This is a genomic window from Maribacter thermophilus (assembly GCF_001020565.1).
Taxonomy (GTDB): Bacteria; Bacteroidota; Bacteroidia; order Flavobacteriales; family Flavobacteriaceae; genus Maribacter; species Maribacter thermophilus.
This window is the reverse complement of record NZ_LDAS01000001.1, coordinates 100,402-215,744: the sequence shown is the minus strand read 5'-3', so window position 1 is coordinate 215,744 and position 115,343 is coordinate 100,402. Positions and strand designations below refer to the sequence as shown.

96 protein-coding genes and 1 pseudogene (1 of these 97 running past the window's edge) are annotated in these 115,343 nt (G+C 39.6%); 43 read left to right on the top strand and 54 right to left on the bottom strand.

Going from position 1 to position 115,343, the window contains the following annotated elements; translation table 11 throughout:
* A protein-coding gene (locus tag AB657_RS00980; protein ID WP_047244798.1) for a head GIN domain-containing protein crosses the window boundary here: on the top strand, positions 1-410 show its 3' portion. The gene continues 316 nt to the left of window position 1, outside the view; 410 of the gene's 726 nt are visible here — the last part of the coding sequence; its start codon lies beyond the left edge, outside the window; its stop codon occupies positions 408-410.
* Between the two features lie 54 nt (positions 411-464).
* On the opposite strand, the gene AB657_RS00975 is transcribed toward AB657_RS00980, so the two are convergent.
* The 4 genes from AB657_RS00975 to glgB all read right to left on the bottom strand — a co-directional run bounded on the left by AB657_RS00975 (position 465) and on the right by glgB (position 7,083).
* Entirely contained in the window at positions 465-1,781 is a 1,317-nt protein-coding gene (locus AB657_RS00975; RefSeq protein ID WP_047244797.1) for an MFS transporter, read from the bottom strand.
* A gap of 58 nt (positions 1,782-1,839) precedes the next feature.
* Positions 1,840-2,649 (bottom strand): M48 family metallopeptidase, encoded by an 810-nt coding sequence (locus AB657_RS00970; protein ID WP_047244796.1) that lies wholly within the window; start codon positions 2,647-2,649, stop codon positions 1,840-1,842.
* Positions 2,650-2,688: 39 nt separating this feature from the next.
* Entirely contained in the window at positions 2,689-5,088 is a 2,400-nt protein-coding gene (locus AB657_RS00965; protein ID WP_047244795.1) for a glycoside hydrolase family 31 protein, read from the bottom strand.
* 99 nt (positions 5,089-5,187) lie between these two features.
* Entirely contained in the window at positions 5,188-7,083 is a 1,896-nt protein-coding gene (glgB, locus tag AB657_RS00960; protein ID WP_047244794.1) for a 1,4-alpha-glucan branching protein GlgB, read from the bottom strand.
* A 175-nt stretch (positions 7,084-7,258) separates the two neighbouring features.
* Here glgB and AB657_RS00955 point away from each other — a divergent pair, with 175 nt between their 5' ends.
* The 4 genes from AB657_RS00955 to AB657_RS00940 all read left to right on the top strand — a co-directional run bounded on the left by AB657_RS00955 (position 7,259) and on the right by AB657_RS00940 (position 10,435).
* Positions 7,259-7,804 carry a hypothetical protein gene (locus AB657_RS00955; protein ID WP_047247708.1) on the top strand — a complete coding sequence of 182 codons (546 nt, stop codon included), beginning with the start codon at positions 7,259-7,261 and terminating at the stop codon, positions 7,802-7,804.
* 167 nt (positions 7,805-7,971) lie between these two features.
* Entirely contained in the window at positions 7,972-8,466 is a 495-nt protein-coding gene (gene msrB / locus AB657_RS00950; RefSeq protein ID WP_047244793.1) for a peptide-methionine (R)-S-oxide reductase MsrB, read from the top strand.
* Positions 8,467-8,700: 234 nt separating this feature from the next.
* The gene (lpdA, locus tag AB657_RS00945) at positions 8,701-10,092 is read left to right on the top strand and encodes a dihydrolipoyl dehydrogenase (protein WP_047244792.1); all 1,392 of its coding nucleotides are present in this window, start codon (positions 8,701-8,703) and stop codon (positions 10,090-10,092) included.
* A 67-nt stretch (positions 10,093-10,159) separates the two neighbouring features.
* Entirely contained in the window at positions 10,160-10,435 is a 276-nt protein-coding gene (locus AB657_RS00940; protein WP_047244791.1) for a DUF3817 domain-containing protein, read from the top strand.
* 48 nt (positions 10,436-10,483) lie between these two features.
* Here the strand turns inward: AB657_RS00940 and aroQ are convergent, their stop codons facing one another.
* Together aroQ and AB657_RS00930 are read right to left on the bottom strand one after the other, a co-directional pair.
* On the bottom strand, positions 10,484-10,897 hold the full coding sequence (gene aroQ / locus AB657_RS00935) for a type II 3-dehydroquinate dehydratase (RefSeq protein WP_047244790.1): 414 nt from the start codon (positions 10,895-10,897) through the stop codon (positions 10,484-10,486).
* 105 nt (positions 10,898-11,002) lie between these two features.
* The gene (locus tag AB657_RS00930) at positions 11,003-11,521 is read right to left on the bottom strand and encodes a hypothetical protein (protein ID WP_157491534.1); all 519 of its coding nucleotides are present in this window, start codon (positions 11,519-11,521) and stop codon (positions 11,003-11,005) included.
* Between the two features lie 241 nt (positions 11,522-11,762).
* Here AB657_RS00930 and xerD point away from each other — a divergent pair, with 241 nt between their 5' ends.
* Positions 11,763-12,659 carry a site-specific tyrosine recombinase XerD gene (gene xerD, locus AB657_RS00925; RefSeq protein WP_047247707.1) on the top strand — a complete coding sequence of 299 codons (897 nt, stop codon included), beginning with the start codon at positions 11,763-11,765 and terminating at the stop codon, positions 12,657-12,659.
* Between the two features lie 6 nt (positions 12,660-12,665).
* Here the strand turns inward: xerD and AB657_RS00920 are convergent, their stop codons facing one another.
* Positions 12,666-13,958, bottom strand: coding sequence for an NAD(P)/FAD-dependent oxidoreductase (locus AB657_RS00920; protein WP_047244788.1), 1,293 nt, complete (start codon positions 13,956-13,958; stop codon positions 12,666-12,668).
* A gap of 103 nt (positions 13,959-14,061) precedes the next feature.
* Here AB657_RS00920 and AB657_RS00915 point away from each other — a divergent pair, with 103 nt between their 5' ends.
* The 3 genes from AB657_RS00915 (at position 14,062) to AB657_RS00905 (ending at position 16,759) form a co-directional block, all read left to right on the top strand.
* Complete coding sequence (locus tag AB657_RS00915) at positions 14,062-15,489, top strand: amidohydrolase (protein WP_047244787.1); 1,428 nt, start codon at positions 14,062-14,064, stop codon at positions 15,487-15,489.
* 121 nt (positions 15,490-15,610) lie between these two features.
* Positions 15,611-16,105 (top strand): RNA polymerase sigma factor, encoded by a 495-nt coding sequence (locus AB657_RS00910; protein ID WP_047244786.1) that lies wholly within the window; start codon positions 15,611-15,613, stop codon positions 16,103-16,105.
* A 3-nt stretch (positions 16,106-16,108) separates the two neighbouring features.
* The gene (locus AB657_RS00905; protein WP_047244785.1) at positions 16,109-16,759 is read left to right on the top strand and encodes a hypothetical protein; all 651 of its coding nucleotides are present in this window, start codon (positions 16,109-16,111) and stop codon (positions 16,757-16,759) included.
* Here AB657_RS00905 and AB657_RS00900 read toward each other — a convergent pair.
* Together AB657_RS00900 and AB657_RS00895 are read right to left on the bottom strand one after the other, a co-directional pair.
* Positions 16,756-17,562: a lysophospholipid acyltransferase family protein gene (locus AB657_RS00900; protein WP_047244784.1), complete on the bottom strand. Its 807-nt coding sequence runs from the start codon at positions 17,560-17,562 to the stop codon at positions 16,756-16,758. The two genes, AB657_RS00905 and AB657_RS00900, sit on opposite strands and share 4 nt — an antisense overlap.
* A gap of 24 nt (positions 17,563-17,586) precedes the next feature.
* Complete coding sequence (locus AB657_RS00895; RefSeq protein WP_047244783.1) at positions 17,587-18,228, bottom strand: NUDIX hydrolase; 642 nt, start codon at positions 18,226-18,228, stop codon at positions 17,587-17,589.
* On the opposite strand from AB657_RS00895, the gene AB657_RS00890 reads away from it, so the two are divergent.
* Positions 18,227-18,937 (top strand): peptidylprolyl isomerase, encoded by a 711-nt coding sequence (locus tag AB657_RS00890; protein WP_047247706.1) that lies wholly within the window; start codon positions 18,227-18,229, stop codon positions 18,935-18,937. The two genes, AB657_RS00895 and AB657_RS00890, sit on opposite strands and share 2 nt — an antisense overlap.
* Positions 18,938-18,953: 16 nt before the next feature.
* Here AB657_RS00890 and AB657_RS00885 read toward each other — a convergent pair whose 3' ends face one another.
* The gene (locus tag AB657_RS00885) at positions 18,954-19,568 is read right to left on the bottom strand and encodes a trimeric intracellular cation channel family protein (protein WP_047244782.1); all 615 of its coding nucleotides are present in this window, start codon (positions 19,566-19,568) and stop codon (positions 18,954-18,956) included.
* 3 nt (positions 19,569-19,571) lie between these two features.
* Complete coding sequence (locus AB657_RS00880) at positions 19,572-20,288, bottom strand: RDD family protein (protein ID WP_047244781.1); 717 nt, start codon at positions 20,286-20,288, stop codon at positions 19,572-19,574.
* A gap of 33 nt (positions 20,289-20,321) precedes the next feature.
* On the opposite strand from AB657_RS00880, the gene AB657_RS00875 reads away from it, so the two are divergent.
* From AB657_RS00875 to AB657_RS00850, 6 genes are read left to right on the top strand one after another with little or no spacing between them, the layout of a single operon-like run.
* Positions 20,322-21,305 (top strand): stage II sporulation protein M, encoded by a 984-nt coding sequence (locus AB657_RS00875; RefSeq protein WP_047244780.1) that lies wholly within the window; start codon positions 20,322-20,324, stop codon positions 21,303-21,305.
* Complete coding sequence (locus tag AB657_RS00870) at positions 21,280-22,164, top strand: hypothetical protein (protein ID WP_047244779.1); 885 nt, start codon at positions 21,280-21,282, stop codon at positions 22,162-22,164. The genes AB657_RS00875 and AB657_RS00870 overlap by 26 nt, the downstream gene beginning before the upstream one ends.
* Positions 22,154-22,903, top strand: a complete 750-nt coding sequence (locus tag AB657_RS00865) for a DUF4129 domain-containing protein (RefSeq protein ID WP_232304820.1) — start codon at positions 22,154-22,156, stop codon at positions 22,901-22,903. Before AB657_RS00870 ends, AB657_RS00865 begins: the two co-directional genes overlap by 11 nt.
* A complete protein-coding gene (locus AB657_RS00860) occupies positions 22,896-24,116 on the top strand; it encodes a DUF4350 domain-containing protein (protein ID WP_047244778.1) in 1,221 nt (406 codons plus the stop codon). The genes AB657_RS00865 and AB657_RS00860 overlap by 8 nt, the downstream gene beginning before the upstream one ends.
* Complete coding sequence (locus AB657_RS00855; RefSeq protein ID WP_047244777.1) at positions 24,106-25,104, top strand: AAA family ATPase; 999 nt, start codon at positions 24,106-24,108, stop codon at positions 25,102-25,104. The genes AB657_RS00860 and AB657_RS00855 overlap by 11 nt, the downstream gene beginning before the upstream one ends.
* Complete coding sequence (locus tag AB657_RS00850) at positions 25,105-26,436, top strand: DUF58 domain-containing protein (RefSeq protein ID WP_047244776.1); 1,332 nt, start codon at positions 25,105-25,107, stop codon at positions 26,434-26,436.
* A 2-nt stretch (positions 26,437-26,438) separates the two neighbouring features.
* Here the strand turns inward: AB657_RS00850 and AB657_RS00845 are convergent, their stop codons facing one another.
* Positions 26,439-26,903 carry a hypothetical protein gene (locus tag AB657_RS00845; RefSeq protein WP_047244775.1) on the bottom strand — a complete coding sequence of 155 codons (465 nt, stop codon included), beginning with the start codon at positions 26,901-26,903 and terminating at the stop codon, positions 26,439-26,441.
* A 275-nt stretch (positions 26,904-27,178) separates the two neighbouring features.
* Between AB657_RS00845 and AB657_RS00840 the strand changes: the two genes are divergently transcribed.
* From AB657_RS00840 to AB657_RS00820, 5 genes are all read left to right on the top strand, one after another.
* Positions 27,179-28,642, top strand: coding sequence for a M20 family peptidase (locus tag AB657_RS00840; RefSeq protein ID WP_047244774.1), 1,464 nt, complete (start codon positions 27,179-27,181; stop codon positions 28,640-28,642).
* A 290-nt stretch (positions 28,643-28,932) separates the two neighbouring features.
* The gene (locus AB657_RS17570; protein ID WP_198146851.1) at positions 28,933-30,039 is read left to right on the top strand and encodes a sensor histidine kinase; all 1,107 of its coding nucleotides are present in this window, start codon (positions 28,933-28,935) and stop codon (positions 30,037-30,039) included.
* Positions 30,040-30,091: 52 nt separating this feature from the next.
* Entirely contained in the window at positions 30,092-31,195 is a 1,104-nt protein-coding gene (locus AB657_RS00830) for a Gfo/Idh/MocA family protein (RefSeq protein WP_047247703.1), read from the top strand.
* A 32-nt stretch (positions 31,196-31,227) separates the two neighbouring features.
* A complete protein-coding gene (locus AB657_RS00825; protein ID WP_047244773.1) occupies positions 31,228-33,423 on the top strand; it encodes a transferrin receptor-like dimerization domain-containing protein in 2,196 nt (731 codons plus the stop codon).
* A 7-nt stretch (positions 33,424-33,430) separates the two neighbouring features.
* On the top strand, positions 33,431-33,658 hold the full coding sequence (locus AB657_RS00820; RefSeq protein ID WP_047244772.1) for a putative signal transducing protein: 228 nt from the start codon (positions 33,431-33,433) through the stop codon (positions 33,656-33,658).
* A gap of 51 nt (positions 33,659-33,709) precedes the next feature.
* Here AB657_RS00820 and AB657_RS00815 read toward each other — a convergent pair whose 3' ends face one another.
* Positions 33,710-34,642: a 3-keto-disaccharide hydrolase gene (locus tag AB657_RS00815; protein WP_047244771.1), complete on the bottom strand. Its 933-nt coding sequence runs from the start codon at positions 34,640-34,642 to the stop codon at positions 33,710-33,712.
* A 214-nt stretch (positions 34,643-34,856) separates the two neighbouring features.
* Here AB657_RS00815 and AB657_RS00810 point away from each other — a divergent pair, with 214 nt between their 5' ends.
* Both AB657_RS00810 and AB657_RS17565 read left to right on the top strand, forming a co-directional pair.
* A complete protein-coding gene (locus AB657_RS00810) occupies positions 34,857-38,261 on the top strand; it encodes a HEAT repeat domain-containing protein (protein WP_047244770.1) in 3,405 nt (1,134 codons plus the stop codon).
* Between the two features lie 167 nt (positions 38,262-38,428).
* Positions 38,429-38,956 (top strand): DUF5004 domain-containing protein, encoded by a 528-nt coding sequence (locus tag AB657_RS17565; protein ID WP_052958589.1) that lies wholly within the window; start codon positions 38,429-38,431, stop codon positions 38,954-38,956.
* 16 nt (positions 38,957-38,972) lie between these two features.
* Here AB657_RS17565 and AB657_RS00800 read toward each other — a convergent pair whose 3' ends face one another.
* Positions 38,973-39,932, bottom strand: coding sequence for an NAD(P)H-dependent flavin oxidoreductase (locus AB657_RS00800; protein WP_047244769.1), 960 nt, complete (start codon positions 39,930-39,932; stop codon positions 38,973-38,975).
* Between the two features lie 34 nt (positions 39,933-39,966).
* Entirely contained in the window at positions 39,967-41,157 is a 1,191-nt protein-coding gene (gene mnmA, locus AB657_RS00795) for a tRNA 2-thiouridine(34) synthase MnmA (RefSeq protein WP_047244768.1), read from the bottom strand.
* Positions 41,158-41,439: 282 nt separating this feature from the next.
* On the opposite strand from mnmA, the gene AB657_RS00790 reads away from it, so the two are divergent.
* A complete protein-coding gene (locus AB657_RS00790) occupies positions 41,440-43,461 on the top strand; it encodes a fasciclin domain-containing protein (protein ID WP_047244767.1) in 2,022 nt (673 codons plus the stop codon).
* Positions 43,462-43,711: 250 nt separating this feature from the next.
* On the opposite strand, the gene yidC is transcribed toward AB657_RS00790, so the two are convergent.
* The 3 genes from yidC to AB657_RS00775 form a co-directional block, all read right to left on the bottom strand.
* Positions 43,712-45,565, bottom strand: coding sequence for a membrane protein insertase YidC (yidC, locus tag AB657_RS00785; RefSeq protein ID WP_047244766.1), 1,854 nt, complete (start codon positions 45,563-45,565; stop codon positions 43,712-43,714).
* Between the two features lie 71 nt (positions 45,566-45,636).
* On the bottom strand, positions 45,637-47,274 hold the full coding sequence (locus tag AB657_RS00780; protein ID WP_047244765.1) for a CTP synthase: 1,638 nt from the start codon (positions 47,272-47,274) through the stop codon (positions 45,637-45,639).
* 51 nt (positions 47,275-47,325) lie between these two features.
* Positions 47,326-47,568 carry a DUF3820 family protein gene (locus AB657_RS00775; protein ID WP_047244764.1) on the bottom strand — a complete coding sequence of 81 codons (243 nt, stop codon included), beginning with the start codon at positions 47,566-47,568 and terminating at the stop codon, positions 47,326-47,328.
* Positions 47,569-47,618: 50 nt separating this feature from the next.
* On the opposite strand from AB657_RS00775, the gene AB657_RS00770 reads away from it, so the two are divergent.
* Together AB657_RS00770 and AB657_RS00765 are read left to right on the top strand one after the other, a co-directional pair.
* Positions 47,619-48,494 (top strand): hydroxypyruvate isomerase family protein, encoded by an 876-nt coding sequence (locus tag AB657_RS00770; RefSeq protein ID WP_047244763.1) that lies wholly within the window; start codon positions 47,619-47,621, stop codon positions 48,492-48,494.
* A 153-nt stretch (positions 48,495-48,647) separates the two neighbouring features.
* Positions 48,648-49,178, top strand: coding sequence for a hypothetical protein (locus AB657_RS00765; protein ID WP_047244762.1), 531 nt, complete (start codon positions 48,648-48,650; stop codon positions 49,176-49,178).
* A 164-nt stretch (positions 49,179-49,342) separates the two neighbouring features.
* Here the strand turns inward: AB657_RS00765 and AB657_RS00760 are convergent, their stop codons facing one another.
* Genes AB657_RS00760 through guaA form a run of 3 tightly spaced genes read right to left on the bottom strand, consistent with a single transcriptional unit; the run spans position 49,343 to position 53,497 of the window.
* Positions 49,343-49,747 carry an OsmC family protein gene (locus AB657_RS00760; RefSeq protein ID WP_047244761.1) on the bottom strand — a complete coding sequence of 135 codons (405 nt, stop codon included), beginning with the start codon at positions 49,745-49,747 and terminating at the stop codon, positions 49,343-49,345.
* 1 nt (position 49,748) lies between these two features.
* On the bottom strand, positions 49,749-51,962 hold the full coding sequence (locus AB657_RS00755) for a LysM peptidoglycan-binding domain-containing protein (protein WP_232304819.1): 2,214 nt from the start codon (positions 51,960-51,962) through the stop codon (positions 49,749-49,751).
* A 2-nt stretch (positions 51,963-51,964) separates the two neighbouring features.
* Positions 51,965-53,497, bottom strand: a complete 1,533-nt coding sequence (gene guaA, locus AB657_RS00750; protein ID WP_047244759.1) for a glutamine-hydrolyzing GMP synthase — start codon at positions 53,495-53,497, stop codon at positions 51,965-51,967.
* Between the two features lie 76 nt (positions 53,498-53,573).
* Here guaA and AB657_RS00745 point away from each other — a divergent pair, with 76 nt between their 5' ends.
* The gene (locus tag AB657_RS00745; RefSeq protein ID WP_047247701.1) at positions 53,574-54,299 is read left to right on the top strand and encodes an SIMPL domain-containing protein; all 726 of its coding nucleotides are present in this window, start codon (positions 53,574-53,576) and stop codon (positions 54,297-54,299) included.
* 418 nt (positions 54,300-54,717) lie between these two features.
* On the top strand, positions 54,718-55,263 hold the full coding sequence (locus AB657_RS00740; protein WP_047244758.1) for a pyridoxamine 5'-phosphate oxidase family protein: 546 nt from the start codon (positions 54,718-54,720) through the stop codon (positions 55,261-55,263).
* Here AB657_RS00740 and AB657_RS00735 read toward each other — a convergent pair.
* Together AB657_RS00735 and bshC are read right to left on the bottom strand one after the other, a co-directional pair.
* On the bottom strand, positions 55,230-56,633 hold the full coding sequence (locus AB657_RS00735) for a glycosyltransferase family 39 protein (protein ID WP_047244757.1): 1,404 nt from the start codon (positions 56,631-56,633) through the stop codon (positions 55,230-55,232). The two genes, AB657_RS00740 and AB657_RS00735, sit on opposite strands and share 34 nt — an antisense overlap.
* A 3-nt stretch (positions 56,634-56,636) precedes the next feature.
* Positions 56,637-58,241 (bottom strand): bacillithiol biosynthesis cysteine-adding enzyme BshC, encoded by a 1,605-nt coding sequence (bshC, locus tag AB657_RS00730; protein ID WP_047244756.1) that lies wholly within the window; start codon positions 58,239-58,241, stop codon positions 56,637-56,639.
* Between the two features lie 174 nt (positions 58,242-58,415).
* On the opposite strand from bshC, the gene AB657_RS00725 reads away from it, so the two are divergent.
* Both AB657_RS00725 and AB657_RS00720 read left to right on the top strand, forming a co-directional pair.
* Complete coding sequence (locus tag AB657_RS00725) at positions 58,416-60,866, top strand: M14 family metallopeptidase (RefSeq protein WP_047244755.1); 2,451 nt, start codon at positions 58,416-58,418, stop codon at positions 60,864-60,866.
* Positions 60,867-60,883: 17 nt separating this feature from the next.
* On the top strand, positions 60,884-61,078 hold the full coding sequence (locus AB657_RS00720) for a DUF4177 domain-containing protein (RefSeq protein WP_047244754.1): 195 nt from the start codon (positions 60,884-60,886) through the stop codon (positions 61,076-61,078).
* A gap of 83 nt (positions 61,079-61,161) precedes the next feature.
* On the opposite strand, the gene rimO is transcribed toward AB657_RS00720, so the two are convergent.
* Complete coding sequence (rimO, locus tag AB657_RS00715; protein ID WP_047244753.1) at positions 61,162-62,463, bottom strand: 30S ribosomal protein S12 methylthiotransferase RimO; 1,302 nt, start codon at positions 62,461-62,463, stop codon at positions 61,162-61,164.
* Positions 62,464-62,604: 141 nt separating this feature from the next.
* Here rimO and AB657_RS00710 point away from each other — a divergent pair, with 141 nt between their 5' ends.
* Positions 62,605-63,702 carry a serine hydrolase domain-containing protein gene (locus AB657_RS00710; protein WP_047244752.1) on the top strand — a complete coding sequence of 366 codons (1,098 nt, stop codon included), beginning with the start codon at positions 62,605-62,607 and terminating at the stop codon, positions 63,700-63,702.
* Between the two features lie 63 nt (positions 63,703-63,765).
* On the opposite strand, the gene AB657_RS00705 is transcribed toward AB657_RS00710, so the two are convergent.
* From AB657_RS00705 to recR, 13 genes are all read right to left on the bottom strand, one after another.
* A complete protein-coding gene (locus AB657_RS00705; protein WP_047244751.1) occupies positions 63,766-64,893 on the bottom strand; it encodes a DmpA family aminopeptidase in 1,128 nt (375 codons plus the stop codon).
* A 23-nt stretch (positions 64,894-64,916) separates the two neighbouring features.
* Positions 64,917-66,593 (bottom strand): amidase family protein, encoded by a 1,677-nt coding sequence (locus AB657_RS00700; protein ID WP_047244750.1) that lies wholly within the window; start codon positions 66,591-66,593, stop codon positions 64,917-64,919.
* A 311-nt stretch (positions 66,594-66,904) separates the two neighbouring features.
* Positions 66,905-67,867 carry a signal recognition particle-docking protein FtsY gene (gene ftsY / locus AB657_RS00695; RefSeq protein WP_047244749.1) on the bottom strand — a complete coding sequence of 321 codons (963 nt, stop codon included), beginning with the start codon at positions 67,865-67,867 and terminating at the stop codon, positions 66,905-66,907.
* Positions 67,868-67,957: 90 nt separating this feature from the next.
* Positions 67,958-68,110, bottom strand: a complete 153-nt coding sequence (locus tag AB657_RS17780) for a DUF4295 domain-containing protein (protein WP_084696355.1) — start codon at positions 68,108-68,110, stop codon at positions 67,958-67,960.
* A gap of 7 nt (positions 68,111-68,117) precedes the next feature.
* Positions 68,118-68,300 carry a 50S ribosomal protein L33 gene (rpmG, locus tag AB657_RS00690; RefSeq protein ID WP_047244748.1) on the bottom strand — a complete coding sequence of 61 codons (183 nt, stop codon included), beginning with the start codon at positions 68,298-68,300 and terminating at the stop codon, positions 68,118-68,120.
* 19 nt (positions 68,301-68,319) lie between these two features.
* Positions 68,320-68,556, bottom strand: a complete 237-nt coding sequence (rpmB, locus tag AB657_RS00685; RefSeq protein WP_047244747.1) for a 50S ribosomal protein L28 — start codon at positions 68,554-68,556, stop codon at positions 68,320-68,322.
* Between the two features lie 69 nt (positions 68,557-68,625).
* A complete protein-coding gene (locus AB657_RS00680) occupies positions 68,626-69,876 on the bottom strand; it encodes a competence/damage-inducible protein A (RefSeq protein ID WP_047244746.1) in 1,251 nt (416 codons plus the stop codon).
* Entirely contained in the window at positions 69,876-70,214 is a 339-nt protein-coding gene (locus AB657_RS00675) for an Hpt domain-containing protein (protein ID WP_047244745.1), read from the bottom strand. The genes AB657_RS00680 and AB657_RS00675 overlap by 1 nt, the downstream gene beginning before the upstream one ends.
* Positions 70,214-70,825, bottom strand: a complete 612-nt coding sequence (locus AB657_RS00670; protein WP_047244744.1) for a fumarylacetoacetate hydrolase family protein — start codon at positions 70,823-70,825, stop codon at positions 70,214-70,216. Before AB657_RS00670 ends, AB657_RS00675 begins: the two co-directional genes overlap by 1 nt.
* 10 nt (positions 70,826-70,835) lie before the next feature.
* Complete coding sequence (locus tag AB657_RS00665) at positions 70,836-71,741, bottom strand: carboxypeptidase-like regulatory domain-containing protein (protein WP_047244743.1); 906 nt, start codon at positions 71,739-71,741, stop codon at positions 70,836-70,838.
* Positions 71,742-72,518 carry a 3'-5' exonuclease gene (locus AB657_RS00660; protein ID WP_047244742.1) on the bottom strand — a complete coding sequence of 259 codons (777 nt, stop codon included), beginning with the start codon at positions 72,516-72,518 and terminating at the stop codon, positions 71,742-71,744.
* A gap of 83 nt (positions 72,519-72,601) precedes the next feature.
* Complete coding sequence (locus tag AB657_RS00655; RefSeq protein WP_047244741.1) at positions 72,602-73,957, bottom strand: dihydrolipoamide acetyltransferase family protein; 1,356 nt, start codon at positions 73,955-73,957, stop codon at positions 72,602-72,604.
* A 91-nt stretch (positions 73,958-74,048) separates the two neighbouring features.
* Positions 74,049-74,669, bottom strand: a complete 621-nt coding sequence (gene recR / locus AB657_RS00650; RefSeq protein WP_047244740.1) for a recombination mediator RecR — start codon at positions 74,667-74,669, stop codon at positions 74,049-74,051.
* 68 nt (positions 74,670-74,737) lie between these two features.
* On the opposite strand from recR, the gene AB657_RS00645 reads away from it, so the two are divergent.
* A complete protein-coding gene (locus tag AB657_RS00645) occupies positions 74,738-76,231 on the top strand; it encodes a sodium:solute symporter (RefSeq protein ID WP_047244739.1) in 1,494 nt (497 codons plus the stop codon).
* Positions 76,232-76,242: 11 nt separating this feature from the next.
* Here the strand turns inward: AB657_RS00645 and AB657_RS00640 are convergent, their stop codons facing one another.
* Complete coding sequence (locus AB657_RS00640) at positions 76,243-76,602, bottom strand: CoA-binding protein (RefSeq protein ID WP_047244738.1); 360 nt, start codon at positions 76,600-76,602, stop codon at positions 76,243-76,245.
* Positions 76,603-76,867: 265 nt separating this feature from the next.
* Positions 76,868-77,878 (bottom strand): 3-oxoacyl-ACP synthase III family protein, encoded by a 1,011-nt coding sequence (locus AB657_RS00635; protein ID WP_047244737.1) that lies wholly within the window; start codon positions 77,876-77,878, stop codon positions 76,868-76,870.
* Between the two features lie 451 nt (positions 77,879-78,329).
* On the opposite strand from AB657_RS00635, the gene htpG reads away from it, so the two are divergent.
* Entirely contained in the window at positions 78,330-80,216 is a 1,887-nt protein-coding gene (gene htpG / locus AB657_RS00630; protein ID WP_047244736.1) for a molecular chaperone HtpG, read from the top strand.
* A 70-nt stretch (positions 80,217-80,286) separates the two neighbouring features.
* On the opposite strand, the gene AB657_RS00625 is transcribed toward htpG, so the two are convergent.
* Together AB657_RS00625 and AB657_RS00620 are read right to left on the bottom strand one after the other, a co-directional pair.
* Positions 80,287-81,099, bottom strand: a complete 813-nt coding sequence (locus AB657_RS00625; RefSeq protein WP_047244735.1) for an inositol oxygenase family protein — start codon at positions 81,097-81,099, stop codon at positions 80,287-80,289.
* Positions 81,100-81,179: 80 nt separating this feature from the next.
* Positions 81,180-82,778 (bottom strand): solute:sodium symporter family transporter, encoded by a 1,599-nt coding sequence (locus AB657_RS00620; protein WP_047244734.1) that lies wholly within the window; start codon positions 82,776-82,778, stop codon positions 81,180-81,182.
* Between the two features lie 284 nt (positions 82,779-83,062).
* Between AB657_RS00620 and AB657_RS00615 the strand changes: the two genes are divergently transcribed.
* Both AB657_RS00615 and AB657_RS00610 read left to right on the top strand, forming a co-directional pair.
* Positions 83,063-83,701, top strand: a complete 639-nt coding sequence (locus tag AB657_RS00615; RefSeq protein ID WP_047247700.1) for an MOSC domain-containing protein — start codon at positions 83,063-83,065, stop codon at positions 83,699-83,701.
* Positions 83,702-83,703: 2 nt separating this feature from the next.
* Positions 83,704-84,063, top strand: a complete 360-nt coding sequence (locus tag AB657_RS00610; RefSeq protein ID WP_047247699.1) for a DoxX family protein — start codon at positions 83,704-83,706, stop codon at positions 84,061-84,063.
* Between the two features lie 54 nt (positions 84,064-84,117).
* Here AB657_RS00610 and AB657_RS00605 read toward each other — a convergent pair whose 3' ends face one another.
* Positions 84,118-84,702, bottom strand: coding sequence for a hypothetical protein (locus AB657_RS00605; RefSeq protein ID WP_047244733.1), 585 nt, complete (start codon positions 84,700-84,702; stop codon positions 84,118-84,120).
* 218 nt (positions 84,703-84,920) lie between these two features.
* Here AB657_RS00605 and AB657_RS00600 point away from each other — a divergent pair, with 218 nt between their 5' ends.
* The gene (locus AB657_RS00600) at positions 84,921-85,793 is read left to right on the top strand and encodes an AraC family transcriptional regulator (protein ID WP_047244732.1); all 873 of its coding nucleotides are present in this window, start codon (positions 84,921-84,923) and stop codon (positions 85,791-85,793) included.
* Positions 85,793-86,398 carry an alpha-ketoglutarate-dependent dioxygenase AlkB family protein gene (locus tag AB657_RS00595; RefSeq protein ID WP_047244731.1) on the top strand — a complete coding sequence of 202 codons (606 nt, stop codon included), beginning with the start codon at positions 85,793-85,795 and terminating at the stop codon, positions 86,396-86,398. Before AB657_RS00600 ends, AB657_RS00595 begins: the two co-directional genes overlap by 1 nt.
* 231 nt (positions 86,399-86,629) lie before the next feature.
* Here the strand turns inward: AB657_RS00595 and AB657_RS00590 are convergent, their stop codons facing one another.
* Positions 86,630-87,403, bottom strand: coding sequence for a S1/P1 nuclease (locus tag AB657_RS00590; protein WP_047244730.1), 774 nt, complete (start codon positions 87,401-87,403; stop codon positions 86,630-86,632).
* 89 nt (positions 87,404-87,492) lie between these two features.
* On the opposite strand from AB657_RS00590, the gene AB657_RS00585 reads away from it, so the two are divergent.
* From AB657_RS00585 to AB657_RS00565, 6 genes are all read left to right on the top strand, one after another.
* Complete coding sequence (locus AB657_RS00585; RefSeq protein ID WP_047244729.1) at positions 87,493-89,760, top strand: transglycosylase domain-containing protein; 2,268 nt, start codon at positions 87,493-87,495, stop codon at positions 89,758-89,760.
* A 76-nt stretch (positions 89,761-89,836) separates the two neighbouring features.
* Positions 89,837-90,688: an SPFH domain-containing protein gene (locus tag AB657_RS00580; RefSeq protein WP_047244728.1), complete on the top strand. Its 852-nt coding sequence runs from the start codon at positions 89,837-89,839 to the stop codon at positions 90,686-90,688.
* Between the two features lie 26 nt (positions 90,689-90,714).
* A complete protein-coding gene (locus AB657_RS17775) occupies positions 90,715-90,882 on the top strand; it encodes an Arc family DNA-binding protein (protein ID WP_084696354.1) in 168 nt (55 codons plus the stop codon).
* Positions 90,883-90,979: 97 nt separating this feature from the next.
* A complete protein-coding gene (locus AB657_RS00575; protein ID WP_047244727.1) occupies positions 90,980-91,783 on the top strand; it encodes a Cof-type HAD-IIB family hydrolase in 804 nt (267 codons plus the stop codon).
* A gap of 34 nt (positions 91,784-91,817) precedes the next feature.
* The gene (locus tag AB657_RS00570; RefSeq protein WP_047244726.1) at positions 91,818-93,092 is read left to right on the top strand and encodes a DUF819 family protein; all 1,275 of its coding nucleotides are present in this window, start codon (positions 91,818-91,820) and stop codon (positions 93,090-93,092) included.
* Positions 93,093-93,157: 65 nt separating this feature from the next.
* Entirely contained in the window at positions 93,158-93,850 is a 693-nt protein-coding gene (locus AB657_RS00565; protein WP_047247698.1) for a DUF4369 domain-containing protein, read from the top strand.
* Positions 93,851-93,904: 54 nt separating this feature from the next.
* On the opposite strand, the gene AB657_RS00560 is transcribed toward AB657_RS00565, so the two are convergent.
* The 11 genes and pseudogenes from AB657_RS00560 to AB657_RS00505 all read right to left on the bottom strand — a co-directional run.
* Positions 93,905-94,174, bottom strand: coding sequence for a hypothetical protein (locus AB657_RS00560; RefSeq protein ID WP_047244725.1), 270 nt, complete (start codon positions 94,172-94,174; stop codon positions 93,905-93,907).
* Between the two features lie 56 nt (positions 94,175-94,230).
* The gene (locus tag AB657_RS00555; RefSeq protein ID WP_047244724.1) at positions 94,231-95,199 is read right to left on the bottom strand and encodes a type I phosphomannose isomerase catalytic subunit; all 969 of its coding nucleotides are present in this window, start codon (positions 95,197-95,199) and stop codon (positions 94,231-94,233) included.
* A gap of 170 nt (positions 95,200-95,369) precedes the next feature.
* The gene (locus AB657_RS00550) at positions 95,370-95,777 is read right to left on the bottom strand and encodes a 6-pyruvoyl trahydropterin synthase family protein (protein WP_047244723.1); all 408 of its coding nucleotides are present in this window, start codon (positions 95,775-95,777) and stop codon (positions 95,370-95,372) included.
* Positions 95,774-96,307: an isopentenyl-diphosphate Delta-isomerase gene (idi, locus tag AB657_RS00545; RefSeq protein ID WP_047244722.1), complete on the bottom strand. Its 534-nt coding sequence runs from the start codon at positions 96,305-96,307 to the stop codon at positions 95,774-95,776. The genes AB657_RS00550 and idi overlap by 4 nt, the downstream gene beginning before the upstream one ends.
* Positions 96,308-96,393: 86 nt before the next feature.
* Positions 96,394-97,284, bottom strand: coding sequence for a PorP/SprF family type IX secretion system membrane protein (locus tag AB657_RS00540; RefSeq protein ID WP_232304818.1), 891 nt, complete (start codon positions 97,282-97,284; stop codon positions 96,394-96,396).
* Between the two features lie 67 nt (positions 97,285-97,351).
* Positions 97,352-99,385 (bottom strand): Ig-like domain-containing protein, encoded by a 2,034-nt coding sequence (locus AB657_RS00535; RefSeq protein WP_047244720.1) that lies wholly within the window; start codon positions 99,383-99,385, stop codon positions 97,352-97,354.
* 28 nt (positions 99,386-99,413) lie between these two features.
* Complete coding sequence (locus AB657_RS00530; protein ID WP_157491531.1) at positions 99,414-105,431, bottom strand: beta strand repeat-containing protein; 6,018 nt, start codon at positions 105,429-105,431, stop codon at positions 99,414-99,416.
* A 431-nt stretch (positions 105,432-105,862) separates the two neighbouring features.
* Entirely contained in the window at positions 105,863-109,891 is a 4,029-nt protein-coding gene (locus tag AB657_RS00520; protein WP_047244717.1) for an FG-GAP-like repeat-containing protein, read from the bottom strand.
* A 499-nt stretch (positions 109,892-110,390) separates the two neighbouring features.
* Complete coding sequence (locus AB657_RS00515) at positions 110,391-112,334, bottom strand: OmpA family protein (RefSeq protein WP_047247697.1); 1,944 nt, start codon at positions 112,332-112,334, stop codon at positions 110,391-110,393.
* Positions 112,335-112,348: 14 nt separating this feature from the next.
* Positions 112,349-113,302, bottom strand: a complete 954-nt coding sequence (locus tag AB657_RS00510; protein ID WP_047244716.1) for a PorP/SprF family type IX secretion system membrane protein — start codon at positions 113,300-113,302, stop codon at positions 112,349-112,351.
* A 12-nt stretch (positions 113,303-113,314) separates the two neighbouring features.
* Positions 113,315-115,343, bottom strand: a pseudogene (locus AB657_RS00505) (T9SS type B sorting domain-containing protein); the annotation flags it as partial.

The following is a 115,343-nucleotide window of genomic DNA, read 5'->3' as shown; positions in this document are numbered from 1 at the left end:
TTCCGATAGAAAGTGTAGATGCTATCGCTCTATCCGGTTCTGGAGATATTGTAGGTAAAACCACCATTAAAGGCAATAGCCTAAAAACAGCCATGTCCGGATCTGGGGACATTACGTTAAAAGTTGACACACAATATTTAAGCGCAAGCATGTCGGGTTCTGGAGATATTACGCTAAGCGGCAACACCGAAGATTTTGAAGCAACTATCTCAGGTAGTGGAGATATAAAGGCATTTGATTTAGAGGCCGACAATGTAAATGCCACCGTATCGGGTTCTGCGGACATAAAGGTAACTGCCAATAAGACACTAAAAGCTAGGGTTTCCGGTTCTGGAGACATTACATACAGGGGCAATCCCTCAAAATTGGACACTAAAACTTCGGGATCTGGAGATATTTCAAAAGGTTAAATCAAAACAACGAACAATCAACAACTGTAAAGCCTCTTATCCGTAAGGGGCTTTTTATTTTTTAACCCTAAAGAGCATAAGCATACCCGCTAAGAAAAATATTCCCAAGAAGATGATGGCATTTCTCATACTACCCGTATACTGTGCTATAAACCCATACAAAAATGTACCTATGACAATGCCTATTTTTTCTGCCACATCATAAAAACTAAAAAAAGAGGCGGTGTCTTTGGTGGGTGGTATAAACTTAGAATACGTGGATCGCGACAATGCCTGTATACCTCCCATAACAAGGCCAACGCACCCGGCCGCGATATAAAAATCAATAGGGGTAATTACAAAATAAGCATAAATACATATAGAGACCCACAGCCCGTTTACAAACACCAAGGTTATAATGTTACCAATTTTTTTTGATGCCCATGCCGTCACGGAGGCTCCCAAAATCGCCACTATCTGAATTACCAAAATACTAACGATAAGGCCTGTTGTACGTTCAGAATCGGCTCCCCAATTAATTTCCTCTTCCCCAAAATAAGTAGCTATCAACATTACGGTCTGTACCGCCATGCTGTATACGAAAAACGCTCCCAAATAACGTTTTAAACGAATTTGATCACCCAATTGATGCCATACCAACCTCAACTCTTTAAAACCGTTTAAAATTATATGGGTGCGGTTTCCCTCCCTTTTGTTTCCTTCCGGCAAATAATAAAAACTGTATTGGGCAAAAACGATCCACCAAATACCTACCGACACAAAGGAGTATTTCATGGCCTTGACCTCGGCAATACCATTGACATCGGTAATTATGCCAAAAAGACTTGGGTTCATAATCATGGCAAGGTTAACGATGAGCAATAAAACACTTCCTACATAGCCCAACGAAAAACCTTTTGCACTGATTGCATCTTGTTGTTCGGGAAAGGCCACATCGGGCAAATACGAATTATTAATGGCAAAACTTACCCAAAAACCCACTAGGCCCATAAAGTAACACAACAAACCAATGTAAATATTTTCTAACGAGAACCAATATAGACCCATACAGGAAAGACCGCCCAGATAGCAAAAAAACTTCATGAAAATCTTTTTGTTCCCCAGGTAATCAGCTACCCCAGAAATCAACGGGGTAATAAGGGCGATAAATATAAAAGCAAGGGAAGTAGTATAACTTATCAGTGGAGCCCGTGCTATCTCACCTCCGAACACGGTTACCTTTTCTATCTCGGCAACACGAAACAAAGCTCCGTAAAATATAGGAAAAACGGCTGAAGAAATAACCAGGCTGTAAACAGAATTGGCCCAATCGTAGAAAGCCCAAGCGTTCAATAATTTTTTACTCCCTTTTAATACTAATGCTTTGGACATTCTAATATATAATAAAGCCGTTCTTTTAGAACGGCCTCAATATACAATAAAGGTTTGTTTATTTAAAACTCGTAACACCAAATTTGGCAGCTTCGGCCGCTGCTTCGGGCGCCCAAACCGTAAGGTTGTTTATTCTTGTATCGTTAGATGGATGCGTACTCATAAACTCTGGTGGAGCCTCGCCCCCACTATTGGCCTTCATTCTTTTCCATAATTCAGCTGCCTCGTAGGGATCGTATCCTGCTATAGCCATAATCTGCAATCCAATACGATCTGCTTCGGTCTCTTGGCTTCTATTAAAAGGAAGCATGCCCAAATACTGAGACCCAACGCCATATGCCTGATTAAATAGATTTAATGCCTTGTCGTCTTTTATTGCCACATTACCCGCAACAGCACCTATTTGTTGTAAGGTACCCGCACTCATCCGCTGTGCTCCATGATCGGCCAGCGCATGGGCAACTTCGTGCCCCATTACAACGGCAACACCAGTCTCGGTCTGCGTTATTGGCAATATACCGGTATAGAATACAATTTTACCGCCTGGCATACACCATGCATTGACAGTTTCATCTTCAACAAGATTGTACTCCCATTTATAATCGTTTAAATACCCTGGATAGCCATTTGCGGACAACCAACGTTCGGCAGCGGCCGATATACGTTGCCCCACCCTAGTAATCATATGGGCTTCACTGGTACCGGTTATTACCTTGTTCTCACCCAAAAATTGATCGTATTGGGCAAACGCTGTTGGAAATATCTGACTATTAGGATAAAAATTCAATGTTTTTTGCCCTGTAAAAGGGTTGACCTTGCAAGCCGAAACGGCCAGCAAAAGACCTAGTACTAAAAGTGATTTTCTCATGGTTATTGTGTTTAAAAAGGGCTGAAAAATACGAAAATATTATTTTGCCATTAGATGCAAAAGCGTAAAATTTTTGTCAATATGCAAAGCATTGCCCCCTTCTGACAAGACCGATTCCATAGGCACCTCTTCATTGTCTATCTGAATTTTTCCGACCTCAAAAGGCAATCCATGAAAGTTAAATTTCAATGTTTCATATTGCGTTACAAAACTCCCGTCCTTAAATTGCTGAATGGTCAACGAACTGTCTTTTCCCGTCAATTTAAAATTACGTAGCGAGTACCGCCCTTTTCTATAATCGTAACCGTCTTGGGCATCTTCATACACCATCGAAGTTTCTGTCCCTATCTTAAAATAGGTTTCCAAAACGAGTTCGTTTATATCAAGTTCGCCCACATACTGTTGAACAGGATATTTAGGTATAATGGCCCCTTCCATTACATAAACCGGAATTGTTTCTATATCTGCCGGTATCCAACGCTCTTTTCCCCCATCCAGTAAATCATCTTTCCAAAAATCGTACCATCTTCCTTTTGGAAAGTACATTCTTCTTCCTTGAGCATTAGGCTCTTGAATCGGACATACCAAAATTTGGTCTCCGAATATAAACTCGTCGGTTCTAAAATGTGTTTGGGTATCTTCTTGATCAAAAAACACCAACGGTTTTAACATGGGCACATGCTCTTTACTGTATTTATAGAACATAGTATATAGATATGGCAACAATTGATATCTGATCTCTATAAACTTTCGTACGATATCTGTAATTTCCGAGCCAAACGACCATGGTTCTTGATCACCATGATCTCCGCTGGAGTGTACCCTACAAAATGGATGAAATATACCCAATTGAACCCATCTTAAGAACAACTCGCCATTAGGCTGTTCGGCAAAGCCCCCTATATCTGACCCAACAAAGGAATAACCGCTCATGCACATGCGTTGCATTTGAACATTTGCGATCCACAGGTGTTCCCATGTGGCCACATTATCACCGGTCCAGGTGGAAGAATATCTTTGTGTTCCTGAAAATGCCGCCCTGGTAATAACAAAGGGTCTTTTAGGATATACATATTTTTTTACCCCTTCATACGTAGCACGCACCATCTGCATTCCATAAACATTGTGTGCCTTTCTATGTGTACAGGGGTGGCCATCGTAATCATGTCTGGTATCCAAAGGAGCTGTCTTGCTGGGCACCTCCATTACCGCGGGCTCGTTCATATCGTTCCAAACGGCATGTACCCCTATATCTGACATAAACTCTTTGTACAACTCGGCCCACCATTCCCGTACTTTAGGATTGGTAAAATCTGGAAAATTACATTCTCCAGGCCATACTTTGCCCTGCATTAACGGACCATCGCCACGTTTACAGAAATAATCGTTTTCCAAGGCCTCCCTATATACCCAATAATCGCGATCTATCTTAATTCCGGGATCGATCATCACTACCGTCTTAAACCCTTCTTCCTCTAGCTCTCGCACCATTCTTTTGGGATCGGGGAAATGATTTTTATCCCATGTAAAGCACCTAAAACCATCCATGTAATCTATGTCCAAATAAATGGCATCGCACGGAATACGTAGTTCTCTAAACTGTCTGGTAATTTCTTTTACGTTGCTCTCAGGGTAATAACTCCATTTGGATTGATGGAATCCCAACGCCCATAATGGAGGTAGTTCTGGCGTGCCCGTTAAATTAGAATAGGCCGACACTACATTTGACATACTTGGCCCGTAACAGAAATAATAGTTCATTTCGCCCCCATCGGCCCAAAAACTGGTCGTATTTCTTTTTTCGTGGGCAAAATCGAAATGTGTTCTAAAACTATTGTCAAAGAAAATTCCATAGGCCTTACCCTTGTTCAACCCAATATAAAAAGGAATTGCTTTATACAACGGATCTTGATCTTTACCATAGGCATATTGGTCCATTACCCAATTCTCAACACGTTTCCCCTTTAAATTACTATGAACGGCTTTATCGCCCATTCCAAAAAAACTTTCGCCTGTTTGGGTAATTTTACTCATTTTAACAGTGTTACCACCATATTCATAGTTTTCCTCCCAGTGAAAACCGAGCTCATCTTCATTTATAATATCACCTTCTAGATCTGAAATTTGTGTTCGTAGGGTACTTTTATCTACCAAGATACTAACCCTGGCCGTTGTTATTACGTAATCGGTATCATTCTCAACAACCTCCAAGGTGCTATAGCCCAAAGTAGCATCGGGGTCTATGGCATAAGAAAAGTCAGGCTCAAAAATATGATTGGTGGCATACCTAAACCGTATGACACTTCCCCTTAAAATAGTAATCTGAAGTATGACCCCATTCTCGGTAGTAAAATATAATTTGTCGTTATCTTGATAAAAATCGACTATATGATTGGGGTAAAGATTACCCTTATATTCTAATTCCGTATTTGTAATCATAACTTTAGAATTTTGATATGCGCAAAAGAAGAACAATAACCTTTAAAAACGAAATATTAACAGTGCAATTGTATGCTACCTAAATATTTCTATTCTGCCCTACTTTAAAATAACCATGCCCAATGGTGGAATTGTTATTTCTATGGACTTTGGGTATCCGTGCCATGCTACCGAAGCTGTTTTAATATCATGGTTCTGCAACCCAGACCCTCCATATTTAGTGGCATCACTATTCAGAATTTCTTTTAACTTCCCTTTTTTAGGCATTCCTATTCGATAATTTTCTCGAACTACGGGAGTAAAATTACAGGCTATTATCAAATCATTCTTAGCATCGTGCCCTTTTCTTACGTAGGTAAGTACAGAGTTCTCATGGTCGCCATAGTCTATCCATTGAAAACCTTCGGGACTAAACTGCTTTTCATATAACGCCGGTGAATTTTTATAGGTTTTATTCAGGTCCTTTATAAATTGTTGTACTCCCGAGTGTACCCCATAGTTCAACAAATGCCAATCTAGGCTCTTTTGAAAATTCCATTCGGCGGTTTGGCCAAACTCTCCGCCCATGAACATAAGATTGGTGCCTGGGTGTGTAAACATATAACCGAACAGCAATCTTAAATTGGCAAACCTTTGCCACTCGTCGCCCGGCATTCTATATACCAACGATTGTTTACCATAGACCACTTCATCATGTGAGAACGGGAGCATAAAATTTTCAGTAAAGGCATAGGTCATACTAAAAGTAAGATCGTTCTGATGGTGTTTTCTATATATCGGTTCTTTTTTAAAGTACTCCAAGGTATCGTGCATCCACCCCATCATCCACTTCATACCAAAACCCAAGCCCCCAAGGTCCACAGGTTTCGATACTCCTGCAAATGCCGTAGACTCTTCGGCAATGGTCTGTACCCCTTCAAAACTTGCATATATCTCCTGATTTAGTTCCCTAATGAACGAAATAGCTTCTAAGTGCTCGTTATTGCCATAAATATTAGGCTCCCATTCACCGTCTTCCCTAGAATAATCCAAATATAGCATAGAAGCTACGGCATCTACCCGCAACCCGTCTACATGAAATTGCTCTAACCAAAATATCGCATTACTGATCAAAAATGCCCGTACCTCGTTACGTCCGTAATTAAATATTAAGCTTTTCCAATCAGGATGATAGCCTTTTCTACGATCTGGATGTTCATATAAATGGGATCCATCAAAAAAACCAAGCCCATGGGCATCTTCCGGAAAATGTGAGGGTACCCAATCTAGAATGACCCCAATATCATTTTGATGAAACGTATCTACCAAAAGTTTAAATTCCTCAGGGGTACCAAAACGTGCTGTAGGTGCAAAATATCCGGTTAACTGATAGCCCCAAGAAGGATCATAAGGGTACTCCATCACCGGCATAAACTCAACATGGGTATATCCCATATCCTTTACATAGGATACCAGTTCTTTGGCAAGTTCGGTGTAACTTAAAAAGCTATTGTCCTGTTTTCTTTTCCACGAACCCAAATGCACTTCATACACAGAATAAGGTCGGTCTAAGCCATTTTTATCCTTTCTGTACCCCATCCATGCCCCGTCTTTCCATTCGTATTCAGCTTGGTGAATTACAGAAGCGGTCTTTGGTGGGTGTTCGCACAACCTAGCAAAAGGATCGGCCTTTTCTGTCCATATATCATTATTATTGGATTGTATTTTATACTTGTATATGTCCCCATGGCCTATATTTGGTACAAAACCTTCCCATATTCCACTAGAATCCCAGCGTACGTGTAATTTATGTTCATTGGCATTCCAACCATTAAAGTCCCCAACAACGGAAACAGATTTGGCAGAAGGTGCCCAAACAGCAAAGTATGTTCCTTTTTTTCCATCCACCTCCATTACATGGGAACCTAACTTTTCGTACAAACGATAATGCTTACCACCCTTAAATAGATTGATATCAAAATCCGTAAAAAGCGAATGTGGAATTACTTTGGACATATTTATTGTAGTTTTATGGTAAATCTAATCAACTTTAAAATAACACCGTTCTTTTGACCATTATACTTGGTCCATACATTTAAAATTTTAGATATAATTTCTAAAATACTAAAATTGGAACGCTTTTTGAAACACCATGAATTAAATTATGATAAACCAAAAAAAACAAGCAACTATGAAAAAAATAACTCTTCTTTTTAGCTGTCTTTTTGCAACCCTGTTCTTTTCTTGTGAAGGCCCACAAGGACCTCCGGGCTATGATGGCCTAGATGGACAAGACGGTGTAAACATTTTAGGCCAAGTAGTAGACATACAAGGAACTTTCTCGGCAGAAAACGATTATTCCCTGTTTTACGAATTTCCACAAACTATCGAAGTATTTGAGACCGATGTGGTTCTTGTATATCTTTTGTGGGACGTGACCGAGGACGGCAACGGAGACCCCGTAGATATATGGAGGCTAATGCCACAGACAAGAATCTTAGACCAAGGTTTGCTTCAATATAATTACGATTACACCTTTTTTGACGTGAATATTTTCATGGAGGCAGATTTTGACATGGGCACCTTACTCCCAGGAGATACCGACAACCAAGTGTTCAGAATCGCTGTTGTACCTGCCGAAACCGCAACGGGCAAATTGGACACTTCGGACATAAACAGTGTAATGAGTACTTTGGGAATTTCTGAAAATGAAATTCAGAAAGTAATCCTAGATTAGGATATCGATTATAAAATTAAGAACTCCGCCAGGTGGCGGAGTTTTTTTTACTTCAATAAGTTTAATGCACTAATTTAGAATATACCATGTGTTAAATTTGAAATAAGCAAGTCAACTTTGAAAGTTAATTGATATTTTATTGACTAACGACCCAAAAAACCCAACATATGAGAACATCGATTTTAATTACCCTTTTACTTTTACTGACCAATTGTAAAGGAGTATCGCAAGAAAAAGAAATTGCCGCTGACGATACCACAAAGAAATTCAAGATTCAGAAAACGGAAGCGGAGTGGAAAGCCGAGTTAACAGAAGCCGAATACTATGTTTTAAGAAAGGCTGCGACCGAAACCCCGTTTTCCAGTAACCTTTTGGACATTAAAAAGAAGGGCACCTATGTATGTGCCGCATGTGACACACCTCTTTTTAAGAGTGAAACCAAATTTGATTCAGGTACAGGTTGGCCCAGTTTTTACAAAGAGATAGAAGGTAATGTTGCCTATGACGTAGATTATAAAATAGGTTATAAAAGAACCGAAGAGCATTGTGCCACTTGTGGAGGGCATCTTGGCCATGTTTTTGACGATGGCCCCGCCCCTACCGGAGAACGGCATTGTATCAACGGTGTGGCATTAAAGTTTGTTGCGGCAGACAACCAATAAATATCAGAAAATTATTACGCATACTTTTACAAATCCAAATCAATAAATAGCGGCCAAAATATTGGCCGCTAAAATTTTACAATCCCCCCAACCTATTTGATTACTACCATGTTATATGGTAAAATATCACAATTGAAGCAAGATCGATATGTTTAATTATATCAGACCCGAAACAAATTCCAATTTGGTTTTGTATTTTTGCACCTCAATTTTCAACTACAAAAAGAATTAAATATGAGCACTTTCGACGTTATTGTTTTGGGTAGTGGACCTGGAGGATATGTTACGGCTATCAGAGCCTCTCAACTAGGCTTTAAAACTGCCATAATTGAAAAAGAAAATTTAGGCGGTGTTTGTCTAAATTGGGGATGTATACCTACCAAGGCGTTATTAAAGTCCGCTCAGGTATTCGAATACCTAAAACATGCCGAAGATTATGGTCTAAAGGCCGAAGGTATCGACAAAGATTTTGATTCTGTAGTTAAAAGAAGTAGAAACGTTGCCGATGGTATGAGCAAAGGTGTTCAATTTCTGATGAAAAAGAATAAAATCGAGGTCATTAAAGGCTACGGAACATTAAAGCCTGGAAAAAAAGTATCTGTTAAGGCGGAAGATGGCTCAGAAACAGAATACAGCGGACAACATATAATAATTGCCACAGGAGCTAGAAGTAGAGAATTACCAAGTTTACCTCAAGACGGCAAAAAAATAATCGGCTATAGAGAGGCTATGACATTGGCCCAACAACCAAAGAAAATGATCGTTGTGGGCAGTGGTGCCATAGGTATTGAATTTGCCTATTTCTATAATGCCATGGGGACCGAGGTTACCGTTGTTGAATACTTACCGAACATTGTACCGGTAGAAGACGAAGATGTTTCTAAACAATTGGAACGTAGCTTTAAGAAAGCCGGGGTAAAAATAATGACTTCTGCCGAAGTCACTTCTGTAGATACTTCAGGTGACGGGGTAAAAGCTACTGTAAAAACAGCCAAAGGCGAAAAAGTCTTGGAAGCCGACATTGTACTTTCTGCCGTTGGTATTAAAACAAATATCGAAAACATAGGTCTTGAGTCTGTCGGCATAGCCACCGATAGAGATAAGATTTTGGTAAATGATTATTACCAAACAAACATACCTGGCTATTATGCCATCGGAGACGTAACACCAGGGCAAGCTCTGGCACACGTAGCCTCTGCAGAAGGAATTCTGTGTGTAGAAAAAATAGCCGGAATGCACGTAGAGCCTTTAGATTATGGCAATATTCCCGGTTGTACGTATTGTACCCCAGAGATTGCATCGGTTGGTTTAACAGAAAAACAAGCCAAAGAAAAAGGGCTTGATATAAAAATTGGGAAGTTTCCTTTTTCTGCCAGTGGCAAAGCAAAAGCTTCAGGTGCTTCCGACGGGTTCGTAAAAGTTATTTTCGATGCTAAATATGGCGAATGGCTTGGATGCCATATGATCGGCTCCGGTGTAACAGATATGATCGCTGAAGCCGTAGTCGCAAGAAAATTGGAGACTACAGGACATGAAATACTGAAAGCAGTGCACCCACACCCTACCATGAGCGAAGCTGTAATGGAAGCGGTTGCCGATGCCTATGATGAAGTAATACACTTATAATAACACTCTCTATGGAAAACAGGATATTTATAAGCCTGTTTTCCATAGATTTTATATACTGCCGCATATGTTACTAAAATCTTTTAGAGCTACCGCAATACTGGAAGGCATCTCTTATCTGGCCCTTTTCGGAATTACAATGCCCTTGAAATATTGGGCCGAAATTCCAGAACCGAATAAATATGTAGGATATGCACACGGACTTTTATTTGTAGCTTTTATTGTGCTTGCCGCTGCAGTTTGTCTAAACAAAAAATGGGGTTTTAAAAGATTTGTTATTTTTGGTATCGCCTCTCTTTTACCTTTTGCCACGTTTTATGTGGAAGAAAAGTACTTAAGGTAACCTGTATTACCCCTTTGTTTTTTCTGAATTCTTGATCAAACAATCAGTTTACAGAAAACTCTGAATGGCCAAATCATAACTTTTTAGACCAAAACCTAGAATCACACCCTTGGCACCAGAAGAAATATAGGAGACATGCCTAAATTCCTCTCTTTTATGTGTGTTTGAAATATGAACCTCTACTACCGGCGTTTCGATCGCCTTAACGGCATCGCCCAAACCTACAGAAGTATGTGTATAGGCCGCTGCATTAAGAACAATACCATCATAATCAAAACCAACTTCATGTAGTTTAGAAATAAGTTCTCCCTCTATGTTAGATTGATAATACTCCAGCTCCACATCCTTGAATCTAAACTGAAGTTCAGAAAAGTAATCTTCAAAGGTCTTGTTGCCGTACACCGTAGGTTCCCTTTTCCCTAAAAGATTTAGATTAGGGCCGTTGATTATAATGATTCTCATGCGGTTAAAAGTACTAAATAATTTTATCGCAAAAAAAATGGTCTTCTAAGAAAACCACTTTTGTTTATACTGTTACAAAACACTAAAGATGTCTTGATATAATTGCTAAAACAAGAACAAAAAACCTAGAAGTACACAAGAAAAAGTTGCTTCATCGTTTACCGCAAAGTAAGATATATTTAATTCCGAAGATCCTTGATTAAGGTCCACACCTATAGAAGGTCTGTATAAAAAGCCACCTCCATTGTCTTTATTTATACCGACGGCATACCCCAAATCAGCCCCAAACTTAAATCCTGAAAAAGGATAGATCCTTAAAGAACCGGCTACGGGTATAAATTGAATGTTATCAAACTCTGTTTCTATCGTAAGTCCACCATTGGTAATAGATTTCTTTTCTCCGAAGGCATTTACAAAACCCGTCGTAAAACCCAAATCCAATTCTTTAGACACTCCCCAATGTTGGTAGATGTCCACTCCAAGAGTAAGGCTATGTGTATCGGAAAAATCACCGGTTACCACCCCTCCGTTCAATCCGGCCCGAAAATTGGTACGGTCCGTTCTCTGGGCCAACCCCATATAACCTATACCCACTGAAAACAATACAACTATAAAGAATCTCATTTTTGCTTATTGTGATTAATTAATACCATAAACTTACTACGTTATTTACCATGATATAATTTTAGTTGTAAGGATGCCCCAAATGGTTGTGAACGACCCAATTTATCTGGTAAGCGGTTTTCCCCCAACAATGATTTTGAGCATTTTTCAGTTGACCAGTGCACATAAAAAAGCCAATGTACGATCTTCTTCCCAATTTTTGACCAATGGCCATAACCCTTGTAATAGTTACCTTTGCGACATGAATTGGAATGACGCGCTTAAAGATTATCGTCACTACCTGAAAATAGAACGGGGACTATCCGATAATTCTATTGCCAACTACACTATGGATGTATCAAAACTCATAGGGTTTTTAAACTCTAGAGCTTTAAATGATGACCCTGTCCATATTAAAAAAGAAACCATTCAGCAATTTATTTATGAAATTGCAAAAATTGTAAATCCCCGCTCACAGGCCAGGATTATATCTGGACTTAAAAGTTTTTTCAACTATTTGGTCTTTGAGGACTATAGACCCGACAACCCCTTAGATTTAGTAGAATCTCCAAAAATTGGCCGTAAACTGCCCGATACACTGTCTGAAAAAGAGATCAACCAACTTATAGAAGCTATAGATTTAAGTACGCCCGAAGGTGAACGCAATAGAGCTATCCTAGAAACTTTGTACGGTTGCGGATTACGCGTTTCAGAATTGACCACACTAAAACTTTCCGATCTTTTCTTCGAGGAAGATTTTATAAAAGTAACGGGAAAAGGAAATAAGCAACGATTTGTACCCATTAGCGACATCAACAAAAAATACATTAATATCTATAGGAACGAAATTCGGGTACATTTAAATATACAGAAAGGATTTGAGGATACTTTGTTCTTAAACCGAAGAGGAAAGCAATTGACAAGGGCCATGATTTTTACTATTGTCAAAAAATTGGCGGAGAAAATCGGGCTTCAAAAAAACATAAGTCCGCACACATTTCGCCATTCTTTTGCGACCCACTTATTGGAAAACGGAGCAGACTTGCGGGCCATACAGCAAATGCTCGGTCATGAAAGTATTACCACTACCGAAGTTTACATGCATGTAGACCGAAGCCACCTAGCAGAAGTGATGAACAAATATCATCCTAGAAAGTAAACGTATTTAATCTTTAAACTGACTGTAATCTCTTTTAAAAGGCCTGATTATTAGTCTTGCCTCCCTATCAAAGCGTACATAATTATATACCCAGTTTACGAAGACCACCACCCTATTTCTAAACCCTATAAGGAAAAACAAATGAACGAACATCCACACAAACCAAGCAAAAACGCCCTGAAACCTTATATTCTTTAGGTCACAAACAGCCTTATTGCGACCTACGGTCGCCATACTGCCCTTGTCTTTATACTCAAAAGGTTTTAATGGCTTACCGTCTAATAGCCGTATTAAATTTTCACCCAAATTTCTACCTTGCTGAATAGCGGGCTGTGCCATCATAGGATGACCATTGGGTGTATCTTCTGTCTGCATACAGGCAATATCGCCTATCGCAAATATATCTTCGTACCCCACAACTTGGTTAAATTCATTAACGGGCAACCTATTGCCGGCGGCCATCAGTTCTTTGGCATCCAACCCTTTAATGGTCGCTCCTTTCACCCCTGCCGCCCAGACCAAGGTAGCGGTTTCAAAAGTCAAATCTGTTTTTGTTCTTACGGTTTTTCCGTCATAGCTAGTGACCCTAACATTTTTCCAAACCTGCACACCCAGCTCCTCTAAAAATTCCTCGGCTTTTTTAGATGCCTTTTCGCTCATGGCATTTAAAAGCCTATCGCCCCCTTGTACCAAATTTATTTGCGCCCTTCTGGTATCCAAATCCGGATAATCTTTTGGAAGAATGCCCTTTTTAATTTCTGCCAATGCCCCTGCCAATTCCACTCCGGTAGGGCCTCCACCAACAATTACGAAGTTCATTAGCGCATCGCGCTCATGATAATCGTCCGTTAGCAATGCCTGTTCAAAGTTTTCTAGAATTAAGCTTCTAAGATTTAAGGATTGCGGAATGGTCTTCATTGCCATTGCATGCTTCTCTAGCTCATCATTGCCAAAAAAATTGGTTTCAGAACCCGTGGCAATTACCAAATAATCATAGGAAATTTCTCCAATGGTGGTTTTTAGCATCTTTTTTTCTGCCAAAATCTCGGTCACCTCGGCCAATCTAAAAAAGAAATTATCGTAACCGATCAAAACTTTTCGCAATGGGTAGGCAATGGAGTCTGGCTCCAGCCCCCCTGTTGAAACCTGATACAGTAAAGGTTGAAAGGTGTGATAATTATTTTTGTCAAGCAGTACAACCTGTACATCCTTCTTACTTAGTTTTTCGACGAGCGAAACTCCACCGAAACCACCACCAATAATAATAATCCTAGGACAATTGGAACGAGGTATGTTCATATTTTGATTATAAGAGAACAAAATTAAACAATCACACTTCCAATAGAAAAGAATATCCTGTTTTTAGTAACTTTAAGGACTAACTCAAAACTTTTATTACATTATGAAAAAATTAATTATGGTTCTTTTGACCATAAGTATGTCCGTAGTTTCCTTAAGAGCTCAAAAATCTAAAAAGGAGGTACTAAAAATACTTGATCAAAAAAGTGAAACATACGGAGACATTTCACAACAAATATTTGATTTGGCAGAAATGGGCTATCAAGAACACAAAAGTGCCGCTCTATTACAAGAAACATTAAAAGATGCCGGGTTTTCCATAAAAAAAGGAGTAGCCGGTATTCCCACTGCATTCGTAGCGGAGTACGGGAGCGGAAACCCAGTCATAGGAATTTTAGGGGAGTATGATGCCCTACCGGGACTTTCACAACAGGCGGTCCCCGAAAAAAAATCGGCAGGTGCCGCAGCCGGTCACGCTTGTGGGCACCATCTTTTTGGCACCGCCTCAACGGCCGCAGCCATTACCACCAAGGAATGGATGGTTGCCAATAACATTAAGGGCACTATTCGTTTTTACGGAACACCTGCCGAAGAAGGCGGTTCTGGCAAAGTATATATGGTAAGGGCAGGTCTTTTTAATGATGTGGATGTTGCCTTGCATTGGCATCCAAGTTCGGTGAATTCTGCTAGCGCCGGTGCCGCATTGGCCAATAAATCCGCAAAATTCAGATTTCACGGTATTTCTGCCCATGCCGCCGCCGCACCTGAAAAAGGACGCTCGGCTTTAGATGGTGTAGAAGCTATGAACATGATGGTAAATATGATGCGAGAGCACATTCCTTCTGACGTACGAATACATTATGTAATCACCAACGGGGGCAAAGCACCGAACGTAGTACCCGATTTTGCCGAGGTGTATTACTATGCACGTCATGGAAATAGAGATGTTGTCATCGATATTTTCGACCGCATAGTAAAAGCTGCAGAAGGTGCCGCATTAGGTACAGGCACTACAGTAGATTACGAAATGATCGGTGGTACCCACGAACTTTTGCCAAACCTTACTTTGCAAAAGTTGATGCACGACAATCTTACGGAGGTTGGTGGCTTTGATTACACCGAAGAAGAAAAAGAATTTGCGGATAAAATCGCAAAAACATTGGGTAAGGAAAAAGCGGACCTAAGCTTGGCCAAAAACGTACTACCTTACAAGACAGAGGCCAAAGCATTTGCCTCTACCGATGTAGGTGACGTTAGTTTTGCGGTGCCTACGGTAGGCATGGGATCGGCCACATGGGTACCTGGTACTCCCGCACATAGTTGGCAAGCTGTTGCGGCCGGCGGAACCTCTATTGGAAAAAAAGGTATGATGGTGGCTGCCAAAACAATGACCCTTACGGCCATAGATTTATTTAAGGACCATAAATTGATAGAAAAGGCTAAACAAGAATTTGAAGAAAGACGCGGACCAAACTTTAAATACATTCCGTTGTTGGGCGATAGAGAACCTGCCTTAGACTACCGCAAGTAAATAGATTACCATAAAACAAAAAAGTGCACCTTGTTACCCGGTGCACTTTTTTTATTTTAAGTAGTACTTTTTTGTAACATTACCCAATAATCTACTACTAATAAGAAACAACCAACTACTAGTGAAAAAAGAACTGGAACATAAATTTGTGACAGAGCTACAAGACAATCAAAACATTGTCCATAAAATATGCTCTCTATATACAAATGACCGGGAGTCGCACAATGATCTGTTTCAGGAAATAACCATTCAGTTATGGAAAGCGTATCCGAAGTTCAGGGGAGAGGCCAAATTTAGCACTTGGATGTATAGGGTTGCCCTAAATACGGCCATCACCCTATACAGAAAATCCAAGAAAAGAATAAGCACCCAAGATTATGAGTCGGTAATCTTTAAGATAAAGGCAGATGAATACGATGAAACGGAAGAGCAACAATTAAAACTAATGTACAAAGCCGTGCGACAGTTGGGAGATATAGACAAAGCACTGGTATTTATGTACCTAGAAGATAAAAATTACACGGAAATAGCAGAAACCCTAGGTATTACAGAAGTAAATGCCAGGGTAAAGATGAACCGTATAAAAACAAAATTAAGAACCATTTTGAATCCTTAGATTATGACGGATGAGTTGGATTTATTAAAAAAAGATTGGCAAAAAAAAGAAGCGCACCTGCCAAAGCTTTCCTATTCGGATATTCATAAAATGATATGGAAAAAATCATCTTCTATCGTTAAATGGATATTGATCATTAGTATCCTTGAATTTACTTTGCCACATTTGCTCTACCTAATTCCTTCTATGGAAGAGGGCTTAAAGATCTATGACAACATCGGGGTATCCAATTATATTTTGGTGACTTCTATCATCACTTATGTTTTCGCTATATATTTCATTTATCAATTTTATAAAAGATTCAAGGAAATTAGCGTGTTGGATGATTCAAAGAGTTTAATGAAGAAAATTCTTAGAACAAGGACAACCGTAAAACACTATGTTATATTTTCTTTATCAATGATTATGGTGACCGTAATCATAATGGCTATAGGTGTCTTTTTAAGTGATAATCTGGCCGATGCTTTTCCTGAACTAAAAGAAGGGCTAAAACATATATCCGAAGAAAAACTTCGATTTACACTAATGTTGAGCATTGGTGGTTTTGGGGTATTACTTACCCTTTTTATGGGCGGAGTATACTTTTTGCTCTATGGTCTACTTTTAAAAAAATTACAGAAAAACTACAAGGAATTGAGGCAACTGGAATTTTAATCGGCCTTCCATTTCCGTTGTTTATTTTCCTCTTCATAGGCCAACAGCTCCTCTTTTGGAATCACTTTTAAAAAGGAAGGGTGTTGTTCTATGCCATACTCCAGTTTTTCAATGATAGATTCTGTAGATTCATTCTCGTAATCAATATCTAAAGGTTCTTTTATGACCATGGACTGTAGAATACCTTTTTTCTTCACCCGTAATCCTTTCTTATCAAAAGAACGCCTAAAACCGTCTATTACCACCGGCACCACTATAGGTTTGTATTTTTTGATAATGTGAGCCGTACCTTTTCTTAATGGTTTCCATGGGGTGGTGGTACCTTGCGGAAAGGTAATGACCCAGCCGTCTTGTAGCGCCTTTCCTATATTGGAAATATCGCTCATTTTCACTTGTCTTTTAACATCTTTGCCTTCTGATCGCCAAGTGCGTTCCACACTTACAGAACCCGCATAGGCCAAAATTTTTGTCAACAAACTTTTTTTCATGGTTTCCGCTGCGGCAACATAATACATGTTTAATTTTGGTTGCCATATGTAACCTAAGTTTTTTATGGAATTTTCCCTGCCGCTTAAACTTGCATTAAAAACGTGGAACATCGCTACCACATCGGCAAAATAGGTTTGGTGATTACTCACGAACAATACATTGGCATCGGGCAAGTTCCGTATTATCTCAGAACCTTCTATCTCTAATTTATTAAAGCGTTTATAACGTTGATGGGATAATACGGCAAGAACACGTATCAACCATTTTTTCAAAAATAAGTTATGCCCAAAAGGATTTTTCTTAAAAAGTTCCATATCTGCTAAAATACTAAATAAGCCTTACAACACTTGTTTTAAAAGGTCTTTAATCTCACTCAACATCATGGCGGTCGCACCCCAAACAATATAATTATTTAGTTTAAAGGCGGGTACGTCTATATCTTTTGCATATGATGTACTCAAGGTTTTTGTGACCATGTTCAAATCTTCTAAAAAATCGGTCAATGAAATCTCCAATAACGATTCCACTTCAGATTCTTGAATCTTAAATGGTTTTGGTCTTTTATATAACCCTACAAACGGTTGTACCTCAAAATTACTGGGCGGAATATAAACTTCTGTAAGCTTCCGCACCACTTCTACATCGGCGGGGGCCACCCCTACTTCCTCATGGGTCTCCCTTAATGCCGTCATCTCTAGATCCAAATCTTCGTTCTCCACTTTCCCTCCGGGTAAGGCAACTTGATTGGAGTGTACCCCTTCATAGGTTTTTCTTAGAATACATAATAGATGTGTCCTGTTTTCCATTCCAGGATAAAAAAGCGCCATGACCCCAGCTTTTCTAGGGTTTTTCTTGACAATTTTACCCTCTAAAAGTTCTTTGACCCTTACTTCAGGTGCCATTTTATAATGTGAAATTTCGCCCGGAAGAGGTAATTCTTTTATTTTTGATATCCGTTGCTCAAAAATGTTAAAATCCATGCGCTCAAAGACTTTCTTATACTCTTTATTTTTTGTGATGGCTATGGTCGTAGGATGCAAAGATAATCCGAAGAAACCAGAAACACCATCTAACACGTCCACAAAAGAAAAAGATTCTACAATTATAGTGGAAGAGGAAAAACCTAAAGAAGAAGAATTTAAACTTACCGAGGACAATGCCATTGATTTCTTCTTCGACTACCAAAAAAATTTAAAAGAGAACAAGGTAAGGATTACTACAAAATTCGGAAGTTTTGTAATACAGCTCTATGACAATGTACCGTACCACAAGGCAAATTTTATATACTTGACCAAAAAGGGATATTTTGACCAGACGCAATTTCATAGGGTAGTAAAAGATTTTATTATACAGGGCGGTAACTCCGATGATGAAAGAACGGCTAAAAAAAGAAGGGAAATCGGACGTTACCTGTTACCCCCCGATACCAGAAAGGGGTATAAACACCATAGAGGCACGGTGTCTATGCCCAGTAGCGAAATAGACAATCCGCATATGTTGGCATCGCCCTACGAGTTTTTTATCGTGGTGACCGACCCCGGATCTTATCATCTAGATGGAGATTTCACCCCATTCGGCAAGGTAATAGAAGGTATGGATGTAGTGGACGAGATCAATAGACAACCGGTAGGAAAAGGCGATTGGCCCTCGCAGAACATATATATTACCAAAGCGGAAATCGTCGACTAACCCAATTTGATAATGTTTATTTTTTATTTTCAGGATAAATATTGGGTAGCGATATTTTGAATTTTACTGCAAGTAATCTCATCACTATTATAGAAACGATCGCTACTGCATATGCTATCTCGGAATTTACGGGAAACTGCATAATAACAAAATAAATGCCCCCTCCTGCAATACAGATAGTGGCATAAACCTCTTTTCTGAAAATTACCGGTATTTCGTTACACAAAATATCCCTGATAACACCTCCAAAACAGGCCGTCATGGTACCTAAGGCTATGCACATTATGGGCATAAGCCCCGCATTAAGGCCTTTTTCCACCCCCACCATGGTATACAGGCCTATACCTATGGTATCGAACAAAAAAAGTGATTTTCTAAAATGTTTTAACTTGTTGGAGAACAGAATAGAGATAATTACGGTAATCAAAATAATCACAATATAACTGGGCTCTTTCATCCACCCCACAGGTGTACTCCCTATCAACACATCTCTCAACGTTCCCCCACCGACTGCCGTAACAAACGCAATAATGAATACACCGAACACATCCAATTTTTTGTTCATGGCGACCAACACACCCGAGATGGCAAAGGCGATGGTTCCTAAAATATCTATTAAAGTATAAAACATAGATTATAGTTCTTGTGTGTAATAACTATAATCCTTTATAACCGTATCCACAAACTCGATAGGTTGAAGGTCAGAGGTTATATCCAGCACTTTTTTTATTCTATGATCCAATGAAAGAATTATTTTATGGTGCGCATTACGTTTGGCATCATCAAAGAGATTTTTGATGGTTTGCATCTCACTATCCTTAAAAACGGTTACTTGGGGAAATTTAGGAACATAATCCTTAGGCAGGTCACGTAACAGGGTATCTTTTAAAAAAATTCGTTTTTTTTCACTGATTACAGTAGTTCCGGCCGCTATATCTCCTAAACGCTGTCCTTTACCCCTTATTAAAATGGTAAATACGGCAACTCCTCCAGAGCTGAGCATTACGTCTATAAAACGCAATATCCAACGTACAAAGAAACTAGAAAAGCCAGGTTTGGTACCATCCAATTTTACGACCCTTATCTTCATAAAATGTTTTCCTATGGTCTTGCCGTCCATAAAGGTTTCCATAAGCAAGTAATAAAGAAATGCCGGAAGCCCCATTAACATATAAATGGCCCATTGGTCCCCGGGGTCCACATCTAGGGCCAATAAAAACCAAATCATTAAAACATAATAAACTACGATGATAAGGCTATCTATAATGTATGCTAGCATACGGTCGCCAAGATGTGCCGTGTTTTGGTCTATACTTATATTTTGGGCGGTTTCTATTTGAAATTGTTCCATTCTTTTGTTTCTTTGGTATAAACCTAATAGTTAATGCGCGAAGCTGCCTTTGTAAAGCAAAATAAGGACAAATGGTCAACTTTTGAAAATGCACTGGCAAACAAAACGAATCTTGACCCTGATGTATTGTCCGATCTATACATAGAGGTTACGGATCACTTAAGCTATGCGAAGACCTTCTACCCATCAAGTAATACGGAATTTTATTTAAACTCCCTTGCTTCACAGGCCCATCAAAAGATTTACAAATCAAAGAGGGAGTCTAAAAATAGAATCATCACTTTTTGGAAAACCGAATTCCCTTACATGTTCAGGCAGCATCATCGCGAACTACTGATCTCTTTTCTTGTGTTTGTCTTTTTCTCTTTTGTAGGGGCGTTTTCCGCAGCCAACGAAGGTGATTTTGTCCGTTCCATTCTTGGGGATGCCTATGTAAACATGACCCTGGAAAATATAGAAAAAGGAGACCCTATGGCCGTATACAAAAAAATGGGGGAGTTTAACATGTTCCTTGGTATTACCATCAATAATATTAGGGTTGCCCTAATGGCATTTGCTTACGGCATAATGTTGGGCGTAGGTACTTTGGTGATCATGCTACAGAATGGTATAATGTTGGGCAGTTTTCAATATTTCTTTTACGAAAAAGGCCTTTTATGGGAATCGGTAAGAACAATTTGGATCCACGGCACCATAGAAATATCGGTAATTATCATTGCCGGATGTGCCGGCTTGGTCTTGGCCAACGGTATGTTGTTTCCGGGTACATATACCAGACTGGAGTCTTTTAAGAGAGGCGTAAAGAACGGACTTAAAATAATGATAAGTACCGTTCCGTTTTTTATAATCGCAGGGTTCTTGGAAGGTTTTGTAACACGACATACTGAAATGCCAGATTGGCTGGCCATTATAATTATTTTAGGCTCATTGGCACTTATTTTATTTTACTACGTTATATATCCAACCCAAATACACAAAAAACCAAAATTAGATGAAACCAAATTATATCGAGTTTAAGAAACAACGTGAATTAGGTGACGTACTTACAGATACTTTTGCTTTTCTAAGATCAGAGTTCAAAACCTTTTTCTCTACCTATTTTAAGATTGTAGGGCCATTTTTGGCCGTTATGGTCATTTCTTTGGTAGCCTATTTATATTACGGCGGAAACTCTTTTAACCTTATGGTAGAAGACCGATGGAACCAAGGTACAAACCTGGCCACAATATTCGTAATAGCCCTGATTTATTTTTGCTCTATTATTACGGTATATACCATGTCGCAATCTACGGTGCTCCACTATATAAAATCTTATGCCAACGGAAAAGGTACCATAGATTTTGACAACATTAAAAAAGAAGTCTACGACAGTTTTTGGAGTTTTATAGGGCTTGGTATCATGGTAGGGCTTTCTTTAGGTGTGGGCTTTATGCTTTGCATTATACCGGGCATATACCTTTACGTACCCTTAATACTTTCTTTCTCTATAATGGTCTTTAATAAAATGGGGGCTACAGATGCGTATAGCTATAGTTTTAAACTTATAAAAGAGGAATGGTGGATCACCTTTGCGACCCTTTTTGTAATCGGAATCATAATAGTGGTCGCCAGCTATGCCTTTGCCATACCATCCATTATATACCAATGGCTAAAAATAGGTATTTTTTCTGGAGAAATTGATGCAGAAAGTGTAATGACAGTTACCAAAGACCCTATTTATATTTTGTTGAACGTCTTAAATACGGTAGGGCAATTTTTATTGAACCTCATCTCTGTGATAGCAACGGTTTTCATTTACTTTAACCTTAATGAAAAAAAGAACTTTACGGGTACTTACGAACGCATAGAAAATCTAGGGAAATCTCTTGAGGAATAAAATACCAAAACATTTTTTGCTCTTTATATTGATCGGTCTTGCCGTCACTTTTGCCCATGCCCAAAAAGATTCGGTATCGGTCATCTATGATGATGCCCCCATAGTGAGAAAAGAAATAGGCAATATTGACCTAGAATCATATAAGAACAACCCCGACTTTGACTATGAAGTGGTGAAGCAAAATGCCCCTACTTGGTGGGTTTCTTTCAAGAACTGGTTATCGAATCTTGTTATGAGATTTTTTGAGTGGCTTTTTGGAGTAGAAAAAGCAAGTGGTGCCTTTAATAGTTTTTTAGAGATATTGCCCTACCTTTTATTGGCCACCCTTCTTTTTATTCTCATTAAATTCTTCATCAACGTAAACACCAACTCCGTAATTTCAAAGAGCAATACACCTTTGGTGAGCTTATCGGAAGAAGAACATATTATAAAGAATACCGATGTAGAACTACTAATAAAACAGGCATTGGCCAACAATGATTACCGTTTGGCCATTAGGTACTATTACTTATATATTCTACAGTTGATGACCGAAAAGGATATTATAAAATGGGAGCTTCAAAAAACCAATGAAGATTATTTAAAAGAAATACAAGAAGATGGGCTAAAAGAAAACTTTAGTACCATTACCAGACATTATAATTATATATGGTACGGCGATTTCCCTATAGACCATAACAAGTACAGCAAGGCAGAATCTTCTTTCTTGGCATTAAAAAAAATAATTGCCGATGCATAAAAAGAATCTTGTATATATCGTCATCGCCGTAATTACCCTGGGAGCACTATTTCTTCTACAATACAACCGCCCCAAGGATGTTAATTGGTTCGAGTCTTACGTCGCCACTCACAAAATACCTTACGGCACATTAATAGCCAATGAGCTATTGACAAACACGCTTTTCGAAAACAAGGTTGTACAAGTTCGTATGCCTCCTTTCGAATTTTTAAACAAAGAAAATACCCCACAAGGCACCTACGTATTTATTAACGACAATGTCGCTTTTGAAAAAGCAGAATTAAACCAACTCCTGGATTGGACATCGCAGGGAAATACCCTATTTATCGCATCGGAAAATTTTGAAACCGACCTAAAGGATACCTTGGGCATAGAAACAAAGGTGTTATACGGGGGGTTCGAGGTGGCCCAAAAACAAGAACACCAACTGGCGAACAAAATATTAAAGGGCAAACATCCCTTTATTTACGAAAAGGTGAATTCGGTGACAGTTTTTAATAAAATAGATACACTAAATACCATCGCCCTGGCAACCGTAGAAGTGCCAAAAAATGAAAACGAGAAAAAAGTGGAGGGATTGACAGTCATAAAAAAACCTTTTGGAAAAGGAGAGATCATTCTGTCTACATTTCCCAAGGCATTTACCAATTACTTTATTTTACAGGAAAACAACAAAGATTATACCGCTGGCCTAGTTTCATACTTTAATAGTTCTAGAAACGTATATATGGACAACCATTATAAAAGTGGCAAGGCTGTGTATACTTCACCCATGTATATTTTTCTTAACAGAAAAGAACTAAAATGGGCCTACTACATTGCTCTCATCGGAAGCCTGTTATATATTGTTTTTGAAGGTAAGCGCAAACAAAGGGCCATACCGATAATTACCCCGTTGCAAAACCAAACATTGGCCTTTACCAAAACCATTTCGGACATGTATTTTGAGAAAGGCGAAAAAAAATTGATCGTAGAACATAAAATAAACTACTTTTTAAATTACCTAAAAAGTCGGTACTATTTGGACAATACGACCAAAGGTGATGATTTGTACCAACGATTGGCCGCCAGAAGCGGTAATACATTGGAAGAAACCACCACATTGTTCTCGTACATAGAAAGACTTAAAAACAGTTCTCAGATTACGGACAATGAACTCATAAAACTCAATAAACTTATACAAAAATTTAAATCGGAGATAGATGCAAAATAACGAGGAACAAAAAGACGACCTTAATTTTGACAACAGAATACCCTTGGCAGATCTACAAAAGGCGGTCAAGGATATAAAGCAAGAATTGGCCAAGGTCATTATAGGACAAGAGAACTTTATTGAACTTTTGATCGTGTCATTATTGGTAGATGGCCATGTTCTGATAGAAGGGGTGCCCGGCGTTGCAAAGACCATTACCGCCAAGCTTTTCGCAAAAACCCTAAAAACGGATTTTAGCCGTATTCAATTTACCCCTGACCTTATGCCTAGCGATATTCTCGGCACCTCTGTTTTTAATGCAAAAACATCGGACTTTGAATTTAAGAAGGGACCAATTTTTTCCAATATTGTTTTAATAGATGAAATTAACAGGGCCCCTGCCAAAACACAGGCCGCCATGTTCGAAACCATGGAAGAGAAACAAGTGACTATGGACGGTACCACCTATAAATTAGGAGCCCCTTTTATGGTATTGGCAACGCAGAACCCCATAGAGCAAGAGGGCACCTACGCCCTACCAGAAGCTCAATTGGACCGGTTTTTGTTCAAAATAAAAGTATCATACCCAGAAACCGAAGAAGAAATACTAATACTAAAAACCCATCATAACAGAAAGGGTTCCTTACCCCAGACCATGGTCAACGATGTGTTGTCACCAACACAGTTACAGGTATTCAAAGAACAGATTCATGAGATTATCGTAGAAGAGAAAATTTTTAAATACATTGCGGAGGTGGTTTCCAAAACCCGTAACCACCCCCATTTATACCTAGGGGGGTCACCAAGGGCCTCATTGGCCATTTTAAACAGTGCCAAAGCTTTCGCGGCCATTAACGGAAGAGATTTTGTTACCCCCGAAGATGTTAAAAAAGCAATGGTTCCCGTTCTTAACCATAGGGTAATATTAACCCCCGAAAGAGAAATGGAAGGTATGACTACTGAGAACGTAGTTAAAATGATAATGGAAAGTGTAGAAATACCACGGTAGATGAAGTTTCTAAAGTCTTTTTATATACATAACACCTTTTTTAAATATCTGGCCTGCCTATCGGCATGCTTTATACTTTCTTATTGGATCAAACCCATCTACCCGATTGCTTGGGTATTGACCCTTTTACTGATCGGTTTCTTTCTTTTTGATATATATCTTCTTTACGGTACCGGAACGGGGCTAAAAGCAGAAAGAAAACTTCCTAAAAAATTATCGAACAGCGATGTAAACCCGATCACAATATTCTTTGAGACCGGTTATTCCTTTAAAACCTATATTTCTCTTATAGATGAACTTCCTGTGCAATTTCAAAAAAGGGATTTTAACTTTCAAACCTCTCTGGTAAAGGGTGAAAAGAAGAATTTTGATTATGAGGTTCGCCCAGTAGATAGAGGAGAATACGTTTTTGGAAACCTTATTTTGTTCGCCTCTTCGCCATTAAAGATCATTAAAAGAAAATTTGTATTTCAAAAAGACCAAATGGTCCCCGTTTACCCGTCCATAATACAAATGCAACAATACGATTTTTTGGCAATTAGTAACAGGCTTACGGCTATTGGCCTAAAGAAAATAAGGAAAATTGGGCATACTCAAGAATTTGAACAGATCAAGGAGTATGTACCCGGAGACGACATTAGAACACTCAACTGGAAAGCGACCGCCAAGCAACGTCAATTAATGGTCAACCAATACCAAGATGAAAAATCACAGCCTATCTATTCTATCATAGATACAGGTAGGGTTATGAAAATGCCCTTTAATGGGTTAAAATTATTGGACTACGCGATAAATAGTTGTTTGGCATTTTCTAATGTAGCCTTAAAACGAAACGATAAAACGGGACTTATAGGTTTTTCCAAAAATATTGAGAGCTATGTGCCGGCAATTCAGAAAGCTACCCACCTTAACACTATCTTAGAGAAACTTTATAATATTGATACCGAGTTCACCGATTCTGACTTTGGCCTACTATATGGCCATATTAAGCGTAAGGTGAATCATCGCAGCCTATTATTGCTTTATACAAATTTCGAACATATCTCGGGGCTAAAGCGCCAATTGCCCTATCTTTTGGCACTGTCTAAAAAACATGTATTGGTAGTCATTTTCTTTGAAAATTCAGAATTGGAAAAACTTATCGAGACAGATGCAGAAGATATACAGGCCATCTACCATAAAGCTATTGCAGAAAAATTCTCTTTGGACAAAAAACTGATGCAAAAAGAATTGGAAAAATATGGCATACAGACCATACTTACAAAACCAGAACAGCTCACCATTAATACGATAAACAAATATTTGGAAATAAAGGCCAGAGGACTACTCTAGACCTACTTAAAAAGATAAGAGGCTTCTATTCCCGATCCTATATCCCTAGAACCTCCTTTGTTGATTATAGGAACATATGTTGGTGATACATTATTTTCAAAGGCTACCAGACAACCACAATTTTTGCCAGACCTACCTCTTCTTCTTTTATTATGATCCAATAGCAGATCCAAGGCCAACCCAGAAATAAAGCCCCCTAGGGCAGTAAAAACGACATCATCGGTTTGCCACAAATCGGCACTGGATTTATCGTACGATTCCTTTATGAGCCCAGCGGCCAAACTGCTTCCAAAGGCCCCTGCCCAGGTCCACTCCTGTCGTCCGTTAAAAATTTCATGAGCGGCATATCCTCCCACTCCACCGATTACAATACCCGCGCCCACGTGCTTTGCGGCATTTGAAATTCCTTGAGAATATACCCAATACGTATTCACCATAAACAACAATAGAAAAACCTTTATTTTCATTTTTAAAAACAATAAGTTCACGACTAATATAACGTGCAACAATTATTTTCATTTCATATTTGGTCTAATTTTCCATCAAGCACCAATATATTCGATTACCGCCATCATATGTCACTACCGCTAAAAATCTTTGTCTTAAAATTTTAATATTTAAAGTGGCCAAAAGTATCCAAATACGATTTTGTACGAACAAAACACCTTTTAATTGATTAAAAGAATGAGTATGGCTCATTTTTTTTACAAGTTTGCTATATTTAAGGATAATAAACCAACCTATGAAACCACTCAAAAAAGTTCTTCTTTTTTTACTTGTTTGCCTACTAATATTTGCGGCAATTTTAACTTACAATTATTTCAATTTTGAATCGAAACAGATATCGGTAGAAAAAGCCGAGAAAGTGGCTATAGACCCCGGAGCAATACACCGTTTTTCAAAAGCGCTACAAATAAAAACCGTTTCACCTGAAAATTTAGCGGATTTTGATTCTTTGGAATTTAAAAAATTCAATGACTTCATGAAATCCAGCTACCCGCTGATGGATTCTCTATTGATAAAAAAACAATTTAACGACTTTAGTCATCTTTTCTTGTGGAAAGGAACGGATACTTCCTTAAAGCCTATAATTCTTATGGCACATTTAGATGTGGTACCTGTGATAGAAAAAAACCTGCCTGAGTGGAAATCGCCCCCTTTTGCAGGGGTCATTAAAAACGACACCATTTGGGGCCGTGGTGCCATTGATGATAAGGTAGGCGTTATTGCCATATCGGAAGCCGTAGAATGGCTATTAAAGAACAATTATCGCCCCAAGAGAGACATTTATCTAGCCTTTGGGCATGATGAGGAAATTGGTGGCCCAAGAGGTGCTACGGCCATCGCCAGCTACTTAAAGGACCAAGGTGTAGAAGCAGAATTTATAATGGATGAAGGGGGGGTTATTGCCAACGGTCTTGTTCCAGGGGTTTCTAAAGATGTAGCACTTATAGGAACGGCCGAGAAAGGTTTTTTAAGCTTAAATTTTTCTGTTAAGATTGAAGGCGGACACTCTTCTATGCCCGGTAAGGAAACCGCCATAGATGTCTTGGCCAGTGCTATCTCAAAAATCAAAAAAAATCCGTTACCCACAAAATTCACGGTTCCACTAGAAGGTTTTATAGATTATCTGGGGCCAGAAATGCCTTTTGCCAATAAACTTATCTTTGCCAATAAAGGTATTCTTAAACCTATCATATTATCGGCCTTTGAAAAAAGCCCTAGTAGTAGTGCCATGATACGGACGACTACCGCCCCGACCATATTCAATAGTGGCGTAAAAGACAATATAATTCCCCAAAGGGCCAACGCTACGGTAAATTTCAGAATACTGCCAGAAACCACCATACAAGATGTACTGGATCATGTTACCAAGGTAATCAACGATGACCGGGTAAAAATAGAGAAAAGCAGTACCATGAATGAAGCCTCCAATCTATCCAGTACAGATTCTTATGGCTTTCAGTTGATCAACAGAACTATTAAAGAATTGTACCCCGAAGTATTTACCTCTCCAAACTTGGTCGTGGGTGCCACCGATTCTAGACATTTTAAATTACTAAGTCCAAATATTTATAGGTTTTCCCCTATTCACCTTAACGAGGACACTAAAAAATCTTTTCACGGTTTAAATGAAAGATTGGCCGTTTCCGATTTTAACAATGGAATACAATTTTATATTAACTTATTAAAAAACAGTAATTAAAAAAGAAGAAGTAAATTAGTGTATCTTAAGATACCTACTTATATATAAAATTCACCATTTCGAATTCTAAGATCATAAAACCACCAATGCAAAAAAAGAAAGATTTCATTTGGAGCAAAAAATTTGGTTACATCACTATTATTTCAGCTGTTTGTTCGCTTTTTGTTTTTCTTTGTACCTTATTTTTTTCTTCTTCCACGCCTCAAATAATAACCTTCGTTTTGACCCTGGGTTTTGGTCTGGGCGCCATAATAGATACATTCAAAAAAAAAATTCTGACAAGCTTTTATATGAGCACCGTACCCCCGCTAATGTTTGGGGTAATTACCATGTTGGTCGGTGGCTTTTTTGCCCAAGGCCTAGCAATCGGCACTTCTGCCTTTATGAGCTTTATAATTTTTCGAAACCGACCTAAATGGCGAAAAATTATTATAATATACATCATACTAACGTTCTTGTTACCGACCATTTATATTGGTATATATGGTCCCATTCTTGGTGACTTTAACCTTCCTTTTGACGAAATTGTAGTTTTCTTGGCATGCCTATGCTGGTTGTCCATTACCTTTTTTATGTATGATGAGAAAAAGACCCGATCCTACACCGATGAACTTGAAATAAAAAATAATTCTTTAAAAGCCAATGCCATTGAGCTTAAAAAATCTCAAGAAAGTTTAAGATCCCAAAACAAAGAATTAGCCCATTTAAACAAAGAACTGGAAATTAAAAATAAACAAATAGAGGAATTTACCTATATGGTAACCCACGACCTAAAAGCCCCTATTAGTAATATTGACGCAATTGCCGATCAGTTAAAATTACATTTTAAAAATACCGACAACAAAGAGGTTGATACCTATTTCGATTATCTTAAAACAAGTGCGACCCGCATGATGCATTTGGTCGGCAACCTATTGGAAAACGCAAAGATCGGTAACTCAAAAGTAAAAGAACCTGTTGACCTGAACAACTTATTAAAGGATATACTAAAAGATCTGTCTCACAGAATTAAAGAGACCCAAGCAGTGGTCAGCGTAGATAATTTACCGGTTGTACAAGGCTACCCCATAGAACTGCGGTTACTATTTCAAAACCTAGTGGACAATGCCCTAAAATTTACACCAAAAAACAAAAAACCAGAAATAAATATTACTTGTCACAAAAAAACAGACAGCTATATGTTCACTGTTTCCGATAACGGCATTGGGATCCCCAAAAAACATTTTGATAATATTTTTAAGGCCTTTCAAAAACTACATGCTTCAAAAGAATTTGAAGGTTCGGGCATAGGTCTGTACGGTTGTAAAAAAGTGGTAGAATATCATGGTGGGCGAATTTGGGTAGAATCCATTGAAAACAAAGGAAGTACATTCTATTTTACATTACCTTTAAAATAATAAACCAAGGTTACAATCGGCTCGGTAGTTGACGGGTAAAAAACATGTAATTATGAAAATCTATACAACCATCGTATTTTTATTTCTTATCGTTATTGCTACTTTTTCGCAAGAAGCCCCCCTTAAATTGGGCGTCGCCGGATTGACCCACGGTCATGTTGGTTGGATTTTGAGCCGGAAGCCACAATCGGACATCAATATGGTGGGCATCGTAGAAAAAAATAAAGAACTAGCACAAAGGTTGTCGCAACAATATGGTTTCTCTATGGATATTGTTTACGATAGCCTAGAAGAAATGATAAAGGCTACCAAACCTGATGCTGTGGCCGCTTTCGGAAACATTAAAGAACATTTAGGTGTAGTAGAAACATGTGCCCCCAAAGGAATTCATGTTATGGTAGAGAAACCCTTGGCCACTAGCCTAGCCGATGCCCTGAAAATTCAAAAATTAGCTGAAAAACATAAAATACACGTACTTACAAATTATGAAACCTCGTGGTACGAAACCAATTTTAAAGCCAAAGCCCTTGTCGAAGATGGTACTATAGGTGGACTAAGAAAGATAATTGTTAGAGATGGACATAAAGGGCCTAAAAAAATAGGGGTCTCGGACGAGTTTTTAGAATGGCTAACAGACCCTGAACTAAACGGAGGTGGTGCCATTATGGATTTTGGCTGTTACGGTGCTAATTTAATGACTTGGTTAATGAAAGGGAAAAAACCAAATTCGGTAACGGCCGTAAAACAGCAGTTACAGCCAGAAAACAACCCGTTGGTAGATGATGACGCCACCATCATTTTAACCTACGACGGTGCCATGGCCATTTTAGAACCTTCATGGAATTGGCCTATTGGTAGAAAGGATATGGAAATCTACGGTGAAAAAGGTGCCTTGTATTCCGACAATGCACATCAACTTCGTATAAGACTATCTAAGGGTTATAGTGATTTTACAGAAGAGACCCTCTTCTTTCAAAATAGGCCGGAACCCTATAACGACCCTTTTTCGGTGCTTGCAGCCGTAATCAACAATTCTTTAAAACTTGAGCCATTTGGCCCTTATACCCTAGAGAACAATATTGTTGCCATGGAAATATTACAAGCCGCCAAAGACAGTTCAGAGTCAGGAAAAACCATTGTTCTAAATAAAAAGTAAGCAACCCATAACCAAACCAAAATAACACTATTATGAAACAACTTTTTATCTCTCTTATCTTTATTCTATTCTTCAGCTCACTAAAAGCACAAAGCCCTATTATAGGTTTTTCTGCGACTGGGGCAGATCAACAGGCCAAAATTGAAAAAGATTTTGAAGACAAACTAAAAGCTTCCAATTTAGATGAATGGATGCAAAAAATGTCGGCAGAACCGCATTGGGTAGGTACAAAGTATGGAGAAAAAAATGCCAAATGGATCAGAGACCAATTTAAGTCTTGGGGTTACGATGCCAAAATAGAAACCTATCATGTTCTATTTCCTTATCCTACAGAAAGAGTACTGGAACTTACCGGACCAACAAAATACAAGGCAAAACTTACCGCCGTTCCGGTAGAAGGAGACCCTTTTACGGCCCAGGGCGATGCTCTTTTACCCAGTTACAATGCCTTTTCGACAGATGGTGATGTAGAGGCCGAACTTGTTTTTGTAAACTATGGCATACCTAAAGATTATGAAGAATTGGAAAAATTGGGCATTAGCGTAAAAGGTAAAATCGTAATTGCCAAATACCAGGGATCATGGCGAGGCATTAAACCAAAATTGGCAGCCGAAAACGGAGCCATAGGTTGCATCATTTATTCAGATCCGCAAGATGACGGGTATGGTAGAGGCGATGTTTATCCGAAAGGGGCGTTTAAGAACAAAACAGGTGTTCAAAGAGGATCTGTCATGGATATGCCTACATATCCCGGAGACGTGCTCACACCTGGTTACGGTGCTACCAAAGACGCAAAAAGATTAAAAAAGGAAAATGCCCCGACGATAACCAAAATACCGGTATTGCCCATTTCTTATGAAGATGCACAACCCTTATTGGCCGCTTTGGACGGACCCGTAGCTCCAGAATCTTGGCGCGGTGGGTTGCCCATCACCTACCACATAGGTCCCGGACCCGCCAAGGTTCACCTTAAACTAAAGTTTGATTGGAAATTGACCCCTGCCCATAATGTTATTGCTACAATGAAAGGTTCAGAATACCCTGACCAATGGGTAATGCGAGGCAATCACCACGATGCATGGGTGCACGGTGCCAATGACCCGGTAAGTGGTATGGTAGCTTTAATGGAAGAAGCACGGGCCGTCGCACAACTGGCCAAACAAGGATACAAGCCAAAAAGAACATTGGTGTATTGCGCATGGGATGCCGAAGAACCAGGATTAATAGGTTCTACGGAATGGGTGGAAGACCACAAAAAAGAATTACAGGAAAAGGTAGTTGCCTATATTAACACAGACGGCAATGGCCGTGGATTTTTAGGTGCGGGCGGGTCTCATTCGTTACAAGCAATGGTATCTGAAGTTGCCGGTTCGGTAACGGATCCACAGACCAAAGTTTCGGTTAAAGAACGTAGAATCGCAAGAGACATGGTACATGGCGGTGATGACTCTTTTAAATTATACGCCCTTGGTTCGGGATCCGATTACACCCCCTTTATTCAACATGCGGGCATTGCCGCTCTTAACCTTGGTTTCGGGGGAGAAAATGCAGGTGGCGAATACCATACCATTTATGATACCTACCCTCATTATAAAAGATTTAAAGATCCTGATTTCGCCTACGGGGTTGCCTTGGCCAATACTGCAGGTCGCATTACCTTGAGGTTGGCAAACGCTGATATTATCCCCCTAGACTTTGAACAGTGGTTTGCCACGGTTTCAGGTTACGCGGATGAAATAATATCCTTAACCGAAAAAATGAGAAAAGAGGTAGAAAAACACAATAAACTTGTAAAGGCAAATGCTTTTGAACTCTCTGCCGACCCTAAGAAATCTGTAAAAAATCCTGAATTAAAACCAATAGTTCCCTATTTGGATTTTTCTCCTTTACAAAACGAATTAAGTTCGCTTAAATCTACTATTGACGACTTCTCAAAACTTGCAACCGATGATCTTTCCAAGGAAAAGAAAAGCCAATTGAACCAAAAACTGATGAAAGCCGAACAGATGCTTACCTCTGAAAAAGGATTGCCAAGAAGACCTTGGTACAAACACCAAATATATGCTCCAGGTTTTTATACCGGTTATGGCGTAAAAACACTACCAGGGGTAAGAGAGGCAGTGGAGCAGAAAAATTGGACGGAAGCTGAAGAACAAATAAAAGTACTCAGTACAACACTGAGCAACTTTAATAGCTACTTAAAAGAAATAAACACTAACATTAAATAAGATAAATATGGGTGCTGACTATGTAAAAGTATTCGGGGGAGATGGTGCCAAAACCAAACGCATTGAAATGATTTTACGGGAGAATGGCATAGAACCTATTATTAAAAATGAAAACGAATCTGCCCGTTTGGCCGGTTTTGGCACTCCCCTGCCCCACATATTGGAAATATATGTAAACAAAGATGAAGAAGAAAAAACCCTTTCCCTCATTTCTGAAATAGAATGGGAAGAATAACAAAAAAGCCTCCATAAACCGGAGGCTTTTTTTATTTGTATGTAATGTTGATTATCCTTTTGTAAGAGGAGTAATATCAATAGTCCTGAATTCTACCGCACCATGATCCCCCTGTATCATAATCGGCCCTGCTTCTGCTTCTTTATTATCTAAGGCACCGCCTGTCATACCCAGAATGTTTTGGCCGTTAATAATCGTTTTTCCGTTTGCAACGACCGTTACCCTTCTACCTATTAGGGTAATATCATAGGTCTGCCACTCCCCTGCCTTTAAGGCTGCATTTTCATTTGGGTCGATCAACCCGTAAATACCTCCAAAGTAGATGGAAGAAGGTTCTAACCCATAATTATCGGCAATCTGAACCTCATACCTTCCTCTTAAATAAAGACCACTATTACTTCCTTCAGGATATCTAAATTCTACATGGATCTTAAAATCTTTGAACTTCTCTTCCGATACAAGGTTAACACCAGATTTATCGCTTTTTAATATTCCGTCTACCACTTTCCATTGGTTACCTTCCACAATTTTCCACCCATTCAAATTTTTACCATTGAAAAGTTCAATTTTCTTTCCTGTTTTTACTTTTTCGTAATACGGCAACTCTGGGGCCTTGACCGCTGTCCATTTATATGTTTTTCCATTGGTAAATACCATAGTACCCTCGAGACCGTCACCTACCAATTTTCCTTCAAATTCCATATTTGAAGCACCAGGTTCCCATTGTGGTGGAATTTCAAAATAAAAGATATCTCCATATTTTTTTACTTCCGCTATAGGTCTTGCGCTACCAAAAGCAAACGTAAACCTACCGATCAAAGTATTATGACCAGAATGCCTAATCTCTAGCCAACTAGGTAACTCTTTACCCTCTTGATCAATTGTTAAGTTCCACCTTCCTTCAAGAGGATGGCCTTCTTGGGCCATCAAAGATGTAGATAAGACAATAAGCAAAAACGAAAAAAACAAAAATCTGTACTTCATGAATCTAACTATTTATAATTATGAGATTATCAAATATAGGACAAGTTATATAAAAACTTAAGTTCATTTTTTTAAAAATACTTGTATAGTGTTACTAGAACATTTAATATTATATCAAACTTTAAAAAATGATAAGTCAAAATTTAAAATAATGTTAGTTTATCAATTCTCTATTTTTAACATCAATAATTTATAGTCCCTTCAAAACCAACCAATGAAATTATTTTCCAATCCCATTTTTTACATTACCGTCCTTTCCTTTTTATTTATTTCCTGTAACCATAAAAAACCTATAGAAACTCCCGTAGTCATTTATGAGGACAGCACCGCTATTTCGGAAAAGATGCAAAAGGCAAAAGAAGGTATTTCAGCTATTGTTGCAGATGGCCTTGAACTGAGTCTTTGGGCCTCTGACTCTTTGGCTCCAGACCCTATTGCCATGGATATGGACAATGAAGGCAGGGTTTACATTACCAGATCTAACAGAAATAAAAATTCGGAATTTGATATTAGGGGACACCGTGATTGGATGACCGCCTCTATCGGATTGCAATCTGTTGAGGAACGACGCGCGTTTTTACATGAAACCTTTGCCCCTGAAAAGAGTAAAGAAAATAGTTGGTTTCCCGATTTGAACAATGATTCTATACATGATTGGCGCGACTTGGCCGTTGAAAAAGATGAAGTATGGATGTTAGAAGATTCTGACGGTGATGGCATAGCCGATATCTCTACACAGATCTTAAACGATTTTAACGATGAAGTAAATGATGTCGCGGGAGCACTTTTGGTAAGGGACGAGGATATGTTTTTAGGAATAGGCCCCGACATGTATCGTCTTAGAGATACCAACGGTGATAAGGTTATAGACGAAAAAACCAGTATAGCCACAGGTTTTGCCGTACACATCGGGTTTTCTGGGCATGGTATGTCTGGGGCCATACAAGGACCCGACGGAAAAATATACTGGGGTATCGGTGATATTGGCGCCAACCTAACTACCGTTGACGGGGTTAACCATAAGTATCCAAACCAAGGGGTTATCGTTAGAAGTAATCCGGACGGAAGTGATTTTGAGGTTTTTGCCCGCGGATTAAGAAATACCCATGAATTTGTTTTTGATGCCTATGGCAACATCATATCTTCCGACAACGATGGGGACCATAAAGGAGAAAGCGAAAGATTGGTTCATATCGTAGAAGGTTCCGATGCCGGCTGGCGATCCAACTGGCAATATGGAAAATATACAGACCCCAACAATAATGGTTATAATGTTTGGATGGACGAAAAATTGTTTGTCCCAAGATGGGAAGGGCAGGCAGCCTATATTATGCCCCCGATTCAAAATTTTCACAACGGCCCTACGGGTATGCTTTACAATCCCGGAACTGCTTTGGGCAAAAAGTGGTTGGACAAGTTTTTCTTGGTAGAATTTGTGGGCGACCCCAGTCGTTCTCATATTTGGTCGTTCGACCTTCAGCCAAAAGGTGCCAGTTTTGAATTAAAATCGGACGAATCCATCCTTACAGGTGTATTACCTACGGGCATCGCTTTTGGCCCCGAAGGTGCCCTATATCTTGCAGACTGGGTCAATGGCTGGGGGGCCAAAGATTTTGGAAGAGTCTGGAAACTGGATGTTAAGGACAATGAAAACGATCTAGAGCAACAGCGTCTTGAAACCAAAAGGCTAATGACCCATGATTATGAAAATGATGATACCGACAACTTGATCAAATTGCTTAGCTATGAAGATATGCGCATTCGCCAAAAAGCACAATTCGAATTGGCAAAGAGAACCTTTTGGGGTTATAGAGCCCTAAAAAAGGCTATTACCGAAGAAGAAAATCAATTTGCACGTATTCATGCTATCTGGGCAATCGGGCAGATAGCGGCCAATAATAAAGACAAAGCCGAACCCTTAATACCCTTACTTTCTGATGAAGATCCAGAAATTATTGCACAGGCTGCCAAGGTCATTGGCGATGTAAAATTTGGTGACGCCGCAGAAAACCTGCTCCCATTGTTATCGCATCAAAATGATAGAGTCAAGTTTTTTGCCGCCCAAGCATTGGGTAGAGTGGCTTATAAAGAAGCTATAGACCCATTAATAAAAATGATTGCAGAAAACAACGACAACGATCTTTACATAAGGCATGCCGGAGTTTTGGCTTTATCAAGAATCGGAGAAGTGGAGCCTATAACCGCCCTGGCCGATAGTGATAATAGAAGTTTAAGAATAGCGGCCGTATTGGTATTAAGAAGGCTTCAAAATTCAAAAATATCCCTGTTTTTGTCAGATAAGGACGAATATATAGTAACAGAGGCCGCAAGGGCCATAAATGATGACTGGTCTATTGAAGAGGCATTGCCAGAACTTGCCGCCATACTTTCAGAAGACCGCTTTACTTCAGAACCTTTGTTAAGAAGGGCCATAAACGCTGCATTGCGCGTAGGAACGGAAACCGCCCTTGAAGACCTTATACGCTTTTCAAAACGTGCTTCGGTTTCAAATGTATTACGTGGAGAGGCCCTTGCCGCATTGGGAACATGGAACAACCCAAGCGTGCTGGACAGGGTAGACGGCCGGTACAGAGGAGAGATAATTAGAGAAGATAAACTCCTAAAAGATAAACTGGAAAAAGACATTCCATTCTTTCTTGAACAAAAAAATCCGGAGATACTGATAGGCATTTCAAAGGCTATCGGGGCTGTAGGAATAGACACCTATAATGACAAACTGTACAACCTATTCAAATCCATCGATTCACCAAAAGTTAGGGCCACTATTTTAACCACTCTTGGCAATCTTAAGTTTTCAAAAATAGAAATGGCCATGGCCCGTGGAATGAAAGATAGCAATGCCGAAGTAAGAACCGCCGCCGTTGGTTTATTGGGTCAACTAGATTTACCCAAAGAAAAACTACCTTCTATTGTCGGCCCCATTTTTCAAAAAGGGTCGGTAGGTGAACAACAGCGTATGCTAGGTGTACTTGGAGATCTGCCGAAAGAAAAGAGCAGTGCCATTTTAACTAATTTGATAGCTAAGGCAAGTAAAAACCAATTGCGTCAAGAAATTATGCTCGATTTAATGGAATCTGTAAAAGCGACCGAAGATTCGACCTTGATAGCGCAGATGGGTAAATTGAAAAATCTTGGATATACTACCGATTCTTATCAAGAAACCTTATACGGAGGTAGTTGGTGGAATGGTAGAACCGTTTTCAACAATAACCCTACGGCACAATGTGTACGGTGCCATGCGGTAAACGGTACTGGTGGAGAGGTAGGCCCTGCACTTGATAATATTGCCAATATACTTTCTAGGGAAGAAATATTGGAAGCTTTAATAGAGCCAAGTGCCAGATTGGCTCCCGGCTATGGATCGGTCACCCTAACATTGACCGACGGACAAAAGGTTACAGGGGTTTTAATGGAAGAACGTAAAACAGACCTATTGTTAAGAACCTCCGAAGCCGAACCCATGGAGGTTCCCTTAGCAAGAATAAAGAAAAGAGAAAACTCAATTTCGGCAATGCCGCCTATGGGCAGAATGATATCAAGAAGAGAACTTAGGGATTTAATGGAGTATTTAGGAAGTCTTAAACAAAAAGGAGCATAGTTTAATTTCCATGCCAGTTTAAGAAAGAAGTACCAATTACTTTAAAAGAACAAACCCTGTATGTGCTTTGGGCTATTTGATCAATTAAAGATTTTTCATATCCTATATTTTAGTAAATTGGAAAGCAACCTAATCTTGAATATTACATCTTGTGAAAAATGATTTAAATGAAAAACAAAACATTTCTTGTCGGAATATTGATAATTATTAATTGTACGCTTTTTGGATGTGGTGTGGATAGCGAACCCGTTTCTTGCCCGGACAACTTTACAGGTGAATTGAAGGACGAAGAGGTTAAATTAGTAGGCCAATGGACCCTTACCGGTTTAATGGCCGATACCGAAATAGATTTGAGCAATGACAATGTAGACAATCCAAGTGCCGACATTTACGAACAGTATTCTGAATGTTATAAAGATGCCTTGTTCAGTTTTGGATCCAATAGAATCTATTCGTACGAAAAAGGGAGTAGAGCAGCCGGATGCAATATAACCTCCACTAACGGTACATGGGCATTATTTGAAGACCAATTGTATTTAATAGTGTCATGTGAACAGCTTGGTTTCTCGTTAACTTTTAACGAATCGGCTACTGAATTTCAATACACATCGACTTTGAGCATTCAAGATGTAAATGCTGTCATAACCGAAACACAGGTTACTTTTACTTACACAAAGGTAGAATCTACCGAATAGCCTTTAAAAACCAAAGTTAGCTAAAACTAAAACTTTTATCGTTAAGGGCCCGTATTCTGGTCGTTTCGTATTCATCTACAATTTCCTTGACTATTTCGGCCGCTGGTCGAATGTTATGGATCAATGAGGATACTTGCCCTATTTCCAGTTCTCCTTCGTCCAGGTCACCTTCGAACATTCCTTTTTTGGCCCTGCCCCTACCCAAAAGGTCTCTAAGTTCTTCTTTTGAGGCCTTGTTTTCATATGCTTTTTGTATATCGAGATAAAATTTGTTCTTCAACAAACGCACGGGAGTGAGCTCTTTTAAGGTTAAACTGGTATCGCCTTCTTTGGCATCCAGTATCTTTTGTTTAAAATTTTGATGTGAAGAGGCTTCGGTAGAGGCAATGAATCTGCTCCCTATCTGAACACCATCGGCGCCGAGAACCATTGCCGCGAGCATAGCTTTGCCCGTAGCTATACCACCCGCCGCAATTAACGGAATATCTATTTGTTCCCTAACCGAAGGTATCAGTACCATAGAGGTCGTCTCATCACGACCATTATGCCCCCCAGCTTCAAAACCTTCCGCCACAATGGCATCTACACCGGCTTCTTTGGCCTTTAAAGCAAATTTAACGCTGCTGACCACATGTACCACGATTATCCCTTTTTCCTTTAAATAAGAGGTCCATGTTTTAGGGTTGCCCGCAGAGGTGAAAACAATTTTTACTTTCTCTTTAACAATAATTCCTATAAGCTCTTCCAAATCAGGGTACAGCATCGGGAGGTTTACCCCAAAGGGTTTATCCGTGGCTTGTTTGCACTTTTTTATATGATCCAGAAAAACATCGGGGTACATACTTCCCGCTCCTATAATACCAAGTCCCCCAGCATTTGAAACCGCCGAAGCAAGCTTCCATCCACTGGCCCATACCATACCTGCCTGAACAATGGGATATTTAATATTAAAAAGTTCAGTTATTCTATTCTGCATATTATAGAGTATATAAAAAGGTTATGTGCGACGGTTACGAAATAACTCCCGACCCGATCAACTCATCATCTTGGTACCAAGCTACAAACTGACCCTCGGTAATAGCCGACTGTTTTTCTTCAAAATCTACATAAAGTCCCCCTTCTACCTTATAAACGGTTGCATTTTGTAATTTTTGTCGATATCTAATCCGAGCCTTTACCTCCATGCTTTCGTCGGGCTGTAACCTTAAGTCTGGCCTTACCCAATGTATTTCCGATTCTTGCACAAACAATGTTCGTCGGTACAAACCTGGGTGCGACTTTCCCTGTCCGGTATAGATAACATTTTCCTCAACATCGGTATCTATTACGAACAAAGGTTCTTTTGTACCCCCAACATTAAGCCCTTTTCGTTGACCCTTTGTAAAATAATGGGCACCTTGGTGTTCTCCCACAACTTTACCGTCAGAGATAGAATAATGTGGCTTTTGTGCAAAAAACTCTAATTCGGAAGCTTTGTTCTTAAATTCAGGAACAGGTCTTTGATATTGCTCTACCCCAGAAGGTACCTCAACAATTTTACCAGTTTTGGGCTTTAACTGCTGCTGTAGAAACTCTGGCAACCTAACTTTTCCAATAAAACATAAACCTTGAGAATCTTTTTTATCTGCCGTAATTAAGTTCATGTCCGCAGCAATTTTTCTTACCTCGGGCTTCGTCAACTCGCCAATAGGAAAAAGTGTTTTCGCCAATTGCTCTTGCGATAATTGACATAAAAAATATGATTGGTCTTTATTCGTATCCTTCCCGGATAATAATTGATAGGTTTCGGTACCATCTTGGCCCGTAATAATTCCTTTTCTACAATAATGGCCCGTAGCTACATAATCGGCACCAAGTTGAAGTGCAATTTTTAGGAACACATCAAACTTTATCTCTCTATTGCACAATACATCAGGGTTAGGGGTACGCCCCATTTCATATTCACGAAACATATAATCTACGATACGCTCTTTGTACTCCGCACTCAAATCTACCGTTTGAAAGGGGATACCCAATTTTTCGGCAACGATCAATGCATCGTTACTATCTTCCAACCACGGACATTCTTCTGATATGGTCACCGAATCATCGTGCCAATTCTTCATAAAAAGGCCAATAACATCGTACCCCTGCTCCTTTAAAAGATAGGCCGCGACACTTGAATCTACTCCCCCCGAAAGTCCTATAACTACTTTTTTCATCTATTCATCTTGGTCGTAACAAAATTACAAAATTTCATTTCAAAGCTTCTTTTTTTCAAATGAGGAATTATAACCTCAAAAAACGCAAATGGTAGTAGAACCAAGGAATACACCTTGTTCTTTTATTTAATCCGAAAATATTATTTTGTTAAACTTTTATCAAAAAAGATTAAACAAAATAATATTATAGTATTTTCACCAAAATAGACACTTTATTACCAATTTGGTAAATATTGCCTCGATTACTAAACATTTAAAAAACAATCTTTAAAAAATGCCGCTATGAAATTTTTACTACAATTAAAAAACCTCTTATTACTAACTAGTATTACCATTGTATTATGGTCTTGCGATAAAGATGCAAATGATAACACGGACCTGCCAGAGACAATGACCATTGTTGAAACCGCACAAGCCGAAGATGCATTGTCTTCCTTGGTTTCCGCACTAATGACCGCAGACAATTCGGAAGGAACAGATTTGGTGGGGACCCTAAGCTCCGAAGGGCCATTTACTGTTTTTGCTCCTACCAATGATGCATTTGCCGCGTTATTAGACCAATTGGATGGTTTTGATTCTTTATCCGACTTTGACACGGATGAAGAACGAGAATTACTAACAACAATTCTGACCTACCATGTGGTTGCCGGTGTAGCCGCAAAATCTACTGATTTATCGGACCAAATGACCGTTTCTACCGTACAAGGTGAAGATTTGACAATAAATTTGGAAGGCGGTGTATTTATAGAAGATGCGACCGAAGTAAATGCCGAAGTAGTAATTGCCGATGTTATGGCAAGTAACGGTGTCGTTCACGTCATAGACAAAGTAATGTTGCCACAGGCTATTATAGATGCGCTGAACCAAGAAGAAATAACCAACAACAATGGTACTTTAGTCGATATTGTAGTGGCCACCGAACCCCTGTCGATTTTAGAAGCTGCCGTTATCAAGGCGGATCTAGTTGCCACCCTAAGTTCCGATGGTCCATTTACCGTTTTTGCCCCTACAGATGATGCCTTTGTGGCACTATTGGAAATTTTAGGCGACGACTATAACAGTCTTGATGATTTTGACACGGCAGAAGAAATGGCCCTATTAAAAAACATTCTGTTGTATCATGTGATACCCGCAGAAGTAAAATCTACAGATCTTTCGGCAGGGCAAGTTTCTACGGCTTTTGAAGGTAACAGTGTTGAAATTATTTCCTCTGGCGAAACATTTGTTATTGGCGATGCATCCGACACCAATGCCAATATTACCGGTGTAGATATTATGGCCTCTAACGGTGTAGCGCACACTATAGATAAGGTTTTACTACCACAATCGGCCATCGATTTTGTTGTTTCTCTGCAACTTAAGACAATTGTCGAAACTGCTGTAGCAACCGAAGACTTGAGCCTTTTGGTAGAATCGCTGATCCAGGCGGATGCCGGTTTGGTAGAAACCCTAAACGGTGATGGTCCATTTACTGTGTTCGCTCCTACCAATGCCGCTTTCACCTCTCTTTTAGACACTTTGGGAGATGACTACAATAGCTTATCCGATTTTGACACGGACGAAGAAAAACAATTACTGGTCTCTATCTTGACCTATCATGTGGTTGCTGGTAACGCCGCTTTTTCTACAGATTTAAGTGATGGACAATCTATAGAAACTTTTCAAGGCGAAAATATCGGTATTAAAATACAGGACGGTACGGTACATGTAGAAGATGCAACCGATATGAATGCCTCGGTAGTACTTGCAGATGTTGAGGCCAGCAATGGGGTGGTGCATATTATTAATAAGGTACTATTACCACAAGAAACGTTAGATGCATTGGCTCCCGGTATGTTAAATATTGTAGAAACGGCACAAGATGTTCCCGACCTTAGTACTTTGGTAGCGGCCTTGATCCAAGCAGACGCCGGCTTGGTGGAGACTTTGAGCGGTGATGGTCCGTTTACGGTCTTTGCCCCTACCAATGATGCATTTACTACATTTTTAAATGATCTGGGCAGTAGTTATAACAGCTTGTCCGACTTTGATACAGATGAAGAAAAAGCCTTGTTAGCAAAGTTACTTACCTATCATGTAGTATCTGGAGCATCGGTAGCATCTACCGACCTATCGGACCATTTAGAAATTACCACGGTACAGGGAGAATCGCTATTTGCCCTTTTGGGTACCGGCGTACAAATCCGCGACAAATCGCATATAGACGCCAACGTAACTACGCCAGACGTAACAACCAGCAACGGTATAGTACATATTGTGGACAAGGTATTACTGCCACAAGAAATTATCGATGCACTACACTAACAACTATTTTAAATAGTAAAGTATGGTAACCTCCTTTAAAAAAAAGGAGGTTTTTTTTATGCCTTAAACACGGCGACATCAAAAAAAACTCCTTTAGCATACAAATAGACCTTCTTGACAACCCTTTTTTTTTACAAGGAATAAATAATCTCATATTTACACCCCCAAAACTTGCCAAACCAAACCTTAACCAATGGCAAAAGCCCTTTCTTTTTAGAAAGGGCTTTTTATTTTTAATCTCTTAAAGTTGTTATTTCTTTTTCTGAGCCTCTGCCTGTTCCATCATTTCACGCATCTTACGCTGAAATTTATTTTCCTTTTTAGGCTTCTTTTTGTTCTCTTGTATCTGCGCGTGAATCTTATCATTATCGAGAATAAAATTCTTGATCACCAACATAATACCAATAGTAATCAAGTTAGAAACAAAATAATACAAACTTAATCCACTAGCATAGTTGTTAAAGAAGAACAACATCATAAAAGGCATCAAATACATGATAAACTTCATATTGGGCATACCTGGCTGGCTAGGCATATTCTGGCCTGTAGTCATCATCATATAAAAGAAGATGGCAATGGAGGCCAGTATCGGAAAAAGACTTACGTGATCCCCATAAAACGGAATAGAAAATCCTTCGGGGAATTGGTATATAGTATCAAAAGACGACAAATCGTCGGCCCATAAGAAAGACTTTTGACGTAAGGCAAAAGATGAAGGGAAGAACATAAACAGGGCATAGAAAATAGGCATTTGCAAAAATGCCGGTACGCACCCACTCATAGGGCTTACCCCTGCTTTGCCATACAGCTTCATGGTCTCTTGCTGTTTTTTCATGGCATTGTCCTTATACTTCTCGTTCAACTCATTGATTTCCGGTTTTAAAACCTTCATTTTTGCCTGGGACAAATAAGACTTATAGGTAACCGGCGACATGGCCAAACGAACCAATATGGTCATAATGATAATCGCTATACCATATGGAAAATAAGAACTTAGCAGAGAATAGAAGGGTGTAAAAACGTATCTGTTTATCCACCCAAAAATACCCCACCCGAAAGGAATGGAGTCTACGAGGTCAAGATCTTCATATTTAGACAGTACATCTACATCTGTAGGGCCATAGTACATGTACATACTTTTTGAAATCTCCCCTCCTTTTACTTCTATCGGCAAAACCGACGAATAGGCTTTTGTAAAACCGAAAGTTCTACTCTCTTCCTCTACCAAGTTTTTAGACGTCAGCTCTCCACTCTTAAAAGGTTCATCTGCAGCCAAAATGGAACTAAAGAAGTGTTGTCTATAAGATATCCACTTTATATCCTCTTCTGTTTCCTCATCATCACTCCCCTCCGACAACTTGCTCAACTTGCCATCCTCATGGTGATAGGTTAGACGGGTATATCTATTTTCGTACTGTATGCTCTTAGAGTGCCTTATCCCCTTCAGTTTCCAATCTAATGTTACAGGATTACTGTCGTTAATGATTCCATCCAAACCTTGGGTGCGTACCGTAAAATCCACTAGGTAATCCCCAGGTTTCATCTCGTAACGGTATTCTAAAAATTGATCGTTAGATGTTTTCGCTTTTAAGGATAAAATCTGTTTGCCATCGGACTTGGTAAGATTGGGCTCAAAAAACAAATCTTTAGTACTTAAGACCCTATTGTCGATAGTAGAGAAATTAATGGCAAACGAAGAATTTCCATCCTTCACAAGGTATACCGGTACAGAATCATACGTGACAAAATTTTTCATTTTTGCCTCGACTACGTGCCCTCCTTTGTTACTGATCTTTAAAAACAGTACATCATTTTCTAAAACGGTTGTACCTTCTTTGGGCGTGGTAAACCCAAAAGCACCTATTTTACTTTTATACCCAGCTATAGCTGAAGAATCGTTCAAGTTTACCTCGGGAGTGCTATCTATCACAAAATCATCGGCCTTTTCCTCTTTTGCAGCCGCAGCATCTATCTGCTCCTGCTTTGCTTTTTGTGCCGCTATCTCCTCGGGTGTCGGCTTGTTTTGATAAAACATGAAAATTAAAATTCCGAATATCAATACAAAACCGATTATAGATTTTACATCTAATTTCTTTTCTTCCATCTAAAAAATATCTAAATATATAAGGTAATTATTTGGTCTTTAGAGAGCAAATATATGCCCAAATAAGCAGTTTATGCCATACTGGCATTAGTTTGTGCCTTTTTATGTGCCAATGCCGCTTTTACAAAACCAACGAACAACGGATGTGGATTGGCTACCGTACTTTTGTATTCGGGATGATATTGAACTCCAATAAACCACGGATGGTCTTTTAGTTCCACTATTTCTACCAGGTTTGTTTTTGAGTTGATACCGGTTGCCAAAAGCCCCGCTTCCTCAAGCTGTTTTTTGTATGAATTGTTGAATTCGTACCTATGCCTATGTCTTTCGGAAATCTGCTTGGCTCCATTATATACCTGTTGTACCAAACTACCATCTTTTAGTTCACAGTCCCAGGCACCCAACCTCATGGTACCCCCTTTATCGGTAACGGATTTCTGTTCTTCCATTAAATTGATAACGGGATCTGTTGTGCCCGAATCCATCTCGGTAGAGCTCGCATCTTTAAGGTTCAGTACATTTCTGGCATATTCTATGACCGCCATTTGCATTCCCAAACATATTCCCAAGAATGGAATGTTATTGACCCTTGCATAGTTTACCGCTATGATCTTACCTTCTATACCGCGTTCTCCAAAACCTGGAGCCACCAATATACCGTCCAAACCTTTTAATTTACTCTCATAATTTTGGGCGGTAATATATTCTGAATGTATAGACCTAACGTTTACCTTGACCTCATTTTGGGCTCCTGCGTGAATAAAGGATTCCAATATAGATTTGTATGAATCTTGTAATTCTACGTACTTACCAACCAAGCCCACGGTAACTTCGTTTTTAGGATTCTTGTGGCGTTCCAAAAATTGGTTCCATCTTGTCAGATCCGGACTTGTGGAGTCTGGCAGTGCCAATTTGCGAAGGGTAACAGTATCCAATCCTTCTTGTTGCATTAAAATAGGCACATCGTAAATTGTAGAAGCATCAATACTTTGTATTACCGCCTCTCTCTTCACATTACAGAAAAGTGCCAATTTGTCCTTTATCTCATCAGAGATTTTATGTTCGGTCCTACAAACAAGAATATCGGCCTTGATACCGCTTTCCATCAATGTTTTTACCGAATGCTGAGTAGGTTTTGTTTTCAACTCCCCCGCTGCGGACAGGTATGGCACCAATGTTAAATGTATAACAATGGCATTATTATCGCCCAGTTCCCAAAGCAGCTGTCTTACCGCTTCTATATAAGGTAGTGATTCTATATCGCCAACGGTACCTCCTATTTCGGTAATAACGATGTCGTACTCACCACTCTTGCCCAATAATTGTACACGCTCCTTTATTTCATTGGTTATATGTGGTACCACCTGAACGGTTTTACCCAAAAACTCTCCTCTTCTCTCCTTTTCTATTACACTTTGGTAAATTCTTCCAGTGGTAACATTGTTCGCCTGTGAGGTTCTTACATTTAAAAAACGCTCATAGTGCCCTAAATCCAAATCAGTTTCGGCCCCATCATCCGTTACGTAACACTCGCCGTGTTCATAAGGATTAAGAGTTCCTGGGTCTACATTTATATACGGATCCAGTTTCTGTATAGTGGTTTTATATCCTCTTGATTGAAGAAGTTTCGCCAAAGATGCGGCAATAATGCCTTTTCCAAGTGATGAAGTAACGCCTCCCGTAACGAAGATGTATTTGGTTTCTGCCATTGATAAGATTTCTATGTTACGGGACACAAAGTTACAAATTGAGAATAGAACTCAATGACTTTCCTTCGGAAAATCTTTTTGAATCTTTCGAATTAACGATTCTAGACTATTTGTTTTAATTTCTAGCATAGACCGCAATAATTCGCCCAATTTTCCATCAGGAAAACCTTTTTGCTGAAACCAGACCAAGTATGGCTCGGGCAAATCTACCAAATACCTCCCTTTGTGTTTTCCAAAGGGCATGCGATAATGTGCCAACTCTATTAATTTTTGATGATCCGGTTTTATTTCCATTTTTTAAAACTAAAAAAATTATCTTTAAAGGGACAACAATTTAAATCAACATGAAAAGAAGAGATTTTATAGGAACTACGGCTGCGGCATCTGTAGGTATCATAACTCCTGCAAGAGCAACTGGCAATAGCTCAAAATCAAAAGAAGAACCTACCTTTAAACTTAAACATAATATTAACCATAGTGTTTGTTATTGGTGTTATGGATCCATCCCTTTTGAGGAGTTTTTACAGGAACTGAACAAGTTGGATATACGTGCCATTGATTTGGTGGACCCAGAACAGTTTCCTCTCTTAAAAAAATACAATATACACGCATCTATGTGCTGGGGTGCAGGTATGGGCATAGAAAAAGGCTGGAACAATCCTGAATTTCACGAAGAACTTATAGCCGATTATAAAAGGGTAATCCCTTTGGTTGCCGAAGGTGGTTACACAAACCTTATTTGCTTTAGCGGCAACAGAAACGGAATGAACGATTTAGTAGGCTTACGTAACTGTGCCAAAGGCCTAAAAGAAATAATACCATTGGCCGAAGAGCATGGTGTTGTACTACAAATGGAGTTATTGAACAGTAAGGTTAACCATAAGGACTATATGTGCGACACTACCGAATGGGGCGTATCTTTATGCGAAACTATTGGTTCAGAGAATTTTAAATTACTTTACGACATTTACCACATGCAGATAATGGAAGGTGACATTATAAGAAATATCCAAGACTACCACCAATATTATGGCCATTACCACACAGGCGGAAACCCGGGTCGCCATGAAATTGACGAAACCCAAGAAATTTATTATCCTGCAGTAATGAAAGCCATTTTAGATACCGGATACAAGGGTTATGTTGCCCAAGAGTTCGTACCGAGCTGGGAAGACAAAATTGCAGCTCTAAAACAAGGAGTCACCATCTGTGATATTTAATAGTGCATTTAACCAACCTTCCTTCGGGAAGGTTTTTTTTTAGCCGCTCTCATCTTAATATCCAAAAGAAGAACAATCGTAATTTAAAATATGTGTGTAATTTAGCACCCAAAGCATACATTTAAACACTGACTATATTAAACATTGATCAAAATGAAAAAATCGATTACATTATTGGCCGTCTTTACCTTTTTAGTACAATTTGCATCGGCCCAAGAATTCGAGGTAGGCACAAACGTTATAAATACCGGTATTGGTGTAGGTGGCTATTATGGAGGATACAGCACCTCTACCGAAAGTCCTGTATTTAGCGCCAGTTACGAAAGAGGGGTATGGGATGTTCCAGGGCCAGGGGTGGTAAGTCTCGGAGGCTACATCGGCTATAAAAGATTTACTTATAAAGATAGAACCTATAATTACGACTACAGCTGGTCATATACCGTTATAGGTGCCCGTGGAACTTACCACTACACCGGTTTTGACATTGACAATCTTGATGTATACGGTGGGGTTATGGCTTCTATGCGTCTTTACAGCGGTGACGATTACAACGATTTGGACAGCAGACCCGGAGCTAGCGCCTTTGTGGGCGGCCGTTGGTACTTTACAGATACCGTTGCCGGATTTGCGGAAGCTGGGTACGGAGCCTCTTTTTTAACCATAGGTGCTTCTTTTAGATTCTAAAAAACGAAAACAAAATCAAAAGAAAGCCCTCCCGAAATTCTATTCCGGGAGGGCTTTCTTTTTGTAATTTTTAAATCTAGTTTGTTCTTTAAAAAAGGGTTGCCTTCTCTATTCGCAAAAGAATCATTTTTCTCTTCTTAAAGGAAAAACTGGCAACAAAAAGGTCAAAGGACCCAATTGAATGAAATTTCCTTTTCTATATCTGGATGCAGACTATATAATACAGGGCAGGTATTTGCCGTATTTTCCAACACCTTCCTATCCTTATCCGAAATATTGGCAGGTAGGGTGAGTTTTACTTCTATCTTTGAAATTCTTCTTGGGGAAGCTGCCATATGTTTGGTTACCTCTGCCAAAGAGTTTCTAATATCCAACTGTAACCCATTGGCCTTAATCCCCATCATAGTCAACATACAACTTGCCAAACCTGTAGCAACGGTATCGGTCGGAGAAAAAGCCTGACCTAGACCATTATTATCGGTAGGTGCATCGGTCATAAAAGAATCACCGGATTTAATGTGCGTACATTCTGTTCTTAATTCGCCGTTATATACTACTTTCGATGTCATACTAATCCAATTCTTTTATCCACATATTATCATACCCCATTATATAGGAAGCTTTATTGTAGTAGCCCGAAGAAATATCTTTCTCATAATCAAATTTGTTCCCACTGTACTCGGTTTCGCCTATGAACTTAGAAACACTCAGCAAATCGTTTTTATAAGCCAGTTTTAACAGCAGGTCATAGGTTATATCGAAACCTCGTACCGCAAACTTGTCCGGTGCATCACCAAATTTTTCTATATAACGTTTTACAAACGGACCAGATGATACCTCCCTATAAACCGATGGATAGGTGAAATGAAGATTAGATAAATGTGTACTGGAAATAACATCATTGTCAAAAGCGTTGTTCTTGTCTGTCGTGAACATTCTTACTTTTAATTTTTTAGTACCATTTTCTATATCTAAAAGGGAGTTGTTAAAAGCATTAAGTATGGACACCAGACTAGAGATCAATTTAAAATTGTCAGATTCCACAAAGACCCAATTCTCCACATCTTCAGATAAAAGACGTCCCAACTTGTCCCTACTAATACCTATATTCTTTTTCTCCTCCTTTACCTCAAGTATTTTTGCTTGGGGAAAACTCTCTAAAATAACGGCCTTGGTTTCCGCATTTTTTTCGTCCGCTATTACTACAATATTCTCGTTCGTATACTTTTCCTTGGCATATGTTAGCATATGTTCACGAAGTGTTTTAGGTTCTGTATATGAGAAAAACACATTTCCTAAACTAATATCGCTTTTTGCAGGAACAGGAGCGATTACCGGTACGTGATAATTTGCCGCTTGGTTAGAAACCTCTTTTAGAGACAATACATCTAAGGGGCCTAATATTGCGCTATAACTACCCAAGTTTTCTTTTTGCAATATCTCTTTTGTTCTCTGAAGGTCCAATTGGTTATCAAAGGTCTTTACATCTACCGATACACCCAATGATTTAATAGAGTCCAACGCTACCAATGCCCCCGAATATAGCCCAAGACTATATTTTAGGCTATTTCTGTTTTCAATGGTCCATTCAACGGTTTCGGTATCGTTTAAGTCCAATTTATCTAAACGGAACGGCAACATGAACATAACCTTAGGACGATTTTCTACGTTAATACTGTCCAATAGATTGATCTTATCCAACACCAAAGAATTTTTCACTTCAAAATCGCCCACCTGATCTTTAGGTAATTTTAATACCATTCCGGCCTTTAATCCATCTTTCAATGCCGGATTCAATTTAACTAAATCGGCCCAAGACATTCCAAATTTTCTGGTCAATCGAAATTCGTTTTGTTTTGGCTTAACCTCATAGAAAATGTAGTTATCCGTATTTATCTCCCCTGGGTCCAATTTAGTTTCGGGCAACCTTATCACCATTCCTTCTTTTAACCCTCCACGTTCTGTAATCTCTGGATTAAGTCTTACTATCTCGTCCGCTTTTACCCCAAACTGTTGCTCTAACCTATAAAAGTTCATTTTGGCCGGTACCGTATAGGACCTGTACAATTGGGTTTCTTGATTTTTAACTGAAGAACCTGCTATTTTAGGCATAAGAAGCTCATAACCTTCTTGTAAATAATTGGTGGTTTTAGAGAGACCCGGGTTAAGGGCAAGCATACTATCTACGGTAATACCGTATTTGTGTGCTATGCTCCAACGAGTTTCTTTTGGCGCCACAACATATTTCTCAAAATCATCGGGGTCTACGGTATTTTGGTCCTCTTCCGTCTTTTTATATTTCGGAATTCTTATAACCATTTTCTTTTTCAACTGCGTAGCGTACAATTCTTTATTGTACTTTTTGATTTCCTCTTCGGTTACACCAAATTTCTTGGCAATACCATATAAGGTCTCTTTCTTTTTAACCTTATACTCTATAAAACCGGTGGGCTCTTTCTTCACAACAGAATCGTTCATGATTCTGCCGATCAATACTTCTACAGATTCTTCGCCCCCCGTATTACCGGTTTTCTGCAAAGGCTTTGTTACGGTTCCATTGGCACTGGGTATTACCAATATAGTATTGATTCCCAAGGACTCCCCTTTTTTAATTTCTTTGTTATACTTAAGAATATCGTCTTGGGAAACACCGTATTGTTTGGCTATACCATACAGTGTTTCGTTTTTCTTGACCGCATGTGTCGTAAACTTTTGTCCGAAGGCCTTACCACTAAAAAAGAGGCAAAGACAAACAGTAAAAACTAACTTTACTACATTTTTCATTTTTATTCCCATTCTATGGTCGCCGGTGGTTTTGAGCTGATATCATACACTACTCTGTTGACACCGGGTACTTTATTAATAATATCGTTCGAGGTCTTTTGTAAAAACTCATAGGGCAGATTTACCCAATCTGCGGTCATACCATCGGTACTTTCGACCGCACGTAAGGCAACGCACTTTTCATAAGTACGTTCATCTCCCATAACCCCAACACTATTTACGGGCAAAAGCATAGCTCCGGCCTGCCAAACGTCATCATAAAGACCCCAATCTTTTAGGCCTTGAATAAAAATATGGTCCACTTCTTGCAAGATAGCCACTTTTTCCCTTGTTATATCTCCTAAAATACGAATGGCCAAACCTGGCCCCGGAAAAGGGTGACGCCCCAACAAATTAGGATCTAGCCCCATACTTTTACCGACCCTTCTAACCTCATCTTTAAATAACATTTTCAAGGGCTCTACTACTTTTAGCTTCATAAAGTCTGGCAATCCACCAACATTATGATGACTTTTTATAGTTGCCGAAGGTCCGCCTGTTGCAGAAACCGATTCTATAACATCAGGATAAATAGTCCCCTGGGCCAACCATTTCGCATTTTCCACCTTATGTGATTCATCATCAAAAACCTCTACAAAAACCCGTCCAATAATCTTTCTCTTGGTTTCTGGATCGCTCTCACCCTCCAACTCATCCAAAAAACGTGCCGAAGCGTCCACACCCTTTACATTAAGCCCCATTCCTTCGTACTGCTTCAAAACATTTTCGAATTCATTTTTACGAAGCAACCCGTTGTTTACAAAAATGCAGTGAAGGTGTTTACCAATGGCCTTATGCAAAAGCACGGCGGCAACCGATGAATCTACACCTCCGGAAAGGCCCAAAATCACCTTGTCATCTCCTATTTTTTCTTTTAGTTCAGCTACTGTAGTCTCTACAAAAGCATCTGGGGTCCACGTCTGTTCAACTCCAGCTATATGTACCAGGAAATTCTCCAGTATCTTTTTTCCATCGGTAGAATGATATACCTCTGGATGAAACTGTATTCCGTAGGTTTCTTCACCCTTAAACCTAAAGGCCGCGTTCTCCACATCGTCGGTACTGGCCAAAAGCACCGCATTCTCAGGAAGTTTCTTAATAGTATCCGCATGGCTCATCCAAACCTGGCTCCCTTCATTTATATCTTTTAAGAAAGGGGAGCTTTCATAAATTTGGGCAAGTTTGGCCCTACCATACTCTCTGGTATTGGACTTTTCTACACTTCCCCCATTAAAATGGGCTAAATACTGTGCACCATAACAAACCCCCAACAAAGGTTTTTTACCCCTTATACCCGAAAGGTCGGGATGCGGAGCATCCTCTGCCCTCACCGAATGTGGTGAACCAGAAAGAATAACTGCCTTGTAACCGGATAGATCTTCCGGTGGCTTATTGTACGGTTTTATTTCACAGAAAATATTGAGTTCCCGAACCCTTCTAGCGATGAGTTGCGTGTACTGGGAACCGAAATCTAAAATCAGGACATTATTTTGCATGGGCAAAAATAGCAATTTGAAGGTTTTTCAAAACTATCTTTTAAGTATATTTATCACCAATTTAAAAACAATTGTCTTGAAACATATTTCAGCTATTATATTTGGACTTGCCATTGTTGTTGCGGCCTATTTTTTGGGAAACGCCTATGTGAAGCGGGCCAACCCTCCTCAAATCATATCGGTAACGGGCTTGGGAAACGAAAATTTTACCTCTGACCTTATCGTTTGGGAAGGTCAATTTTCTGCCACCAATACAGTACTTAAATCTGCTTTTGACCAACTTAACAACGATAAGAACATTGTTAAAACATATTTAACATCTAAAGGAATAAAAGCCGACAATATTATTTTCAATAGTGTTCAAACAACAGAACTCAGAGACAATAAATACGAAAATGGCAACTATGTGGGCAGTATTTTTAGAGGCTACCAACTAACACAGACCATAAAAATTGAATCTAAAGAAGTTGCTTTGATAGAAAAGGTATCTAGGGAAATAACGGAATTATTAAACCAAGGGGTTCAGTTTAACTCGTACCCACCAAGATATTATTACACCAAATTGGCCGATCTAAAGATTGAAATGATTTCAAAAGCCACGGAAGATGCTCGATTGAGAGCTGAAAAAATTGCCGAAAATTCTGGCAGCAATTTAGGAGATCTGGTATCTGCAAAAATGGGTGTATTTCAAATTACAGGTCAAAATTCAGGTGAGGATTATTCTTGGGGAGGAGCCTACAACACTACCTCAAAAAACAAAACAGCCTCTATTACCATGCGTTTGGACTACAAAGTAGAATAGATAAACCTTTTGTTTACCCAACAAAAATTAACTATCTGGAAATTAACAACATAACCTAATTCCTACAAATTAGATTTTATCTTATAAAAGACTGTTGAAGAAATTAGCAGTCGAGAAAAACATCTTACCTTAAATAAAAAAAGCCCGGCTTATAGACCGGGCTTTTCAACCACACTAAAATTAAATTGAAAAGTTCAAATTCTTTTTCATAGCAATTCAATTCCCTCTATTGGTCGTAAAATGTTCTACAAACTTACATTAGAACACAAATAAAAAAACTCGGGAACCACCCCGAGTCTTTTAATCAAAATCAAAACTAACCTAAAATTTAACTAACCTCTCTTTACAGCATTTTCATATACAACAACCATAATCAAAAATACCCTACCATGTTTTTTGTATTTTTAAAGAAAAAACCATGACCGATACTTTTTGGAACGAATTAAAAGAAGAACTTCAAAAAGGAGTCTCCAAAAAAGGCCATCCTTTTAGATATGCAACATTAGGTACCGTTGGCATGGATAAACTAGCACGGCTGCGCACTGTTGTCTTAAGAGAAGTTTTAAAAAATGGCAACCTACGCTTTTATACGGATAGGCGATCCAAGAAAGTGCTACATATGATAGAAAACCCAAAGGTAAGCATGTTGTTCTACCAGCCCCAAAAGCTATTACAAATAAAGGTTGAAGGGTTGGCAACAATTCACACCGACCAAGATACCATATCGGACATCTGGAAAAATATACCTGAAAACAATAGAAAAGATTACACCACAAACTACGCCCCCGGAAGCGGTATTAGCGATCCCGAGACTATATCTTATCTAGAGGGCGATCACTTTTTTTGCATGGTAGAAATTGAACCGTTCAAAATAGAATACCTAAAACTGAACAGACCCAACCACATACGCGTTAGATACTCGAAGAACGACTATGGCTGGGAAAGTGAATTTTTGGTACCTTGACCTACGTAGAAATAGAGATTCTCCCTTTCTTTCCCAAAACCAATAAGACTATCTACGGCAACCCTCTGTTTTTCTTCGAGTGGACCAATAATTATCTCTACCTGTTTTTCTTTTTTAGATATCGATTGCCCTAACGAGTAATCATCCGCAGAAAAGAGTGTTCTTTCAGGATGTAGCACCCTCACATTACCTGCGTATGTTACATTAGGCAAAATCCATTGATAATCATCATATTTTACTTTCAATTTTTGGGCAATAGGCTCAAATCCGAAATGAACCGATGAAGGTATATTCAACATTTTCTCTATTGGCGTCCTTAAAGTTTGAACACCTATTACCGCAATAAAAACCCAATACCCAACAACAACTAATTTTAAATTATTTTTAAAGCTTACAGCCTCTACCAACAGAACAACAAAGGGAACAAAAAGTGGCAGCAACCACCTTGTCTCTACTTTCTGGCTTTGAAACACGAGAAAAAACATGCCCAACACCAGTAATTGCACAATGAACATTTTAGCAAACCAATCCATTTTTAGCTTGTTGAAACTCACAAATTTTAAGAAATATCCTATACCTATAAACAGAAAAACAGGAAGCAATAAGGCAAACAAACCTTTCAAATAAATTAAAATTGGCATTAACGAAAAGCCTAATTCCACTTTTTCTACCCCTATTTTCTCTTCTAAACTAGATTCCAAATAAGATTGAAATCCGTCAGGACCTAATAACCAATATGCATGTGGAGCGACCAATAAAACAGAAACAAAAACCGATACCAGTATTTTAGGGTTAAAAACAATAGCCCCCAATTCTTTATCCCACAAAGAAACCAAAGCAAAGGTTACCAGAAAAAACGCATAATTGTATTTAGACATGATACCCACACCTACTACCAAACCCAATAAAAGATAATTTGAAATGGATTTACACGACACTAACTTTTGTATACAATAATAAGACGCAATTACGGACACACAAAGCAAACTGGTATGTGACAGTCTTCTAAAAGTAAAATCGATAAATACCGGAACCAATACTAACAGTAAAACTGCCAGTTTAGATTTTTGTTCCTCTCTGACCCTTAGTTGGGCAAATTGGTACAGCCCTAACAAAATACCTGCAAAAAGAGAAGCCCTTAGAATGGAAAATGCCAATTTATTTACCTGAAAAATAGTATTGAAACCATACTGCAACCATGTATATAGAGGCGGTTGATCATCATATCCCCAACGAAGCCATTGTGAGTAATATGCTTGTTCCGCATCCTCTAACTCTAGTGCGCTCTTAAAAAAAGTGATTACGGTAATGGCTACAAATGAAAAAATGGCAAGTACGGTAATCTTGTTCACAGATACGTTCTTGCCCATATTCTATTTTTGAATTATAACGGTAAAGTTTAGGTCTAAAGGCCGCAAGGCCTTAAAGAGCGTGGGTACCAAATCTTTACCATATTCTAGATAGAGCTCTGAGAAATTTAAATTACGCTCTTGCAAAGAATGCCCCGGAAACAATTGATTTTGAATCTCGGTTAGGCGCAATACATGATCTTTCAATTTTCTTTTTTGAGCTTTCAGCAAGCGTTTCTCTAAATTATCCAGCCCCTTCTTTTGTTTTATCTCTTGGGCCTTTACAGCTCCCAAGAAAGATTTGTCGGTTTGTTCCGCCAGGGCGTACATATTTCTAAATTGTTCTTCCAACAATTTGCGCTGCGGAGAGAAATCGATATCTATATTCGATATGCTCCTGATCTTCTTATTTATCAACGTATGCTGCTTTAAGAACAGGTCGGCAATGGACACATCTAACTTACGAAGTTTTACTGCCTGTTTCTCGGTAATTACCAACGCAGAATTTCTTAAGAGCAATATAGGAAACGTGACATTCATTGCCTCAAAAGCTGTTTTTAGCTCTAACCAGTACGCCAACTCACCTCCCCCTCCTATATAGCATAGATTGGGCAAAATTACCTCTTGATACAATGGTCTGGCCACTACGTTCGGAGAAAATTTTTCGGGATGCCGTTCCAATTCCTCCAAAAGCTCCTCTTTTGAAAACGAAATTTCGGTATCGTTTACATAATACGCTCCATTCTTTTCTATGATACGTTCACGCAGCCCCGCATCCAAATAGAAATAATTGATTTCTCTCGGATTCACTTGTATACCGTATTCAGAATTTATCCCATTTATTTTTTCTATTTGCGCAGAAACAGCATCAAAGGCCGTATGCTCCAAAATATCTTTCTTGATATAGGGAACCAAAAGTCGTTTTAAACTACTGTCGTCACCATCTACTATGACCAAGCCATACTCCCCGAACAGTTCATTGGCCAAAAATCTTGTGGCATCTGTCAAAGTTTCATTTTCCAGATATGCTCTTTTGAACAAAGATTTTAAATCTTGTGCATTTTTACTATTCCCAATGGCATTGGAGAAAATCTCAAACACATCCTCAAGACCGTCAGTATTCAAATGCCCTACTGCGCCCGAAGCAGACTTGTTCCATTGAATCTTTTTGCCCTTGTAATTAAAATAGTTGATTTCTTCAAAATCATGATCTTCGGTGGCCATCCAGTATATAGGAACAAAAAAATGGTCGGGGTATTCCTTTTTCAGTTCTTCGCAAAGGTTAATGGTAGAAATGATCTTATAGAGAAAATATAAAGGTCCGGTAAACAGGTTTAGCTGGTGCCCCGTAACTATCGTAAAGGTATTTTCGTTTACTAGGGCATCGATATTTTGTTTTGTCGCATCGGAAACGGAAACATTAGCATATTGCCCATTAAGTGCCTTGTTGAGTACCTTTCTGTTTTCCAGCGAAAAACTATCCCCTTTTTCCTTTATCTGGTCTTTAAAGCTATTTAACTCAGGAAACCTATTATACAGCGGTCTTATCTCTTTTTTTTCATCGATATAATCACATATCAATTTTGAAAAATAACCAGTTTCTTTAAAGGGTAAACAGTCAATATCCATATAAACACAAAAAATGAAGGTAAATATAAAACTCTCTTGTTTTAGAGTTCCTAAAAATACGTTAATTACTTTATGGCACTAACATCTACGGTTCTTTAAAAAGCTTATTGTTCATTATCGTTTTAACCAATTATTTTGGTAGATTTGACAGTATTCTTTTTATAACCAGACCAAATGAAAAAACTTTTACCACTACTTTTCGTTACACTTCCTTTCTTTTTAATTGCGCAACTTAAATCTCCCTCAGAATTTTTGGGGTATGAACTGGGCAGTCAGTTCACCAGACACCATCAAGTTGTTGACTATTACCAATACTTAGCGGATGCCGAACCCAAGAGGATGAAATTATTGGAATATGGCAAAACCAACGAAAGAAGACCGTTGATATTAGCCTTTATTTCTACCGAACAAAACATGCAAAACCTTGAACAGATCAGGGAAGAGCATCTAAAAAGCACCAAGGGCGAAGGTTCGCCCGATAAGGCTATCGTATGGCTAAGTTATAATGTACACGGCAATGAAAGTGTGAGCACCGAAGCATCGATGCAGACCATTTATGATTTACTGACATCAAAAAGCAATTACTTGGAAAATACCGTAGTGATCATGGACCCATGCATTAACCCTGATGGTAGAGACAGATACGTAAACTGGTACAACCAATATAAAAACACCCCGTTCAATGTTGACCCAAACAGTAAGGAACATCACGAAGGTTGGTGGAACGGAAGAAGCAATCATTACATGTTCGACCTAAATAGGGATTGGGCATGGCTAACACAAATAGAGAGCCAACAGCGCTTAAAACAATTTAACAAATGGCTTCCTCATGTGCATGTAGATTTTCATGAGCAGGGAGTAAACAGCCCTTATTATTTTGCCCCTGCAGCAGAACCTTTTCATGAAGTAATTACCGATTTTCAAAGAGAATTTCAGGTAACCATAGGAAAAAACCATGCAAAATATTTTGATGCCAACGGCTGGTTTTACTTCACCAAAGAGGTCTTTGACCTATTATACCCGAGCTACGGTGACACCTACCCTATCTACAACGGAGGTATAGGTATGACCTACGAACAAGGTGGAGGAGGCAGAGGCGGCCTTGGCATACTTACCGATATTGGTGACACCTTGACTTTGAAAGACCGTATTGCCCATCACCACACCACAGGACTATCTACGGTAGAGGTTGCCAGTGGCAATGTAGAAAGATTGAACGATGAGTTTAAAAAGTTTTATCAGAACAAAAACTATAAGTACAAAAACTATGTACTTAACGGTGATACCGACAAATTGGAAAAACTGACCGATTTATTGGACAAACATGAGATCGAGTATGGTTACGGATCAAACACCACTTATAAAGGTTTTCGATACAACACCTCCAAATCCGGTTCATTAAGAGGTTCTAATAACAGCCTTATCGTATCAACCGACCAACCTAAAGCTACACTAGTAAAAGTGTTATTTGAGCCAAACGCAAAATTAAGCGATTCTGTTACATACGATATTACAGCTTGGTCTTTACCGTATGCCTATGGGCTGGATGCATTGGCAACAGAGAGCAACATCCAAAAAACGACGGCCCCTCAAAAAACAGAGGAATTTGGCATTGGCAAATCGGATAGCTATGCTTACATAGGAGACTGGAACAGCATAAAGGACGCCCAATTCTTAGCGGCACTTTTAAACGAAAATATTAGGGTAAGATATTCTAAAAAACCATTTAAGATCAATGGCACCGATTATGACAGAGGAAGCCTTATCGTTACCAAATCGGACAATAAGTACATTGATGGTTTTACAAAAATTTTAGACGCGGCCTCTAAAAAGTTCCATAAAAAATTAACTCCCGTGAATACAGGTTTTGTGGATAGTGGAAAAGATTTTGGGTCAGGATATGTAGGGGTCATCAAAAATCTTAAAATAGCAGCATTATCAGGTAACCCAACCTCAACATTACGTTTTGGCGAAATTTGGCACTTTTTTGAGCAACAACTAAACTACCCCATTTCGGTGTTGGACGAATCTTATTTTAATAGAGTGGACCTCACCGAATACGATGTGCTGATCTTACCTGACGGAAGAGGTTATCGAAGCTTTTTAAACGAAATGACCACCAACAAAATAGCCGAATGGGTAAGAGGCGGCGGAAAACTTATTGCCATGGGGAATTCCATTGGAATGCTATCTAAACAAAAAGGATTCAACATCAAGGAAAAAGAACAAAAAAAGGACACCACCATAAACATGGATGCCTTTGATTCTACTGAAAGAGAATACATAAAATCAGCCATAACAGGCGCTATCTTTAAAGCGAACGTAGACAATACCAACCCATTGGCCTATGGTTATAACGACACTTACTTCACTTTAAAATTAGGCAATAGCGCATACAATTATTTAGATGGAGGAAGCGCAGTTTATTTATCAAAAGGTGCAAACAAACCTGTTTCCGGTTTCGCAGGTAGCGAAGCACAAAAGAGAATAGCGGAATCCCTAATTTTTGGCACACAACGTATGGGACGTGGCCAAGTGATATACATGGTTGATAATCCTTTGTTCAGAGGTTTTTGGGAGAACGGAAAATTGTTTTTTGCCAATGCCCTTTTTATGGTGAATTAAACCAAGTTTAAGACCACATGAAAGAGTACAAGGTTGAGACGCTCGTTTTTTTTAGCAAACTTACACTGGATACGAAGCATATTGCCAAATCATCGCAGGCTGAAATTCAGGAAACACTAAATAAATATACTAAAGACGGTTGGCATCTGGCCTCAACAGATGCCGTTAGTTTTGGTGCCGCCGTCTATATTTATCTTTATTTTGAAAAATAGCGATGTAGGCTAGACGAAAAAGCTTTGATTCATTTACCCCTAAAAAACATAGAACTACAGGGCAATACAATTCTGCCTATAAATTAGGCAGGCTCACCGTAGAGATCAAAATCTGCCGCATCGGTAATCTTTATATCTACAAATTCACCTTGTTTTAAGTAGTGTTTGGTAGCGTCTACCAACACCTCGTTGTCTACATCTGGAGAATCATATTCAGTTCGACCAACAAAATAATTACCTTCCTTACGATCAATTATACATTTTAAGGTTTGGCCTATTTTTAACTGATTGAGCTCCCATGAGATTTGAGATTGAATTTCCATGATCTCGTTGGCACGCTCTTGTTTTATTTCTTCGGGAACATCGTCCTCTAAAGAATAGGCGTGTGTATTTTCCTCATGGCTGTACGTAAAGCACCCCAAACGCTCAAACCTCATTTCTTCGACCCACTTCTTAAGCGTTTGAAAATCCTCTTCGGTCTCGCCCGGATACCCTACGATCAATGTTGTTCTTATGTTCATTTCAGGCACTATAGCCCTAAAATCGTTGATCAACTTCGTTGTTTTTGCCTGTGTAGTTCCACGACGCATACTTTTTAGGATCTTATCGGAAATGTGCTGTAATGGTATATCCAAATAGTTACATACCTTATCCTCTGTTTTCATCACCTCCAAAACATCCATTGGAAAACCGGTAGGAAAGGCATAATGCAAACGAATCCATTCTATACCTTCTACCTTCACAAGTTCTTTTAATAACTCGGCCAGGTTTCTTTTTTTATAAAGGTCTAAACCATAATAAGTAAGGTCCTGGGCTATTAAAATCAATTCCCTCACCCCTTTGGCCGCTAATTTCTCAGCTTCTGTTACCAATTCTTCTATAGGCTTACTCTTGTGTTTTCCACGCATTAAGGGAATGGCACAGAACGAACAAGGTCTATCGCATCCCTCTGCAATTTTCAAATAAGCATAATTTTTTGGCGTGGTGGTCAACCTTTCACCAATCAGCTCGTGTTTATAATCAGCACCTAAAGCCTTTAATAAATTTGGGAGCTCACTGGTACCAAAGTACTCATCTACATTAGGTATCTCTTTCTGCAGATCAGGCTTATACCTTTCGCTTAAACAACCGGTAACAAAAACCTTGTCAACTTCACCAGCCTCTTTTTTCTGAACATATTCTAAAATCGTATTTACACTCTCCTCTTTGGCATTGGCTATAAACCCGCAAGTATTTATCACCACCACATTACCTTCCTCTTCATGCACCACCTCTTTGTCATTGGCACGCAATTGACCCATTAACACTTCTGAGTCATACACATTTTTGCTACAACCTAAGGTTACAACGTTGATTTTGTTCTTCTTAAGGGTTTTTGTTCGCATACCTATCTATCTTACTAACCTCTCTTTTAGGCGGGTGCAAAAATACAATTTGAGGAATGATTATTTTCCTTTACGCACCATTAATTTCTTTTTTACGTTAAACCTTTGAAAAAAAACTATGTCTTATACTAAAATCCAGTCATGCATCGATTTTTACTATTCACGTTTTTTAGCTTATTAATTATTAGCGGATGTTCTACAGATCAGTTGGACGATACTGAAGCTTTAGAAGAAAACAACGAAAACAGCCCATTATATTTCCCCCCAATAGATTCTGACACCTGGGAAACAAGTACTATCGAAGAACTTGGTTGGAACAAAGAGTCGGAACAACTTCTGTACGATTTTTTAGAAACGAACAGCACCGATGCTTTTATTCTTTTAAAGGACGGAAAAATAGTCCTAGAAAAATACTTTGGAGATTTTACCGCCTCTAGAAGCCATTCTTGGAATTCAGCAGCTAAAACATTGACCTCTATGACCATAGGAATCGCACAAAATGAAGGACTACTTTCATTAGACGATAGTTCTGCCCTGTATTTAGGTAACGGCTGGTCTTCGATGACCACCGAACAGGAGAACAACATTACCATTCGCCACCACCTAACCATGACCACCGGCATGGATTACAACGTAGACAACAACTTTTGTACAGATAAAGAATGCTTTCTCTATAAAAACGAACCGGGTACCTACTGGTATTACCACCAAGGCGCATATACCAAACTGGACGATATAATTACCGCTGCTGTTGGCCAAAGCTATATAGATTACTTTAATAACAGGATTGGAGACAAAATTGGTATGGAAGGCATATGGACAAAGGTAGGTTACAATAACCTATATTTTAGCAATGCCCGAAGTATGGCACGTTTTGGCTTATTGAACTTAAACGAAGGGGTATGGAACAACACCGTTATCATAGAAGACAAAGACTATTTTAACGCCGCTACCAACACATCACAAGACCTCAACGAATCATATGGCTACCTTTATTGGTTAAATGGTAAAGACAGCTACAAACTACCTTCTACAGAAGAGCAGTTTCAAGGTAAACTGATACCCAACGCCCCAGACGACCTCTATGCCGGCTTAGGTGCTTTTGACCAAAAACTATATATTGTCCCTAGCAAAAATTTGGTAATAGTCCGTTTTGGCGACGCCGCTGACACTTCCTCTTTAGCCTTCTCTAGTTTTGACAATGATCTTTGGGAAGCCCTTAACAAAGTAATCAACTAATTCATTAATAGTATACTAGCTATACTACCCTATGAACATACCTTCTCTAGACACCAAGAGCCGCTAACGAATCTTGTTGTATTTTTTCATTAAGGGGATTATCTTATCTATCGGTATAGACCGTATCTCATGCCCATCTCTTCCGGTCATTGTCCGAGCTGCGAACAACGAATTTAAAATAGCTTCTTCGGTAGCTTCTATTGTTGCCAAAAATAATGGAGAAATAGCATCGTTGCGAAGCAATTTCTCCTCTTTGAACATAGAATCATCTTCATAGGCAATACGATTTGTTTTGGCCGTAGATACAGCTATTACATAATCTCCACTTCCGTTGGATGCAATTCCACCTGTTTTCGCCAATCCCAACATAGCCCTTTTAGCCAGTCTTTTCAAGTTTCTGGAATCTAAAGGCGCATCTGTAGCTATGACAATCATACAAGAGCCATCGGCATCGTTCAAAAGCTTATCTCGATAAGGATACTTTTTTAATTCTCTTGCAATAGGCACTCCATTAATTTCCAACACACCCCCAAAATTGGTCTGAACCAATACCCCGACCGTAAAATTACCCAGAGACACAGGCAAAACCCTTGATGCCGTACCTATTCCGCCTTTGTATCCAAAACAAATGGTTCCCGTACCGGCCCCAACACTCCCCTCTTCGACCGGCCCGCCTTTTGCACTTTTAATCGCTTCCAACACATGGTTTTCTTTTACATGACGACCTCGAATATCATTCAACCAGCCATCGTTCGTCTCCCCTACCACTGGGTTAACTGACCGTACTTTTTCGTTGCCCGGCATCCGTAGGGTATAATCTATCAAGGCATTTGACGCTATGGGTACACTTAGGGTATTCGTTAAAACAATAGGGGTCTCAATATTTCCCAGTTCCTCTACCTGACTATAGCCCGCCAATTTTCCAAAACCGTTTCCAATATAGATAGCAGCCGGAACTTTAGACTGAAAAATATTTTCATTATGGGGAAGTATCGCAGTAACGCCCGTACGTATACTATCAGCTTCAATTATAGTGGTATGCCCTACTCGTACACCTTTTACATCTGTTATGGCATTGTATTCACCTGTTTTTAAAACACCTATTTCAACTCCGTAATCCCTGATTCTTTTCTGTTGCGCATAGCAGTTAAAACAAGCCAATATCAAAAAACACCATATATACCTTACCATGACCTTCTTCTTTTTATTGTACCTTACTCGTATCCGTTGGGTATTTGTCGCACGGGAAATTTAATTTCATAAGCTCTCCCCATTCGTAGTAATTGCGCTTCGGTAAACGGTTTACCAATAAAGGTAAGACTTATGGGCTCTCCACTAGGCTTATAACCCATTGGGACCGCTAATGCCGGATATTTTGCAACCGCGGCATAACCAGCATGATAATTATTAATTGACAGCACAGCATGAAGCTTATGTTCATTCATCGCCGAATCAAAAAATGCTCTTCCACTGTTCTCTAATCTTGTTTTTATTTCTTCCAAGCCTTCGTTAGTTGTAGTATCTTTTATAATACCTTCGAACAACGCTTGCCCATAAGGGATTCTAACCAAGGAATCTTCTTTGTTAAAGGCCACGGCATCTTTGATAGAGGTGATTTTCACCTTTTCTGGATTCGAGTATCTTTTTAAATAAACAGGAAGATCTTTCCTCATATCTATATTCAGAAGGCTCAAAAAACCGCTCATTTCAACATCTGGAGGTGTAAACTCAATTATTTCCGCACCTTCTGCGCGTAATGCTTCCACTGTATTTTTATAGATACTATCGTTTTCCATTAATGATGATATTGCCCCCAACCGCATTTCTGAAAATGGTTCGGGGTTTAGGCCCGCCGATAAAATACCAGGAAAATCTTCATCCACAGATTTGGTATCCAAAGTATCGTACCCTAACATGGCCGATAATAAAATACCATTATCCACTACATTTTTGGTCATTGGCCCCGGTGTGTCCAAGGTACTTGAAATTGGCACTATTCCCGACCGGCTCAACAAACCGATTGTGGGCTTTAGGCCTACCACGGAATTTTGGCTACTTGGAGACAATATAGACCCCGAGGTTTCGGTACCTACGGCAGCAACTGCGTAATTGGCGGCCACTGCCGTACCACTGCCAGAACTGGAACCTCCAGTCTCAAAAACCTTTCTTCCATACGGGTTTAATGTTTGTCCACCCACGGCACTATACCCGACCGGGCAACCACTACAGAGGTAATAGGCCCATTCACTTAGGTTGACCTTTCCTAAAATCAAAGCGCCATTTTCCTTTAGTCTCTTAACAATAAACGAATCGTCCACCTCATTCTCCATTAAGGCAATACTACCTGCCGTGGTTTTCATGCCCTTTATATCAATATTGTCTTTTAATAAAATAGGCATTCCAAAAATAGGATGCCGAATTCCGGGCAATCTTCCCTCCCTCTTCTGCTCATCCAATTTTCTGGCCGATTCCACAACATCTTCATTCAAGGCTATGACCGTATTTAAGGTGGTATTATTATCCAGTTCATACTTATAGATCCTGTACAGATAAAAAAGTACCAATTGCTCATACCCAAGACGATTGTCTTCTATACTTTTACGAATAGAAAAAATGTTTTGCTCTAAAATCAACGGTTTTAAGGATTCGTACTCCTCTGGGGTCATTTTAGAGACTTCATGGTATAATGGACGAAATACTTCATTTTTATCCAATACTTTCGATTGAATTAACTTATATCTCATTCTCGCCTTCTCATGCTCTGCATTGGCAACAATTTCCACAGAATCGTTATAAGGCTGCCAAAGTACTGATTCTTCATTTTTTATTACGCTCTTGTCTCCACATGAAAATATCATCATAACTACCAATGATGCCAAGATTTTCCTCATACCTTAATTTGTATTTTACCTCTTTACGTTTTTAACCCATATAACTCACAGCACATTACCGGAATAAACTATCCCAATAAGCCAATCACCTCTGAAATATACTGCTTTTAGTGGTTTTAAATGTATTACCATACTGAATATAGCCCATTATAACATAAAAGCAATGAGCCATACTCTTATTAGAAAAGTAATAAGGGATCAATTATCTGTATATAAGGACATACCATTCTCTGTTCCGACTAGACACCTAGTCTTTAAAACCATCGGAAAGAGATTTATAGAAGTACAAACAAGAACCTAATTATTTTTCCCTATTTATTAATATTAAAGAAAGAATCTACAAATTCATATTTATTGAAGACCTGTAAATCTTCGATGCCTTCCCCTACACCAATATATTTTACCGGTATTTGAAATTGGTCGGAGATACCGATAACGACCCCTCCTTTTGCGGTACCGTCCAATTTAGTAACCGCCAACGAAGTCACCTCTGTTGCTTTTGTAAACTGTTTTGCCTGTTCAAAGGCATTCTGACCTGTAGAACCATCCAACACCAACAGTACCTCATGCGGTGTATCTTCCACAACCTTTCTCATTACTCTTTTTACCTTGGTCAGCTCGTTCATTAGGTTAACCTTATTGTGTAATCTGCCAGCGGTATCTATAATGACGACATCTGCATCTTGCTTTACGGCAGAACTTAAGGTATCGAATGCCACCGATGCCGGGTCGCTTCCCATTTGTTGCTTTATAATAGGCACACCTACACGATCCGCCCATACCTGTAACTGGTCTATGGCCGCAGCCCTAAAGGTATCTGCCGCCCCTAAAACAACCTTAAGGCCTTGTTTCTTAAATTGATAGGCCAACTTACCTATAGTAGTAGTCTTACCAACGCCGTTGACACCTACTACCATAATAACATAGGGTTTCTTGTCTTTTGGAATTTGAATCTCCGTATCATTGCCCGTATGGGTTTCAGAAAGAAGACCTGCAATCTCTTCCCTTAAAATACCATTAAGCTCATCGGTACCCATGTATTTGTCCTTGGCCACCCTTGCCTCTATTCTTTCTATAATCTTTAAAGTAGTATCTACACCAACATCAGAGGTCACCAACACCTCTTCGAGATTATCCAATACATCATCGTCAACTTTAGACTTTCCTGCAACCGCTTTTCCTAGTTTGGAAAAAAAACTGGTCTTAGTCTTTTCTAGACCCTTATCCAACGTTTCTTTCTTGTCAGAAGAAAATATCTTTTTAAATAAACTCATTGTAGTAATCTAAAAGTTGATCAAATATAAAAAATTAAAAAGCCCCTTTCGTAAGAAAGAGGCTCAATTACTTTTTTAAAAAGTAGTATTTTATTTTTTGGCCAACCAATCATTAACCATTTCTGGGGCCATAACAGCTTCAACAAAAACATAAGCACCACTTTTTGGTGACTTAACCATTTTAATGGCTTTTGTCAATCTTTTCGAACTTGTCTGTAAACTTGCTACCGTCTTCTTTGCCATGACCTAATTATTTTATTTCTTTATGAACTGTCATTCTCTTCAAGATAGGATTGAATTTTTTAATCTCTAATCTTTCTGGAGTATTTTTCTTATTCTTAGTCGTAATATATCTGGAAGTACCAGGTTGTCCGGAATCTTTATGCTCCGTACACTCTAAAATTACTTGTATTCTGTTGCCTTTTTTTGCCATCGTAATCTATAATTTAAGGTTACTTAACTAACCCTTTAGCTTTTGCATCTTTCAATACGGCAGAAATACCTTTTTTATTGATAATCTTCAAAGCCCTTGCAGAAACTTTCAATGTTACCCAACGGTCTTCTTCCGGAATGTAAAATCTTTTCTTGGAAAGATTTACATCAAATCTTCTTTTCGTCTTGTTGATGGAGAAGGAAACGTTGTTTCCAAACATCGCCCTCTTTCCAGTAATTTCACAAACTTTTGACATCGTGCCGATTTTTTCTTTTAAACAGGGTGCAAATTTATATCATTTTTATCATACAGCCAACATTCTACTTCACATTTTTAAAATTTCTTTTTGCAACAACTCAAAAGCCTTATTTACAGACTTTTGCACCACTCTTTCTCTTTGAGTACCCATACTAAATTTATTTACCGTAACCCCACTCGGTGATGCAATGGCAATATAGACCGTACCAACATCTGCATCTGAATCTCCTTTTGTGGGCCCGGCATTGCCTGTGGTAGCAATGGCAAAATCCGTTTTCAACAGTCGCTGTATCCCTTTCGCCATTTCTTCGGCCACTTGGGCACTTACCACCGAGTATTTGTCCACCAATTGTTTGGAAACTCCCAAAACATTAATCTTTACTTCTGTTGCATAACTTACCACACTACCCTTAAAGTATGCCGAGGCCCCTGGTATAGAAGTTATCTCTTCCGCTATCTTGCCTCCCGTAAAACTTTCTGCCGTGGACAAAGTAAACCCTTTATAGGTCAACATTTTGGATATCTCTTCTTCTATGCCCTCATCATCTTCAGTACCATGTATAATATCCCCTATTAACGAAAACAGTTTGTCGGTCTCGGTCTCTACCGCCTTTATGATACCATCGTAATCATTTCCTATGGCGGAAAGCCTTAACCTAACTTTTCCAAAATTAGGAAGATAGGCCAACTTTATAAATTCGGGCAGGTTATCTTCCCATTCTTCTATTAATTCGGCAATGGCACTTTCACCCATCCCATAGGTGGTAATGGTCTTATGTACAATATGCGGCCTTTCATAAAATTTACTGAGTTTAGGAATAACGGCTTCCTTCATCAAATGCTTCATTTCAAAGGGAACACCCGGTAGCGAAACAAAAGTGGTGCCTTCTTCATAGAACCACATGCCCGGGGCCGTACCGTTGGCATTATGCAATACTTCGGCCTTACTGGGAACCCATGCTTGCCTCCTATTTAAATCGGAAATAGGAGTGTTGGTGATGTACTTGGCAAAAAGATCCTCTACATGCGCCAACACATTCTTGTCCTCGACCAAGGTGTCGTTGAAAAATTCACAAAAGGTATGTTTGGTTATATCGTCTTTGGTCGGCCCCAGACCGCCTGTAACTATAACAATATCGGCCCGTGAACTTGCATCGGACAATGATTTAAGAATTTGCTCCCTATCATCTCTAATAGAGGTAATCTGACCGACAGAAATGCCTATTTTATTAAGCTCTTTTGATATAAACGCAGAATTGGTATCCACGATTTGGCCAATGAGAATCTCATCACCAATTGTAATAATTTCTGCGAACATTATACGTCGAAGTCGTTTTTAAGCTCACCTATTACTTGGTGTATGTCTTTTTTTAAGATGGGAAAAGTACTTTCTATCTGGTCCCAACCGGCACTTTTTTTACCAAGTGTCTCCACCTCTAAAGCGGCCGCACGTGTTTGCTCCATCCCCAACAAATCCACATTGGGCTTTATTTTATGCGCCAATTGATACGTTCTTTCGTAATCCTTCTCTTTAATAGCTTCTTCCAGACTTTCCAAGTCTGCAGGAACTTCTTCTAAAAAAACAGAAATGACCGACAGAATAAAGTCTTCGTCCCCTTCCGCCATCTCATTAATTTTGTCTAAACTATAAATCATTACTTTATTTTTACCTTAAAAAGCTCCTTGTTTTCGATGCTACCTGAAAGATAATCATTTGGAGATACCTTTCCAACTCCTGCCGGGGTCCCCGTAAAAATTACATCTCCTTTTTTTAACATAAAGAACGTAGAAACATACGATATAATTTCATCTATTTTCCACAACATCTGAGCTGTATTTCCGGATTGTACCACCTCACCATTTTTCTCCAAGTTAAAATTAATATCGTTAAGATCCTTAAAACTTGTTTTTGGAAGCCACTCACCTATAACCGCAGCCCCATCAAAACCCTTGGCCTTCTCCCAAGGCAATCCTTTTGACTTAAGTTTTGACTGTAAATCCCTGGCAGTAAAATCTATCCCTAACCCTACCTCATCATAATAGGTTGCGGCAAACTCCTTTTTTATATGTTTCCCCACCCTTTTGATCTTTACCAAGACCTCTACTTCATAATGTACATCATCGGAAAATTCGGGGATATAAAAATCTTGTTCTTTTGGCAATACCGCCGAGTCCGGTTTTATAAAAATTACGGGATCCTCGGGCCTTTCGTTATTGAGCTCCGAAATGTGATCTGCATAATTTCTACCTATACATATAATCTTCATTACTACAATATTACTTTTTAGACAATTTTATACTAATGGCCGGTACTAGATTCTCTCTATTACCTTGCGCCTTTATTGCAAAATCGGACCACTCTCCCAAACCATAGACCATGGTTCTATAATTTTGATTCTTTTGATATACCGCGGCAAATGTGGGCGCAAAATAATCTTCCAGAACCTTTTCTTTGGTTATAGGATGTTCATAGCCTACCGTGTACCAGTTATATGGCAAAAAAAGCCACTCCAATCCTATATAAATGCCCTCTTTGGGAATTTTTATTCCGAATGCCGACATATCAATACTTACAAAATCCTTCTCCGGATCCGACTCCAGCACCATACTTTTCCTCAATAGATCGCCCTTTGGCTTCTTTGTAACCTCATCTACATTATAGACACGAAGTCTAAATTTTGATTTTCGACTAAAATTGGTATTTTTCTGAACATAAATGGTCACTTTTTCCAAATATTTCTTTGAGGCGCTAACATTAGGAAAGTACAGGGCCAACACCCAAGGTGTCGCGGCAGAGGTAAAACCGCTTTTTATACTATAAGAGCTGATGGGGTTTAGTACCTGCGAGTCTCCCAAACTATGGGAAACTACAACCTCGTCCAATTCATATGTATCCTCGATCATTCGTATTTCGCCCAACTCTTTAATCTTTTGGGCCGATACTATGATATCTTTAAAACCCAAGGAAGAAATATGCACTTTATTATCCAAGTAAGATTCCGGAATATCTAAATAAAAATACCCCTCTTCGTTACTAGAAGTACCTTTTAAGGAATTTAAAAAACTAATATTCGCATAGGGTATAGGCTTATTACTCCCATTTTCAAAAACATGACCTTCAAAAAGTACTTCTTGCGCCCTTACCGACCCAAATACTATAAACAGAAGTATAAAGACCCGCATTTAACTTAATTTATTGTTCAATGCGCTTAGTTTTATCTGAGTAAGTATTTTTTTGGTATATAAAGGAAAATCAGCGTTTAACATCCACCCAAAATACCCTGGTTCGTTATCGAGTACTTCACGCACTTTCTTACCTTTATGTTTTCCGAAAGAGAATACCTCCTCTCCATCTTCATCCATGGCAATGAACCCTGCAAAATCCACAAACTCCCTTCTTCTAGAAAATTCGGATAGCTTCTTTATGTTGTTTTCCAATTCAGGATAACGATCTAGCTGCGACAACAAAACCTCATAAGTGGCCGTTGTATCCGCTTCTGCACTGTGCGCATTGTCCAGATCCTTGTCACAATAAAACTTATAGGCAGCCTCCAACGTTCTTTTTTCCATTTTATGGAAAATAGTCTGAACATCGACCGATACCGTATTTTTCATATCAAAATCGATACCCGCCCTTAAAAGTTCTTCCGCCAATAAAGGAATATCGAAACGATCCGAGTTAAAGCCTCCCAGATCACTATCCTTTATCATGTTATAAACTTCTTTTGAAAGTTGTTTAAAGGTTGGCTCATTGGCTACTTTCTCATTAGAGATACCGTGAATGGCAACGACCTCTTCGGGAATAGTCATTTCTGGATTTACCAACCATGTCTTACTTTCCTTATTACCATTAGGATATACCTTTAAGATAGAAATCTCTACAATTCTATCTTTGGCAACATTGGTTCCCGTAGTTTCTAGATCAAAAAAACAAATTGGTCTGGTAAGCTTTAATTCCATTATTAAGGGCTTTTGACAAAGATAGTTTTTAGATGGTCTTATGAAAATGAAACCACCAATTATTCATAAAGAACCAGGTACTTTTATATTTCCCTATCAACATCCCAGGCTTCCAAATAATCTGCAACGGCCTTTGCAAACATACTGCCCAAGGCACCGTTGACAACCCTGTGGTCATAACTATGCGACAAATACATTTTATTTCGAATCCCTATGAAATCACCTTCTTTTGTTTCTATTACGGCCGGAACTTTTCTAATGGCCCCCAAAGCCATGATCCCTACTTGCGGCTGGTTAATAATCGGAGTGCCAAAAACACTTCCAAAAGTACCTACATTGGTAACGGTATAGGTACCGTCTTGCACCTCATCTGGCTTTAAGGCATTGTTTCTAGAGCGGTGTGCCAAATCATTGACCACTTTGGCCATGCCCACCAAGTTTAACTGATCAGCATTTTTTATTACGGGAACAATAAGGTTGCCATCTGGAAGTGCGGCCGCCATACCTATATTTATATTCTTTTTCTTTATTACCGTATCGCCATCTACCGAAATATTCATCATCGGATATTTCTTTAAAGCTTTGGCTACAGCCTCCATAAAAATAGGGGTAAATGTCAATTTTTCACCTTCTTGCTTTTCAAAGGCGACCTTCATCTTATTACGCCAATTTACAATATTGGTAACATCTACCTCTATAAAACTTTGAACGTGCGCAGAAGTCGACACACTCTCCGACATGTGTTTGGCTATAAGTTTGCCCATTCTGGACATGGGAATAACCTCATCGCCCGATGCCACCTTCACCGGAGCCTTGTCTTTAGCCACAGAAGGCGCAGGCGCAGAAACCTCTTTAACTACAGGTGCCACTGGTGCCGTCTCTTTTTTCTGATCAGGGGCAACGCTTGCAACACTACCGTTTTTTCTAGTCTCTACATACGCCAATATATCGTTTTTGGTAACCCTTCCTTCTTTACCGCTTCCGGTAATAGCTTCCAGCTCGGCAAAAGAAATACCTTCTTGTTTTGCTATATTCTTCACCAATGGTGAATAAAACCGTTCTGAATTTGAATAATCAGGTATAGGACTGCCTACGGTCTCCTTTGCCGCCACCAATGCCTCTTCAGCGGCAGCAACCATTTCTTCTGCCTCATAGTTATCTGCACTGTCCGAATTATCTACAACGGTTTCAACTTCACCCTCTACCTCTATAACGGCCACAACATCCCCTACTTTGACCACATCGTCCACTTCATAGCACTTTTCGACCAAAACTCCATCTACCTCGCTGGGCACTTCACTATCTACTTTGTCGGTAGCGATTTCAAATACCGCTTCGTCCATTTCTATAGTATCCCCAACTTCTTTTAACCAAGAGGTCAACGTTGCTTCTGCAACACTCTCTCCCATTCTTGGTAATTTCAATTCAAATTTTGCCATATCAATAATATAAATCCCTTTTTGAATATATTTTTTGCAAAAATAATAAAATATGAAGCTATTTGTTGTTTTTGCAACAATATTACATTTTTCAATTTTTATTCAAGGATCCTTCAAAAGGAATCCTGTTCAATATACTTCTACCCAAGGTCACCTCATCGGCATACTCCAATTCATCACCAACCGCTATACCCCTTGCAATGGTTGATGTTCGCACTTCGAACCCCTCGATTTGCTTAAATATATAAAAGTTGGTCGTGTCACCTTCCATCGTGGAACTTAACGCAAAAATAAGCTCTTTAATTGTTCCCTTTTTTACCTTGTCTACAAGCGAGGCTATCTTTAAATCTTGTGGCCCCATACCCTCTATCGGCGATATTTTACCACCAAGCACATGATACAACCCTCTATATTGCCCTGTGTTTTCTATCGCCATTACATCTCGTATATCCTCTACCACACAGACCAATTCGCTATCTCTTTTCGGATTTGCACAAATTTCGCAGAGGGCGGTGTCTGAAATATTGTGGCAATTTTCACAAAACTGAACGGCACTTCTCAGCTTTAGCAGGGCGTTGGACAGTTCTTCGGTCTGCCGTTCAGGTTGCTTTAACATATGAAGCACCAAACGCAAGGCAGTCCGCTTACCTATACCGGGCAATTGAGACATTTCATGAACCGCATTTTCTAATAATTTTGAAGAAAAATCCATTCAGATAAGTTTAGGGTAAAATTACACACTATTTTTGCTTTTTGTACTTTGCTCTTAAATTATTTGCGATGACTGCTTTTCATATACTGCTATTAATCGGCGGTTATTTTATTGTACTCTTATTAATCTCCTATTTTACAGGAAAGAACGACTCCAATGAAGATTTTTTTAAGGCCGGAAAACAATCGCCATGGTATTTAGTAGCCTTTGGTATGGTTGGAGCCTCGCTCTCCGGAGTAACTTTCATATCGGTTCCCGGGTGGGTAGATGCTTCCCAATTCAGCTACATGCAAGTAGTTTTCGGTTATTTTTTGGGGTATCTGGTAACCGCTTATGTTCTTTTACCTATTTATTACAAGCAAAATGTTACTTCTATTTATGAGTATCTAGATACACGTTTCGGATTTGTGAGCTATAAAGTGGGCGCCATCTCTTTTTTCATATCTAGGGTTTTGGGTGCCGCTTTCCGGTTGTTTTTGGTCGCTATAGTCTTGCAACAGTTTGTTTTCGACAATTGGAACGTACCTTTTGAGATTACCGTTATTCTTTCGATACTATTAATTTGGATATACACCTTTAAAGGTGGTATAAAAACCATTGTTTGGACGGATACCTTACAAACGCTATTTATGTTGGTCTCAGTAGGATTGTCCATCTACTTTATATTGAACAAATTAGAATGGAGCCTAGGCGATTTTCTGGGGTCCACCGAATTATCCAAGTACAGCAAAACTTTTTTTACCGAAGATTTCTTCGCTAAAAACCATCTAGTAAAATCCTTTTTAGGCGGTATGTTCGTCACCATTTGCATGACCGGTCTGGATCAGGATATGATGCAAAAGAACCTTACCTGTAAAAACCTAAAGGATGCTCAAAAAAACATGGTCTCCTTTAGTTTTGTACTTGTATTCGTTACCTTTGTTTTTATGTTGCTGGGAGCCCTTCTGTTTATTTATGCAGAAAAATATCAAATAGCGATACCTTTAATGGACGGTAGCCCAAAATCTGATTTGCTGTTTCCAGAAATTGCACTGAACAGTGGTTTGGGGATAACGGTCGCCATTACTTTTATGTTAGGTCTCATCGCCGCCGCATACAGTAGTGCGGATAGTGCGCTCACCTCTTTGACCACCTCTTTTTGCGTAGATTTTTTGGGAACTGGAAAGAAAAGCGAGGTCGAGGCAAAGAAAATACGTCGCAAGACCCATATTGGCATGAGCGTGTTATTGATCATCGTAGTTATCACCTTTAAATATGTATTGGACAGAAATGTCATCGATGGGCTCTTAACAGTGGCCTCCTATACATACGGTCCGCTACTAGGCCTTTTTTCTTTTGGAATTTTCACCAAGCACCAAATAAAGGATAAATATGTTTGGATGGTGGCCCTTGCATCGGTTTTAATTGTTTTGATACTTGCAAAAATACCTCCAGAACTTTTGTCCGGGTATCAATTTGGATACGAGCTGTTACCTTTAAACGGACTAATTACCTTTATAGGGTTATGGCTAATTAGGGACAAAGAGAAAACAACATTGGAAACAGGCAACCGACCCCAATAGATAGAATAATGTTAATATTGATCGGTGGCCAACAAAACCAGGGTACATGCAATTTCTACCTTAATGCCGTTCTCCCTTAACATTTTATAGAATTCAGGGTTTTCCGTTCCAGGGTTAAAAATAACCCGTTTCGGTTGCAAGCCGATTATGTCATTGTAATACTGTTTCTGTCTTAATGGATTAAGATATAATGTTATCGTATGAATATCTTGGAATTCACTTAAATTGGTCTTAACTTGCACGCCCCCGATATCTCCGGATCTAATGCCAAAAGCTCGGGTTTCTATTTCGTTACGTAGAAGTTTATGTATTGCCAAGTTACTGTAACGATCAGGTTTTAGGGATGCTCCAAAAACAAGAGTCTTTTTCATTTTATTAATAAGTTGTTAAATTTTACTGATTCTGTAACATTTTTAAAAAAAAACGTCTTTATATAGACGTAAGAATTAGTAATAAGATTATTTTTAACCCGTTAAAAGTATAAATAGAGTTGATATCGCTATATATTTATAGTTAATGGTTAGTGTTTAGTATAGCTTATCAGCAAGGAACCCAGACATATGTCTGGGTTCTGCTTTTTATATAAACTACAATTATTGTCTACGGAAACCCGCAGCAAAAAATTAGGGTCTTTGCTTACCAACGAATAACAACACTACCCCATGTAAACCCACTGCCAAATGCTGCCAATACCACTAAATCACCTTCTTTCACCTTACCAGATTCCCATGCCTCGGTAAGGGCAATCGGAATGGACGCCGCTGTCGTATTGCCATACTTCATAATATTGTTAAAGACCTGATCGTCATTTAAACCAAACTTGTTCTGAATAAATTGTGATATCCTCAAGTTTGCTTGGTGCGGCACCAATAGATCAATATCCTCCGGTTTTAAAGAGTTTGCTTTTAACCCTTCTATAATCACCTCGCTAAAACGTACTACTGCATTCTTAAATACAAATTGCCCGTTCATATGCGGAAAATAAGATTCGTCATTAGGGTCGTTGTCTTCAATAATATCGGTCACCCATCTTTTGCCCATACCCGGGGCGATCAAAGACAACTCTTCGGCATGTTGCCCTTCAGAATGTAAATGCGATGAAAGAATTCCTTTCCCATCGTCTTCCGATCTACTTAGAACGGCAGCCCCGGCTCCATCGCCAAAAATGACCGAAACTCCTCTTCCCCTTGTAGTCATATCCAAACCATGCGAATGCAGTTCCGAACCGATTACAAGAACATTTTTATACATCCCACTTTTTATAAATTGATCGGCAACGGAAAGCGCATATATAAAACCGGAACATTGGTTTCTTACATCTAGGGCACCTACGGTCTTAATTCCTAAATCTCTCTGCACCAAAACCCCGGGACCCGGGAAATAATAATCTGGACTCAAGGTAGCAAACACAATAAAATCTATATCGTCTTTATCTATTTTTGCCCTCTCTATTGCAATTTTAGCGGCTTTCACCCCCATTGTAGTGGTAGTGTCTCCATCCCCCCTAACAACATGCCTCCTTTCTTTTATACCCGTTCTTTCTTGAATCCAAGCATCATTGGTATCCATGATTTTAGACAGATCATCGTTGGTGACTACATTTTCCGGTACATAATAGCCTAACCCGGTTATTTTTGAATTGTACATATGATGTGTTTTGTACTAGTATTGACATTGAACTAGCAACGCAATATAACAACATTTACTAAATGATCGCTTTTTTTATGATAAACTAGTTGGTTTACTACATATACTTTTACCGATAACGAATTGTCATTTTTTCTGATACAAAATCACGAACCAAACAATTGTACCAACTTTCTACATTAACTAAAAAAACGCGCTTTTCATAGAAAGCGCGTTTTTAAACAACCTAACCTAATAAATAACAAAACGTGATTACAGCAAGAACTTTCTCATAGCATTTCTTCCCAATCACAGCTTAATATACGTATTGTTTAACTTTTAACCAAAAAAACTAAACAATATTTATGTTAAACTTTCAAATCAACTATGTGTCAGTTTGTCACTGATATACATTATGGTACTTTTTTTGCCAATCATGGCTATAGATTTATTAATATAAAAAACATATAAAATGGCTACAGGTAAAATAAATGTTTCGGTAGACAATATATTTCCATTGATAAAGAAATTCTTGTATAGCGATCATGAAATTTTTCTTAGGGAATTGATTTCCAATGCAACGGATGCCACTCTTAAACTAAAGCACTTGACCTCTATAGGAGAAGCCAAGGTAGAGTATGGCAACCCTATCATTGAGATTAAGGTAGATAAAGAAGGAAAAAAACTTCATGTCATAGACCAAGGATTGGGCATGACGGAAGAAGAGGTAAAAAAATACATTAACGAAGTCGCTTTCTCTGGTGCCGAAGAGTTTTTGAACAAATACGAAGACTCTGCCAAAGATGCAGGTATCATAGGCCATTTTGGTCTTGGTTTCTATTCTGCCTTTATGGTAGCGGACAAAGTGGAAATAATCACTAAAAGTTTTAAAGATGAACCAGCTGTTCATTGGTCATGTGATGGTTCTCCCAATTTTACGATAGAGGCATCGGACAAAAAGGAGCGTGGAACAGAAATCATTTTGCATATTGCCGATGATTCTACCGAATTTTTAGAAGATCACAGAATAAGCGAGCTTTTAAGAAAGTATAACAAGTTTATGCCGGTACCCATAAAGTTCGGTACCAAAACGGAAACTTTGCCAAAACCGGAAGGAGCAAAAGAAGAAGACCCTGCACCGACCAAAGAGGTAGACAATATCATCAACAATCCTAATCCGGCATGGACCAAACAGCCAGCAGACCTGAAGGATGAAGATTATAAATCTTTCTACAGGGAGCTATATCCGATGCAATTCGATGAACCATTGTTCCATATTCACCTTAACGTTGATTATCCTTTTAACCTAACAGGCATTCTATATTTTCCAAAACTTACCAATGACCTGAACATTCAAAAGGATAAAATTCAACTATATCAAAATCAGGTTTTTGTTACCGATAACGTGGAAGGTATTGTACCGGAATTCTTGACCATGTTACGTGGTGTTATCGATTCTCCCGACATCCCCTTAAATGTTTCAAGGTCTTATTTGCAGGCGGATGGTGCAGTAAAGAAAATTTCTTCTTACATCACCAGAAAGGTTGCCGACAAACTTAGTTCGCTGTTCAAGAACAACCGTAAAGATTTTGAATCTAAATGGAACGATATCAAAATTGTTATTGAATACGGAATGCTTTCAGAGGACAAATTCTTTGAAAAAGCCGACAAATTTGCATTGTATCCCACAGTAGATGGCGAATTCTATACTTTTGAAGAGCTACAGGACAAGATCAAAGAAAACCAAACAGACAAAGACGATAAACTGGTTATTCTTTATGCATCGGACAAAGAAGCCCAACATAGTTATATAGCGGCCGCGAAAGATAAGGGGTACGAAGTTCTGTTACTGGACTCCCCTATCATAAGTCATTTGATGCAAAAATTGGAGACTTCAAAAGAGAAGATTTCTTTCGCAAGGGTCGATGCAGACCCTATTGACAAATTGATACAAAAAGAAGATACACAAATTTCTAAACTATCCGACGAGGAAAAAGAAAAGTTAAAGGCGGATCTAGAAGCTGTGTTTGGAGAAAAAAGTAATTATACCGTACAATTGGAAGCAATGGACAGCGATGCTTCACCATTTATAATCACAGAACCGGAATTTATGCGAAGAATGAAAGAAATGCAGCAAACCGGTGGTGGTATGTTCGGTATGGGCAATATGCCAGAGATGTATAATTTAATCGTAAATACCAACCATGAGTTGGTAAGTGAAATTCTAAACACTAAAACTGCGAAGAAAAAAGAACGATTGATCAATCAATCGTTAGATCTTGCTAAACTCTCAAAAGGCCTTCTAAAGGGTGCCGAATTAACGGAGTTTATTAAACGTAGTTACGACATGGTCAAATAAACCATTATATCAAGAACCAAAAAAGCCGTTTCAAAATGAAACGGCTTTTTTATTTTACAGACCAGCAAGATTACCAATATATAGGGCCTGTTCCTAAATATTTTTCGGCAATAGGTTTGTAATGATCCATGACATCTTGCAAGTCATAAATTTTCTGACTTTTGGTATAAAGATCATATTTATTAAAATCCTTTATTATCTGTAAATACTCTTTGTCTTTCTCACTTAAAAGTTCTGAGTAACTTTCTCCTGTATGCCAAGGATAAAAAGAATGGTACCGGATCATTATCATAGCCTCTTCTGGAAGTGTATTCTCTTTATGGTTACTTAATACTTGATATAAGTATTCGTCATGTCCCCAGGCCAGTTCAAGATTATCTAAACCACACCCTTCTTCATAAATACCTGTTGGGGTATTATAACGATCATCTTTCATATCGGCATTTAGCTCATTAAATTCAGGATAGACACATGTAGTCGGCAAAGCGCATCCTACGACAAAAACATCACCCACCATACCCCATTGCTCTGCTTGGCTGGTACCATCTTCATCACACCCCCACATGAACATTATTTTCCCCAGATCGTGGATCAAACCCGTTAATTGCATCCAATCCGGTCTACCATCTGCCCGTATGGCTTCTGCACTTTGTATAAGATGCTGCACGTTCGGCAAATCCAGGTCCGGATCGCTCACATCTATTAAACTGTTTAGATGCCGCATAGCTTCCCACAAATCCATTGGCTTATCGAAGGTCAAATATTTTTTGTGCATTCTTTGCACATAATCATAGGTTTGGTTCTTCCTCATTTTTCTGTAATGCTCCTTTACGGCAGCAGAAACATCGGGAGCATCGTAATTTCTAAATGTTTTTTCCTCCATCACAATCTATTGGTTTTTAATTGTATTCTATATAAATTTAGGCTTAAATATCCATATATTAAACTATAACCCTTTGTATTTCAAACATTTCCCAACCAAACATACAATACTACAGTAAATAGCACCAAAAAGATACTAAACGGTTTGGCATACGCCCAAGGGTTAAGATTTATGACCTCGGCATTTTTTATCGCAAATTTTTCCGTATTGGGTTTAACCATTGATGCCAAGTACATTACCAAGAGGTTTAGTACAAACTCTATTCCCCAAATGTGCACAAAATGTAGATCCACTTTTATAAAGTAGTACATGATCACATAAAAGAACAGACCAAATACAAGCCCCGCCTTGGCACCAAAAGCTGAAATTTTAGGAAAAAGAAAACCTGCAGAAATAACACTTGCGATGGGTATAAAGAAAATACCGTTCAATTGTTGTAAAAGTTGATACAGCCCGTCTGGTGCATTTGCCACAAAAGGAGCTATACCTATTGCAAAAATGGCCAATAACAACGAGGTCCATTTACCAATTGTCACCAGCTTACCATCAGAAGCATCTTTGTGTAAATATCTTTTATAGATACCAAGGCTAAAAACCGTGGCCGCACTATTTAGGGCACTGTTGAACGTACTTAAAATGGCCCCCATCATTACTGCAACAAAGAATCCCGTTAGCCACAAAGGCATTACTTTTTTTACCAGCTCGGGATAAACGCTATCCGGATTATCATAAAGTGATTCTCCAAAATAATAGAACCCTATGAGTCCTGGCAAAACAATAATCAATGGTACAAGAATTTTCAATAACCCGGTATACAACAAGCCCTTTTGTGCCTCCTTTAAGCTCACCGCTCCCAACACCCTTTGTATAATGGATTGATGCATGGTCCAAAAATAAATTTGATTCACCATAAGCCCGGTAAACAATACTTCAAAAGGCAATATAGAGGAACGGGCGCCATCACCGATACCAGGCTCGTTACTAATTACATTGAACTTCTCGGGGCTGTTGTTAAAAACTTCTCCCAAACCCTGAAACAAATTTCCATCTCCAATGCTCAAAAGAGCAATAACGGGCACCAGAAGACCTGCCACCAGAAGACCAAATCCATTAATGGTATCTGTATAGGCCACCATTTTCAACCCTCCAAAAATAGCATAGACGGCCCCGATGCTTCCTACTATCAAAATCGTAATACCAATTCCATCATCTCGACTTACATTCAATAAATCGGATATCTCAAAAATAGCTTCTATGTTAAGAGCCCCCGTATATAAAACAATGGGCAATAAAGTGGCCACAAAAGATATGATCAACAATAGGGCCACCATGGTTCTCGTGAGTCCGTCAAATCGTTTCTCTAAAAATTCAGGTATGGTGGTCAACCCCATTTTTAGATATCTGGGCGCCAAATACAAGGCTCCGACAACCAAAGCCAAAGCAGATGTAACCTCCCATGCTATAATAATTGCCCCATTACGATAAGAAGAACCGTTCATACCCACCAAATGCTCGGTAGAAATGTTGGTCAACAACAAAGATCCGGCAATAACGATACCTATTAATGAGCGCCCCCCAAGAAAATAACCATCTTTGGTGTTCAGCTTATCCTTTCGAAGTTTATACGTGGCATAAAATGCGACAAACCCCGTAAAAAGTATAAATGATATGAATAACATGAATTTAAATAAAATGAAAAATATCTGGCAAATACTTAAATGGGTTTTGCAAACTTATGCTTGGTATTTGCCCCCATTCCCCGTGTTTTTTTTACACTTTAGTAAATTATCCGATCAACAACGAAAAACCAAGAAAAACGCAAATAAAATGCCTTTTTATTAAAAAAAAAACGATTTTATAAGTCATTAATATTTACAAAAAATAAATTTTTAACTTAAAAAATATGGACAATCGAAAACTTTAGAACTAGGGTTTAATGGGTGCATTTTTCTATCTTCACAATATGAAGGTTATTTCTACAAATATTAGCCTTGCTCCAAAAAGCTTTATGTGGAACGGAGCAGAGGAAAAAACAGGTATTTATAAATACCCGACAGCAAATGGTCTTTTTTTGGGCAAGACCGATGTTAAGGACGATACGGTAATAGACCGTAAACACCATGCCGGCATTGATAAGGCTTGTTATCTTTTCCCTTCTGATCAATATCCTTTTTGGAGAAAAAAATACCCGGACCTTGAATGGGATTGGGGCATGTTCGGCGAAAATCTAACTATAGAAGGTTTGGACGAATCAAAAATAAGGGTCGGAAATACCTACCGTATAGGAAAGGCCTTGGTACAGGTATCACAACCGCGAGAACCCTGTTATAAATTGGGTGTAAAGTTTGGTACACAAAATATTATTAGAGAATTTATAGCCCATAATCATCCAGGCACCTATGTTAAAATAATTGAAGAAGGAGAGGTTTTTGCCGGAGATGACCTAAAGTTAATGGAGGAATCTAACAACCCACTTACCGTACAACAGTTTTACGAATTGATATTCATGAAAGAAAAACCCCAGAACCTACTTAAATTGTTTATGGAAAATGAATCGGTGCCGCAGTACAAAAAAGACCGATTTCTTAAATATATAAAATGAAATTGTTATACCCTTGGCACCTATACCTTATGGGCGCAATGTATGTTTTGGCGGGTTTAATGCATTTTATAAAACCCAGAGTGTATATGAGAATTATGCCCAGGTATTTACCCTATCATAAAACTTTGGTGTATTTAAGTGGGCTGTGTGAAATAATACTAGGGCTGGGCGTTTGTTTTTCACCAACAAAAAATCTTTCCGTTTATGGCTTGGTCACGATGTTGATCCTTTTTCTTTTGGTACACTTTTATATGTTAAGTAGCAAAAAAGCTGCCGCAGGCATACCAACATGGTTGTTGATACTAAGGATCCCCTTACAATTGCTGCTCATTTACTGGGCCTACCAATATCTTACTCTATAAAATAAAAAAAGGAGGCTCTCCAGCCTCCTTTCAATCAAATTAACTTAAATCAACTTAATTAACAACAAATTGTTCAGTGTAGGTATTTGCATTATCAGCAACAACTACAGTATAATTTCCAGAATAAGCTCCTGCAAAATTGAAAGCTTTTTCTACTATTACTTTATCATCAACAGTTTCAGAAAAAACAAGTCTATCATCCTCATCATATACCTTTAAAGAAATTTTAGATTTGTTCAGGTTCAAGAAGTTTACAAAAACCCTATCCTCTGTTTTTCTAAAAAATGGCTTTACAGCCTCGCTTGAATCCATAATTGTAACCTTATTATCTTTTAATACGATAGTATGATAGTAACGCTTTAATCCGTCTTCAGTAGATAAATAGTAATTGCCATCTTTCAAACCTTCCAAATTCAGTTTTTTACTAAAACGGCCATTTGATAATTTCTCAGTATATATAATATGAGAATCTGCATCCATTAATTTCACTTTAACACCTTGCGACGATGCATCCAAGGTCAACAGCACACTTTTTGCTTTCCCTAAGGATACTAAGTCCAATTTTGGCTCTTTTGCCATGCCTGCTACTGTAGCGAACATAAAGGCAACAACGGTTGTAATTTTTACTAATTTTTTCATGATAAATTACTTTAAAGGATTAATGAATAATTTACACTACAAACATACTCCCGTCTTACCTGCCCCACTACATCATACTTTCCCAATTTATGTGCTATTTTAACCTACTTGACACTAACCACATAACGTATAGTTAATATTCCACATATTTGAGTTAATTTTGCAAAGCAACCCTATTTTTGGGTTGTCTAATTTTACATAAGCAAACACAATTATATATGATTGTACAGAAACCTACTTTTGAAGCAATAGAACCAGATTTTGGTCATTCTTTTACCTATCAAAAATTTGATGAGCATAAAAGAAACAAGAACAATGTGTGGCATTATCATCCAGAATTGGAGCTTGTGTACGTAAATGGGGGTTCTGGCAAACGACAAATCGGTAGCCATGTATCTTATTATACCGATGGAGACCTGATCTTGATCGGTAGTAATTTACCACATTGTGGTTTTACCGATGCACTTACAGGAAATACCAGTGAAACGGTCATACAAATGAAAATGGACTTTTTGGGGACCGATTTTTTTAAAATTCCCGAAATGCGAAAAATCGAAAGTCTTTTTAAAGCGGCCAGTGGGGGTATTGCCTTTTATGGTAAAACCAAAAGAAAAATTGGCGATAAGATGGAGATATTGGAGTATCAGACAGATTTTCAACGCCTTCTAAGTATTTTGAACATTCTGAACGAACTAGGAAATTCGGATGAATTAAGGTTATTAAATGCCACAGGTTTTTCTCTGGAAACGGATGTAAAGGACAACGACCGTATAAACATCGTTTTCAACCATGTTAAAAATAACTTTAAAGAAGAGATTACTCTGGAAGAAATTTCATCTATGGTCAGTATGACCATACCATCTTTCTGTAGATACTTTAAAAAGATTACAAACAAAACTTTTGTGCAATTTGTAAATGAATACAGGTTGGTACACGCTTCAAAACTATTGGCAGAAAAGCCTATGAGTATTACAGAGGTTTGTTTTGAGTGTGGTTTTAACAACTTCTCGCACTTTAACAAGTCCTTTAAAGCCTTTACGGGCCAAAACCCCAGTGAGTACCGAAACGAACTAAAAACTGTTTTGGTCTAATGACCGTAGAAAGCAACTTATTTAAAGACCTTGAACTTCCGGATAGTGAGATTTTTTATTGTCCCGAATTTTTAAATAAAAAAGTTGCTGACGATTTTTTTAAGCATCTGAGGGCAAACACTCCTTGGCAACAAGACGATATAAAGGTTTTTGGAAAGGTCTACGCACAACCTCGCCTTACCGCGCTATATGCAAATAACAACAAACCTTACTCTTACTCCAACATAACCATGCGGCCCCATTTGTTTACCCCAGAGTTAACGGAATTAAAAAAGAAGATAGAACAAGAACAATACTGCCCTTATAAATTTACCACATGCCTTCTTAACCTATATCGCAACGGAAAAGACAGTAATGGATGGCACGCGGACAATGAAAAGGAATTGGGAAAAAACCCTGTTATTGCTTCATTGAGTTTGGGTGCAGATAGACTTTTTCATTTAAAACACAATACAGTTCCAGACCTAAAACATACATGGGTACTACAACATGGTAGCCTTTTAGTAATGAAGGGGAAAACACAACATTTCTGGAAACACCAGGTACCAAAAACAAGCAAACCCGTCGGGGAACGTATTAACCTCACCTTTAGAATCATAAAATAAAAAAATCGGCTGTGGGAACCGATTTTTTTACACCGTTTAAGCTTAGTGACGACTATCTTTAAACAAGGGGTGCGCCTCATTTAATTTACCTATCGTCAACTAGTTAAATTATTTCAAAGGTCATGCCAAAAATTACGGCCTTCTTAATTAATAAGTGATTAAGACAATGTTTTCTATATAAAGAGAACTACTATAAAAGCTGCATGTAGAAAAAAGAGAGCCGGTGATAATCTATTTGAATATATCGTTCAGTACAGCTGCCAAACGTATACCTCCTTTTAGTAATTGGTTCTCTACGGTACCCCACCATTTATATCCGTATTGATAGCCCAGTTTTTCTCCCACCTCGACAGAGTCATATACTTTATTGGTAATTTCTTGGGTTTCCTCTATCCAATCATAAATGGTACCTGCTTGCAGTTGTTTTATTTCTTCTTTTGAAAGCTTTGGCAGGGCATCCGACAGTTCGGTATAACTCATTCCATAATCGTCTATCATATTCGAGTCCCATACCCTGTGCAGGTTGCTTCCCCTTCCAAACCATTGAACCTGTATATCGTTTCCTCCCTTATCCTCTGCACGGCCAATATGCATAGGTTGGTGTAAATCTCCTATTAAGTGCACCAAAAACTTAAGATAAAATGTTTTGTCCTCGGTACTACTTGACGGGTCTTTGATAACTTCAATACATTTATTTATACCTGTTACCAAATCACCATATTTACTCGGCTCCACATCTTTATAATCTTTATCAGCTGGAAAATTTACATAATGCAACGCACTAAACTCCTTATATTTTCTGTCCGCCTTTATCTCGTCCCCAAAATTGGCAACGGCCGCCAAACTTTGACCGTTCAATAATTTATCTATAGCTTTTCTGGCCCTACGGGTCAAATATTCCTGTGCTACATCGCCCACTACCCTATGACCTGTTTTTGACCACACCATGTCATTGGCAAATGAAATATGAACCACTAAAAACAATAGAAACGTAAGCTTTTTCATGAAAATAATTTTAGTCAAAAATATAACTTCAAATTTTAAGGTATTGTTAAAAGTAGCATTAGCTTAAATTTTAATAAGATCTTGCATATATGAAAAAGACGAAATCTACCCTCTTCAAAATAAAATCACCTATTATAAGGTACTTAACATTGATAGTAACAACACTATTGTTATTGGTCGGCACTTTTATCGGTAGTATATATATAGGTGCCTGGGGTAAAATTCCCAGTAAAGAAGAACTAGCCAACTTTCAATATCAGGTAGCCTCAGAAGTATTTACCGCCGATAGTGTACTAATTGGTAAATACTACTTAAACGACCGACAGCCCATTACTTTTGAAGAATTTCCAGAGCATCTGTTACAAGCACTCGTTTCTATAGAAGACGAAAGGTTCTACGAGCATTCGGGTATAGATTATCGCAGTCTTTTTAGGGTTGGTGTCAAAACCGTACTCATGGGAGATGAATCTGCCGGCGGGGGCAGCACCCTTACCCAACAATTGGCCAAAAATCTTTATCCGAGAAGAGATCGGAACAAAACAAATATTGTTGTAGATAAGATAAAGGAAATGTTCATTGCCAAAAAACTGGAAGCTATTTACAGTAAAAATGAAATTCTGACCCATTACCTCAACACCGTGTCTTTTGGTGATAATACTTTTGGCATAGAAAGTGCCTCCCTTAAATTCTTTAATACCAGAACAAAAGATCTTTCCATTACGCAGGCCGCTACTTTGGTAGGTATGTTAAAAGCTACATATGGCTACAATCCACGTATTTTCCCTGAAAAGAGTATGGAAAGGAGAAATCTAGTACTATACGCTATGTTAAACAACGGTTTTTTGACCAATGCCCAATGGGAAAATTTAAAGAACAGCAAACTTAACCTGGATTATAGAGACTATGATTATAGTTCTGGAACAGCCCCTTATTTTAGAGAACAGGTCCGCAAGCAAATGTTGCGCTGGATCCAAGAGCAGAATAAAAATGGCGCAGACCTTAACATTTACACTTCTGGACTAAAGATATACACCACCCTGAACTATAAACTACAGCAAATGGCGGAAGAGTCTATGGTAGCACATATGACAAAACTTCAAAATGATTTTGAAAGGAGTTATGGTAAAAATGCCCCGTGGAAAACAAACAAAGGCCTAATCGATAAAATTGCCAGAAGAACACCTGCCTATCTCCGTTTAAAAAAAACGGGATTAAAGGATGCTCAAATTTTAGATAGCCTCAAAAGAACCACCAGACCTATCGTATTAAAATCTTGGGGAGATGATATTGAAAAAAATATCAGCGTTATGGACAGTATTAAACATTATATGAAATTTCTGAATACGGGATCCCTCTCCTTAAACCCCAAAACGGGAGAAGTACTAACGTGGATCGGCGGTATTAATTTTAGACAGTTTAAATATGACCATATCTCACAAAGCAAGCGCCAAGTAGGTTCTACTTTTAAACCCATAGTTTACACGGCCGCCCTTGAAAAAGGGATTCCTCCCTGCACCTACTTCTCTGCACAAGAAGTAGAATATCAAAATTTAAAAGGCTGGTCACCAAGCAATTCCGCAGATAAAGATGAGACCTACTTAAACTACTCTATGGAACAAGGCCTGAGCAACTCGGTCAATACCATTGCCGTAAAGGTTCTTGAAGAAACAGGAATAGACAATGTAATAGATCAGGCCAAAAGAATGGGAATAAAAGAACCGTTGCCCAAAGAACCCTCTTTGGCCTTGGGTACCGGTGAAATAAAAATGACAGAAATGGCCAGGGCATATACTACCTACTTAAACGACGGGCACTATATAGAACCATTTATAATCAAAAAAATAGTCTCTGATACCGGTGATGTTTTGGCAGAGTTTGAACCTCAAAAAAGTGAGACTGCCGCCTTCTCAAAAGAGAATGCCCAAATAATGTTAGAAATCATGAAGGCGACCATTAATTCGGGTACCGCATCACGAATTAGAAACATATATAAATTACCGAACGATATTGCGGGCAAGACCGGAACTACCCAAAACAATAAAGATGCCTGGTTCGTAGCACTTACCCCTAAGATGATACATCTTACCTGGGTCGGGTTAGACAACCATGAAATAGGGTTTAAAAACACCAGTTTGGGACAAGGGGCCAATGCCGCCTTGCCCATGTTTGCCCTTATGCTACAGAAAATGAACAAACAGAAAGAGCTTAACTACCTTACCCAAGCCAAATTTCCTGCTCCGACCGACCATGTTAAACAGCTGCTCGATTGCGAACCTATAAAACGGGACGGTTTTTTTAAGCGGCTCTTTAAAAACCCCAACAAGAAAAAGACCAAAAAATTTAAAAACAAGGCATAAATCACTTAAAATCGAAAAACAATTACCATTTAAAATTAATTTAATATATTTATGATATCATTTTAATATCACAAATATGTCCAGCGAAAAACAATACAGTCCCGTTAACGGCTACATCATGCTCTTTGTTCTATTCATTCTATTGGCAGCAGGCGTCGCCCTACTAAAAATTTATGTAGGTATTTTATTGATAGTTATAGCAATGTGCTGTGTACCGGGGTTTGTTTTGGTAAACCCGAACAGCTCGCGCGTTTTACTATTATTTGGTAAGTACGTAGGCACCATAAAGGCCAACGGGCTCTTTTGGGTAAATCCCTTGTTTTCTAAAAAGAAAATCTCGTTAAGGGCCAGTAATTTTGATAGTGAAAGATTAAAAGTAAATGACAAACTAGGAAATCCTGTTATGATAAGTACTATTCTTGTTTGGCGTGTTACCGATACCTATAAAGCTGCTTTTGAGGTAGACGACTATCAAAATTTTGTTCGCGTACAAACAGATGCCGCCGTTAGAAAATTGGCAAGCATGTATCCTTACGATAATTTTGCGGATGAAGGTTTGGACGAGGACATCACCTTACGCTCCAGTGTAAACGAAGTAAGCGAAGCACTTGAAAAAGAAGTTCAGGAAAGACTTTCTATGGCCGGCATAGAAGTTTTAGAAGCAAGAATCGGCTATTTGGCCTATGCCCAAGAAATAGCAAATGCCATGTTAAAAAGACAACAAGCTACCGCCATTGTGGCCGCCAGACATAAAATTGTCGAAGGTGCCGTTAGCATGGTAGAAATGGCCTTGGAAGAATTGGGTCAAAAAGAAATAGTAATTTTGGACGACGAAAGAAAAGCTGCCATGGTAAGCAACTTAATGGTAGTACTCTGTTCTGATAAAGATGCGTCACCTATTGTAAATGCCGGAACATTAAACCACTAAAAACGAAAATAGCCCTATATAATTAAATGAGTAAAAAAAAGGCTTTTGCTTTACGGGTAAGTGAAGATATGCTAAAGGCTATCGAAAAATGGGCGGCGGATGAATTTCGTAGTACCAATGGGCAGATAGAATGGATGTTAATGAAAAGCCTTAAAGATGCCAAAAGAGCCCCTAAAAAGAAACAGGACGATTAATTTAAACGATATTTGGACTTCAGTAAAAAATCTGAAGAGTATTGTTTCTTAATTTGTTAATTTGCCTTTGTCACAAATTAACCGTTAGCCTATTTCAATGAAGTATAAAGTATTATGTTCTGACTTGGACGGAACTTTATTATCTACAAAAAGTGATGTTTCCGAGTTCACCATTTCTGAAATAAAGAGAATAAAAAACACGACCAGAATCATTTTGGTATCGGCCAGAATGCCCAGTGGCATGTATTATATACAAGAAAACCTTGGAATTTTAAATCAGCCCATTATTTGTTACAATGGTGCTTTGGTACTACATGAAAACAAAGTAATACACTCCGTTAGTATTCCCCTTACTGTTGTCCGCGACATACATAAGTTAACAGAACCTCTTAAAGTAGACCTTGGCCTATATGCTTATAACGATTGGCATGTACCAAAAACCTCCGAAAGGGTAGAAAAAGAAATAAAGTATACCAAGACCCGCCCCACTTTTAATTCTACCGAAAATTCTATCTTGGAATGGGAAGACAAAAACGTAGGCGCGCACAAAATTATGATTATGGGCACAAAAGAAACTGCAGACATTCTTATGCCCCAGCTAAATACCCAATTCCAAAATGAACTGAACATTTACCGTTCTAACGATACACTTATCGAAATTTCACCAAAATCCGTTTCAAAATTATCGGCCATAAAATCAATACTTGCCGATGACGAAACACTTAACGACGTTATATCGTTCGGTGACAATTATAACGATTTGGAAATGTTGGTCAATACAGGTTGTGGAGTGGCCGTGGCCAATGGGCGCGAAGAGGTAAAAAACAGTGCCGATTTTATTACCTCACACAATACAGAAGACGGTGTTGCCCTATATATTCAACAACATCTGCATATTTAGTTATATTTGAGAAATAACATTTTTAAGTTTCTCCATGAACAGTTCTTTAACACAACCCTTAATTACGAACGATACCGTTGTTTTTGGTTTATTGGCTTTGGCCTTGGGCTTTATTTTTTATACCTCGAGCATAAAAAAAGGATTTTGGCAAAAATTCTATTCCATTGTGCCCGCGGTACTCATGTGTTACCTGTTACCGGCATTATTGGCCAGTAGCGGTCTAATTTCAGATGAAACCTCTAATCTCTATTTCATGGCCAGCAGGTACCTATTACCTGCCGCCCTTGTTTTAATGACCCTAAGTATTGACCTTAAAGCTATCAGCAACCTAGGTTCAAAGGCTATTATAATGTTCTTAACGGGTAGCGTAGGCATTATTATCGGAGGACCTATTGCTATTCTTTTAGTTTCCATTTTTTCACCTGAGACCGTTGGTGGCAATGATTTTGACGCTATTTGGAGAGGACTCGCAACCATTGCCGGTAGTTGGATCGGCGGGGGGGCCAACCAAGCGGCCATGCTAGAGATATTTCAATACAATCCAGAAAAGTATGGAGGCATGGTCTTAATAGACATTGTTGTGGCCAATGTATGGATGGCTATTGTACTATTAGGGGTAGGAAAAACAAAAAGTATAGATACATGGTTAAAAGCTGATACCTCGGCTATTGAAACCTTAAAAGTCAAGGTTACCGCCTTTACCGAAAAAATTACCAGAGTACCTACCTTACACGACTACATGATCATGCTTTGTTTGGCTTTTTCGGCTGTAGGACTGGCTCATTTTTTCGGAGATTATTTAAGCTCTTATTTAACCTCTAATTTTGAAGCCATCAGTGATACTAAAAGTTTTCTTAGCTTCTTGGGGTCGGGATTCTTTTGGATGGTCGTTATTGCCACATGTGCCGGTATATTATTGTCGTTCACCAAAGCCAAAAACTATGAAGGCGCAGGCGCCAGTAAGATCGGTGGTGTGTTCATATACATCTTAGTTGCAACCATTGGCATGAAAATGGACTTGGGCAAAGTATTGGAGAACCCTGGACTAATAGCTGTTGGCTTCATATGGATAGCTATTCATGCAGGGCTACTTGTTTTAGTTGCCAAGCTTATTAAAGCACCTTACTTCTTTTTGGCAGTGGGTAGCCAAGCCAATGTAGGGGGGGCTGCTTCCGCCCCTGTAGTGGCGGCGGAATTTCACCCATCCCTCACTTCCGTTGGAGTATTATTGGCGGTGTTGGGATATGTGGTAGGTACGGGCGGGGCATTGCTTTGTGCCTATTTAATGGAAGTCGCCTCTAGTTTATAGCATTTCCGTTTACGAACTATATTTTCTCTAAAAATTTAATGATATTTGCCTCCAAAATAAATTCAATGAAAAAATTACTTTTTATCCTTAGCGCCTTTCTTGTAATAATGTCTTGCGATACCAAAAAAGAGGGCTCCTTGGTTGTTAACGGAAAAGTAAAAGGCTTAAAAAAAGGTACTTTATACCTACAACATTTGGTGGACTCTAGTCTGGTTACCGTTGATTCTTTAGAAATTGATGGGGATGGAAGTTTTAGTCTGACCGCCGATTTGGAAAGCCCGGAAATTTTTTACCTATATCTGAACAAAAAGGATAACAACGATGTTAACGATCGTATTACATTTTTTGCAGAACCCGGTATCATTACCATAAACACCGATTGGAACACTTTTGACACGAACGCAAAAATTACAGGATCTAGTTCGCACGATAAATTGGAGGATTACAGAAAAGCCTTATCGAACATCAACAAAAGAAACCTTGAAATTATACTCAAAGCCTCGCAAGCGGAAAAACCGTTAGACCAAGCGATTATAGATTCACTAGAACGTGCCAGTGCCAAAAACACCCAAAAGGGCTATGCTTTCTCCATAAATTTTGCCCTTAATAACAAAGACTCTTACATAGCTCCCTATATTGCTGTTAAAGAGATTCCCGATGCGAACGTTAAATACTTGGATTCTATTTATGAAGTATTAACACCAGAAGTAGCAAACTCTAAGTATGGCAAAGAACTTAAAGAGTTACTTAAAAAATAAGCAATAAAAAAGCATCCTAAAAAGGATGCTTTTTTATTCTAAAACCAACTAGAGTTATCCTAGTTTGTTCAGTTTTTCTATTAAGCTATTCGCTTTTGTTTCCAACTCTGCCCTTACCTCTTTATAATGGGCTTTTTTATTGTCAATATCATTTTGGTTAACCTTGGCGATCAACTCATCAAAAACATTGATAGCCTCATCAATAATTGCGGTACCTTCTTTTGAGTGTTTTTCTCCATTGGTTTCCTCAACTATATAAACACCTTCAATAATGTCTCCCAGTACATTATTAATATCTTTTTTTAGATTTTTTATACTTGCCATTTTCTTTTAATTTTTAACAAAAGTACAACTTTAGGATTTCATTTTATAAGAAGCCGCTAAATAGTAACCTCCAACAACTTGGCCCCTTGGGTTTTTATCGATATTTTATTTGATATTGCAGGAACCAATATGGTTTCGCCCCTATTCACCTCTACTTCCCCGAACTCTGTACTTATATTACTCTTGCCGGATACGCACATGTAAATCGTAAAAGAGCCTCTAGACCGTGTATCTTGTTCCATATTTTTTTTAAGGTTCAAGAAATTGGTTTTAAAATAAGGACAGTCTACCATTTGGTTAACAGTATCCCCTGTTTGCGAATAGCTAACTTTAAAATCATCCTTTTTTTGATAATCGATCGCGTCCAATGCCAGATCGGTGTGAAGTTCCCTTAGGTTGCCATTCTTGTCTTTTCTATTAAAATCGAATATTCTATACGTAACATCAGAGGTTTGCTGTATCTCTGCCAAAAGCACCCCGGCACCGATAGCATGGATCTTACCGGTATTAATAAAAAAGGTATCCCCTTCTTTTACCTTCTCATAATTCAACAGGTCCAATAATGTATTGTTCTTTAAACTTTCAGCATATTCATCTCTGGTGACATCTCTATTAAAGCCAACAATGAGCTCCGCTTCCGGATCCGCATCCATAATGTACCACATCTCGGTTTTTCCAAAAGAATTGTGTCTCTTCTTTGCCAGTTCGTCATTAGGGTGCAATTGTATAGAAAGGTCTTGTTTGGCATCTATAAACTTAATCAAGATCGGAAATTCTTTTCCAAATCTAGCTACCACACTTTTACCTAAAAGGGCCTCCGGTTCTTTTTCTATGAGCTCCTGCAATGAAGTATCCTTAAGATCCCCATTTGCTACTACCGATACATCTCCGTTTACAGCGGAAAGCTCCCAACTCTCACCGGTAATATCACTTTCTATCTTTTTATTTAAAACTTCTTTTAGTTTAACTCCCCCCCATAGTCTTTCTTTTAAAATAGGATGAAATTTTAATGGATATAAGGTCATAATTAATTTTAATTGATTTTAAATTTAAAAGAACAAAGATCGACTTTGATTAAAACATAGCCCAAGAATGAATTTCTTGACATGAACAACCTCTTTCTAAGGTTAAACTGATACATTCCACCCCCGTATCTTTTAGACAAAGAAGATAGGCTAAGTAGTTGCATAAAAAACTACCCCGAAAAGGTTACAAAATTTCTAGGGGTTTCATAAAGAACTACTTCTATGTCTTTATCTTTTGAGATGTGCGGCCTTAGCTTTTTCCAAATAACTACCGCTATATTTTCTGCTGTAGGGTTTAAGTTCTTAAACTCGGGCACCTCCACATTTAAATTTTTGTGGTCAAAGGCCTCTTCTATCTCTGCCCTGATCAATTCTTTCAACTTTTTCATGTCCATCACAAAACCGGTCTTCTGGTCTATCTCCCCATAAACACTGACTACCATTTCGTAATTATGCCCATGATAATTTGGGTTACTGCATTTGCCGAACACCGCCGTATTTTTTTCATCGTCCCAATCCTCTCGAAACAATCTATGTGCGGCATTAAAATGAGCTTTTCTACTTACTTTTACTTTCATCTTACTACAAGGTTATCGACTAAGTGCTGATAAAACTTTTCGAAAATTATTTTGAACCATGCGGTGTATTCGTCCGGATTTATCTCTATATCATTTTTAATATCGACAGGGGTCATCCATTTCCAATCTTCTACTTCCTCCGCATTAATGACAGGCTCATCGTTGTAATACCCGAGCATTACATGATCCAGTTCATGTTCCGTTAATCCATTATCGAAAGGAGCCTTATAAATAAAAGAAAAAAGTTCTTTTAAATCTGTTTCAAACCCCATTTCTTCCCGTAAGCGTCTCTTACCTGCCTCAATATTCGACTCCCCTACCCTTTGATGGCTACAACAAGTATTGGTCCACAATAATGGAGAATGGTATTTATGTGCTGCACGTTGTTGCAACATTATCTCATTCTTATCATTTAGAACAAAAACCGAAAATGCCCTATGAAGTTCCGCTTTTTCATGGGCTTCCATCTTGGGCATGGTGCCTATTTGTTCGTCATTTTCGTTAACAAGTATTACTTCTTCTTCCTTCATATTGTAAAAATAGGGTCTTTGTACAACTTATGTTAAACCCATCAATAAAATAAATAACAGAATAAGAAGAAATGTACGGAATGTATTTAAAAAAAGCGAGGTGATTTTAAATTGTTCTTTGTGCTGATAAAATCATATCTAAGAATGACCTCGAAAGAACCGTCGTTGAAAGATGTACCTCCCAATTCGGTCGTCTCACGGTCGTAGGCAATGCCGATCAAGAAATTGTTAGATATATTAAACCCGGCCATACCACTTACCGCGGCATCCCACCTGTAGGCTGCCCCCAAAATAAACTTTTCGTTGAACATAAAGTTAGCTGAAAGATCTACCTGTAAAGGCGCTCCTTGTACCATTTTGGTAAGTAATGCCGGTTTAAACTTTAGAAATGGATTTAAATCCCAAACATAACCTGTAATAAAATAAAAATTCATCTGTTCTTTGGCCGTTGAAAGCGAAGATTCGTCAAAATGGGTTGTTTCCAATAACCTTGGTACAGATAACCCTGCATAAAAATTATTGGTATGGTAATAGACCCCAGCACCGACATTAGGTGTTAACCTGTTATCAATATCTTGTTGTAACGTTTGATCCGATGCGTACTGGTTCAACTCCGAAAATCGGATATCCAATAAATTAGCACTGGCCTTTAACCCAAAACTTAAACGACCTTCAGTAGAGGTCCATATGGTATAGGAAAAATCAACATCAAAACTGGTTTCCGAGGTAGGCCCGATCTTATCGTTTACTATAGAAAGACCTAGACCAACACCTCTATAACCTATGGGAGAATGCACATTAAAAGTCTGCGTAACGGGTGCCCCATCCAAACCGACCCATTGAGAACGGTGTAGGGCAGCCACACTAATATGCCCCCTAGAACCTGCGTACCCCGGATTTACACTTACCGTATTGTACATGTATTGGGTATATTGGGCATCTTGCTGGCCATAAGATATCGTTCCAATAAATAACATTAAAAGGAAAAGCCTATTTACAAGGGTGTAATATTTTGTTATTGTCGATCTATTATTTGACATCCTTTTATCTATTAATATACAGGTAACCTGAAAGTTGTTTCATTTTACCATTGGGTTCTTCGTAATCCAATATGTAAAAATATGTACCTACTGGAAGCTTATTTTCCTTTTCTATCGTTGCCCTCGCCTGGGACGTACCATCGAACACATTACCTTGGGTACCATAGGCCTTGGTCATGAACACCATAACACCCCATCTGTTATAGATACGAATGGTATTGTTCGGGTAATTTTCAAGTCCGTTTATTCTTAACACATCATGAACACCATCTCCGTTGGGCGTTATAACGTTGAAAACCTCTACCAACTCTTCTTGCTCCTCAAGATCGGGATCTAAATAATTAGGAATTCCGTCCTCATCAGAATCGTCATTTGCATAATTGCCATCAAGATTTAGGTCCTCATCTACGGTCTCTATACCATCATCGTCATCATCGGTATCTCTGTAATCGGATTCTTCATCGCTATCCGTGTTCGGAAGCATTGCAAAAGGATCGTCAATTTCATCGTTAACATCCACATCGACGGTTATGGCACCTTCAAAGCCATCGTCCAGTCCATCATCGTCCTTATCCGAACCGATGAAAACAACATCGGCAATACCATCATGGTCATGGTCGTGTGCTTCTATACTATCGGGAACATTATCATTATCACTATCCTCATCCAAATAATCAGGAAGACTATCACCATCCGTATCTACCGGAAATAATCCAACGACCCCATTATTTTCATAAGCATCGTCTACACCGTTACCATCAGTATCAACATCACTTGGTGCAATATAATCTTCAGTAGTCTGAGCCTCCACATTATCGGGTATACCATCGTTATCACTGTCTATATCAAGATAGTCGGGGAAGCCATCGCCGTCAGAGTCCGTTGGATCGGTCGCAGGATCATTGTCGCCATCCAAATTCAGGTCTTCAAAGCTATCCAAGATTCCGTCATTATCCGCATCAAGATCGGCAGCGTCACTCACTAAAATGGTTACCGTTGCGGTATCACAGTTACCTAGGTCATCGCACAGGGTATAGGTAAACGAATCATTACCATCGAAATTTTCGCTTGGTGTATAGGTAATCGTATCATCGGAGGGATCATTAGGCGTTCCTCCATTATCTATCACCACAGTACCACTAGTTGGATCGGTGACCGTTAAAGTACCTGTGGACGGAATATCATTATCATTTCCTAAAACATCCAATACGATAGGAGTATCTTCGTTAGTAACCACACTATCATCGATAGTATCAAGAATAGGAGTCACATCTATAGTAACAGTCGCCGTACTACAGTCTCCATATATATTGCAAATCGTATAATCAAAAGAGTCCGAACCATTATAATCCGGATCGGGCGTATAGGTTACGATATCATCGGTAGGATCGTTAGGTGTTCCGTTGTCATCTACGCTGACCGTTCCATTGGCCGGATCTGTAGTCGTGAGTACACCTTCTGTAGGCAACTCACTATCATTAGAAAAAATATCAACGATTACAGAACTATCTTCATCTACCGTTACCATATCATCGACAAGAATGGCCGACTCGTCAATACAAACCACGGTAAAACTGGGTAAGTCTTTTGCATTTCCAGCCTTATTGATAGTAGCTACATACCGTTCTATAGTTTTTGTAGCAATAACCGTGGGCGCACTCTGATCCCCTGGTAAAGAAGGAGTCCAACTCACAGATGCTGCTGGCGAAAGATTATCGGTGTTATCACTAATATCAAGAGTAACCTCGTTATATGGGGAATTACAGTTGGTAACGATAAAATAACTAGTAGCATTCTTACCACATAAAGTACCATCGTAAACAGCAAAATAAACGCCTTGTTCTGTAACTTCCAAAAAGCGCTCCGTACTTAAAATTGTGCTAGTATCCTGCGCTTCGTACCAACGAAAATTCGTTCTCGTCTCTTCAGCTGTATCAGCAGGGGCCTGCAACAAATACTGGGCATTGGATACCGTTACCCCTAATATTGTAAAAACAATACCAAGAAAAATGGTTTTATATGTATGAATTCTTTTCAAATCGGTCTAGGTATCTGTTTCGTCTAAATTACTTGGCTACAAAGACAACGTTTATCAATGTGTTATAATCTGTTGGTGTAGCAATCACATCATAGGTCATTATACCATTGGCATTAACTTGGACGTTGGCAAATACTGTTGCGTCGTAATAAGTAACATAGTAGTACAATTCATTTGCAGCATAGGTAGGAATAGCAGCGGGCGCTTCATTGGCCCCACCAACATCACTCCTTACCATGGGCGAACCATATTGGGATACATATTCCGCATGCAGATCAATGGATCTACCTGTTCCTACGGTGGCCACGTCCACTTCTATGGAAGGTGGGTAAAATATATCGGGTCTTACATTGTTTATCACATATGGGGTCGAAGCACTACCATCGCCTGTAACACTAATATCGTTACCAGCTGTTACTATAGTTTCGGTACCATCTGCCGTAGGAAGGGTTACACTTGTATCCGTACCCGTACCGTTTGATAAGGTAATGGTATTTCCAGAAAGACTTATTTGTTGGTTGTCGGTGTTTGCCAAACTAGACAGATCTACTGTTTCTGAACTACCGTCTTCTATACCGATAGTTAAGGTGGTTCCTGACAAATTTGAGCCTTGTATACTTTGATTGTCGGCCAATGGAAGTAAACTTACGGTTTGAGAACTACCGTTCTCTATACCTACGGTTAAAGTGGTACCAGAAAAAGCTAAGTTTGCAATATTTTGGTTATCCGTACCCGGATTATCCAAATGCGATAAATCAACAGTTTGAGAACTACCGTTTTCAATACCGACAGTAAGTACATTGGAACTAGTGTTTATCGAAAGATTTGCAATGTTTTGATCATCGCTGCTGTTCGCGGCAAGGTCCTCAAGGGCCTCCTGTACGTTCGTTTCGTTTACACTGTCGCCGTCAACGTCGATAGGGCTTGAAAGATTTACCTCAGAGGCATCTTGGTCATCTGTATCCGTAGCGTAAAGTCCGTTGGCACTAACGCTAAGCGCGTTGTTCGCAGCCGGGTCTGCCACTACTGTAAATTCATTGCTCGCATCCAGGTTCAATCCGTCACCTGCCGTATACTGGGTATCGTTATCGGGTGCACTTGCCAGTGCTTCGATCGCTCCCTGTACATCGGTTGCGCCTAGTGATGCACTACTATCATCGAAGGCTACCTCATCGGCATCCTGGTCATCTGTATCTGTAGCATAAAGACCGTTGGCACCGACACTAAGCGCGTTGTTCGCAGCCGGGTCTGCCACTACTGTAAATTCGTTGCTCGCATCCAGGTTCAATCCGTCGCCTGCCGTATACTGGGTATCGTTATCGGGTGCACTTGCCAGTGCTTCGATCGCTCCCTGTACATCGGTTGCACCTAGTGATGCGCTACTATCATCGAAGGCTACCTCATCGGCATCCTGGTCATCTGTATCTGTAGCATATAGACCATTGCCACGAACTTCCAAGGCATTGTTAGCATCCGGACTGGCTACTGCCGTAAATTCGTTGCTCGCATCCAGGTTCAATCCGTCGCCTGCCGTATACTGGGTATCGTTATCGGGTGCACTTGCCAGTGCTTCGATCGCTCCCTGTACATCGGTTGCACCTAGTGATGCACTACTATCATCGAAGGCTACCTCGTCGGCATCCTGGTCATCTGTATCTGTAGCATATAGACCATTGGCACCGATACTAAGCGCGTTGTTCGCAGCCGGGTCTGCCACTACTGTAAATTCATTGCTCGCATCCAGGTTCAATCCGTCGCCTGCCGTATACTGGGTATCGTTATCGGGTGCACTTGCCAGTGCTTCGATCGCTCCCTGTACATCCGTTGCACCTAGTGATGCACTACTATCATCGAAAGCAACCTCATCGGCATCCTGGTCATCTGTATCTGTAGCATATAGACCATTGGCACCGATACTAAGCGCGTTGTTCGCAGCCGGGTCTGCCACTACTGTAAATTCATTGCTCGCATCCAGGTTCAATCCGTCGCCTGCCGTATACTGGGTATCGTTATCGGGTGCACTTGCCAGTGCTTCGATCGCTCCCTGTACATCCGTTGCACCTAGTGATGCGCTACTATCATCGAAGGCAACCTCATCGGCATCCTGGTCATCTGTATTATCCAAATAAGGACTCAAACTTACGTTATTTGAAACCACCCCATTTACAGTACTTACCAACTCGTTACTTCCATTTATACTTAATGTATTACTATTTATTATAGCAACTCCTGCTCCAGTGACACCATTTACTGTTGTGGTCAAAGTATTTACACTACTTGTATTGGATACCGTTGTTGCCGGTATCAACGTGCTTGCAGCTACGTATTCCCAATCAGTACCGTTCCACTGAATCAGATTCCCTGATGTTGTGCCATCGGCCAACTTGTCTAGAGTAACCCCTCCATTAGCTAACTGGGTTGTAGAAACACCACCTGTGGTTATTCCCAATGTTAAAGGACTCACAGTTGTTCCTGCCCCAGAGACTGTTAATGTGCCGTCCGTAGCTCCGGTTACCTCATTGCCAATTACACCATCGTTTTCCGTTACTGTCACCGACCCAAGGTCTACTAAGGTCCAAGAAGAGGTTGTGTCATCCCATTGCATTACTTGGCCATCTGCTGTTCCGTTGGCCAATTTCTCTAAAGAAACGGCATCATTGGCAATATCAACTGTGGTTATTGTTCCATCCAATATCTTATCACTGGTCACCGCATCGGCACCAAGCTCAGTGTTGCCCACTGCCCCTGCGGCTATCTCTAAGGTAACATCGCCTAACAATGCGTTGGAGTCCCCTCCTACTGTTAAATCACTCGATGTTATATCCCCATCTCCAGTTAATGCCGAAACATCCACGTCCAAGGTAACATCCTCGAAAATTGAATTCGCAGGCGTACCACCTAATGTTATTGTACTGTTTGGCGACGTAAGACTTCCATCGGCCAATACGGATTCATTAACCTCCAAAGCACCTGTTGTAGCATTTTGTGTCAAACCTGATCCAGCCACATCGTTATTTATAGTAGCTGCATTTACCGCACCTGCACCTATATCACCCGAGGCTATCGTTCCATCTAATATTTTATCACTGGTTACCGCATCTGCTCCAAGCTCAGTATTGCCCACTGCCCCTGCGGCTATCTCCAAGGTAACATCGCCTAACAATGCGTTAGAGTCCCCTCCTACCGTTAAATCGCTCGATGTTATGTCCCCATCTCCCGTGATTGCCGTTCCATCTACTTCCAATGCTCCCGTTGTGGCGTTCTGAACCAATCCCGTTCCTGCTACATCGCTATTTATCGCCGCCGCCGTTATGGCATCATCCGCTATATCGGAGGCTGTAATCGTCCCATCTGTAATGTTTTCCGTATTTACGGCGTTGTCCGCCAACTTCGTATTGTCAACGGCATCTGCGGCCAACTCGGTGGTTCCCACTGCTCCTGCAGTAATCTCCAAGGTAACATCGCCTAACAATGCGTTAGAGTCCCCTCCTACCGTTAAATCACTCGATGTTATATCGCCATCTCCCGTCAATGCCGAAACATCCACGTCCAATGTAACATCCTCGAAAATTGAATTCGCAGGAGTACCACCCAATGTTATTGTACTGTTAGGAGATGTAATACTGCCGTCTCCCGACAAGGCTGAAACATCCACGTCCAAAGCCCCTGTCGTACCATTTTTTATCAATCCCGATCCAGCCACATCATTATTTATCGTAGCTGCGTTTACAGCACCTGCAGCGATATCGTCAGAGGCTATCGTTCCATCCAATATCTTATCACTGGTCACCGCATCCGCTCCAAGCTCAGTGTTGCCCACTGCTCCTGCAGCTATCTCCAAGCTAACATCGCCTAACAATGCGTTAGAGTCTCCTCCTACCGTTAAATCACTCGATGTTATATCGCCATCTCCCGTCAATGCCGAAACATCCACATCCAAGGTAACATCCTCGAAAATTGAATTAGCAGGGTTGCCACCCAATGTTATTGTACTGTTAGGAGATGTGATACTGCCGTCTCCCGACAAGGCTGAAACATCCACGTCCAAGGCCCCTGTCGTACCATTTTTTATTAATCCCGATCCGGCCACATCATTATTTATCGTAGCTGCGTTTACAGCACCTGCAGCGATATCCGAAGATTCTACCGCACCTGCCGCAATTTCATCGGTCGTTATCCCATTCTCCGCAACGGCCAATCTTAACGGGTCGACTGTTGTACCGGTACCGGACAAAACCAAGCTACCATTTGATGGGCCTACTACCTCATTACCAATAACACCATCATTTTCAGTAACCGTTACCGAACCAAGGTCCACCAAGGTCCAAGAAGAGGTTGCCGCATCCCAACGCATCACTTGTCCGTCAGCGGTCCCGTGGGCTAATTTCTCCAAAGAAACCGCATCATTGGCAATATCAACTGTGGTTATTGTTCCATCCAATATCTTATCACTGGTTACCGCACCATCTATAATTTCATCCGTTTCAACAGCATCGGCCGTCAAATCTATAACCCCAGTATTGGATATGGTCGCATCTCCAGATGCTGTCACCCCAACGGCATTGTTACTGGCATCGCCAACATATATTTGTCCATCGTTAAGGGTAGTCGCCGCGGCTATTTCACCATCAACATAAGCTTTTGTAGCGGCATCCTGTGCATTGGAAGGGTTGGCTATATTGGTGATGGCCAATCCGCCACCATCATTACCATCTGCCAACACCTCACTCAAATTTTGGTTGTCCGTAACCATATTCCAGTTGGTACCATCATACACATATAGCTCATTTGTACTCGTATCTAGATAGGTTACCCCAGGATTATCATTCGCAGGGGCTCCCACAGGTGCACCGTTACCGCTTGTGGTAAGCTCGTTCGTTGGATCTATGTCAAGGTCCAGTGCATTGTTCGCGGCCAAATCAGCTATAGCCTCTTCAACCGTTGTCTCGTTGGTACTATCACCGTCTACATCGATAGGGTTCAAAAGACCCACCTCGGTAGCATTTTGATCGTCGGTAGAGAAAAGGCCGTTATCCGTACCAAGAGAAATATTGTTTCCCGCATCCCCACTTATTTGAGAAGATACCGTATATTCTGTATTATTACCAGAGACAACCGAAGTCACGTTGTTTCCCGCACCCGCAACAACCGTTGTGGTAAGTTCACTTGATGTTATATTCCCATCCAATTCGGACAGCGCATCTTGCACGTTACCTGCCGTCAATGTTGTACCTGTATTGTCAAAAGATACCTCTGAGGCGTTTTGATTGTCGGTAACCATGGTCCAGTTGGTACCATCGTACACATACAGTTCGTTCGTACTCGTATCTAGATAGGTTGCCCCAGGATTATCATTGGCAGGGGCTCCCACGGGTGCACCGTTACCGCTTGTGGTAAGCTCGTTCGTTGGATCTATGTCAAGGTCCAGTGCATTGTTCGCCGCCAAGTCAGCTATAGCTTCTTCCACTGTTGTCTCGTTGGTACTATCTCCGTCTACATCAATAGGGTTCAAAAGACTTACCTCGGTAGCATTTTGATCGTCCGTATTCACTTCGGCAGCTATATCGGCCAACGGAACGGAAACTACATTTGTATCAGAGTCAATTATATCCAATGTACCCGTTGTAGTATTCACCTCAAAAGTTACATTGGTTGTATTAGTATTCACTTCAGCAGCTATGTCCGCCAACGGAACCCTAACTTCATTTGCATCGCTATCCGTTATTACAAGATCACCAGCAGCGGAATCAATTGTAAAACTAGTATTCGTAGTATTCAAATCGATAGCGGTCAATTCCCAAGAATCACCGTCCCAAAAATAAATAGTTCCTGTAGTGGTATTAACATACAAGTCTCCAAGATCCGCGCCTGTTGGCGAAGTTACTCCTGGTGCAGAAACATCAGTTCCTTGCAAAACTTCACAGTTGCACTGATCCTCTAAAGTAACGGTAGTTTGTGCAAAAGCCATACCGGACAACAGTAAGGTGAAAATTACCAGTATTTTTTTTAACGCACTACTTTTAGCTGTAATAATTTGACTTCTCATACTTTTTAATTTCAATTTCATTTTCAGAAATCCCTATAGTCTCTAAAGTTTTATTCTTGGTTATAATATGGATGGTAAATTGACCTCAATGAAATCAATGTAGATTTACCCCACAATCATATCTGGCAAAGATTCATTTTAAGGTTTACCCTTTAAAATAAATGTTGTGTACTGAGTTATTTGTACAGTATAGATAGACAAACATGAGGTTTACATTATTCATATTTATATACATTTTATCGAAAACACCCTATAATAGTTAGGGTTGCAAAAGATTGACCCTATATATAACTTTTTAATAGAAACATATAACCAAGAAGTGTTTATCATTATACACCTGATAGTTGTAGGTTCAACTTTCTACGCAAAAAGCCATAGCTTAATCAAAAAAATTAAAGAGGTTATGATAGTACTAAAAATTAGATATCAACTTAATCTTTTTTAATCCTATACGTAATTCTTCGATTGGTAATCACGGTAGTTTCCTGAAGGTTGAGAGTGGCTATATCTGAAACTTCAGTACTACATACGAACGCTGAGTTAGATACTATGACCCTATATTGATTTCCATTGGCAGTATTGGGCGGATTGGTAATAGTGAGTGTACTTGTTGTTGTTCCACTATGTATTCCCGTATCTGTCAAATCCTCCCATATCGTACCATTATATAATTGCCATTGATAACTATCCGAACTAGATGCCGATACTTCCATAGTAGTATTACAACCACTACACACGATAACGTCCTGGGGTTGTACAGTAATCGAAGGAGCTGTACCTGACTGCAAAAAATCATAGTTTCCGTTAGAGTCCCCATCCCTTGGCGCGTCATAAGAAGCTGCTGCGACCGAACCGTCCGAATTGACCGTTGGGTTACCCGAGCCGTACATTCCGTTGCTATCCGTATCCGTACCCGCTCCATAAGCCTCATCGGCGTCGCTACAACCATCATCATCGCTATCATCGTCTAAATGATTAGGTGTGGTGTCTCCATCCAAATCACCGTTTCTACAAGCTGTAAATCCGAAAGCGATATCATCCAAAATTGAATAAGATTGGGAAGAATCATCTATTTGCCCGTATACATAAAATCGAAATGCATACTCGGTATTCGCATCCAAATAAAGCGGATCGGCTCCTAAATGTTGAAAAGTAGCATAGGTACTTCCATCGTCGGTATGTAAAACATCTTCGGACAAAGTTGTCCAAACGTCAGAACCTACTTTGGTATAGGCCGTTGCCGTATAATAAGAATCCCCTTGATTAGGTTGGTACCAACCTGACCTAATTTGACTCAAGTGAAATGAAGATAGCTCGGACCCCGTGGTAAAAGATATTTCTACATAATCGCCGTTGGCAACAGCTTCCTCTTTATTCGCTGAAGACACAGGTTCTATTCGTAAATTACTACCACTAACACTGAACATGGGGCTGTTCAGGACCATAGTCTTGGTTTCGTCCAATATCCAATCATTTATTTCCGGCGTATAATCGGTATCCATTTCCAGATTTCCAGCAGGGGAATTCATGGTCCATGCGAACTCATTTGATACACTTTCAGTAGATTCATCACAATCTGAGACACCATCATTATCGTCATCTACATCACACCCATCGGGTATACCATCGTTATCACTATCAATGGCATCATCGAAATACGGACATTTATCATTCGCATTGTCCACCCCATCACCATCGTCATCACATAGACCCGAGGTAACTGTGTAATCCGCACTACTGCCTTTTCCCTGACCACCACTCACCGCTATTGGAACTCCATTACTATCTACGGATCCTGAAATGGTTCCGTTGCTTTCTAAATCGGAAAAATCCAAACCACCGTCTCCTTCCAATGCATCAAAACACCCATCCCCGTCACTGTCCAAATCGTAAACAGCTGTAATACCATCACCATCCAAATCCCCACAACCGGTACTTAACATTACATTGTCTACATATAACAAATCGTGATTATTTACCGGTGAAGATCCATCAAAACTTAATATTACAGTGCTTGTAGTTGGTGTAAAAGAGAAGCTTCTGGAAACCATGTTCAATGTCTCGTTGTTATCTTGGGAATTCCCCCCGTTAGTAGCTGCTATCTGAGTAGAGGTTTCCGTATAGTATACTACGCCATCTATCTTAACTTCAAGCGTTGATTCGCCGGAATGATCGGCATAGGCACCGACGTCAAAAGTGATGGTATTTAAAATATTGGGAGATACGTTGATGGTTTGATAAAATGTAGCCGTACCGGCACCATTCCATTGTGCATAATAGGCACGGTTGGCATTTTTATTCCAACTTTGCCCAGAGCCTGTCCAACTGTTATAAAATATCCAATCGGTAAAATCGCCATTTTCAACAAGTGCAGAAGAGTCGATACATTCATCGGTGTCCAAAATACCATCGTTGTCGTTATCCAAATCGCATATATCATTGATCCCGTCGCCATCGGTATCTATACCTGCCGGATCTGCGCAAGGCTCATAAACGGTCACCGTTGCCGTATCGCTTTTCCCCTGTGCGGGGCAAATCGTGGATGTAGCATCGGTAATGGTATATTCGAAGGTAGTTCCGGGGAAAGCTGTTGCCCCGCTGTAGGTATAGGTAACCAAACCGTTATCCGCATCGTCTATCGTTACACTTCCGATAGCAGGTTGTACCACACTTTCTATAAAAAAGTTTTCCCCATCGGGTTCGGAATCGTTTGCGAACAGATCGATTTGGACAGAAACCGTGTTTCCGTAGGAAACGACCTCCAAATCATCGTTGGCAATAGGAGGATTGGGATTTTCAATGGTTTCGGCATCCGTAGTGGTCATCGAATAATGGTTGGTTCCGGCTATGGTACTGGGTTGTGCCACGGTAGTGGCGACCAATCGGGTAACCCCATTGGTAGGGTGTACAAAATTGGGATATCTAACCTCTATAATATAGGTTTCATTTTCCCCCAAGGGCAAGCCAAAATGAACCTGTTCGGGTTGTTGGGTACCATGACCGTACACCCCGTTGACCTGCCTAAGTCCGCTGACGATGTTACCGGCACAGTCTTTTATGATTACATTGGTACCAATGGCCACACGGCCCGGAAATCCCCCTGTAGTGCCATCGGCCGAACGGTCTTCGGTCACATTTACTATTAAGTGATTGTTTCTGTTGGCCGCGGGTAGGTTATTGATATAAAGTTGATTGGAACTGTTGTTGATATTCATATAGATATCGAGGTCTCCGTCGTCATCGATATCGACCATGGTGGTACCCTCGCCATCCCTGCCACTGTTAAAAGTTTCCGGATCCAGGCTAAAGGTCATTGGTGCCCCGCTACCTACCACCCCTGGTGCGGGAGTAGGACTATTTAACTGATTGATGAACAAATAACTTCTACTATTCCCCACTAGAAGCAAATCGATATCTCCATCGTTATCGATATCACCACCGGCCAAGGCATCTATTCGTGCAGAAGAGGAGCCGCTATTGGTATTTGAGGGTTGTGGCAGACCGGGAAAAACGCTCGACCCCAGGGCCGTCCAAACTCCCGCCCCATCGTTTCTATATATTTGGGTTAAACCATTTTCTGTCCATACCGCATCTAGATCCCCGTCATTGTCCAAATCCCACAATCCATTGCCTCCCTTATTACTATTATTGGCCTGACCCAAGTCTGCCCCGTTGGCGAACATGCCCCCTTGATTGAGAAAGAAATCGTTTTCGTCACGTTTTCTCATAAAAATATCGACCCATCCATCATCATTCACATCTGCCGCCGTACCATAATCGCCATCGGTCGCATATTGGTTTAAACCATACTGGGTAACGCCATTGCCATTGCCCGTTGTGATATGGGTAAACAAACTGGTCGGGGCCGGATTTACAATGCTATGGGTGGTGTGGTCTATATAGTTGTTCCTTAACAGCTCTATCCCAAAATCGTGGCTATCGAAGAATATATCTAAATCACCATCCCCCTCAAAATCGAAGAAACCCGCTCCTTCCGTATTTAAATTACTAATATTAATAGTAGCCCCCGATCTTCCTATGGTAATAGGGGCAGTACCTCCCGCCCCATTTCCAAAAGTACCGTTTGCATTTTGTATAAAGATCTGAATTGCCACTCCCGATCCATAACTACCGTGGGAATTGATCATAAAATCGGGCCGGCCATCGTTGTTCAAATCTCCCCAAACCGCTTGCCTCTCTGCCGCGTCGCCAAGCATACCCGGAGCCAAAGTACTTTGTACATTGGTAAAAGTACCAGCTGGTGACTGACGCATCAAAAAACTCTTAGTACTATTCCCATTGTTGTTTTCTAATACCAAAACATCGATAAGGCCATCTCCATTAAAATCTGACCAAGCATGTCCACCATCTTTCCTCTGGCCTAAGTTCAGCCCATAAGAAGCCGCACTTTCCGTAAATGTGGTCTGTGCACTTATTAGTACCGTGCAAAACATAGCCATTAAGAGTAGACTTTGCTTAGCTAAAATGCAATTCCTGATTTCGGGAATTTTCATTGTTAATTATTAAACTGCTAATTTAAGGGGAGTATTTAGCTGATTATTAGGTATTCCAAAAATCAGCTATTCAAAAAAAAGAGAAAAAAAAATGTTGTAAACACCCTTAAACTAGAAGTATCGGAATAAAAAAACGATGGCAAGCCATCAAAACCACTTTAAAAACAGGGCTTTTGAGCTTAAATGAAAGAATTGTAGTCTATTACAGACCCATAAATTCAGGATTTTCTTTCATCTGTGATTTTCCTATTAGTTCTTGATTACTGTAAAACAACAGTGGTAATGGAGTAAATTCACTTCTATTTTTCTAACAGGGCACTTGCCCTTCTAGGGCATACCATAACGAATGTACCTCCAACAAAATAGCACAACAACGCTGGCTATATTCTGTTTATAGAACTACACTATGGGCATGCTGACCATTAAAAATTATAGAATATTTTTCTTATTCTAGAATTATAAACTCAGAACGCCTGTTATACTCGTGTTTTTCAGCAGAACATTTAACACCGTCAGCACATTCGTTCAAAAGTTTAGATTCGCCATAACCTTCTGACACCAAACGATCGGGAGATATTCCTCTTTTCACCATATAATCTACAGTAGATTCGGCCCTCTTTTGTGAAAGCCATAAATTATAAGCTGCAGGACCTCTACTATCTGTATGTGAATTTACTTTTAACTTTAGGCTAGGATATTTTTCCATTGCCGCAATCACCTTTTCTATTTCTACTTCAGAATCTTTACGAATGTTATACTTATCAAAATCAAAGTAAATAGTACTTAGTTGTAATAATTTTGCCAAATCGTCTCCAAAACCGGCCGTTACCCTATCTCTTTCGAGATAAAAATCAATAATTTTTGGCTTACCGTCAGATTCACCAATATACTCCTCATGCGGCACATACCCCTCCATTAGAGCTCTCACGAAATTACCTTGATTACAATCCAAGGTCAGGCTGTATTCTCCATCGGAATCGGTTATCGTAGATAGTAATTCCTCATTTTCCTCATTAATGACCTTAATGGTTGCCCCTACCAATACTTGATTGGAAATCTTATCCCGAACGGTACCGGTAACTTGCTGGACACAATCAAAAATTAGTGGTTCTTTTTCTATAAAACTATATATATCATCAAAACCTTGACCGCCATCTCTATTAGAGGCAAGGTAACCTTGTTTGGTTTCTTCATTAAAAATAAAGGTAAAATCGTCTTTAATACTATTGACAGGTTCGCCTACGTTCATAACCTTACCAGTAAAATCGTTTCGTTTGATCTTGGTTGCAAAAACATCCAACCCACCTAAACCAGGGTGCCCATCCGAAGAAAAATATAATATCTCCTCGTTGGTAACAAAAGGAAAAGTTTCCCTTGCCTCTGTATTTATGTTTGAACCAAGATTTATGGGAGGCCCAAAAGTTCGGTCATTATTGATTGCAACTTTAAAAATATCGGACTCACCTATAGATCCTGGCATATCAGAAGCAAAATACAGTGTTTTTTCATCGGGACTCAATGCAGGGTGGGCCACAGAATACGAATCGCTGTTAAATGGCAATTCCTCGATTTCACCCCATGTACCATCTTCCATTAATTGAGCCCTAAAAATCTTTAACCTAATTATACCTTTATCATCTTTTTTGTACTTACCCTCTACTACATTGTTACGGGTAAAGTACATTGTTTGCCCATCTTTGGTTGTGATGGACGTAGATTCATGCAATCTAGTATTAACATTATCTCCAAGCTTGACTACATTATCGATGGAAGAACTATCTGCATTAACCTTATATAAATCTAAAAAATCCTTCGAGTTCCATGTATGTCTATATCTGGCAAAATTACCTGTATCCCTATCGGACGAGAATATTAGTCCCTCTTTATAATACGAAGGTGCAAATTCTGTATAAGGAGAATTATATTCGAATGTCCTAAGTTCATATCTGCCCGAGTTTGCCTTTATTTCCGCCAGATAATCGCGTTCCGTTTTATATTCACTGGCCCTTAAATCATTCGATGTTATCTCAGAAAATTTTGCCATTATAGTACTGGCCTTTTCGTAGTCTCCCAATGATTTTAATGATTGGGCATATTTAAAATAATCTTCGGCCGTAATTTCAGTAGGATAATCAGAAACCAGTTGGGCATAAGTCTCACCTGCTTCTTTGTAGTCTGCATTATAATAATAAGAATTTCCCAGCTTTCTTAATAGGTCTGCGGAGGCATATCCTTTTTCCAATACCTTTTTATAGATATCTATTGCGGGCCTGAAAGAGTACTCTTCATACTTTTCATTCCCTTTATTAAGCAATCTTTCTTGAGCAAAAGTGCTGTTTATATTGATTATGAGCCCAATAAAAATGAGAAACTGTATTTTTTTCATCATGTGATTGTTCATATTTAGAAGAAACGTGGTGACACTAATCTTTGGAAAGATTTTACCAATTCGAATCTTAAAAAGACCTCAAAAGAACCATCATTGAACTGAGTTCCTCCCAATTCAGTTGTTTCTCTATCGTAGGCAAGCCCCAGCATAAACTGTTCTGAAATCTGAAACCCGGCCATAGCACTTACTGCAGCATCCCATCGGTAGGCAGCCCCAAAAGTGAATTTTTCGTTAAACATAAAGTTAGCCGATAAATCTACCTGTAAAGGTGCACCGCCAACCACTTTTGTAAGAAGTGCAGGCTTAAACTTAAGATTACCGTTTAGGTCAAAGACATATCCCGTAATAAAATAAAAGTTTATTCTTTCTTTGGATAAAAACTGAACGGAATTTGCATCTGTTTCAGAATTGTCGAAATGTTCTGTCTGTAAAAGATTAGGTGCAGACAAACCTGCGTAAAATTTATTGGAATGATAGTAAAACCCAAGTCCGATATTTGGCGAAAACTTGTTTTCTATATTATTGGAATTAACAGGTTCCGCATCGAAATTTCTCAGCTTGGTAAAATCAAGGTTCAATAAATTACCACCGGCCTTTAGACCAAAAGATAGTTTCCCTTCCCTTGATACATCTATAGTATAGGAAAGAACAGCATCAAAATAGGTTTCTTGTACCGTACCATTACCAATTTCATCATTAACTATAGACACTCCATAACCCAATTTACTGTTACGGATAGGTGAATGAAGGTTTAATGTTTGAGTAGTAGGGGCACCATCTAGACCAACCCATTGGGAACGGTAAAGAGCCGCAATACTTAATTGTCCCCGAGAGCCCGCATAAGCAGGGTTCACACTCATAGTATTGAACATATACTGAGTATATTGGGCATCTTGTTGTGCATTTATTACCCCTAAAAAAAGTAATGAAATTGCTAATAAGCTAAGAACTTTATTTCTGATATTCATACTGTTATGATATTATCTATCAATGTAAAGATACTCACTATCCACAAAACTCTCTCCGTCTAATGTGGTATAGTCAAAAATGTAATAATAGATACCCGCTGGTAGATATTTCTCAACATTGAATGTTGACCTTCCTCTAGACCTACCATCGAAAACATTATTTTGGTTATTGTAGTTTTCTCCTTCATAAACGGCCACTCCCCATCTATTGAAAATCCTCAACTTGCTATATCTAATGTTTTCAGTACCTCTAATGAACAAAAAGTCGTTTCTTCCATCTCCATTGGGCGTAACCATCTGGTTTACCACAATTTTTTTAGATATGGACTCTTCTACCATTATGGTTACCGTTGCGGTATCACAATTACCAAAAGAGTCACATATGGTATACTCAAAAGTATCCGTACCATAGAATTCATCATTAGGTGTATACGTAACCGTATCGTCGCTAATATCATCAGGAGTACCTCCGTCATTCACCTCTACGATGCCATTAGATGGATCGGTAAAGGTCAATGTTCCATCTGAAGGTATATCCATGTCGTTTTCCAATATATCGATATCTACAGGTGTATTCTCAGTGGTGGAAACATCATCATCAACAACATCCAATAATTCAATGTTTGGATCTAGGTAGTCCGGCGTTCCGTCGCCATCCGTATCGTCGTTGGTAGGATCGCCATCGCCATCGGCGTCCTCGTCGGGGGTGTCGATGCCGTCGCCGTCATCGTCAAGGTCCCGGTAGTTAACGTCCTCAGTGCCATCCGTATCGGGAAGGTCGTTCGCGGGATCGTCTATCTCGTCGTTCACGTCAAAGCCGTCGTCCACATCACTGCCCTCGTAGCCGTCGTCAAGACCGTCGCCGTCCGTATCGACACCGGTATATTCGTTCTCGGGCTCGCCGTCATAATCAAAATCATGGCCCTCATTGTTGTCCGGAACCGTATCGTCGTCGCTGTCAAGGTCTATATAGTCCGGCGTGCCATCACCATCGGTGTCCACCGGGGAAACTCCGCCCGGGTAGGCACTGTTCACGCCGTCGTTCGAGGCATACGTCGCCTCGTCGTCATCGTTCGGTGCCACATAACCAGCCGTCGTCTGTCCCTCCACGTTGTCGGGAATGCCGTCATTGTCGCTGTCGATGTCCAAATGGTTCGGGATGCCATCGCCGTCGGTGTCCAGGGGATCCGTCAAGGGATCGCCGTCACCGTCAAGGTCCGGGTCCTCCACAGAATCCAATATGCCGTCGTTGTCGTCGTCAAGGTCAGCACTGTCGGGCACACCGTCCCCGTCCGTGTCCTTCTCGGGAGAAGAATCGGGATCTAGGTAGTCCGGCGTTCCGTCGCCATCCGTATCGTCGTTGGTAGGATCGCCATCGCCATCGGCGTCCTCGTCGGGGGTGTCGATGCCGTCGCCGTCATCGTCAAGGTCCCGGTAGTTAACGTCCTCAGTGCCATCCGTATCGGGAAGGTCGTTCGCGGGATCGTCTATCTCGTCGTTCACGTCAAAGCCGGCGTCCACATCACTGCCCTCGTAGCCATCGTCAAGGCCGTCGCCGTCCGTATCGACACCGGTATATTCGTTGTCGGGCTCGCCGTCATAATCAAAATCATGGCCCCCGTTGTTGTCCGGAACCGTATCGTCGTCGCTGTCAAGGTCTATCTAGTCCGGCGTGCCATCACCATCGGTGTCCACCGGGGAAACTCCGCGCGGGTAGGCACTGTTCACGCCGTCGTTCGAGGCCTACGTCGCCTCGTCGTCATCGTTCGGTGCCACATAACCAGCCGTCGTCTGTCCCTCCACATTGTCGGGAATGCCGTCATTGTCGCTGTCGATGTCCAAATGGTTCGGGATGCCATCGCCGTCGGTGTCCAGGGGATCCGTCAAGGGATCGCCGTCACCGTCAAGGTCCGGGTCCTCCACCGAATCCAAGATACCGTCGTTGTCGTCGTCAAGGTCCGCACTGTCAGGCACACCGTCCCCGTCCGTGTCCTTCTCTGGAGAAGAATCGGGATCCAGATAGTCCGGCGTTCCGTCCCCG

Excerpts from the sequence above, each read along its gene's own strand:
- AB657_RS00975 (WP_047244797.1), bottom strand. The coding sequence starts at position 1,781 with ATGTCCAAAGCATTAGTATTAAAAGGGAGTAAAAAATTATTGAACGCT.
- AB657_RS00970 (WP_047244796.1), bottom strand. The coding sequence starts at position 2,649 with ATGAGAAAATCACTTTTAGTACTAGGTCTTTTGCTGGCCGTTTCGGCT.
- AB657_RS00965 (WP_047244795.1), bottom strand. The coding sequence starts at position 5,088 with ATGATTACAAATACGGAATTAGAATATAAGGGTAATCTTTACCCCAAT.
- glgB (WP_047244794.1), bottom strand. The coding sequence starts at position 7,083 with ATGTCCAAAGTAATTCCACATTCGCTTTTTACGGATTTTGATATCAAT.
- AB657_RS00955 (WP_047247708.1), top strand. The coding sequence starts at position 7,259 with ATGAAAAAAATAACTCTTCTTTTTAGCTGTCTTTTTGCAACCCTGTTC.
- msrB (WP_047244793.1), top strand. The coding sequence starts at position 7,972 with ATGAGAACATCGATTTTAATTACCCTTTTACTTTTACTGACCAATTGT.
- lpdA (WP_047244792.1), top strand. The coding sequence starts at position 8,701 with ATGAGCACTTTCGACGTTATTGTTTTGGGTAGTGGACCTGGAGGATAT.
- AB657_RS00940 (WP_047244791.1), top strand. The coding sequence starts at position 10,160 with ATGTTACTAAAATCTTTTAGAGCTACCGCAATACTGGAAGGCATCTCT.
- aroQ (WP_047244790.1), bottom strand. The coding sequence starts at position 10,897 with ATGAGAATCATTATAATCAACGGCCCTAATCTAAATCTTTTAGGGAAA.
- AB657_RS00930 (WP_157491534.1), bottom strand. The coding sequence starts at position 11,521 with ATGAGATTCTTTATAGTTGTATTGTTTTCAGTGGGTATAGGTTATATG.
- xerD (WP_047247707.1), top strand. The coding sequence starts at position 11,763 with ATGAATTGGAATGACGCGCTTAAAGATTATCGTCACTACCTGAAAATA.
- AB657_RS00920 (WP_047244788.1), bottom strand. The coding sequence starts at position 13,958 with ATGAACATACCTCGTTCCAATTGTCCTAGGATTATTATTATTGGTGGT.
- AB657_RS00915 (WP_047244787.1), top strand. The coding sequence starts at position 14,062 with ATGAAAAAATTAATTATGGTTCTTTTGACCATAAGTATGTCCGTAGTT.
- AB657_RS00905 (WP_047244785.1), top strand. The coding sequence starts at position 16,109 with ATGACGGATGAGTTGGATTTATTAAAAAAAGATTGGCAAAAAAAAGAA.
- AB657_RS00900 (WP_047244784.1), bottom strand. The coding sequence starts at position 17,562 with ATGGAACTTTTTAAGAAAAATCCTTTTGGGCATAACTTATTTTTGAAA.
- AB657_RS00890 (WP_047247706.1), top strand. The coding sequence starts at position 18,227 with ATGCGCTCAAAGACTTTCTTATACTCTTTATTTTTTGTGATGGCTATG.
- AB657_RS00895 (WP_047244783.1), bottom strand. The coding sequence starts at position 18,228 with ATGGATTTTAACATTTTTGAGCAACGGATATCAAAAATAAAAGAATTA.
- AB657_RS00885 (WP_047244782.1), bottom strand. The coding sequence starts at position 19,568 with ATGTTTTATACTTTAATAGATATTTTAGGAACCATCGCCTTTGCCATC.
- AB657_RS00880 (WP_047244781.1), bottom strand. The coding sequence starts at position 20,288 with ATGGAACAATTTCAAATAGAAACCGCCCAAAATATAAGTATAGACCAA.
- AB657_RS00875 (WP_047244780.1), top strand. The coding sequence starts at position 20,322 with ATGCGCGAAGCTGCCTTTGTAAAGCAAAATAAGGACAAATGGTCAACT.
- AB657_RS00870 (WP_047244779.1), top strand. The coding sequence starts at position 21,280 with ATGAAACCAAATTATATCGAGTTTAAGAAACAACGTGAATTAGGTGAC.
- AB657_RS00860 (WP_047244778.1), top strand. The coding sequence starts at position 22,896 with ATGCATAAAAAGAATCTTGTATATATCGTCATCGCCGTAATTACCCTG.
- AB657_RS00855 (WP_047244777.1), top strand. The coding sequence starts at position 24,106 with ATGCAAAATAACGAGGAACAAAAAGACGACCTTAATTTTGACAACAGA.
- AB657_RS00850 (WP_047244776.1), top strand. The coding sequence starts at position 25,105 with ATGAAGTTTCTAAAGTCTTTTTATATACATAACACCTTTTTTAAATAT.
- AB657_RS00845 (WP_047244775.1), bottom strand. The coding sequence starts at position 26,903 with ATGAAAATAAAGGTTTTTCTATTGTTGTTTATGGTGAATACGTATTGG.
- AB657_RS00840 (WP_047244774.1), top strand. The coding sequence starts at position 27,179 with ATGAAACCACTCAAAAAAGTTCTTCTTTTTTTACTTGTTTGCCTACTA.
- AB657_RS17570 (WP_198146851.1), top strand. The coding sequence starts at position 28,933 with ATGAGCACCGTACCCCCGCTAATGTTTGGGGTAATTACCATGTTGGTC.
- AB657_RS00830 (WP_047247703.1), top strand. The coding sequence starts at position 30,092 with ATGAAAATCTATACAACCATCGTATTTTTATTTCTTATCGTTATTGCT.
- AB657_RS00825 (WP_047244773.1), top strand. The coding sequence starts at position 31,228 with ATGAAACAACTTTTTATCTCTCTTATCTTTATTCTATTCTTCAGCTCA.
- AB657_RS00820 (WP_047244772.1), top strand. The coding sequence starts at position 33,431 with ATGGGTGCTGACTATGTAAAAGTATTCGGGGGAGATGGTGCCAAAACC.
- AB657_RS00815 (WP_047244771.1), bottom strand. The coding sequence starts at position 34,642 with ATGAAGTACAGATTTTTGTTTTTTTCGTTTTTGCTTATTGTCTTATCT.
- AB657_RS00810 (WP_047244770.1), top strand. The coding sequence starts at position 34,857 with ATGAAATTATTTTCCAATCCCATTTTTTACATTACCGTCCTTTCCTTT.
- AB657_RS17565 (WP_052958589.1), top strand. The coding sequence starts at position 38,429 with ATGAAAAACAAAACATTTCTTGTCGGAATATTGATAATTATTAATTGT.
- AB657_RS00800 (WP_047244769.1), bottom strand. The coding sequence starts at position 39,932 with ATGCAGAATAGAATAACTGAACTTTTTAATATTAAATATCCCATTGTT.
- mnmA (WP_047244768.1), bottom strand. The coding sequence starts at position 41,157 with ATGAAAAAAGTAGTTATAGGACTTTCGGGGGGAGTAGATTCAAGTGTC.
- AB657_RS00790 (WP_047244767.1), top strand. The coding sequence starts at position 41,440 with ATGAAATTTTTACTACAATTAAAAAACCTCTTATTACTAACTAGTATT.
- yidC (WP_047244766.1), bottom strand. The coding sequence starts at position 45,565 with ATGGAAGAAAAGAAATTAGATGTAAAATCTATAATCGGTTTTGTATTG.
- AB657_RS00780 (WP_047244765.1), bottom strand. The coding sequence starts at position 47,274 with ATGGCAGAAACCAAATACATCTTCGTTACGGGAGGCGTTACTTCATCA.
- AB657_RS00775 (WP_047244764.1), bottom strand. The coding sequence starts at position 47,568 with ATGGAAATAAAACCGGATCATCAAAAATTAATAGAGTTGGCACATTAT.
- AB657_RS00770 (WP_047244763.1), top strand. The coding sequence starts at position 47,619 with ATGAAAAGAAGAGATTTTATAGGAACTACGGCTGCGGCATCTGTAGGT.
- AB657_RS00765 (WP_047244762.1), top strand. The coding sequence starts at position 48,648 with ATGAAAAAATCGATTACATTATTGGCCGTCTTTACCTTTTTAGTACAA.
- AB657_RS00760 (WP_047244761.1), bottom strand. The coding sequence starts at position 49,747 with ATGACATCGAAAGTAGTATATAACGGCGAATTAAGAACAGAATGTACG.
- AB657_RS00755 (WP_232304819.1), bottom strand. The coding sequence starts at position 51,962 with ATGAAAAATGTAGTAAAGTTAGTTTTTACTGTTTGTCTTTGCCTCTTT.
- guaA (WP_047244759.1), bottom strand. The coding sequence starts at position 53,497 with ATGCAAAATAATGTCCTGATTTTAGATTTCGGTTCCCAGTACACGCAA.
- AB657_RS00740 (WP_047244758.1), top strand. The coding sequence starts at position 54,718 with ATGACCGATACTTTTTGGAACGAATTAAAAGAAGAACTTCAAAAAGGA.
- AB657_RS00735 (WP_047244757.1), bottom strand. The coding sequence starts at position 56,633 with ATGGGCAAGAACGTATCTGTGAACAAGATTACCGTACTTGCCATTTTT.
- bshC (WP_047244756.1), bottom strand. The coding sequence starts at position 58,241 with ATGGATATTGACTGTTTACCCTTTAAAGAAACTGGTTATTTTTCAAAA.
- AB657_RS00725 (WP_047244755.1), top strand. The coding sequence starts at position 58,416 with ATGAAAAAACTTTTACCACTACTTTTCGTTACACTTCCTTTCTTTTTA.
- AB657_RS00720 (WP_047244754.1), top strand. The coding sequence starts at position 60,884 with ATGAAAGAGTACAAGGTTGAGACGCTCGTTTTTTTTAGCAAACTTACA.
- rimO (WP_047244753.1), bottom strand. The coding sequence starts at position 62,463 with ATGCGAACAAAAACCCTTAAGAAGAACAAAATCAACGTTGTAACCTTA.
- AB657_RS00710 (WP_047244752.1), top strand. The coding sequence starts at position 62,605 with ATGCATCGATTTTTACTATTCACGTTTTTTAGCTTATTAATTATTAGC.
- AB657_RS00705 (WP_047244751.1), bottom strand. The coding sequence starts at position 64,893 with ATGGTAAGGTATATATGGTGTTTTTTGATATTGGCTTGTTTTAACTGC.
- AB657_RS00700 (WP_047244750.1), bottom strand. The coding sequence starts at position 66,593 with ATGAGGAAAATCTTGGCATCATTGGTAGTTATGATGATATTTTCATGT.
- ftsY (WP_047244749.1), bottom strand. The coding sequence starts at position 67,867 with ATGAGTTTATTTAAAAAGATATTTTCTTCTGACAAGAAAGAAACGTTG.
- AB657_RS17780 (WP_084696355.1), bottom strand. The coding sequence starts at position 68,110 with ATGGCAAAGAAGACGGTAGCAAGTTTACAGACAAGTTCGAAAAGATTG.
- rpmG (WP_047244748.1), bottom strand. The coding sequence starts at position 68,300 with ATGGCAAAAAAAGGCAACAGAATACAAGTAATTTTAGAGTGTACGGAG.
- rpmB (WP_047244747.1), bottom strand. The coding sequence starts at position 68,556 with ATGTCAAAAGTTTGTGAAATTACTGGAAAGAGGGCGATGTTTGGAAAC.
- AB657_RS00680 (WP_047244746.1), bottom strand. The coding sequence starts at position 69,876 with ATGTTCGCAGAAATTATTACAATTGGTGATGAGATTCTCATTGGCCAA.
- AB657_RS00675 (WP_047244745.1), bottom strand. The coding sequence starts at position 70,214 with ATGATTTATAGTTTAGACAAAATTAATGAGATGGCGGAAGGGGACGAA.
- AB657_RS00670 (WP_047244744.1), bottom strand. The coding sequence starts at position 70,825 with ATGAAGATTATATGTATAGGTAGAAATTATGCAGATCACATTTCGGAG.
- AB657_RS00665 (WP_047244743.1), bottom strand. The coding sequence starts at position 71,741 with ATGCGGGTCTTTATACTTCTGTTTATAGTATTTGGGTCGGTAAGGGCG.
- AB657_RS00660 (WP_047244742.1), bottom strand. The coding sequence starts at position 72,518 with ATGGAATTAAAGCTTACCAGACCAATTTGTTTTTTTGATCTAGAAACT.
- AB657_RS00655 (WP_047244741.1), bottom strand. The coding sequence starts at position 73,957 with ATGGCAAAATTTGAATTGAAATTACCAAGAATGGGAGAGAGTGTTGCA.
- recR (WP_047244740.1), bottom strand. The coding sequence starts at position 74,669 with ATGGATTTTTCTTCAAAATTATTAGAAAATGCGGTTCATGAAATGTCT.
- AB657_RS00645 (WP_047244739.1), top strand. The coding sequence starts at position 74,738 with ATGACTGCTTTTCATATACTGCTATTAATCGGCGGTTATTTTATTGTA.
- AB657_RS00640 (WP_047244738.1), bottom strand. The coding sequence starts at position 76,602 with ATGAAAAAGACTCTTGTTTTTGGAGCATCCCTAAAACCTGATCGTTAC.
- AB657_RS00635 (WP_047244737.1), bottom strand. The coding sequence starts at position 77,878 with ATGTACAATTCAAAAATAACCGGGTTAGGCTATTATGTACCGGAAAAT.
- htpG (WP_047244736.1), top strand. The coding sequence starts at position 78,330 with ATGGCTACAGGTAAAATAAATGTTTCGGTAGACAATATATTTCCATTG.
- AB657_RS00625 (WP_047244735.1), bottom strand. The coding sequence starts at position 81,099 with ATGGAGGAAAAAACATTTAGAAATTACGATGCTCCCGATGTTTCTGCT.
- AB657_RS00620 (WP_047244734.1), bottom strand. The coding sequence starts at position 82,778 with ATGTTATTCATATCATTTATACTTTTTACGGGGTTTGTCGCATTTTAT.
- AB657_RS00615 (WP_047247700.1), top strand. The coding sequence starts at position 83,063 with ATGAAGGTTATTTCTACAAATATTAGCCTTGCTCCAAAAAGCTTTATG.
- AB657_RS00605 (WP_047244733.1), bottom strand. The coding sequence starts at position 84,702 with ATGAAAAAATTAGTAAAAATTACAACCGTTGTTGCCTTTATGTTCGCT.
- AB657_RS00600 (WP_047244732.1), top strand. The coding sequence starts at position 84,921 with ATGATTGTACAGAAACCTACTTTTGAAGCAATAGAACCAGATTTTGGT.
- AB657_RS00595 (WP_047244731.1), top strand. The coding sequence starts at position 85,793 with ATGACCGTAGAAAGCAACTTATTTAAAGACCTTGAACTTCCGGATAGT.
- AB657_RS00590 (WP_047244730.1), bottom strand. The coding sequence starts at position 87,403 with ATGAAAAAGCTTACGTTTCTATTGTTTTTAGTGGTTCATATTTCATTT.
- AB657_RS00585 (WP_047244729.1), top strand. The coding sequence starts at position 87,493 with ATGAAAAAGACGAAATCTACCCTCTTCAAAATAAAATCACCTATTATA.
- AB657_RS00580 (WP_047244728.1), top strand. The coding sequence starts at position 89,837 with ATGTCCAGCGAAAAACAATACAGTCCCGTTAACGGCTACATCATGCTC.
- AB657_RS17775 (WP_084696354.1), top strand. The coding sequence starts at position 90,715 with ATGAGTAAAAAAAAGGCTTTTGCTTTACGGGTAAGTGAAGATATGCTA.
- AB657_RS00575 (WP_047244727.1), top strand. The coding sequence starts at position 90,980 with ATGAAGTATAAAGTATTATGTTCTGACTTGGACGGAACTTTATTATCT.
- AB657_RS00570 (WP_047244726.1), top strand. The coding sequence starts at position 91,818 with ATGAACAGTTCTTTAACACAACCCTTAATTACGAACGATACCGTTGTT.
- AB657_RS00565 (WP_047247698.1), top strand. The coding sequence starts at position 93,158 with ATGAAAAAATTACTTTTTATCCTTAGCGCCTTTCTTGTAATAATGTCT.
- AB657_RS00560 (WP_047244725.1), bottom strand. The coding sequence starts at position 94,174 with ATGGCAAGTATAAAAAATCTAAAAAAAGATATTAATAATGTACTGGGA.
- AB657_RS00555 (WP_047244724.1), bottom strand. The coding sequence starts at position 95,199 with ATGACCTTATATCCATTAAAATTTCATCCTATTTTAAAAGAAAGACTA.
- AB657_RS00550 (WP_047244723.1), bottom strand. The coding sequence starts at position 95,777 with ATGAAAGTAAAAGTAAGTAGAAAAGCTCATTTTAATGCCGCACATAGA.
- idi (WP_047244722.1), bottom strand. The coding sequence starts at position 96,307 with ATGAAGGAAGAAGAAGTAATACTTGTTAACGAAAATGACGAACAAATA.
- AB657_RS00540 (WP_232304818.1), bottom strand. The coding sequence starts at position 97,284 with ATGTTATTTATTGGAACGATATCTTATGGCCAGCAAGATGCCCAATAT.
- AB657_RS00530 (WP_157491531.1), bottom strand. The coding sequence starts at position 105,431 with ATGAGAAGTCAAATTATTACAGCTAAAAGTAGTGCGTTAAAAAAAATA.
- AB657_RS00520 (WP_047244717.1), bottom strand. The coding sequence starts at position 109,891 with ATGGCTATGTTTTGCACGGTACTAATAAGTGCACAGACCACATTTACG.
- AB657_RS00515 (WP_047247697.1), bottom strand. The coding sequence starts at position 112,334 with ATGATGAAAAAAATACAGTTTCTCATTTTTATTGGGCTCATAATCAAT.
- AB657_RS00510 (WP_047244716.1), bottom strand. The coding sequence starts at position 113,302 with ATGAATATCAGAAATAAAGTTCTTAGCTTATTAGCAATTTCATTACTT.